We start from the raw sequence: 111726 nt of genomic DNA, 5'->3' as shown, positions 1-111726 counted from the left end.
GGATAAGCTGGTTAAAGTTGAGATGGTGTGAAGCCTCGCTTTCGTGATGGTTTTTGTCGACTCAACCTTAGCATATAGGCGCACCCAATGGGTGAAACACCAAAGCAGCGCAGTCCCGTGTGAATCGTGGGATTGCGCTGCTTTTTTGAAATTCTATGAATAATCCAGGTAGGTTAATACCGGCGGCCTTACAGGAGGTGTAGCAATGGCAGAAACAACAACAATTGACACTAGCCAGATTGCCACTGAGTTACTGAACGAACTGAACTTAGACGGTGCCGAGTTAAAGACTATTACTACGCTGGTAACTACGGCAGTTGAGATTATAAAGCGGTCAAGTGACGCCCAAGCTGATGACAGCTTGACGATACCAGCGATTAAGACACTCACACAGGCGATGTACTACGACCGGTCACTAGCCAACGGTGTGCCAAAAGGCTTGTTGATGATGCTAGTGCACTTGCAAGCTGGTGGTGATACTAATGGCAACTAACTTTAAGCCGTCAGATTTTAGTCGAACCATTGATCTCGGCTCTCCACAATCACACAGGACTGGTGCCGGCATTAATGTAACCAGCTTCGTTCCGGTTTATAGCCTGCATTTCAAACAGCAGAAGCGAACACTCACACAGCAGTACACACTTGTGGGAACACGTTTGGATAATTCAATCACCATCATAGTCCGTCATGATGCTAGAAACATTAATCAGAAACAGGCGCGCCTTTATGGTGTTGTGTATGACATTTCAGACATTAGTCCAGATGATTCAAACGATGCTATTCGTTATGACTATCTGACCCTAGTCAAAACAACCAAGGGGGTATAGCGATGGACATGGGCGAAACACTTGGAGAGTGGCTCAAAATGGTCTCTTCCGCTTCTCAGTTGTCTATCAGTGACCAAGAGAAGATTACCAAGGCTGGTGCTGATGTTTACGCCAAAAAGCTAGCTGAGACCACCAAAGAAAAACACCCAAACACTAAGGGAGACGGTGGTAAGTATGGACATTTGAGTGAGGACATCAGTAGTGCTGCAGGAGATATTGACGGCGATCATAACGGAAGTTCAACGGTTGGCTTTGGCAAGAAAGCATTCATTGCACGTTTCCTTAATGATGGGACAAAGAAGATTCATGGTGCCGCGAGCTGAGTTGGTCAATTACACATTGTTAATTAACCGCTACGCTAGGCATCTTTTATTACCTACGTCAAACTAGCACAGTTATTAACTCAGGGCCATAATACCAGATTTTGATAAAATTTTGAGATAAATTATAGACGCGCGTTTTAAAATCAAGTTAGCCACTTTTATTACGAATTTGGGACAATAAAAAACATCAAGAACAGATATCCTGTATCATTGAAGTTCCAACACAAACAATGAAAGAGGTATTGTCCTGATGCATGAACAGGATATCACACGTCGTCAACCAAGTCATCATTTGTCTCAAATGGAACGCGGTAGAATTGCAGAACTTTACGCCACCGGCACCTCCAAACGCGAAATTGCTGCCAAAATTGGCGTCTGCCATCAAACTATCAATAATGAGATTGACCGAGGGACTGTCAAGCAAGCTAAGCGCATTAATGGCAAACTAATCTATCATACGGAATATAGTCCTGAAGCTGCTCAGACGCGCTATGAGACCGCACGTCTGAATTGTCATAGGCCGGATAAATTCGCCGCTACAAGCCACTTCCTGGCCTGGTATGTTAATCAGGCCAAGACTGAACACTGGTCGCCTGATGCAGCCGTTGGCGCCGCACGGCGAGCCAAGCTATTCACCCCTGAGGAGATGGTGTGCACAACCACTTTATATCGCTACATCGATGATCAACGCTTAGAAATTCGGAACATCGATCTCGTGGAGAAGGCAAATCGGCGGACCAAGCAACACAAGAGCACTAAGCATAAGCGCCTAGCCGGCCGCAGTATTGAGAAGCGTCCTAAGGCTGTCGAACGCCGCAAGCAGTTCGGACATTGGGAGATGGATACCGTTGTCGGGAAACACAATGGCAAGGAGAGCGTCATCTTGACTCTGATTGAGCGGAAGACCCGTTGCCAACTTCTCCGACTGATCGACGGCCGAGACTCGGACTCTGTGGAGTTTGCGTTACGAGAAATCAAGCTTGAGTGGGGTGACTGTCTGCGCACGATTACCGCAGACAATGGCCCGGAGTTCTCGACTCTGAATAAGGCCTTTGAGGACACAGATACAGACATCTTCTATGCGCATTCATACACCTCATGCGATTGCGGCTCCAACGAGGCCCACAATCGCATGATTAGACGTGACTACCCAAAAGGCAAGTCGCTGGATGATGTTAGTCCCAGCCAGGTGCTGGCTACCCAAGACCGTCTTAACGGGCTTCCCCGGAAAGCTAGACTACCGTAGCCCCCAGGAGTGTTTTGAGACCGAAGTGCGCCGGACTCGGTGTTCAGCACAACACGTAAGCTAAACAATGAACCACTCATAAGATAACAGGCTGTTCTTGGGAGTGTCTCAACACCCCGGCTAACTTGTTCTTGCAATTTGGGAATTTTGAATCTCGAGTTATCCATTTTCTAATCACTCTCAGTTTTGCCATAGTCTGCGTATTGCTCTGCCACCATATCCAACGTACTTAATGTGCCTTGCGCTTTCAACAATGCTGCCTGAAGCTCAGCGTCAACAGCATAGAGATAAAGACCGTGAACCCCTCGCGTCAGAAGAACGTTCAGCTCATTCTGCAGTAACTCTTGAGAAACATCGGCTGCTCGGCCATCCTGCAATGTGCGCTTGTTCTTGGCCCGAGGATTACAACTGAATTTGGCGTCAAACACAATTCGACCATTTCTCAATTTGACGGAAGGTCCAATGATGACTCCGGCATAGTTCAAATCGAAACCTTGAATCGTGAATGTTGAGCCGACTTCCGCGATAGTCTCAGGAATTTCCGCCCACGCTAACTGTGCTGAATGAGAACGCCGCTTTGCTCCGATGAGCGGTAATTGTTTATTCCAAGGCATGGACCAGTTACCAACTCTCACGTTCCAGTAATCGCCATCTTTATCACGCTTGTTCTGAACAAATGGCCAATCAAACGTGGCAAGCATACGCGACAAGCCGCTTTCTTGGTTTTTCGCTTTTTGCTTAATTGCGGTCTGCATCTCTGCCGGATCATCGAAGACACGAATCTCGTAACCACGTTTATCCTGCTGAGGGATGGGTAGAACCTGATGTTTATGAATAAGCGCATCTAACCAGCTTTCAACCTCAGGCCCGGCTTGGACGCGAAGTTGATGTTTGAGCTGCACGAGGTTGCCTTGGGCACGTGCTTTCCTTTCAAGCTCATCTAACAGCTGATGCTCCCAATAACCATTTGTGGCAATGATCTGATTACGGTCGAAAACTGCAATCACCACCCGCGCACGACGTAATAAATCGAGCAACTGATTTGATCCTCGGTAGGTCTGTTTTCCTTGTGTCCACAACAAGTGTGCCTCGTCGACAAGCACCACATCGACCGGTTTTTCTGGAGTGTGCTGAAGAATAAAGTGGGTCGGTTTCGTCACACTGTCAGTTTTTTTAGAGGCCACCTCCAGCTTATACATGATTTGCTCGTAGACCTTCAGCTGTTCGTCATGATTGACCAACAATGCCGCATCCAAGTGAGTTTCATCCTCAGACACGATTGGCCGTCCCTGCGAATTCAATGTCTGCATCATCTCGTAGAACATGCTACTCAACAAAACGGTTTTGCCCGAACCCGCCTCACCCTCAACTAGGATCAGCTGACCAACGGTTTGATTTTGAAGTGCCGTGGCGACCCGTTCCAGAATGAGCTGCCGGGCGTCCTGCTGTTCCGGAGTGAGTTCATGAAACGGTGAGGCCTTGAAAAGGGCCGAGTCCTTGATGACATCTTCAACCGGGAATGCAGTTTTGTTCAGTTGATGTAGTTTGCGCCATATCTTGCTAAAAATGACGTTGCGCTCGTCCGAAGGATAGTACTTTCCTTGTGGATTCGTGCGTCGGTTGTTGAGGTGTTGAACGCCCCGACTCCCTGTCAAATACAGCATCAGGCGATCTTCAATATCCAAAGTCAGGGACTTATTAAAGTGTTCGTGCCCTATCACGATCATCTGGGCGTCTTGCTGCTTTTTAAGCGTCTTCCAGTCCTCGCGGTGCTCCGAGTCCGCATCCAAATGTTGCGCCGTTCGCCTGCGTATATCTGTGGTTTCGCCAACATAGGCCGTCAGCTCATTTTTCGATTCGGCATGCACAATGTAGACCGTTGGGTACTGGAAGACCAGTTCCCCCTCCCGGTTGCCCGACAGGTCTCGCTCAAGTTGGCCCAAGCTCGCTTCGTTGTAAGCGACCTCACACACTACTGGCGATGCAATCTGTTTACTCGCCATTTCTTATTCCTCGAATTTCCAGTGTCGTACTTTGTTCTTGGCCAACTTTTCCTCGATGATTTGGTTTGGATCCACACCAAGCTTCTCACACATATAGTACGTGTAGGTAAGAACATCGGCGAGCTCAAGCTTCAAGTCGTCCTTTTCCTGGTCCGACAGATCCGAATCAGAATGTTTCCACAAGAACACTTTTTCCACTTCAGAGGCTTCAATGCCCAGCGCTCGCGAAAGCGATTCCAGCGTGTGATAGTCCTGCCAACCGCGGTCATTACGGAAAGCGATGAGGTCCTCGATCACTTTTTTTGTTTCCATTGTTTGAAGTCTTCCTTCTATATGAATACCTCCATTATATCAGACTCCCTTGGCAGCGTTTTAGTTTCAACGGTAAAAAAGGGGCCTAAAATTCTTGGCGTTGATGACGATCAACACCGGAGATTATTGACCTTTTTTGGGTCGTGGAGCGCTTTAATAAGCGCCAGCAAGAACTTAAAACACTGATTGAACGTTTCTGGAAATGGTGCGACCAAGTCGATACGTTGCCGAAAGGTCAACTGGGTAAAGCCATTGCGTATGCGCAAGGTCAACGGACTGCCTTAAATCGAGTGCTGGATTACGGCGAAATCGACTTGAGTAACAACGCATCCGAACGAAACATGAAGACCTACGTGATCGGGCGGAAAAATTGGTTATTTAGTACAAGTCCCAAAGGTGCCGTGGCCAACACCATCTGGATGACAATGATTGAAACCGCCAAAGCAAATGGACTTGATCCGGTTGAGTATCTCGAGGATCTACTTCAAAAAGTGTCAGTGCTGCCAACTTTCGCAAAAAACGAACAGTTGGAGGCTTGTTTACCATGGAATATTGTCCACATTCCATCGGCAATTCAAAACCTAGCGTAACAAAGCAGAGCCCCACAATCTCAAAAAGCGAGATTGTGGGGCTCTTACATACGGTTGGTTATTAGGTGCTTACTCTTAGTTTGCAAGGCGGTCGGTTATTGGGTGCTTACCTAATAACAGACCGAATATGAATGCCAGCTTCTGGGCGATATGATTGCCTCATCAAATATGGTGAGGTGATTTTTATTGGATGGGAAGTCAGAGATTGTTCGCATCAAATTGGAAGAGAATCAACGCCGGCAGACTTGACTGGCATCTGTTTGGGAGCCTCAAAGGTATCAGCAGATGGCATTATAACGATTGACGCAGCTAGGCAGGCGGAGATTGAGGCGGAGGCTAACAAGGTAACGCCAACGGCCGAGCAGCAGCTGATCGCCACGCTAAGCCTACGGTTAGCACAACTGGAGGCGAAGTCATGAGCAGCTATGACCAGTGCGTACTGTTTTACAGCTGGGGAATTGATTTAACACCCTTTGTGCCAGTTATGCTCACCCCAGACCAATACAAGCAGATAACCGGTACTGACTACGTTGTGGCAAATAAATAACAATTGGGTGACCGTCGTGGACGAGCAAACAAAAATGCTAATGGAGATTAAAGAGGATATTGTGCAGATAAAGCAACAACTTACATCTTTGCCTACCACCGATGAAAAAGCTGAAAAAGCTTATAACGTCGGTCTTGATAACGCACGAGATATAAGCAGTTTAAAAAAGATGGTGTGGACGATTTGGGGAGTTATTGGTGGTAGCATCGGCCTTACCATCTTCGTTTATATCATTGAAAAGTTTCTATAAATAACAGGAGGTAAGCACATGAAAGACTTAATCATACAGATAGCCGTTGCGGTGATACCAATCGTGGCGGCATTCATTGGCAACGCCATCGTCAAGAATAAGCAAGCGGTAAGCCTTATTCAGGTTATACAGCCGTTGGCGGAAGCAGCGGTAGTAGCCGCAGAGCAACTAGGCGTGACCGAAGCGGTGACCGGCGCCGTAAAGAAGTCTAAGGCGATAGCAGACGTTAAAGCCGGCTTAGCTAAGCTAGGGTTTACCGCCGTTGATGAAGCAACGATAGCTAACGCCGTTGAATCAGCTTATGCAAGCATGAAGGACTTAATCGAAAGTACATACACGAAGGGGGCGTAGCTGTGAGGCTGAAAACTAAGCTAATCACGCTTGGGGTCGCCATTGCGTCCATTTCGTTCGCCGGTGTGACTGTATCCGCCGCCAAGGGAGATACTGGTGTTGACTGGTCAGTCTATCAGGGCGCAAACGGTAAGTTTGGCTATTCTGGCGATAAGTTTGTGATAGCACAGGTTGGTGGTACCTATAATGGTGCTTTTATCAATCAGTCAACGTATAATACACAGGTAGCCTCGGCGATAGCCGCTGGTAAGCGAGCACATACGTATATCTGGTATCAAGTCGGGGGTAGCACGGCGGTCGCTAAAGCGGCGTTAGACCACTTTTTGCCAATGGTACAGACGCCGAAGGGTTCCATCGTGGCGCTTGACTATGAAGCAGGTGCAAGCTCCAGCAAGGCCAATAACACGGCGGCGATACTGTACGGATTACAGCGCATAAAGGACGCCGGGTACACGCCAATGTTATACGGCTACAAGTCTTATCTGGTGGCAAATACTGATTTGGCGAATATTGCTAATACTTATCAATTATGGCTGGCGGAGTATCCTAATTATCAAGTTACTATCAAGCCAAAATATAATTACTTCCCAAGCTTTAACAACATTGGTATCTTCCAGTTTACGAGCATGTATCAGGCTGGTGGACTAGACGGTAACATTGACTTGACTGGTATCACCGATAATGGCTACGGTAAGACTACAACCAGTGACAATGGTAAGGTCACAGTAAAGCCTAAGACGTCCACACCAGCTATTAATGCTGGGGCAACAGCCAACAGGGCTACTAAGGCATCAATCACCAAAGGGACTAAGGTTAAGGTTAACCTCATCGCTAAGCATTGGGCTACTGGGCAAGCTATCCCAAGCTATGTCAAAGGCAATACTTACACTGTGGAACAGGTGAGTGGAAACAGGGTATTGCTTGCTGGCATACTAAGCTGGATTAGCAAGTCTAACGTTGAGATACTACAGACTGCTAAGCAAGCAAACACGGGTATTACCACAGTTAATCCCAGTCTTACCAATGGGGCTAAAGTGAAGGTTAACACTAGCGCTAGGGCATGGGCTAACGGCGTGGCAATACCAAGTTGGGTACACGGGCGTACTTATACAGTCCAACAAGTGAGCGGAAACAGGGTATTACTCGCGGGTATCCTAAGCTGGATTAGCAAGAGTGACGTAGAGATTTTGCAAACAACTAGGCAAGCAAACGTAGCTACTGCTAATAGTCACAGTATGTACACCGTCAAGTATGGTGACAGCTGGTGGTCAATCGCTACCGCTCATGGCATGTCAATGTACACCCTTGCTTCTCACAATGGCAAGACAATTTACAGCATGATTCACCCAGGCGACAAGCTACTAATTAGATAGCTGGTCACCGAGTACATATGTCGGCACAATTCAGTTCCAACCTTAAAGGCTTCAGCAGAGATGCTGGGGTCTTTTTGTTTTGCCTTGGTAATTTCTGGCAGTTCCCCCAGCAAAAAGCTGGTACTGTGGGCGGCTTTTCACCGCCAATAGTTTCATACACAGCCTGTCTGGAAAGCGGCGCTAAGCTCGCCATCCTTCAGCATCCAATTCCTATGTCAGTCCTGCCCGACATACCACTAGTGCGAGCTTGAGGTTTATTTGCTGTTAGGCGTGCGGTCTAGCTCGTGTGAACACCGCAAATACACTGGTTGGCTGGGTGACCCCTCGGCTTCATCGGCCGACAAAACGTTCCACCCCCACTGTTTACCCTTTATATAGTCTGGAAGGCCGTGGACGCCTAAGTGACGAGTTGAGGGTGACTAATCCTCGCGTCGGCTAGACTTTATAGCATCGGCTCCAGCTGACCACCTGACTGTTGTTTAACCGTGCGCAGGTATGCATGACACGAACATAGCAATCGTGTATACTGAGTCTGTATCAGGTGAGATACATCAGCATAGGCCCACGCCAATGGGTTGATTGCTTCAGCTATTCAGTTAGCTGACCTTGGCTGCTAAGCGTTATCACGCTTGGCGGCTTTTTTGTCGTCTTCGCAAAATTGTACAAACTGTCCAATCACGAAGGCTAGTAATGAAGCTAATACTAATGCTGCAATCGTCAGCTGATGCTCCAGAATCCAAACAAGCAATGCCATGCAATCACTTCCCTTCTCTTTGCCTATGTGATATTTTTAAGACACTGAAAGATTAACATATACTTTTGTACATGTCAATGAAAAATGTGACTTATTTTGTACACTTGAAAAGGAGGCGAAGTTTTTGACAAATATTGGTGATGAGATTAAAGAAATGCGATTGGCACGCCGCTTAACGCAAAGCGAGTTAGCAGACCGTTCGGGGCTTTCATTGTCCTCAATCAGATCATATGAACTAGGATACCGAAAACCAAAGAAAGAATCAGTCGATGCAATTATGTTTGCACTCAAGCAACAACCCGTGGTAAAAGTACCCAGTGTAGCTAGTGCCCAAGTTCATTCTCAAGAAATTGCAACAGTCGACATTGCACTGGATAACGTCAAGTATCTTTGGAAGGCAAGAGTTTTAAGCAAGCAACAAGTAAATGTTATGCGTGACTTAGTTAGGTCACTTGTGGAGTCTGACTAAGCTACCTGTCCACTACCTGCTGGCGGTGGGAAGGACGCATACGTAATGGCAAGTGTAAGCAAGTATAAGACTGGCAAGGGCATACGCTGGCGTGCTAAGGCGTACGTCGGCGAGGACCAAAAGACCGGCCGTAAGCTATACAAGACGAAGGGAGGCTATGTGACCCGCCGTGAAGCGATCATCGCGGGTAAACAACTTGAGGAAGATATTGCCGCGGGGGTACTGACGGCAGTAACCGAAAGCAAGCAGCAAAGGCTAAAGTTTAGCGACGTATACGATGAGTGGGTAAAGTCTTACATGCTGACTGTGAGAGAAAGCAGCTGGTCTAAGACACGTGACTGCTTTAACCTGCATATACTGCCTGACCTAGGCGACGTGTATGTTGACGCAATTACGCCCGCAGACATGCAAGAGGCAGTAAGCAAATGGTTTAGTGAGTCACCAGTCGCGTTTAAGCGCTATTTTGTCCACGCGAATAGAGTGCTGGAGTACGCCGAACTGCAAGGATACATCAGTCAGAACCCGGCTAAGCGCGTGATCCTACCGCGAGTACAAGACGCAGTGGGCAACGTTGATGACTTCTGGGATAGGCATCAGCTAGAGCTGTTCTTCGACTGTATAAACCCCGAGCGTGAGTTACACAAGTATGTCCTTTTTCGCATACTAGCCTACGCCGGGTTAAGAATCGGCGAAGTACTCGCGTTGGACTGGAACGATATAGACTTCGTTAAGCACACTATTAGTGTCAATAAGACTGTATCGCTTGGACTGCATGGGCGCCTGATGGTAAACCCGCCTAAAACACGTGCAAGCCGGCGTGAAGTACCTATTGATGGTGGGACGGTCGACTGGCTTAAACGCTGGCGTGTTGAACAGCCTGACTATATCTATTCAGACGCTAAGTACTCTGCACAGCATCAGCTGCTGTTTACCACCAAGACCGGTAACCGTCTGAGGGTAGACAAGCCAAGGCAATGGCTAAGTAACATTATTCGTAGCAACAACCTCACGCCGAGCATATCACTCCACAAACTTCGCAAGTCTTACATTTCCAACCTGCTGATTGCTGGGGTTGCTGTCAGCACTGTGCAGAAGATGGTAGGCCACACGGACCCACGTATAACCTTGCAAATATACGCACGTGTCCACAAAGAGCAGGAGGTTGAAGCGGCTGAGCGACTTGCAAATTATCTAAAAACTGGCAAAAAATAACCGCTGTGAGCCTAGGGCCGCAAGAGATAGAAAAGGGTGAGAGGACATGAGAGAGGACATGGCGAAAAGCAGACACTTTAGCAGTTTTCATGGCGAAAACTTGACGGTATATCAACGAATGCTATACTGATAACAACATAGCGGTGATGAGAAAAAGGGCTGTGCGTGGTGGTGACAGCGAGTGAGGGAGAGTGTGAGCCTCACCGAAGTACGGACAGTTGGCGTTTTTGAGCCAGCACAATGAAGGGCAAGCTTTCGGGCTTGAAGTAGGGTGGAACCGCGCGCAAGCGTCCCTATGCTGATTTTGGCATAGAGGCGCTTTTTTCATGACCAGAAAAGAGGAAGCAATGACCAAGAAAATGAGTGTCCAGAAAATGATTCAGACCCTGCAAAACTTCTGGGCTGACAAGGGCTGCATGCTGATGCAGGCCTATGACACAGAAAAAGGGGCCGGCACCATGAGTCCTTACACGTTCCTGCGCGCCATCGGCCCGGAGCCTTGGGCCGCGGCGTATGTTGAGCCGTCCCGGCGGCCGGCTGACGGCCGCTACGGGGAAAACCCGAACCGCTTGTATCAACACCACCAGTTCCAGGTCGTGATGAAGCCGTCGCCGGAGAATATTCAGGACTATTACCTGGATTCGCTGCGCGCTTTGAACATCGACCCGCTCGAACACGACATTCGCTTTGTTGAAGATAACTGGGAGAACCCGTCAATGGGCTGCGCCGGAGTTGGCTGGGAAGTTTGGCTTGACGGCATGGAAGTCAGCCAGTTTACCTACTTCCAAGTCGTCGGCGGCCTTGAAGTGTCACCGGTGACCAGCGAGATCACCTATGGGGTGGAGCGCCTGGCGTCCTACATTCAGGACGTGAATTCGGTGTTCGACCTCGAATGGGGCGACGGTGTGCTGTACGGCGACATTTTCAAGGAACCGGAATACGAGCACTCCAAGTACTCATTTGAGGAATCCGACCAGGACATGCTGCTGAAGTTCTTTGATGCGTACGAAAAGGAAGCCTGGCGCTTGATGGATCTCGGCCTGGTGCACCCGGCCTATGACTACATCTTGAAGTGCAGCCACACCTTCAACCTGTTGGATGCGCGCGGCGTGGTTTCGGTCACCGAACGGGCCGGCTATCTCAGCCGAATTCGCAAGATGGCGCACAAGGTCGCCCGGGCGTTTGTTGAAGAGCGCAAGAAGCTGGGCTTCCCGCTTTTGAAGCACCAGGTAGAGGAGGCAGACTAATGGCAACATACTTACTAGAAATCGGCTTGGAGGATATGCCCGCCCATGTGGTCACCCCAAGCGTGACCCAATTCGCGCAAAAAGCCGGCCAGTTTCTCAAGGACAACCACCTGGATTATGAAACGATCAACACCTATTCCACCCCGCGCCGCCTGACGATCGAAGTGTTGGGTCTGGCGGCCAAGCAGGCAGACACCGAAGAAGACGTCAAGGGCCCGGCCAAGAAAATCGCGCAGGACGCAGCCGGCAATTGGAGCAAGGCCGCCATCGGTTTCACGCGCGGTCAGGGGATGACCGTTGATGACATCGAGTTCCGCGAACTGAAAGGCGTCGAGTACGTTTACCTGCACAAGCAGACAGCTGGCAAGCCCGCGTCAGCGATTTTGCCTGGGCTGGTCGACGTGATCAAGGGTCTGACTTTCCCAACCCGCATGAAGTGGGGCAGCTACGATTTCGAGTATATCCGGCCCATTCACTGGCTGGTTTCGCTGCTTGATGACCAGGTGGTGCCGATGCAGCTGCTGGATATCAAGGCCGGCCGCCGCACCCAAGGTCACCGCTTCCTTGGCCATCCGGTCGACTTGAAGCAGGCCAGCGATTATGTTGAAGCCCTGCGCGGTGAAAAGGTGCTGGTGGATGCCGACGAGCGCAAGGCGTTGATCAAAGCCCAAATTGCCAAAATCGCCACGGATAACCAGTGGCAGATCGATCTGGATCAAGATTTGCTGGAAGAGGTCAACAACCTGGTTGAATGGCCAACCGCCTTTGCGGGCCGTTTTGACGAGAAATACCTCGACATTCCAGAAGCCGTGTTGATCACCTCGATGAAGGATAACCAGCGCTACTTTTACGCCCGCGATCAAGCAGGCAAAATGGTCAACGCCTTCATCGGGGTCCGCAACGGCAACGCCGATCACCTCGACAATGTGATCCGGGGGAACGTCAAGGTCCTAACGGCACGCCTGGAAGACGCCGCGTTCTTCTACGCGGAGGACCGCAAGAAGACGATCGCCCAGTTTGTGGATCGCCTGAAGACCGTCAGCTTCCACGACAAGATCGGGTCGATGACGGAGAAGATGGCGCGCGTGAAGACCATTGCCGGGCTGCTGGCCGATCACGTGGGCCTTGCAGACGCCGACAAGCAGAAGCTGCTGCGGGCGGCTTCAATCTATAAATTTGACCTAGTCTCGGCCATGGTCGGCGAATTTGCCGAGCTGCAAGGGGTGATGGGCGAGGTCTACGCCACCTTGGCCGGGGAGGACCCGGCCGTCGCGCAGGCGATTCGCGAACACTACGAACCGATTTCAGCGGACGGGGCACTGCCGCAGTCAACTATCGGCACCTTGCTCGCGATTGCCGATAAGCTCGACTCCGTGATGAGCTTCTTTGCTGTTGACCTGATCCCGACTGGCTCAAACGACCCTTACGCGCTGCGCCGTCAGGCATACGGCATCGTCCGGATGGTGGCCGCACAGCACTGGCAGTTCGATGTGTCCGCACTGCAGAAACAGGTCGTCGCGCAGCTGACCCAAAATGATCAGCTGGCCGGCCTCGACTGGGGGAAGAATCAGGCCGCCGTCACTGACTTTTTCCGCGACCGCGTGGGGCAGTTCCTGGGCACCGGCAAAATCCGTCACGACATCTTGGACGCCGTGCAAAACGCCCCAACAGTCGACCTCACGGGGATGATCGACGCCGCCAAGATCCTCACTGCACATCAGGACGATCCTGACTTTAAGGCGACCATGGAAGCACTCGGCCGCGTGCTGCGGATTGCTGACAAGGATCCACAAAATGTGGCGGTCAACGTGGCGTTGTTTGAAAACAGCACCGAAAAGGCGCTCCACGACGCCGTCAGCACGGTCAAGGCTGACTTTGAGGCCCAGCCGAGTGAGGCGAATTACCAGGCGCTGCGCGGGCTAACCGCGGTCATCACCGATTACTTTACCGAAACGATGATCATGGCTGACGATAAGCAGGTCCGCACCAACCGCTTAGCCGAGCTGACCGGGCTGGCCAGCCTCATTCATCAGTTTGGCGACATCACCGCCGTCATCGTTAAATAGCTTGCTTTTCCGCGGCACACCGGCTATACTTTAGCTTGTATTAGTCTGTCGTAAATGGCAAAAACGAAGTCGCATTTCAACCTTGAAGTGCGACTTTTTACCGCTATGGGAGGGAGGATCGCGAATGGCTCGAATCCCGAAAGAAGTGATCGATCAGGTCCGCACGACCGTGAATATTGCCGATTACATCGGCCAGGTCGTGCAACTGCGCAAGCAAGGCCAAAATCTGTTCGGCTTGTGCCCGTTTCAGGCTGAGCACACCCCCTCGTTTTCGGTGTCGGAAAGCAAGCAGCTGTTTAAATGTTTCTCCTGCGGGCGCGGCGGCAATGTGTTTGATTTCGTCATGCAGTATGACCATGTCACCTTTCCTGAAGCCGTGGCCAAGGTCGCGGCGTTTGCCAACATCCCGCTTGGCGTGACGGTGACCCCAACGCGCCAGCCGGAAGACCCGGCGAAGACGCGGCAAAAGCAACTGCTGCGCGAAGTGACCGACATGATGCACCACCTGCTGGTCAACACTAAGGGTGGCGAGCCCGCGCTGGCGTATCTCACAAACCGGGGACTGAGCCAGGCTACCATCGATCACTTCGAAGTCGGGTACGTGCCCGCCGACCGGAGCTTGATGAAGAAATTTTTGGACAGTCGCGATGTCAGTTACGACGAAGAGCGCGCCTCTGGGCTGTTCGTCGAGGATGATCAAGGGCACCTGTTTGATCGCTTCAACGATCGCGTCATGTTCCCGCTGAAAGATGCGTACGGCGACGTGATCGGATTTTCCGGGCGCATCCTCACCAAAGAGGCCAGTCAGGCCAAGTACCTGAACAGCCCCGAAACCGCCTTGTTCAACAAACGTGACGTGCTGTTCAATCTCGATCAGGCCAAAAATGCGTTCAAGGAAAGCGGCGCGCTGCTGTTTGAAGGGTTCATGGATGTGATTGCGGCCTACCAGGCGGGGGTGCCAAACGGCATTGCCTCAATGGGCACGAGTTTGACGCAGGAGCAGGTCGGCATCATTAGCCGCCAGACTAAGCGACTCACGATTTGTTACGACGGTGATGCACCTGGCCAAAGCGCCGCAGACCGCGCCCTGGCACTGGTAAAAGACCACCCGCAGCTGCAAGTGGGCGTGGTGGTGCTGCCTGATGGTCAAGACCCGGATGACTTCATCCAGGCCAAGGGCGCTGAGGCGTTTGCCAAGCAGGTCCAACACACGCTGACGCCAATTGGCTTTCGCCTGAACTACCTGGTGCAAGACCGTGATTTGACCGCCGACCAGGATAAGCTGGCGTACATCGATGCGGCTCTCAAGGAAATTGCCCAGGAAAGGGAGCCGGTCGCGCAGAGCCTGTACCTCAAACAGGTGAGCGATTTGACCGGGGTCCCGGCCGAAACCTTGCGCCAGCAGCTGCCATCAATCAACCCAAAGCCGGCCACTAGCGAAGACTGGGGTACCCCGCCACCGCCGCCGGAGGACTTTGGCCAGCAGGCGGCCGCGCCGCCGGTTGCCGCGCCACATTACGACCGGTTTGAAAAGGCCGAACGCCAGCTGCTTCAGCTGAGTTTCCACCAGTCAGCTGTGGCCACGCGGCTTCATCAAACTGACTTCCAGTTTCCTGATGCCGTGTACCAGCAGTTGTTTGATGCTTGGGTCGCGTACGCCAAAAGCGACCCGTCACCCACGGTCGCCGGATTTATCGATACTTTGGATCCAGCAACCAGTCCCACGGTCGCGACCCTCGAGTTTGAGGATCACCCTGAAACGGATGATGACGGCGTCACTGCGCTGATTCAAGCGATCGCGCAGGGCGGCGTCAAACGATCGCTTCAGGCCGTGAAGCAGCAATTGGCCCAGGCGCAGCAGCTTGGCGATAACGCCACTGTTGACGCGTTGTTAGATAAGTATATTCAGCTGCAGCGTCAGCTTAAGACTGCAGCTGAAGAATGAAGTTATAGGAGGCACTTTTATGGCTGAAAAAGAAACTGCAAAGAAACAAACCATCAAGAAGACGACTGAGGCCAAACCAGCCGCCAAGCGCACGGCCAAGAAGGCGCCTGCTTCCAGCACCAAAGCTACCACCGCGGCGGCGAAAAAAACCGTCACCAAGGCAGCGACTAAGTCCACTGCCAAAAAGCCGGCGGCAAAAAAGGCATCAGCCAAGGAAACTAGTGCTAAGCCGACTGCCGCAGAGACCAAGAAATACGATGCAGCAGTCAAAAAGGTGATCAAGGACTACAAGAAAGATAAAGAAATCACCAACGAAGAGCTGGTCAAGCAAATCGTCAAGCCGTTTGCGCTGAAGAGCGAAGCCGTCGATGACCTGATGCAGCAGCTTGAAGACAACGGGATTTCCATTGTCGACGAAAACGGCGATCCGGCCGAAGCCAGCTTGAAGAAGGAAAAGCCGGTTTCCAAGAAGGCTTTATCTGACATGTCGGCACCGACTGGCGTCAAGATCAACGATCCGGTGCGCATGTACCTGAAGGAAATCGGCCGCGTGCCGCTTTTGACGGCGGACCAGGAAGTCGATTTGGCCCTAAAGATCGAGCAAGGTGATCAGGAAGCCAAGCAGCGGCTGGCCGAAGCAAACCTGCGGCTGGTCGTGTCCATCGCCAAGCGCTATGTTGGGCGGGGGATGCAGTTCCTGGATCTGATTCAGGAAGGGAATATGGGTTTGATGAAGGCCGTCGAGAAGTTTGACTACCGCAAGGGCTTCAAGTTCTCGACTTACGCGACTTGGTGGATCCGTCAGGCCATTACCCGTGCCATCGCCGATCAGGCCCGCACGATTCGCATCCCGGTCCACATGGTCGAAACCATCAACAAGCTGATTCGCATCCAGCGCCAGCTGCTCCAAGACCTCGGGCGTGAACCAACGCCGGAGGAAATCGGGGCTGAGATGGATATGCCGACCGAGAAGGTGCGCGAAATCCTGAAAATCGCGCAAGAGCCAGTTTCCCTTGAAACGCCAATTGGGGAAGAGGATGACTCCCACCTGGGCGACTTCATCGAGGATGACAACGCGACCTCGCCAGAGGATCACGCCAGCTACGAACTGCTGAAGGAGCAGCTAGAAAACGTGCTTGACACGCTGACTGACCGTGAAGAAAACGTGCTGCGTCTACGCTTCGGCCTCGACGATGGCCGCACCCGCACGCTGGAAGAAGTCGGCAAGGTCTTCGGCGTCACGCGTGAGCGGATCCGGCAGATCGAGGCCAAGGCCCTGCGCAAGCTGCGCCACCCGAGCCGCTCCAAGCAGCTCAAGGACTTTTTGGAATAGCAATCAATGCGCTGGCTGCGGCCGGCGTTTTTGTTTGCCAGCGAAAGCAGTGCTGGTTCGTGTATACTAGACTCATCCAATACCCAAAGGAGTTTGATCATGTCACCCATTCACTTATCAAAGCGCCTCGCCCATTTGGCGGCGTTGAACAACGACGGCCGCCGCATCGCCGACATCGGCACCGACCACGCCTATCTCCCCATCTATCTCGCCCAAACCGGCCAGATCGACTTTGCCGTCGCCAGCGACATTGGGGCGGGCCCGGTTGCGATTGCCAAGGCTAACATTCATGACGCCGGACTGGTTGACCGCATCGTGGTCCGGCAAGCAGACGGCTTGGCGGGCCTGACGGCGGCAGACGCCTTAGACACAATTTACATCGCCGGGATGGGCGGGCAACTGATCGAGTCAATCATTGACGCCGGGATGGAGCACCTGGATGGCACCGAGACGTTGATTCTCGGGCCCAATCGTGACGCCGAAGGACTGCGCCGCTTTTTGGCGGCGCACGAGTTTGGCATTTTGGATGAGGACCTGGTGGCAGACGCCGGCCACGTCTATCCGCTGATGAGTGTCGGCCAGACCCGGCCGCAGGTGCCTTACACCGAAGCGGACCTAATTTTGGGGCCGGTGCTGCGGCGCAAGCGCAGCGCGCTGTTTGTGCAACAGTTGGCACTGGACATTGAAAAGACGGAAGCAGTCCTGCAGGGGCTGGCCAATGCCAGCGCTGTGCCGAAAGCCAAAATTGCGGCGGAGCAGGCGCGCCTGGCGCTGTTGAAGGAGGAAAGCCATGCTGAGCGGAAATGATATCATTACCCAATTCGAACAGTTTTCCCCGCAGACCCTGGCGGTGCCGGGGGACCCGGTTGGCATTCAGATCGGCGACGGCACGCGCGCCGTTCACACGGTACTGGTGACACTGGACGTGCGCCCGGAAGTGGTCGATGAGGCCATCGCGCTGAACGCGGATATGATTTTTGCCCATCATCCGGCGGTGTTTCACGCCCCGCGGAATCTGAACTACGCCGATCCGCAAAATGCCATGTACGGTGAACTCGCCAAGCATGATATTTTAGTTTACGCGGCGCACACCAACCTAGATCGGGCCAACGGTGGGATGAACGACTGGCTGGCGGAAGCCATGCATCTGACCGATGTGAAGCCGTTTATTGAGGCCGGCGATGAGGCGAACATGGGCCGAGTCGGCGAGCTGAAGACGGCAACCACGGTCGAGGCGTTTGCCCGGGAACTGAAAAGCATCTTTAACGTTGACGGCTTGCGCGTGATTGCCGATGATCTGACGCTGCCGGTGCAAACGGTGGCAGTTGTCGGTGGCGACGGCGGCCAGTTTTATCCGGATGCCCTGAAGGCCGGCGCCGATGTGTTCGTCACCGGTGATGTCTATTACCACACCGGCCACGACATGCTGGCGCATCACTTGCCGGTGATCGACCCTGGCCATCATATCGAATCCATTATGAAAAATAAGGTACGCGAGCTGCTGATCGGCTGGGCCGAGCAGAACAACTGGCCGCTGCACGTGGTGGCGTCGACGCTGAACACCGATCCGTTTACCTTTATCTGACTATGCAAACAAGGCGCCTTCTGCAATTGCAGGAGGCGCCTTTGAGTTGCATTAAAGCTGGTCGTCGGTGTTGAAGTTCAACGGGCTGAGGTCGGCCGACTCTTGAAGCAGCCGCGCGGTGAAGGCTTGCCAAGCCTGTTTAGCAATTGCTGCATTGGCCGCGCTCGCGCTGGTGGCCAGCACTGCCAAATCAGGGGCAGTATTCGCTTGGGCATCGGTTTGGGCGATATTGGCAAGCAGCTTTGCGTGCGTGGCTGTCTGAGTTTGCTGCAGTGCCTGCTGGAAGTGCCAGTAGTGGGCGTCGATCAAGACGCTGGCAAGCTTGTACTGCCAGTACGCGGAATCCGATCTGGGCGGCAGGGCGCCGACTTGGTAGTCCAAAGGCGTGGTGGTGGTGCCGGCAAAAAACGGGACGAACTGGCTTTCTGCGGCCACGCCCATGGCCTGCCAGTGGATGCCCGCCAGCTCCTCGGGCAGATTCGGCCGCAGCTGCAGCACGTGGCTTTCCTGGGTGCGGGCTAGGCTGATTGGGCGGAAACGATGTGGCGCAGCAGCGCTGGGATCGACCGGATCGTACGGCGTCTCCTCAAAGTGCCCGCCAAGCACGCGAAAGGCATCATCCACATGCAGCAACTGGTCAGGCTTGAGGGTGAACGGCAGGTCATCTGTCGGGCCACTGACGCGGCTAGGAGTTAGGCGACGCTGGCCGTCCCACACCCGCGCCGTGTTGTAGGTGCGGTCAAACGGCGTATCGGTGCCGAAGAGGCGGCGGAAATTAAACGGCGTGCCCGGTTTCCACAAATGGTGAGCTTCGGCGAAGGCGGCAAGCCCGGGGCTGGTGAAGTAGTCGGCACTGTCAAAATCGATCACTTCAATGCTCAGCTGGTTGGCGACAACGGCATAGCTGTCATCCGGGATACGCTCGGCTACCCAGTGGTGGCCCGAGCCGATTTCCATGTACCACGCCTCGTCGTGATCGGCAAACAGCACGCCATTGGCTTCATCGGTGCCTTGCGCGGAGATAATCTCACCCAGCCGCTTGACGCCTTCTCGCGCCGAGTGGCAATAGGGCAGGACCACTGTCACCATGGCTTCTTCCAAGATGCCGTCGGGCACGAACGGATCGCCGGCCAGCACCCGGGCGTTCGCGTAGGCACTTTCGGTGGCGCTCATCGCGACGCCGACTTGGTTGATGCCGGCTTCTTCAAACAGGCCGTACTGATCGGTCCATTCCGGGGTGGCGGTGTACTTCAACGCATGCGCGGGCAAGGAAAGCGTGAACCCGTTGGCTTTGGAGGTAAACGGCACCGGATCTGCGCCGTTTGTTTCCGGATGAACGACGAGGTGCTTGGGCCAGGCGGCTTTTGAGTCCTCATTGCGGCCAATCATGACGCTGCCGTCAGCGGTCGCTTTTTTGCCAATCAAAATACTGGTGCAAGATGAACGTGTCATAGTTTGTTTCCTTTCTTTGTTCACAAATCAAGAACACATGGGTACGAGTTGCGGGTTTGTGCTTATTATACCCGAAAACGCGCAGTAGGGGCTGTATTTTCGTCAGTTCTCCGTGTATTCTAGGAGGGATGAAACGCCTCGGGCAGGCCATTTCTTGCACGGGTGTTGATAAATTGTGAACAGGTAGGCAGAAGCATGGCAAAACTCACGAAGTTTGTTCAGCACGACACCTTGACGAAAATCGGCGTGGCCCTGGTCAGCGGCCTGTTAACGGCAATCGCCTTGAACTTTTTTCTCACCCCGGCACAGGTGTTTCAGGCCGGCGCGACCGGACTGGCCCAGCTGATTTCGATTTTTCTTCATCGCCTGGGTGTGTCAAGCGGTGATTTGACGGGCTGGTTCAATCTTCTGATCAACATGCCGATTGCTTATCTTGGCTGGCGCAAGTTGGGACGCAGTTTCACCTTGTTCAGTATTCTCAATATTTTGATTATTTCTGGCTTCACCATTGTGCTGCCGGTGCAGGCGCTCACCAACGACCCGCTGATGAATTCGATTTTCGGCGGCGTTTTGACCGGCGCGGCGGTCGGCATTGCGTTGCGCTACGGGTTTTCGACCGGCGGGTTCGATATCCTGTCGATGTACCTGTCGAAAACCACCAGAAAGTCGGTTGGCTGGCTGATGTTCGGCATCAACTTGATTATTGTTCTGATCGCCGGGTTTGGTCTGCAGTGGGAAAGCGCGCTGTACACGATCATCTCGATTTACTGCATGACGCGTGTGGTCGACATGATTCACACGTCGAACCAGAAAATCACGGCGATGATCGTTACCGAGCATCCGGATGCGGTGGTGGCGGCGGTATCAGCCCGGCTGATCCGCGGCATCACCGTGATTCCCAGCCGCGGCGGCTTTTTGCACCGGCCGAACACGACCCTGATGATCGTGATCACGCGCTACGAACTGTACGACCTCACTCAGGCGACGTTGGGCGCTGATCACCAGGCCTTCATCGATATCTTGAACACGGTCGATGTAGTGGGCGAATTTCTCACTTCGGATGAGCAAGACGCCAAGCGGCGGGCACCTGTTCAAGCGCCGCAATCTCGGGTATAATTTGGGCAAGAAGCAAACACTAAGGAGTGATCACATGCCATTAGTCCACATTGATCTGTTAGCAGGCCGGACCCCGGAGCAGTTGGCCAAAATGTGCCAGGACGTGACGGCTGCCATTGCCAAGAACACTGGCGCCCCCGCTGAGCACATCCACATCGTGCTTAACGAGATGACGCCGGATCATTATGCGGTTGCTGGGACCTTGAAGGCCAACGAGTAGGAGGCCATGACCATGGCTGATGAGAAAACCACCACGCCTGAGGAAGACGCATACTTTGCCAAAATGAAAAAGGCGATCGTCAAGGCGCTCGAAGGGGTGATCGACCCTGAGCTCGGCGTCGACATTGTCAACTTAGGGCTGATTTACGGCGTTGACCTCGACGATGTCGGGCACTGCGACGTGGAAATGACCCTCACGACCATGGGGTGCCCGCTGACCACGATGCTGGATGACAGCATTCATGAGGCGCTGCTTGCCGTCCCGGGCATCACTTCCGTCGACATTCACTTAGTTTGGTACCCGCAGTGGGGTCCGGAACGCATGAGTCGTTACGCGAAGATGGCGCTGGGAATCCACTAAGCAATTGTGAAGCCGCTGGTGATTCAGCGGCTTTTTCATTGGCAGGGAGGCTGCTTTGGACTACTGGGTGAAACTTAATCAATTGGCCAAGCGTATGCCGACCCCTGACATTCAGGCGCAGATGGTGGCCATCACGGCCTTTCGTGAGGCGGTCGCCAAACGCCAGCTGCCCGCCCGGCCGTTGCCTCGGCTCGGACTGAGCGGCGAGGCGATGGCCGAGGCACAATACCGCTTCGCCGTTCCACTGGCGGCGGTGAGCGCCACGGATCATCTGCTGCGCAACTTTCGTCAGTACATTGCTTATCATTATGGCATGTGGGCCTTCGTCCAGCAGACCTTGTTTGCCGAGTGGACGGCGCTGTTTGGCCCCAGACGTTATCTGGAGGTGGCCGCGGGCAACGGCTATGTCAGCTGCGGTTTGCGGCAGGCTGGCAACCAAGTGATCGCGTCTGACAGTCTGACCTGGCAAGGGGAAAACGTGACCGGGCGCACGCCGCTGCTGCCGGTCCACCGCGCCGGCGCCAGTGCGGCTTTGTGGCGGTGGGGCGATCAGGTCGATGCGGTGGTCATGGCCTGGTCCCCGGATCACGAATGGAGCGACGCGGCCTTCTTAAAGCTGCTGCGCGCGCGGTTTGCCGGGCTCGACTTGTTTGTGATCGGTGAGCGCTTTGGTGCGACCAACAGCCGGCTTTTTTGGCAGCTTGCTGAATTCGTACCTGACCGCCGTCTGCTGCCGCTCAACCGGGCGTTTCCCCGGTTTGACGCCATCAACGACCGCATTTACTTGATTCGATAGAAAGGAGGCTGCACCTTGAAGCGACTGTTCATTTTAGCGGCGGCGTGGGTCCTGTTGATTCTCGGGGCCGGCTGGGTCTGGTCAACGCATGACCAAACCGAATACGCGGAACTGCTGGATCACTACAACCTCAGCGAGCAGGCGGTCAAGATCACGACTAAATCGCCGTTAACACTGCCGCAAGCCGCCGCCAAACTGGCCCAAAGCGACCTGACAAATGTTCAGGTGCAGTTTCGCGCCAGTGGCGCCCGGGTCTTCCTGTACGCGAAAGGCAGCTACGGCGAGTTGCCGCTTGCCTCAGGTCAGTGGTTTTCCGACGCTGACCTGCAGTCGCCGCTACCCGTCGCCGTGGTCGGCAATGATTTAAGTGCGCGCCTCGCCACCGGTAGCCACCAGCAGTATCTGAAGCAAAACGGCCAATACATTCCGGTCCTTGGGGTCGTGTCCTCGCCGCGCAGCCAGCGGCTTAACCAGGCCATTTTTCTGAATGCCAGTGGCGCCGGCCAAGCGGCACCACGCCTGGCCAACGTTAAGATCTACGCGGACGGCGCTAATATTCAAAAGCAAAAGAGTCAGCTGGCCAAGCTGCTCGGCGGCAAGGCCTCAAAGTATCAGTACCGCCAGCACCTTGGCGTTTCCGACTGGTGGCAAACCAGCGGCTTAACTGCACTGTGGTGCGTGCTGCTGGTACTGGGTGCCTTGCTGATCGCCTGGCTTGCGCAGTGGTTTATCAAAAACACGCTGCCAGCCGAGCTCAAAGCACCGCAGCGCACGCGGGCCCTGCGCACGCAATGGGTCCGGCTGGCCGGTTATGGGGCGCTGCTGACCGCCGCCGGAACCCTCACCGCCAACTGGTGGTTTTACGTGAGTGACCGGCCGCGTCTAGTGGTCTTCGCCACAAGCCTCTGGGGGCTGGCGGCGGTTGCACTATATGGTTTAATCATGCACAATTCAAAAAAAAGGGAGCGCAAGCATGAATCTGCCTGAGGGGTTTGAGGAAAAATATCGCCGCCTGCTGGGGGCTGAAGCTGACGCGTTTCTGGCCAGTTTCGACCGACCAGCCGCTTCGGGCTTTCGCGTCAATCCGCTGCACCAGGCTGAAAGTGCCGCGCCTGCGGTTCCTTGGAGCCAGTGGGGGCACTACGGCAAGGTGGCGGGGACCTCGCTGGCTCACATTGCCGGTGATGTCTACAGTCAAGAACCCAGCGCGCAGTTCGTGGGGACCGTCGCCGCACCCGCCCCTGGTGAGCGGGTGCTCGACTTGTGTGCCGCGCCCGGAGGCAAAACCACCCATCTGGGCAGTTTCATGCAGCAGGAGGGGCTGCTGGTCGCCAACGAGATCAACGCCGGGCGTGCCCGCGTGCTTTCCAGCAACGTGGAGCGCTTCGGTCTGACCAACACGCTGGTGACCAACAGTGATCCGGCCCATTTGGCAGCGCGGCTGCCAGAAGCATTTGATCGGATCTTGGTTGACGCACCGTGCTCCGGTGAAGGTATGTTTCGCAAGGATCCAGATGCCATGGCCTACTGGACGCCGGATTACCCGGTCAGCTGCGCCGAGCGCCAGCGCGAGATTTTGACCGAAACCGTGAAAATGTTGCGGCCGGGTGGCGTTTTGATCTACTCGACCTGCACATTCGCCCCTGAAGAGGACGAGCAGATGATTGCCTGGGCGACGGCCAATCTGGGCCTGACCGTGGTGCCAATCTCTAAGCCTGACGGCATCGCCAACGGGCGCCCGGGGTGGGCCAATGGTGATCCGGCACTGATGGGTACTGCCCGCCTGTGGCCGCACCAGTTGGCTGGTGAGGGACACTTTGTCGCCAAGCTGCAAAAAGCCGGTGACGGCGTGGTTCAGGTCGGCGCGGTCGTTGCTCCCGCCAAGCTTAATCGAACACAGCAGCATGATTTTGACGAATTCGCGAAGACGACGTTCAAGCAGCCGTTTACTGCCCCGTTAACCTTGAATCGGGACACGCTAGCCACGCTGCCGCCGCAAACACCGGCGCTGGTTGGCATACACATTCTGCGTACCGGTTTGACGCTGGGCACCTTCAAGAAGGGCCGGTTTGAGCCGGCGCATGCGCTGGCGACAGCACTAGCTCCTGAGGCGTTTCAGTCGGTCGTCGAGGTGTCTGAGGAAGAATTTGCCAAGTATCGCCACGGCGAAACCCTTAGTCGCCCGGCGCTGACCAAAAAGCAAACGGTGTTATTGACCTACCAAGGCCACGGCTTTGCCCTTGGCAAGGCGGTCAATGGCACGATTAAAAACGCGTATCCTAAGGGACTGCGCATCTAAGGCTGAGACATCAAGCGATTTTAGCCCAAAGCATAAGCGCCCCTGCGCCACGATTGGTTTAAAATCGCGGTGCAGGGGCGTTTGGGCGTTGCTTTATGGAACGCGACTAGGCAAGCTGGTCTGATTTTCTTTTAGATGGGCAGGCTTCACTTTGGCAGCGGCAAATGGCGCTGCTGGGCGTAGCTGACCAGGGCCGGGGAAAGGACCACCGGCACCTGCTGCAGGGCGTTGAGGTCCGCCGCCCCCAGCAGGGTCAGCAAGGCGGGCAGTTGCTGCTGCCAGGCCTTGATATGCGCCTCTGCGGCTGCCGGGCCTTCCTGGATCAGCCAGTGGAGCACCTGGCCGCTGATCCCCACGGCACTGGCGCCCAGCCGCAGGGCCTTGATCACGTCGAGGGGACTGCGCACGCCGCCCGTCGCGAGGATCGTCAATCCGCTGCCTTGGGCTTCCAGCAGCGACTCAACGGTGGATTGGCCAAAACCAATCAAGTCCTGGTAATCGTCGCTTTGCCGCCGCACGCCTTCGATTTGGGCGAAATTGGTGCCGCCACGGCCGCCAACGTCGACGTATTTTACGTTGACGGCGGCCAACTTGGCGAGAGCTTCCTTAGTCATCCCAAACCCGACCTCTTTGACGATCACCGGCACGGGGCTGGTTTCGACCAGCGTCTGGAGATTAGCGAGCCAGTGAAAGTCCCGGTCGCCTTCGGGCATGATCAGTTCTTGAACCGCGTTCAGATGAATCTCCAGCGCGTCGGCGTGAAGCATGGCAATCGCTGCTTGTGCCTGGGCTGGCGTTTTATTCGCACCGATGTTGCCAATCAAAAACCCGTCTGGGTCAGCCGTCCGCGCCACGTGAAAAGTCTCCGCCAACGCCGGTTCTTTCAGCGCGACCGCCTGCGACCCTGTCGCCATGGCCAGCCCAGTGTGGGCGGCAATGGTGGCGAGCTTCTGATTGTACTGGCCGGTTTGCTTAGAGCCGCCAGTCATTGCGTTAATGAAAAACGGCCACTGCCAGTCGAACAGGGCGGGTTTGACGGCAACTTCGCCAACAGCGGTTTCGGGCAGCGGATCGTGAAGCAGGCGCACCTCATCGAAGCCGGCTGTCGCGTGTGCGGCAAAAAACTTTTCGGCTAGGAAGACGTGTTCATCTTTGCGGTGTGACTGAATCGATTGGCTCATCGTGCTTCCTCCAATACTTTGGCCGCGGGACCGGGGCCGGCCACCAGCAGCCGGTCTTGAAACTCGGGCAGCGCCGCTTTGACCGCTTCAACGGCTGGCGCCAGCGTCAAAATTTTGACGTTCGGGCCGGCATCCATCGTCGCGTAGGCGGGAATGCCTTGGGCGCGCATGGCCTGAACCGCGTGCCACACCTGCAGCGTCGCGGGCTGAAAATAGGTGAAGGCCGGGGCGCTGGCGAAAATCGCCGCGTGCATGCGAGCGCTGCTTTGCTCGGTCAGCTCACCGACGCGAGTGAAGTCGGCTGCGGCCAGGGCGTTCACCATCTCACCGGCCGCCTGCTCGTTGTTTTCGACCCAGGCCGAAAAGTAGGGGCTCGTGGCAACGGTGTTGGCCATCAGCTGCCTAGACGACACGGGTTTGGGTCCGGCGTCGACCATCACCACCACCATGCGTAGCGGCAAGTGGGTCTCTGGCAGCGCCTCAGCAAATGAGGTGAGGTCGTCTTCGCCGCGATGCCAAATCGCCAGCCCCCCAAAAATTGACCGCGATGCTGACCCTGAACCGCGCCGGGCTAGTCGGGAAAGTTCAAGTGAAGACAGCGACAACCCGGCGTCACGACTGGCGGCCAGCGCCAAGGCAGCGTACGCCGACGCGGAACTAGCGAGCCCGGCCGCGGTGGGCACATGGTTCACTGAGGTGACCCGGGCAAATTGGTTCAGCTTGGCCTGCGCCCGCACCAGATCCAAAAAGGCACTGACCTTGGGCGCCGGCTGCAGCTTGCCGTCGAGGACAAAGGTGTCCGCGGCCAAATCTGAGTCAAACGCGACCGTGGTGTCCGTGTAGAAATCATCCAGCGTCAAGGAGACACTGCTGGTGTACGGCAAGATCAATTTGGCATTGCGTTTGCCCCAGTATTTGATCAAGGCGATATTGGTGTGCGCACGTGCGGTGGATGTCATGAAATCGCCTCGCTTTCGGAAAAGTCATACTGCCAGGTGGCTGCGGCGCCAGCTCGCTGCAGCGCCTGCGCGATGGTCGCCGCGCTGGTGCTGTCTTGCGCCAAGGCAATCATGCAGCCGCCCTGACCGCTGCCGGTCAGCTTGGCCCCGAGTGCACCGGCTGCGGCCGCCGCCTGAATCAACCGGTCAAGGGCGGGGGCGCTGACGCCCAGTTGGCTCAGCGCGGCTTGGGCCGTATTAAGTTGCTTGCCCAGCGCAGCCAGATCATCTTGCGCCAACGCAACGGCCGCCTTGCGACTCGCGAGCCCAATGCTTTCAATCAGCGGCTGAAACCGCGCATGATCGCGGCGCAAAAGGTCGGCGACGTGGCCGACTGCGGCCCCGGTTTGGCCCATCTCGCCAGTGTCGGCGATCACCAGCACACCGCGGGAAGGGAAGTGAATGGCTTTAGGCGCCTCACCGCGGATAAACCACTGCGGCCGGTCCGCTGACGTCGTGGCGGCATCAAGGCCGCTGGGGTTGCCGTGAATTGCTTTTTCAGAGACCGCGGCCCAGTTCAAAAGGGTGGCCCGGTCCAGCGAGGTGTCAAACGCCGCGTAAAATGCCCGGATGATAGCAATCGCACAGGCTGCCGACGACCCCATGCCGCGCTCGGCCGGCAAGGCGCTTTCAATCGTCAGCGTGAAGCCCTGCGATTCGGCGCTGAAGAACACCAGCAGGCGAGAGATCAACTTGGTCAGCCCGGTGAACGGGGGCTGGGCGTCAGCCAGCAATCCGCGATAGAAAGTTGAGCGGATCTTCTGCTGGTGATCCTGCGTAGGGGTCACGGTCACTTGCAGTTTGATCGACTTGATGGGCAGTGCGATGGCAGGCTGGCCATAGACGACCGCGTGCTCCCCAATCAGGATGATTTTGGCGCGGCTTTCACCTTTTGCTTGATGCATAGAATCGCTCCTTTTATTCCTATAAATGATACCCCATCGCCGCTGCCGGGACTAGTCGCTTATGCTAAACTTAGAGCAGTTGAAAAACGGACAGGAGGCCCGCACATGACGTTGCAATTTTATCTGGGCACAGCGGCGGCTGATCATCGCCAGAAAATGGTTGCGGCCGTTGACCAGGCGTTGAAAGCCGGCAAAGAGGTCTTCTACCTCGTGCCGAACCACGTGAAGTTTGAAGCGGAAGTCAGCTTGCTGCAAGGGCTCCGGGAGCGCGATGGCGGGGTGCAGGGGCAGTTTGCGGTCAGTCGGCTGCAAGTCCTGTCGTTTAGCCGGCTTGGTTGGTACTTCCTGAAAAATACGGAGGCTTACCAGAAGCCAGCGCTGGATCGCGCCAGCAACACGATGCTGGTCAGCAAGGTGTTCAATGACCTGCTGAATGATGATGCCACCAAGCACCAGCTGAATTTGTTTGCCGGGTCGGCCCAAAATCCCGGTTTTTTTGCCGAACTTGCCGATCAGCTGGCGGAGCTGCAAACTGGCCGGGTCACTGCTGACATGCTCGCGGATGCGGTCACTCGGGGGGAGGCCCACCTTCAGGACGCCGAAAAGCTGAAGGAGCTGCAGATCGTCGCCGCGGCGTACGAAAAGCAGGTGCAGGCCTTCGCCACGCCCGCAGCATTGCTTGATCAGTTGACGCGCTGGGTCGTTGACCACGCCGACCGGCTCCATCACGCCGCCTTTTTCCTCGACCACTTTAATAACCTGTCGGCCAGTGAATTTCACCTGGTCCACACAATGCTGCACACCGGTGCCGACTTAACGGTCGCCTTAACGCTAGATCAAGAACCGCAGGCTCAGCCGCAGGGCCCGGCGTTATTTCTGCCTGCCGCTAAACTGTATTATCAGCTGAGTCAGTCGGTGAATGATATTCCAGGGCGGACGTGGGACCCCGTCACCCATTACTGCAGCGTCTTTGAAAATACCAATGATCTGCGACTTGGGGTCGATGCGTTCTGGCGCAGCCAATACGGCGGTGATGAAGGCGCGGCAGCCGCCCCTGACGCTGACGCCGTGATCGCCACAATGACAAACAAGCCTGAAATCAGAAAGGCGAGCGAACCCTACGTCGAGCTGCGCGCCGTGGCCAAAGAAATCGTGATGGCACTACACAAGGACCCTGATCTGCGCTACCGGGATTTTCTGATTGTCGCGCGGCATTTGGCGCCGTATGAACCGTACCTGCAACCGGTATTTAACGAGCAGGGACTGCCAGTTTTCATTGACCGGGAGCGGCCAATGGAGAACCATCCGCTCATTGCACTGATCCAAAGCCTGTTTGCGGTTCAGCGGTATCACTACCAATACGAGGACGTGATGAAACTGCTGAAAACCGAGCTGCTGATCCCCTCTGGCATGAGCGCGGCTGATTTTCGAGAGGCCCTGGATGTCACAGATAACTTCTTGCTCAAAACCGGCAAGCATGGTGATGCCTGGCTGCGCGAGGAGCATTGGCAGTACATCGACCATATCGATCACTCCATGAATGAGAAGCATGAGGAAGTCGACGAGTTTGTGGCCGATCCTGAAAAAACCACTCAGATCAACCTGATTCGAGACTTTGTGGCGACTAACCTGCCGCCTTTGTTTAGCGCCTGGGAAAACGCGCAAACCGGAGCCGAAGGGGCCACAGTGCTTTACCAGTGGCTGGAACATGTTGGCGTCACCAGTGTCCTTGGAAAGTGGCGGCAAGACGCCATTGACGAAGGAGACCTCACCGCGTCAACGGCTGGTGAGCAGGCCTGGCAGAAACTGGTCACTCTGCTGGACGACTACGCCAACATTCTTGGTGATGGCGCGCCAGAGGCTGCAGCCGCGGCTGAAAATAAGTTTAACTTGCAATCGTTTGCCGACCTGCTTAACGCTGGCTTTTCGGGCGCCAGTTACACTCAAATCCCGTCAACGTTGGATGAGGTGACCGTGTCCGAAACCGGCCTGAGTCGGCTGGCCAAGTTTAAGCGTGTCTTCGTGATCGGGGCGACCAGCACCGTAATGCCGGACACCCCGACTGATCATCCCATCATCACCGACGCCGACCGCGAGGCACTTCAGCCGCTGCTCGACGAAGGCGCCTATCTGCCTGAATCGGGGGCGGAAAGTGCCCTCGGGGATGCTTTTCTCAACTACCTGGCCATGATGGCTGGCAGTGAGAAGCTCACGCTGAGCTACCCCGAGTACGGCGACGAAGAGAATCACGCTTCCAGCTATTTGACCCAAATGGCCAAGTACTTTGGCGTCTCTGTTGAGCCTTGGCCAGAGTTAAGCCTTGATCTCAATGCGAATAGCGACTTTAGCAGCCCGCGGGGGATGTTGGCGGATTACATGCGCATCTTTGAACTGGCGCAGTCGAGTCATAGTGCGCGGCCAGAAGCCTGGGAGACGATCATGACAGCCTTGCGGCGGACTCCTGGGGTTTTGGGCGCATTGGCGAACCGCTTGGCGCAAAATGCCGGCACGCAAAACCCAATCGGCGAACTGCAGCCGGCGCTGGCTGAACAACTTTACTCACCGCACATGAGTATTTCGATTTCACAACTGGAGCGGTTCTACGCCAATCCGTTCGAGTATTTTTTGGTTTACGGGTTGAAGCTGCGCAAGCGGCCTGAATTTGAGCTGTCACCATTGGATTCAGGGACGCTTTACCACAAAGTGATGGAAGTGCTGCTCAGTGATCCGAAGTATGATCTGAACGCCCTCATCAAGCAGAAGACCCTTTGGCAAACAGTGAATGAACTGGTGCAAGGCACGGCGCAAAAATTTGGGATCGATATCCTGCAGGCCGACAGCTACTGGCAATTTGTCGCGGGCCAAATCAGCACAATGCTGACCAACAGTGCGCTGGCGATCGTCCATCAGCAAGCAAATACCGCGTTTCGGCCGAGTGGTTTTGAACTGAATATTGGCCGCGGCCATGGCGACAAGGCCATCAAAGGGCTGGAATTTCCACTTGAAGGCGGTCGCAGTGTCACCGTTGCCGGGCGGATTGATCGGCTAGATGAGGCCGTGATTGATCAGCGCCGCTACTTCGTGGTGCTTGATTACAAGTCAAGCAGCCACAGCTTTGATATGCTGAATGCTTACTACGGGCAAACGATGCAACTGCTGACGTACATCGATGCGGTGCGGCAGACTGACGGAAAATTTGCGGGGATGACCCCGGCTGGGGCGCAGTATTTTGTGCTTGACCTGCCGAGCCTGAGATATGCGAAGCTGATTGATTCAAAAGCACCAGATCAGCCCTTGGCCGAGAAGCAAATCAATGAAGCGCGATTGAACTATTATCGGCTTGACGGACTATTTTTACTTCCGGATGACGCTGACTTTGATCAGCACCAGCATCTCATCTCCGCGTTTGATCAGACGCTTGAGCCAGGCGAGAAAATGGCGACTGGTCGGCAGTCTCCTGTTTTCGGCATCGCCGTGAAGCAGGGCGGCGGCCTAACCGCAAAGGCCGAGAAGAAAATGTACAAGCTGTCGGACATGCAACTGCTGTTGCAGCACAATGAAAAGCTGATCAAGCAGGCGGCAAATGACATTCTGCACGGCGTAATCAAACTAGCGCCGCTTCAGTTCAAGCATGAGTCCACGATCATCACGCGCAGTGATTATCAGGCCATTATGCGGTTTGATCCGGCAACCGGTGGCGACGAATACAATCATGTCCCATCATTTTCACAGGATGAGATCTTGGCCCGACTCAAGGCTGAACAGGAGGACAACCAGAATGAGTGACGCAAATACCCTCACCGAAGATCAAAAAAAGGCTGTCACATTAACGGGCAGTAATCTGTTGGTGTCCGCCAGTGCTGGTTCCGGGAAAACCAAGGTCCTCGTCGATCGCATCATCAATCGTCTCAGGAATGATCCGGACGCTTCGTTGAGCAAAATGCTGGTGGTGACGTTCACCAAGGCCGCCACCGCCGAGATGAAGCTCAAAATCGAAACCAAGCTGCGTGAACAACTGACTGACGGTGATTTAACCCAAGCGCAGCGGCAACATCTGGCCAAGGAGGTCGCTCAGGTTAGTGCCGCCAACATCATGACCCTCGACTCATTTTCTAAGCAGGTGGTGGATCACTACTATTACGTGATCGACATGGACCCCGGTTATCGCATGATGACAGATGAATCCGAGGTCTTGCTGTTCAAGACGCGCGTTTGGGAAGATCTGCGAGCGAATATCATGACCACCGATTGGCGGGATGACTTTGCGGCGCTTGAGGCCAACTTTTCGACCAAGGCGACCAAGGACGGCTTGCAGGACATTGTGTTTGACCTGTACGAGTACGCGATGACAACCAAAGATCCGCAGGCGTATCTGAGCCAAATCGCGGCGGCCTACGCCGAGCAGAAAGAGTCCTGGATGGCCGACGTCTGGGCGGCAGTCAAGCCCGAACTGACCCGCAGTTTGCCACTGCTGGAAGAAGCGGGGCAGTTGGTTAACGGCAGTCCTGTGCTTTCGCTCTGGCAGGAAAAAATCAACCCCACTTTGACCGCAGTCAGGAAAATGTCAACGCTGACGAAGCCCAGTTACAGGGCCGCCTATGCGGCATTTCGGGCCATCACCTATCCCAAATGGCGGACGCCGACCGCAAAAGAGCATCAGTACGATGAATTCAGGACGGCAATCAAGTCCGCTCAAACCCTGCGCGACACCGCTAAAGAGACGCTAAGCGCACTGGCTGATTGGTTTGTCATTGCGCCTTCAGATCTTGAGGCCGCGATGAAAGGGGCTTATTCTGTCGCCGAAACGCTGCAGCGGACAATGCTGGAATACTTGACAGCCATGGCGGCCGAGAAGAAAGCGCGCCGCGTCCAGACCTTCGGCGACATCGCCCAGAACGCCTTAGCGATTCTTAACCATCAGCCGCAAGCAGGCGCTTCAGGCCAGGCTGACGCCGAAAATCAGGCCTCTTTGACGGTCGGCGACCACTATCGGGCCCTGTTTGATGAGGTCTTGGTCGACGAATATCAAGACATTAATCCACTGCAAGATGCCCTGCTGGATGCCGTCAGCAAGCAGGCACCGGCTCACGGCAATCGGTTCATGGTCGGCGACATGAAGCAGAGCATTTACGGGTTCCGGTTAGCCGATCCGCAGAAATTTCTTAAGCGCTACCATGACTATTCAAAATCCAGTGCGGACGGCCAGCTGGTCTTGTTGAATCAAAATTTTCGTTCGACCAAGAACGTCCTGGCGTTCACCAACTTAGTGTTCACTCAGATCATGGACCGGGCGCTTGGTGACATTGCCTACACCGATGACGAAAAGCTGCATGAAAATACCGGCTATCAGTATCAGGAAGCCGGTCAAACGAAAGAGTTCCATCTCCCAACTGAACTGTTGATCGAGGTGAAAGACGCAGATACGCCAGAGGTCAAAGCTGCGGCCACGCCGAGCAACTTGGCGGATGACGCAGAAGCCGAAGAAGAGGACAATAATGACCTCAGCGTTAGCCAGGCGATCATGGTCGCGGCCAAAATCAAGGCCCTCACCGCACCTAATAGTCCGGCCCGGCTATTCGATAAAGACGCGGCACCAGATGCCGCAAATCGGCTCAGACCAGTGACTTATCACGACATCACGTTACTCACCCGGAGTCGCACCAATAATTTGACCCTGCAACAGGTCTTTACCAAGGCCGGGATCCCTTTGGTGGTTTCCAAGACGCAGAATTTCTTCAAAACCACCGAAATGATGGTGATGCTCAGTCTGCTGCGGATCATCGATAATCCCAAGCAGGAAATTCCGCTGACCGCCGTGCTGCGTTCGCCAATCGTGGGCCTGGACGCCAATGATTTAGCGCGCATTCGCATTGCGGCAGAAAGCGGTCCTTACGATGAGGCAGTCTTCAACTACGCCCAGCGGACAGATGTGACTGACCCAGCGGAAACCGCCCTGCGCGACAAACTATGCGATTTTTCTGAGCTGCTGGAGGAGCTGCGGGTCTTTGCGCGCACTCATGACCTTTCTGCCTTGATCTGGCATATTTACGAAGAGACGGGCTTTTTGGATCTCGTCGGCAGCCAAGCCGGCGGGCGGCAGCGCCAGGCCAACCTGCGAGCCTTGGCGAAACGGGCGGCTGAATACGAAAAAGGGGGCTTCAAAGGCCTGTTTGCATTCGTTCAGTTCATTGAAACCATGCAAAAGCAGGACAAAGACCTCAGCCAGCCAATTTCGCTGGCTTCAGATGTCAACGCTGTTTCGCTAATGACGATTCACAACAGCAAGGGGCTGCAGTTTCCAATTGTCTTCCTGCTTGATAGTCAAAAAAAGTTCAACGACAGCGACCTGAAAGCCGCTGCGATTCTCAGCCAATCCCCGGCCGCCCGGCCAGGGGAGCCCAAGCGCGAACTAGTTGGACTCAAGTGGCGGGATCCCAAAACCTTCGTCGAGTATCTGCTGCCACAGTACCAAATCGCCAAGAACCAGAAGAAAAAGCAGCTTTGGGCAGAGGAAATGCGGCTGCTGTATGTCGCATTGACCCGCGCTGAGCAGCAGTTGATCATTGTTGGCACCCCTAAATCATCAGGCAATCTATACACGCAGGAGAAGCTGGAAAAACGCTGGCTGGCTAATGCAGACGGTGTGGATGATGTGCTGCCACTTGCGCCGCGCCTTGCCGCGGGATCATTTCTTGACTGGATTGGCATGGCGTTAGCGCGCACCGGAGTGCTTGAAGCCGGTGGGGCGGTCAAGGATTCCTTGGCGGCGGATCTGGCTAAGGCAGACATTAAGCTGAATTACCAAATCGACCCTCATCTTGACAGCGAGGACAATGAGGCCACCCAGGCGCCGGCGCAGCCGAAGCCGGCGGGCTTTGACCGGCGCCTTGCGCAGTGGCTGGCTTTCGCCTACGCCAATGAGCGGGCAACCACCACGACCGGGTTTCAAAGTGTCACCGAGTTGAAGCGGATGTTTGAAGACCCTGACGTCACCGACGCCCAGGACAGCTCGCCGCGCAAAACGGGCCACCGCCTTACCAGTGATTTTGCTAAGCCGGCCTTTCTGCGGGAGGCAAAAGCCACCTCTGGCGCCGCAGTCGGGACCGCGACGCACTTGCTGCTGCAGCAGGTGCCACTGACTGGTCCACATGACGAAGCGACACTGGCAGAGCTGGCCGATCAGCTCTTGAGTCAGAAGCTGATCACGCCGGCAGTCCGCAGCGCGATGCGGCTGGAACGCGTTGCGGCCTTTTTCCAGACGCCGCTTGGCCAAAAGCTCGGCGCTGAGGCCACCAAGGTGCACCGGGAGCAGGCCTTCTCGCTGCTGTGGCCGGCCGCAGATTTTCCGCAGGCGGAAGATGAGCAGCCGAGCACCAGCAACCTGGAAGGTGACGTCCTGGTCCACGGGGTGATCGACGGGTTCATTGAGGAGCCAGACGGGATCATCTTGTTCGATTACAAGACGGACCACATCGGCAACAAGCTTCATGAGGTCATTGAACGGTATCAGGGCCAGCTTGAGGTCTACGCCGAGGCACTGACGCTGATGACCAAAAAGCCCGTGCTGCACCGCTACCTGGTGCTGCTGGAAACCGGGGATGTGCATGAGGTGCAGCCCGTTAAGCGCACGCGTTAAAAATAGTTAGTAACGGAAGGAAGAATGCAGATGTCGGGCGACACAGTGTACGCGGTAATTGATCTTGAGACCACGGGGACTGAGCGTGACTCAGACCGCATCATTCAATTTGGGTGTGCGGTCATGCAAGACGGGCACATCCTCTCCACGATGTCGCAGATGATCAACCCTGACCGCCCCGTGCCGCAAGCCATTCAGCGACTAACAGGCATTCACCCTGCTGACCTGACCGCGGCCCCGTATTTCGCCGACGTTGCGGGAACAATCCGCGATTTGATCGGGGATGCCGTGATTGTCGCGCATAACGTCAACTTCGACTATCCCTTTTTGTCGAACGCACTGACTTTGGCGGGACAGCCGCCGTTGACCAACGCCGCAGTCGATACGGTGGAGCTTTCGCAGGTGCTGCTGCCCACGCAGGCCAGCTACCGCTTGAGTGACCTGACCGCCGCTTTGGGCATCACCCACGACCACCCCCACCGGGCGGATAGTGATGCCATCAGCACGGCCAAACTCCTTTGGCGGCTGCGGGCGGTCTTTCAAGCGCTGCCGACCCCGACCCAAAAGCTGCTCAGCCGCCATGGCACGTTCCTACTGCGCGACACTGGCGACTTCTTAAAGGCCGCAGTCAAACCCGACCAGCCTTTGACCGCCGACATGCAGCAGGTGGGCGACTTAGTGATCAGGCAGCCGCAGGGGCTGGAACCCGAGGTGGGCCAGGCGGTTTATCCTGCCGATGACGCGGCCAAAAAGGCCATGCTGCGGCCGCAGTTTCGGTTCCGGCAGGTGCAGGCGCACATGATGGACATGATCCACACCAATGCGCTGGGCGAACGGCGTCCGCTGATGATCGAGGCGGGGACTGGGGCCGGGAAAAGTTTGGGGTACCTGCTGCCTTACGCCTATCTGGCCAGCCCCGCGCATCAGCTAGTGGTCACCACGCACACAACGCTGCTTCAAACCCAGTTGGTTAACAAGGAGCTGAAGAGTGTTCGGGAACTCACTGGGTTGACGCTGCCCGCAGTCCTTTTGAAAAGTCCGCGGCACTACTTGGACCTGGCCAAATTTGCCGCCAGTCTGCAGCTGCCGCGGGCCAACCGGCTGACGCGGCTGCTCCAAATGAAGATCATTGTGTGGCTGACGCAAACCGCGACCGGCGATTTAGATGAACTGCAGCTGACCAATTATCACGCGCCTTTATTCGCGCGCATTCAGGCGACCGGCGATAACCGACTGGCGATGCCAGGACCATACGCCGACGCCGATTTTCTGGTACGCCTGAAAAATGAAGTTCAGCGGGCCGCCATTATCGTCACCAATCACGCCTATCTGGCGCGGCATTTTCAGGAGCTGCCGGGAACCTCGGACTATCTTGTGGTGGATGAAGCACAGCACTTCGCGGATACGACGGCAGAGGCGTTTTCGCGGACGCTGGATCTCGGCAAACTCAGGCGAAGGCTTGGGCAACTGCTCACCTTTATCGAAGGGCAGCATGGCGAAGGCCTTTCCCAACTTGTTCAGTCCTCGGCGGCGCTGAGTTATCAACTGAGCCAGGCCAGGGCCCAAATTGAGACCCTTGAGAATCAAATCGAGCAGCTGCAGGATAAACTCTACCGCCGCAACTTCACGCCAATTAGCCATCCCAGCGGCCGGGTGGCCCAAACCCTTGACGAGGCAGGGGTCAGCTGGCTGAACGGTGAGTTAGACGCGCCACTGGCCGGGCTGAAGCGGCAGCTGCCCCCGCTTTTGGCAAGTGTTACCAGCGTTGCCGAGACGGTGCAACAGCAGCAAAGTCACTTTGGCGCGGCGCCGCTGCTGGAAGGGCTGGCCGGGCTGCTCAGCGCGCTGCAGCGCCAAACCGATCGTCTGAGCCACCTGGATCTTCAGGGCTTAGCAAAGGCGCAGGTGGTCGTCGGCCTAACGCTGGCCAATCAAAATGACCGGCTGAGTTTAGCCGTGACTTGGACGCGCTTTGCCGCGGGTGCTATCATTCAAGAAGAACTCTCGCACTTCACCGCGCCTGTCTTTGTCGGCGCGACCCTCACAGTCGGCCGCAAGTTTGACTATCTAGCGGGTCAGCTGGGTTATCAGGATTTCCCAGAGGCGCAAACCCTGCGCCTGCGCAGTCCGTTTCATTACAAGCAGCAGGCCCAGGTGTTTCTGGCGACTGATGCCCCGAACGCTCACGACCTGCCTGCCAGCGCCTATGCGGATTACTTGGCTGGGGCGATTGCGCAGCTGGCTGACAATCAGCACCAAACGCTGGTCCTGTTCACCTCGCTGGCAATGATCGACGAGGTGTACCGCCGCCTCGCCCGCATGCCGATTGCCGGGCACAAGGAACTACTTGCGCAAGGCGTGACCGGCACGGCGTCACGGATCGCCAAGCGCTTTGCGGTGGGAGAGCAAACGCTGCTCCTCGGCGCAGCAAGCTTTTTCGAAGGGGTCGACTATCCGGACAAGCAGCTGGAGCAGGTCATCTTGACGCGGCTGCCCTTCGACAACCCGGATCGCCCCGACGTGAGGGCGCGAGAGCAGGCACTTGCCGCGCGCGGCGAGGATCCGTTTGCGGCCGACATGTTGCCGCGGGCCATCTTGCGGTTTCGGCAAAGCTTCGGCCGGCTGATTCGCACCGAGCGCGACCGCGGAGTGTTCGTGGTCTTGGATCCGCGCCTGGGGACCACCGCTTACGGCCGGCAAATGGCCAAAAGCCTGCCGAACCTGAAGCCGATGAGTTTGCCGCTGGCGGACTTGATTCCGCTGGCCAATGCGTGGCTTGATCACACCATCATCAAAAAGGAGGCGCACCATGCGCAGTAATCGAATGCAGTGGCGGAACCTGGTGGGGCCTGCCGTTGGCCTGGTCATTTTAGCCATCACTATCGGCGCGTATGTACGCGCGTTAAGCCCGCTTTACTCCGTGCGCCGGCAGGCCATTGCCATTGCCCGCAAAACGGCAAACGTCAAGCAGGTCAGCAACTTTTACTGGGATAAAGAGGACGATTCTTATCTCACGGTGCAGGGTACGACCAGCCAGAACCAGCCGGTTTACGTACTGATTCGCCAGAAAACTGGTAAGGTCCGGGTCGCCGCTCAGGGCAGTGGCATTAGTCGCAGTGCGGCAATCGGGCAGGCCCAGACCAAATTTGCGCCGCGCAAGATCCTGAACGCGGGCCTGCGGTGGCGCGCAAAGAAATTCGTCTGGGATGTTGGCTATATCACGAAGTCTGGTAAACTGGGTTACGTGACATACGATTTCAAGACGGGCACGCAGGTGAAGTCCATTCGGAACCTGTAAGGCTCCTCGAGGAGGAATTGGATGCATTTAGCAAAACGTATTAACAGCGTGGCCCCTTCGGCGACACTGGCAATCAGTAGTCTCACGAAGCAAATGAAGGCCAACGGGCAGGACGTGATCGACCTTTCGATCGGCCAGCCGGACTTTACGACGCCGGCCTTTATCGACGCCGCGGCCACGACCGCGATCAATTCCGGCCAGGCGAGTTTCTACACGCCGGCCACTGGGATTCCGGAGCTTAAAGCCGCGATTGCCGCACACGTGGCGGCGCAAACCGGTGTGACGTACGAGCCGGAGCAAATTGCCGTGACTACCGGGGCTAAAATGGCCCTTTTCGGCTTGTTTCAGGTGCTGCTGGACCCAGGCGACGAAGTCTTAGTCCCAACGCCCGGCTGGGTCTCGTACGTGGAACAGATCCGGCTGGCTGGTGGGGTGCCGCGCGCCGTTGTGGCGGCTGCGCATTTTAAGGTGACAGTCGACGAGCTGGAAGCGCAGCGGACAGCCAAAACCCGCGCCGTGATCATCAACTCACCGCAAAATCCCAGTGGGGCGGTATACTCCCGCCAGGAGCTGACACTGATCGGTAACTGGGCGCTGCAGCACGGCATCCTGGTTATCGCGGATGATATCTACCGCGACCTGATATACAACGGCGCCAGTTACACCTCGATGATCGAAATCGATCCGGCCATTACTGCAAATACGGTGCTGATCTCCGGAGTATCGAAATCATACGCGATGACCGGCTGGCGCATCGGCTTTGCGGCCGGACCAGAAAAATTGATTGGCGCCTTGGGCAAGTTGCTGGGGCACGCAACCGGCAATCCGACTGCGGCCAGTCAGTACGCGGCGGTGGCCGCCTTCTCCAGTGACGGCACCGCGGTGGCAAGCATGCGCCAGGCGTTTGAAGACCGGCTGAACACGATTTTTCCGCTGGTGCAAAAGCTGCCGGGCTTCGATCTGCCTGAAAAGCCGCAAGGGGCGTTTTACCTGTTTCCGCAGGTCAAGCGTGCCGCCGCGCTCACGCACTACACCAGTGTCGACGAGTTTGTCTCGGCGCTGCTGCAGGAAACCGGGGTGGCACTGGTGCCAGGGCGCGCGTTCGGCATGCCGGACTACGCGCGGCTGAGCTACGCAACGGATAAGGCCTCATTGCTTGACGCGGTTGGCCGTATCGAAAATTTTGTTGGAAATAACTAGTGAGGGGAAATAACCAATGACGCAAGAGATCCGCATCAAAGACGCAAAGGATCACGTAAACGAAGAAGTCCGCATCGGGGCCTGGCTGACGGACAAACGCTCCAGCGGGAAAATTGCTTTCCTGCAGCTGCGTGATGGATCGGCCTTTTTCCAAGGAGTCGTGCTGAAGAATAAGGTCAGCGAAGAGGTGTTCCAAACCGCCAAAGAAATGCGGCAGGAAACCAGCATGTGGCTGACTGGCGAGATCCACGAGGATGCCCGCAGCCATTTTGGCTACGAAATCGAAGTGCACGACATCGAAGTGGTGGGGGAAAGTGAAGACTACCCGATTACCCCGAAGGAGCACGGAATCGAATTTCTGCTTGATCACCGCCACCTTTGGCTGCGCAGCAAGCGCCAGTTCGCGATTCAGCAGATTCGCAACGAAATGGTCCGGGCCACATACGAATTCTTCAACCAGGAAGGCTTCATCAAGATGGATCCGCCAATTCTGACCGGCAGCGCGCCGGAAGGAACCACCGAGTTGTTTGAGACGGATTACTTCGATCAGGAAGCCTACCTGAGCCAGTCCGGCCAGCTCTACGCCGAAGCCGGTGCCATGGCGTACGGCAAGGTCTTCACGTTTGGCCCGGTCTTCCGCGCGGAAAAGAGCAAGACTCGCCGGCACCTGACGGAATTTTGGATGATCGAACCTGAAATGGCCTTCACGCACCAAGAGGAAAGCCTGAGGGTGCAGGAAAACTACATCGCGTACTTGGTGCAGTCCGTTCTTGACAACTGCGCCTATGAACTGAAGCTGATCGACCGTGATCCGGAAATTCTCAAGCGTTATACCAAAACCCCTTATCCAAAAATTCGCTACGACAAGGCCATCGAAATGCTGCAGGAAGGCGGGTTTGACACCAAATGGGGCGACGATTTGGGCTCTCCTGAGGAAACTTACCTGTCTGAGCAATTCGAGCAGCCGGTGTTTGTCCTGAACTACCCGAAGGCCATCAAGCCGTTTTACATGCTGCCAGAAGAAGGACGGGAGGACACGTATGTCTGCGCCGATTTGCTAGCCCCGGAAGGTTACGGCGAGATTATCGGTGGCTCCGAGCGTGAAACCGACTATGACAAGCTGAAGGCGGCCATCGAGGCCAAGGGGCTGGACCTGGCCGAGTACGAATGGTACTTGGATCTGCGCAAGTACGGCAGCGTGCCGCATTCCGGGTTCGGACTGGGCTTCGAGCGGGCGATCACCTGGATCTGCCACTTGGATCACCTGCGCGAATCAATTCCGTTCCCACGGATGATCAACCGCTTAAAGCCGTGATGCTTGGGCTGGGCTTAGGCCCGGCCTTTTTGTTCAGAAAGGGGGATCTTCATGGCAGATTTAAGCAGTTATCTGGCGGCCGGACAGACCAGTCTGTCGCAGGCGCTGTTCGCGCACTTTAGCGAGACGACGCTGACGCACCGGGAGTTCGTGGTGTACCTGTTTCTGGCTGACTGGGGGCAGCACCACGAGGAAGCACCTGAACTTGGCGCGCTGGCCTCGGCGACGAAGCTTAAAAAGCAAGACCTGTACACCGTGATTGAAACGCTGATTCAAAAAAACGCCATCCAGCTGGTGCAGCGGCCTGGTCAGGGTGGCCGCACGCTGGATCAGTACGACGTGACGCCGCTTTTGGATACGGTTCTAAAGCCCACTTCCGGGCATCCGGTTTCCCCAGCAGCGGCACCGGACCAGCAGGTGTTCAGTCAAATCGAGGCTGAATTCGGCCGGCCGCTGTCGCCAATCGAGCAGCAGACCATCACTGATTGGCTGACGATCGACCACTACGCGCCAGACATGATCAACCTCGCGCTGCGTGAGGCCGTGCTCAATCAGGCCTATTCGTTGCGGTACATGGATCGCATCTTGATCAACTGGGAGAAAAAACATTTGACCACGCCGGCTCAGGTACAAGCTGAACAGGAAAGGCACTTAGGGCTATGAGCAGGATGACCAACGCCCGGGCTCAGGAACTGCTGAGCCTGGTGCTCAAACTATACCCAGATCCGCAGCCGACGTTGAACGCGCAAACCCCTTACCAGATTTTGGTGGCAGTGATGCTGTCTGCACAAACCACGGACGTTGCGGTCAATGCTTGCACGCCGGCGCTGTTTGCGGCGTACCCGACGCCAAGCGCGATGGCAGCAGCCTCCATTCCCGCCATCGAAGCGAAAATCGACCGGCTGGGCCTTTACCACAACAAGGCAAAATACCTCAAGGCGCTGTCGGCTGAGTTAGTCGCGCGGTTTGACAGCACCGTACCTCAGACTTATGCCGAACTGACGAGTTTGCCAGGGGTCGGGCGCAAAACCGCCACCGTGGTCCGCACCGACGCGTTTGGCATTCCCGGCATTGCCGTTGACACGCACGTCAGTCGGATCATCAAGGGCTTTGGCATTGCCCCGCAAAAAGCGACCCCTGACCAGATCCAGGCCCGCCTTGAACACCTGATGCCGCCGAGCACCTGGATTCGTCTGCACCGCGGGCTGATCCGGCTGGGCCGGGAATGGCTCACGGCGCGCCACCCACAGTTGCCTGCCGACCCTGCCTGGCAGGCATTCAAGGACGACTATTCCCCGCTGAAAGAAGGTAAGTAACATGACCGATCAAATTGTTGCCTCAACGCGGCAAGTCCGCCGCGAATCTTGGGACCAATACTTCATGCAACTGGCCACTGTTGTGGCTCAGCGCTCCACTTGTGAGCGGGCGACAGTGGGGGCGCTGCTGGTGGTTGACCATCGCATCATCGCCACCGGCTACAACGGCAGCATCTCCGGCGACCCGCACTGTGATGACGCTGGGCACCTGATGCGCGATGGTCACTGCATTCGTACCCTTCACGCCGAAATGAACGCCATCCTGCAGTGCGCCGAAAACGGGGTCTCCACGCGAGGGGCGGCGCTGTATGTGACCTATTACCCGTGCCTCAACTGCACCAAGGCGCTGATCCAAGCCGGTGTCACGCGCGTCTATTTTGCGCACGATTACCGCAATGACCCGTACGCCGTGCAGCTCTTTGAAGAGCACCACATCAAAACGACGCTCGTCACCGTTCCTGCTTAGACCATACGAAAGGCCTTGCCCGTTTGGGCAAGGCCTTTCGCGTTGCATATTCACTTACTGGCGTCACTGAGGCGTGGTACCGTCTGGCCCGGGCGAGCCGCCGCTGGCAGACGAAGAGCTGACACTGGGCTCGCTGCTGCTTTCAGCGCTGCTTGAACTGCTTGATGGCAGCTCACTTGATGAACTGACCGAACTGGATTCACTGCTAGAAGTCGTGCTCGAAGTTGAACTGGTGCTGGACGAGCTTGACGGCGTATCTGCCACAGCGGTCTTAGTTGACGGCCCATGACCGCGAACGTACAATTCGCGCGTCGTGTTTGCCGTGTTGCCGGTGACCGCAGTGCCAGGGTTGGATCCCTTCAGAATGTGCTCGACCAAGACTGAACTCGGCTTCGTCCAGTCCTTATTCGGCAGATTTTCACTGTCGACCATGTAACTCATCATCGCTTTGTAAATTTGTTGGGCAATCAGGTTGGAACCGTTGCCCAAGCCATTTTGTAACGGTTTGTCGTAACCGGTCCAAATCGACATGGTGCGCTGCGTGGTGTAGCCGGTAAACCAGATGTCCTTGGCTAACCCGGACAAAGCGGGGTTGGTTTTCAGTTCTTCAGGACCATAGTCTGACGTGCCTGTTTTGCCGGCTTCTTGAAGCCCTGAGATCTTCGCGTAAACGCCGGTCCCGTTGGTCAACACGCCTTTAAGCATGTCGGTGATCATGTAGGCGGTGCTTGCCTTCATCGCGCGCGTACCGTTGCTGGTGAAGTTGGTGGTGCGGCCTTCCATGTCAACGACTTTGCGGACATAGGTCGGCTTGTAGTACGTGCCGCCGTTGGCAAAGGCGGAATAAGCGGCGGCTTCTTGCTCGGTGGTCACCGAAGCCCCGATGGCACTCGGGTAAACTCGCTGATTTTCTGGCAGCGTGATGCCCAAGCCTTTCAGGAAGTTCAGTCCCCTGGAAAGGCCAACCGCTTTCAGCGTCCGGCCGGCGACCGGGTTCCGCGATTTGACTAGGGCTTCCCGAATGGAAATCCGCCCCAAGAACTGGTGATCGATGTTGTTAACTGATACCGTGCTATTCGGCCACATGAATGGTTCATCTTCCATTTGCTGGTAGGTGGAGTAGTTGAGGTACTCAATTGCCGGGCCGTAGTCGAGCAGCGGCTTCATGGTCGACCCGTTGCTGCGGTCATTTTGCGTGGCCCGGTTGTACGCCAGGCGGACATCGCCAGTCTTGCGGCCGCCAATTTGGGCGATGACGTTGCCGTTGTTCGGGTTGGTGATGGTCACAGCGGTTTGCAGCGAGTCATTCGGGAACTGGACATACTTATCGGTGTTGACGATATCGTATAGCCGTTGCTGTGCCTTCATGTCGATGTTGGTGTAAATTTTGAGATTTTCGCTGTACGGATCGACGCCAGTTTTGGCCTTTACTTCCTTAATGACAGAGGTGAGGTAAGAGTCGATGACCTTATCGGTGCCGGTGTTGGTGGTTTGCGTCTTCTGCGGCACCAGACCGTCGGTGACAGGCTGGGCTTTGGCCGCATCGGCCTGGGCCTGGCTGATTTTCTTGTTCGTCACCATCGCGGAAAGCACTTCATTGCGGCGCGTGGTGGCGGCTTCTGGGTGCTGGTAAGGGTCGTAGCCCGCGGGGGACTGCGGCATACCGGCAAGCAGCGCCATCTGGGCGAGGTCGAGCTGCTTCAAATCCTTATTGAAGTAGTACTTCGCCGCGGTACCCATGCCGCGTTGCGCGTTGTCCATGTAGACTTTGTTGATGTAAAACTCGAGAATCTGTTCCTTGCTGTATGACTGCTCCAGTTTGATGGCCAGCCAGGCTTCCTGCGCCTTGCGCTTCAGCGTTTGGTCAGACGCCTTGGTGGAAAAAACAGACAGCTTGATTAGCTGCTGGGTCAAGGTTGACCCGCCTTGCAGACCTGAGCCGCGGCCGGTGACTCGGCCGACGACGTTGTTCATCGCGGCGCTGGCGATGCGAATCGGGTCGATGCCCCAGCGCTCTTGATAAAAACGCCGGTCTTCAATCGAGACCACGGCGTCTTTCAGCGTCTGGGGAATCTCATCGGCGTTCACATAAGTGCGACTTTCGACGCCGAGGGTGGTGATCGCATTGCCTGATTTATCATAAAGGGTGGAGCTGCCGCCAGATTTCAAGGCGGATTCCGTCACTTTGGGTGCGCTGGACGCATAATAGGCGAACAGGCCGATGCCGGCGACCACGCCAACCACAAAGATGATCAGCAGAGTTTTGAGTACCGTGAGCCAGCGCCGTTTTTTCTTCGGCTTGCGTGCTTGTTTGCGCGCCATGCGTGATGGTGTATTAGCCATTTTGAGTGCCTCTCTTCGTTTTGATCAACCAATCCACGCCGTCCAGGTAAGGGATCAGCGGCTGGAGCTTGGGGTGCAGCTCAAAGCCGGCCGTCTCGATGGCCTTGAGCGGAATCGACTTGCGCCCGTTGTTCAGGCTCTCGGTCCACCAGTGGTTCAAGTCGCTGACCGGGTAGACAAACAGCCGGTTCAGCGACACGAAGCGGATCAACGCAAAACAGATCCCGCCTTGGTCCAGGCAGGCATTGAGATGCCTGATCTGGTGCGGGTGGAAATTCTTGAGCGGGAAACTCTGCTTGTTTTTGGTCTCCTTGGCGTCAAAATCGACGTAGTAACCCTGGTAAACGCCATTGTAGTCGGTGGTCGAAGGGGTTTTAAAATAGGCCTCCTTGATCACTGCCTGACTGCGCTGGGGGTAGTCCACTTTGACAATCTGGATCGGGGTTGGTTTCTTATAAATGACCGCACGTTTGGCCGCGCGATAATATTGATTGCTAGCATTGAGTTCGGCTTCTAGCGTCATGCCGCGACCGCCGTAATTGACAGCGTCCTCGGCGGTTTGCTTGCCGCTCTCGTATGCTTTACCATTGGGGTAATGAATAGCCATATGTTCACGCTCCTAGCGCCATTATATCAATCTTGGCCGGTCGTGACCTAATGAGAAGGGAACCGTTATGCTGACACGCCTTTGGCTGACTGGGTATCGCTCGTGGGAACTAAGCACTCACGGGGAAGATGACCCCAAGATCACGGTGATTAAGTATAGTTTAAAAAATGCACTGATCCCACTTTTGGACGACGGCCTGAAGTGGGTCATTACCGGCGGTGAGCTTGGCATCGAGCAGTGGGGTGCCCAAGTGGCGCTCAGCCTGAAGCCGGATTATCCGGACTTGAAGGTGGCGGTCATGCTGCCATTTGCCGATTTCGGGCACCAGTGGAATGAGGACAATCAGAATCGTCTTCAGACGCTGCTGGCCCAAGTCGACTTCACTCAGCCGACCTCGAGCGCCCCATATCAAAACCCAAGGCAGCTCTCAGGTTACACACAGTTTATGCTGCATCACACGGACGGCGCGCTGTTGGTTTACGACCCGGATTTTGAAGGTAAGCCGCGGTTTGCGTACCAAGGCGCGCAGGCGGAAAGCAGCCGGCGCGCTTATCCGCTGACGTTGATCGGGATGGAAGACTTGGAAGAGGCTGCGCGCGACTGGGCCGAAAACCAGGCAAATGAGCAGTTTTAATGCGATTAGTGGTATGATACAATAGTTTCAGTAAGTCTTCGAATGAGGTGCTGGATATGGATAGCAAGGAAAATACATTCAGTGTTCAACTTGACCCTAAGGCCATTTTGGACAAGAATTTCAAAAAAGTCATGCGCGGTGACGATCCTGACGAGGTCGATGAATTTCTCGACCAAGTCATCAAGGATTACGAAAGCTACAACGCCGAGCTGGATCGTCTCAGCGAGGAGAATGCGCGATTGCGCAGTCGCGTTGACGAGCTGACCAAGCAGTTATCCGTTTCGAAGAACGTGGCCGCGGCCACACCGCAGCAGCCCAGTGCGACTGCAACCAACTACGACATTTTGAAGCGGCTTTCCAATCTGGAGCGTCACGTCTTTGGCAGCAAGATTTCCGACGGCGGCCAAAGCACGCACGACGACCAGTCTGGAATCGATCAGTACTAAATTTGTGAATTCATTTGCAGTTCTCGAGTAATCGCGCCAGGCGTTTGTCTGGTGAGGAAAGTCCATGCCCGCCCAAGCTGCGATGCTTGGAGTGTTCGCGTCAGGCCCAATAAGCCTGAGTACCGTTTACGGTAACGGCGACCCAAAGCGCTAAGGCCTCGGCTATGCGTGAGTCGGTCTGAAAAGTGCCACAGAGACGATGCTGGCGGGAAACCGCCAGTCTGGAACGGGTAAACCCCGCGAGCGAGTAACCCAAACTTTGGTAGGGGCGCAAGGCCTAGGAAATTGAACCGATGGCCCTAACAGCGAAAGCTGAGATAGATGATTACTGAAGGCACCTTGGCCTGACTTGGTGCTGGAACAAAACATGGCTTATAGAGAACTGCAAACAGGCGCGGCTCGGGGTATCCCCGGGCTGTTTTTTTGTAAGGTGCGAAAGGCAAGGTGCGCAGGGGTCGCGCACTTAGGAGAATGGGTAGCCTAGCTCGAGGCATTGCCGCCGCTTCTTCGCGGCGAGGCCTCGAGCGTAGCTAGCCACTTCCCCGTTGCGAACCCGTAGCCCGATTATGTAAGGTGCGAAGGGCTGGCGGTTTTAGCGGGATGGCTAGCCTAGCGCAAGGCATTGCCGGCGATTTTGGCCGGCGAGGGCTTGTGCGTAGCTAGCCACTCCCGCGTTGCGAGCCCGTAGCCCGATTAAAGTAAGGTGCGAAGACTTGGCGCACTTAGGGGGACAGGCAGCCAAGCCAGAGGCGTTGCCGCCGCTTTTTGGCGGTGAGGCCTCTGGCGTTGATCAGCTTGTTCGAGCTTTGCGAGCTACAAGCTGACATGCGTAGCAGCTAAGCGCTCGGGCGTTGTCGACCCAAAGCCCGATTAGATCAACAGGCGAAGGGCTGGCGGTTTTGTCCGTTAAGACCAGAAAACACGATCAGTCCCGGTCCAAAAAGCACCCACCAAAGCCGCATGTTTTACCTATTCGTTTCCGGTGACACGGCCCCTTTTCTGGGGTAACATTGAAACGACAGAAAAGGAGACTATTATGCAATATAAATTACTGGCCACCATGGCTTCCGGTCTGGAAGCCTTGACCGCGCGGGAGATCCGCGACCTGGGCTTCGACGAGCAAACCGATAACGGCAAAGTGTACTTTCAGGGCGACGAGACGGCCATTGCCAAGGCCAATGTATGGCTGCGCACTGCTGACCGCGTGAAAATCGTGGTCGGCCAGTTCACTGCCACCACTTTTGACGAGTTGTTTGAGGGCGTTAAGGCGTTGCCATGGGATCAGTACCTGCCGCTCGATGCTGCGTTTCCAGTGGAAGGCCGCAGCGTGCGCTCGAAGCTGCACTCCGAGCCTGACGTGCAGGCCATCACTAAAAAAGCCATCGTTGATAAACTGGCGACGGTTTACCACCGGCGCGGCCGCCTGGCAGAAACTGGGAAGACTTACCCGCTGGAAGTTTCGATTCTGCGCGATGTGGCGACGTTGACCATCGACACGACCGGGCCGAGCTTATTTAAGCGCGGCTACCGAATCGCCAAAGGGGAAGCGCCGCTGAAGGAAAACTTTGCGGCGGCGCTGGTCATGCTGACGAGCTGGCACCCGGACATGCCGTTTGTCGATCCGACTACGGGGTCCGGCACGATTCCAATCGAAGCGGCGCTGTGGGGCCTGAATATCGCCCCCGGGCTGCAGCGGCATTTTGCGTTTGAGAACTTCAGTTTCATGGATCCGCAAATTTTGCAGGACGTGAAGGATGAGGCAATGGACGCGGCGGACTTTGACCGAGAACTCGACATCCAGGGGTTCGACCTCGATCCGAAAATGATTGAAATCGCCCAGGAAAATGCCAAGCAGGCGGGCTTGGGCCAAACCGTTCGCTTCAAGCAGCTAGCGGTCAAGGATAACCGTCTCGACAACGACCAGCACGGGGTCTTAGTGGCCAACCCGCCATACGGGAAACGGCTTGGCGAGCTGGACGCGGCCCGCACGCTGTATCGTGAAATGGGCCAGGTCTACGGCGGGCTGACCAACTGGAGCCGCTACATTCTGACTGCCGACTTGGAGTTTGAAAAAGCCTTTGGGCAAAAGGCGACTAAGCGGCGCAAGCTCTACAACGGGACGATTCGCACGGATTACTTCCAGTTCTGGGCGCAGCGGCGCCATTAAAAGGAGCGCGTAATGAATATTTTGGCTTTGTACGGGCTGCCAAGCAGCGCGGCCGATGATTTTGCTGAGCATCCGGACTGGCACGTGATTTCAAAGGCTGCCTACACCAAAGACCAAGCCGAAAACATCGACGTGATATTAGGGTGGGACGCGGTCGGCGCTGAGCTGATTGCCGGGCCGAATCACGTTAAATTTGTTCAGGCCATGTCAGCGGGTGTCGATTACCTGCCATTGACGCAGTTCCAGCAGCAAGGCATTCAACTGGCCAACACCAGCGGCATTCACGCTGAACCCATCGCGCAGTCGACCCTGGCCATGGTGTTGGCGTTTGCCCGCGGCCTGGTGCCATTTGCACGGCAGTGGGACAACGATGCCCGGCGGCCGGAAATGTGGCTGCCAGCCGGCAAAACGGCAGTGATTTTTGGCACCGGGCACATCGGCCGTGTGATCGCCCGCCGGCTCAACCAGCAGGGCATGACGGTGTGGGGAATCAGCCGGCACGGCAACGCCGCCGAGGGCTTTGCGAAGGTCGGCACCGATGAACAGGCCGCTGCTTTTGCGGAAAGTGCCGACGTGCTGATCAATGTGATGCCGCTGACCGCCACCACGCAGCACTTTTTCAACGTGAGTTTCTTCAATGGGCTGAAGCAGGCGCCGCTGTTCGTCAATGTTGGGCGCGGTCAAACCGTTGACACGGTGGCCCTGCGCAATGCGCTCCACGCCGGTCGCATCTCAGGGGCGGCGCTGGACGTCTTCGAGCAAGAACCGCTGCCCAGCACCGATCCGCTGTGGCAGGAGCCGCGCGTGCTGATCACGCCTCATATTTCGGGCACCGTGCCACACCTGCGTGAGGCGGTTTACCAAATTTTTAAACCGAACCTCGAGGCCTTGGCTGCCACGGGTCAGATCGTCAAAAATCGCGTCGACTTGACCGCCGGCTACTGATTTTTGCGGGGATAACGCGTATACTGAAAGCGTTATCAAAAGCACCCAAAAGGAGGTTCTTGCTCATGGCGCAACGCACCACTGAGATTATTGGCTTACTGGAGGACGCATTACTGACGAAGCGAAAGGTGTCGATCCACACCATCGATAAGAAAATCTTGAAGGGCATCATTGCCGAGATTCACCCGGCGACGGTCAAACCATATCAGGAGCGGAGCACGGTGATCATCGAAACGCCAAAAGGCGCTAAGCGGGTCCAGGAATACGCGATCACAAAAATCGCTTGGGCTTGACAAGGCGGCGGCACACACAGTGGTGCCGCCGTTTTTGTGCAACGTGCGCAACACAGGTGAAAACAACCCGGGCTTGCGCTATAATTAGCATTACATTAAACGCTGGTGAGAGCCGGCGAAGGGAGCGACAAGAAAATGGCTGAAGCACGATACCAGGATGATTTGTACGAAGCCGTCAACGGCGAATGGGAAAAGACGGCGGAAATTGCGCCAGACAAGACCGCGACAGGCGGCTTTAACGACCTCGCAGACGACGTCGAGGCGAAGCTGATGGCGGACTTTGCCGGCGTCAGCGACGGCAGCAAGCAGGCGCCGGATGCCTACTTTGCCGAGGCCGTAAAGCTTTACGACAAGGCCAAGGACTTCAAAGCTCGCGACCAGGCCGGTATCAAGCCGGCGCTGGACCGCTTGGTGCCGCTGAACGACACTTCGGACATCGCGGCGTTCAACGCCAAAGCCGCCGACCTGTCCGCCTCGCTGTTCCCAATGCCGTTTGAAACGGATGCGGAACCAGACCTCAAGGACACCAGCGTCAACAAGATCACGCTGACCGGCCCGGCCACCATTTTGCCTGACGTGCCTTACTACGCTGAAGACAATGAACAGGGCAAGGCGCTGCTCAAAGTCTGGGCAGACATGGTCAAGGAAATTCTGGCGCAAACGGATCTCAGCGAAGCAGACCAGGCGGCCTACCTGGACGATGCGCTGGCGTTTGACCGCGAGTTGGCCAAGCACGTAAAGACGCGCGAAGAGTGGGCAGACTACCCGAAGGCTTACAACCCGCAATCCTTCCAGGAAGTTGCCGACCAGCTCGGTGATTTTGACCTGGCCAGTTTTGCTAAGGACGCCTGGCCGGCAGTGCCGGACACGATCATCGTCGCCGATCCCCGTTTCTTGAAGGAATTCACGCAGCTGTTCTCAGCGGCAACGTTTGAGCGGTACAAGCACTGGGCCTATGTCTCTGACTTGGTTTCCAACACCGGGTACCTGAGCGAAGACCTGCGCCAGCTCGGCGGGAAGTTCGGTCGTGCGCTCTCCGGCAATCCGGAAGCGCCAAAGCAGATCAAGCACGCCTACCGCCTGGCCAACCGGGTCTTCTCGGAACCGGTCGGCATCTACTACGGTCGCACCTACTTCGGCGAAGAAGCCAAGCAGGATGTGACCCAGCTGGTCGAGAACATGATTGCGACCTACAAGCGCCGACTCGCCAACTCTGATTGGCTCAGTCAGTCCACCAAAGACAAGGCCATCGTCAAGCTCGACAAAATGGTCCTGAAAATGGGCTACCCGGAGCGCCCGAATGAAGTATACGACCGCATGCATGTGCAGGACGACCAAGGCCTGCTGGAAAATGTGATCCAGCTCGCCGAGGCGCGGCATGCCTTCAACGTTGAGCAGCTGACCAAGCCGGTCGACCGCAACGTCTGGAACATGCCAGGGCACCTGGTCAACGCCAGCTATGATCCGTCGCGCAATGACATCACGTTCCCAGCAGCCATTTTGCAGGCTCCTTTCTACTCCTTGAAGCAAACCGCCAGTGAAAACTACGGCGGGATTGGGGCCGTCATCGCCCACGAAATTTCACACGGGTTTGACAACAACGGGGCCCAATTCGACGAGTACGGCAACATGACGAACTGGTGGCAGGAAGCCGACTACGCCCACTTCAAAGAACTGACCCAGCAGATGATCGACGAGTTCGACGGGCTTGAAACGCCGGCGGGTAAGGTCAACGGCAAACAGATTGTCTCCGAAAACATCGCGGATGCCGGCGGCTTGGCCGCAGCCTTGGAAACCGCACAGAATCAGCCCGATGCCGACCTCAAGGCGTTCTTCACCAACTGGGCCCGGGTCTGGCGTCAGAAGTCCCGGCCGGAATACGCCAAGTTCATTTTGTCGATCGACGTGCACGCGCCGAACAAGTTGCGAGCGAATGTGCAGCCGCAGAACCTGGATGAATTTTACTCGACCTTTGACGTGAAGCCAGGCGATGGCATGTACACCGCCCCTGAAAAGCGCGTCCACATTTGGTAAACGAGGAAATTTTGGCGCGATATTCGCACCTGGAAACGGCCCGGCTCACGCTGCGGCCGTTTTTGCTGACCGATGCCAAGTCGCTGCTCGCCAACGGTCAAGATCCGCGCGCCAATCAGTGGACGCTGCGGTTTGCCGACTTGAGCGCCGCTCGGGCCAACATTCGCCGCTACTGGCTGGGGCAGCCGGCGGGCAAATGGGTGATCGAGCAAGACGGCGTGTTTCTCGGCGCCGTGGAGTGCCACTTGCACCCAGCCATCGATGGGGTGGAAATTGGCTACCTGCTCTTGCCTGAGTACTGGGGGCAGGGGTTTGCCACCGAAGCGGCCCGCGCGTTGATGCAGCTGGCGTTCGGGCCGCTTGAGGCGCAAAGCGTGTTGATTGGCTGCGATGAGGCGAATCACCGCTCTGCCGGGGTGGCGCAGCGCTTGGGGCTGCACCTGGGCTGGCTGGTGTTGGCGGCCCATCAAGACGCGGAAACCTGGTGGGTGCGGTATCGCTGACCGCTTGTCAATCTGGCCCAGATGGCTCACAGTAAAGGGGACAGCATCGCCTGCCAAAGAATGTATTGGAGGTTTATCATGCAAGCTTTTCGGTTAAATAATCAAACGGATTTGCGGTTCGGCCCGCTCAAAGAGGCGGACCTTAAAGCCGCGGTCAGCCAGTTCGGCGACCGCGTGCTCTTTGTTTACGGCGGTCATTCAATTAAAGCCAGTGGGCTGTATGACCGCGTCATCAAGGCCCTTTCTGGTCTGCACGTCACGGAGCTGCCGGGCATCGCGCCCAATCCCAAAATCGCTTCCGTGCGCGCCGGCAAGAAGCTGGCAAAGGCCAACAACATTCAGGTGATCCTGGCCGTCGGCGGCGGCTCGGTCATTGACGCATCCAAGGTAATCGGTGAGGCTGCGAACTACGCCGGCGACCCGTGGGACTTGGTGCTTGACAGCGAGCTGGGCAAAAGCACCCCGCAGCTGCCGATTGTTGACGTCGTGACGCTTGCCGCCACCGGTACCGAAATGAATATCAACGCGGTCATCTCCAATCCTGAGACCAAGCAAAAACTGGGGGCTCGCAGCAGTCGCACGCCGGCGGTATCATTCATGGACCCGACGTTGACCTTCACCGTTCCGGCGCGGCAAACCGCGGCCGGTTCGATGGATATTTTCAGCCACCTGTGTGAGCAGTATTTTGATCGCGAACCCGATAATGACGCCACCAAGGGCATGATCGAAGGGCTGATGCGCAGCGTGATCAAATGGGCGCCAGTGGCGATCAAGCAGCCGGATTCACTGCCGGCGCGTCAGAACCTCATGTGGACCGCCACCGCGGCGCTGAACGGCGAAATGGGGGCGGGCAACCGCAACGGCTGGTCCTGTCATGCCATGGAGCACGAGCTCTCCGCGTTTTACGACATCACGCACGGTGTCGGGCTGGGGATTTTGACCCCGCGCTGGATGCATTACGTCTTGACGTCTGATCCCACGACCACGGCGCTGTTTGCCCGGTTTGGCCGCAACGTCTGGCACCTGACCGATGCCGAAGAAGCGGATCTTGCCGGCCACGCGATTGCCAAGACGCTGAGCTGGATCACCAGCCTTGGCTTTGGCATGACGCTGCCGGAAGTGGGCATTGCGGACGATAAGAACTTCGCTCCAATGGCCCAAGCCGCTGCCAAGCGTTTAGGCAATGCCTACCTGCCGCTGGATGAAGCGGCGGTCACGGCCATTTACCAGGCCAGCATGACGCCTGGGTTAGCCTAGGCACAAAAATAGCGCTGATCACTTTTGATGATCAGCGCTATTATTTTGGCCTAGAACTTGTAGTCGTCGTCGCTCATGGCTTCGACTTCGCCCAAACGGTAGCCGTTGCCGACCTGGGAGAAGAAGTCGTGGTTCGACGTGGAGGTGGAGATCCCGTTCATGACGATCGGGTTCACATCCTCGGCGGTGTCTGGGAACAGGGGATCCTGACCCAGATTCATCAGCGCCTTGTTGGCGTTGTAGCGCAGGAAGGTGAGGACTTCATCGGTCCAGTCGGTCTTGGCGTACAAGTCGTTGGTGTAGCCTTCCTCGTTGGCGTAGAGGTCGTACAGCAGATCGTACATCCAGTCCTTCATTTTGCTTTGCTCGTCTTCTGAGAGCTCGTTAAAGCCAAGTTGGAACTTGTAGCCGATGTAGGTTCCGTGAACGGACTCGTCGCGAATGATCAGCTTGATGATCTCTGCAACGTTGGTCAACTTGTTGTTGCCCAGGTAGTAAAGCGGGGTGAAGAAGCCGGAGTAGAACAGGAAGGTTTCCAGGAAGACTGATGCGACCTTTTTCTCCAGCGGCGAACCGTTGTGATAGATGTCGTTGATCTTGTTGGCCTTGTACTGCAGGTGTTTGTTGGAGTTGGTCCAGTCAAAGATCTCATCGATTTCTGCCGGGGTATTCAGCGTGGAAAAAATCGTCGAGTAGGACTTTGCGTGCACGGACTCCATGAACTGGATGTTGTTCAGCACCGCGCGCTCCTGCTGGGTGCGAATATTGTCCATCAAGCTGCGCATGCCGTCCTGGCTTTGCAGGGTATCCAGCAGCGTGAGGCCGCCAAAAACATGGCCGACGACCCACTGCTCGTCTGAGCTCAAGGTGCGCCAGTCATCCAGGTCGTTTGACACCGGGATCCGGGTATCGAGCCAAAACTGCTCGGTCAGCTTTTCCCAGGTCGCCTTGTCGATCTGGTCTTCAATGTCGTTCCAATTGATCGCAATGTACTGCTTTTCAGCCATTTTGCCACTCCTTAAAATTGTTTGCCGCAAGACTCGCAAAAGGCAGGGCCAAGCCATGCCCGCTGCGGTTTAAATCGAGCAAGATTCGCAAGCGTTCGAACCGATTTCTTCCTGGTCATCCGTGTAAGTCCGGATGTAGTAAATCGACTTGATGCCCTTGTGGTGTGCGTAGTTGCGCAGAATGTTCAAATCGCGCGTGGTCATCTTGTTGGTGCGACCCTTTTTCCATGGGTACATGCCTTCTGGAATCGTGGAGCGCATGAACAAGGTGAGGGACATGCTTTGGTCAACGTGCTGCTGGGCCTCGGCGTAAACGTCGATTTCCTTGCGCATGTCGATGTCGTAGGCACTCTTGTAATAAGGCATCGTGTCGTTGGAAAGGCCAGGAGCGGGATAGTAGATCGTCCCGATTTTCTTTTCCTGGCGGTCCTCAATGCGGTTGACGATCGGCTGCAAGGAGGCGCTGGTGTCGTTGATGTAAGAGATCGAGCCGTTCGGGGCGACAGCAAGACGGTTCTGGTGATACAAACCATCCTTCATGACCGCGGCTTTTAGATCAGCCCAATCCTGCTGCGTCGGGATTTTCACGTTTTTGAACAGCTCCTGAACCTTTGCGGTCTTCGGCGCCCAGGTCTGGTTGACGTACTTGTCGAAATACGAGCCATCGGCGTACTTGCTGGCCTTGAAGTTGTGGAAGGTCTCACCGCGCTCTGCGGCGATCTTGTTCGACGCCTTCAGGGTGTAATAGTTGAGCAGCAGGAAGTAGATGTTGGTGAAGTCGAGCGACTCCTCGTCCCCATACTGCATGTGGTTCAAGGCAAAGTAGGTGTGCAGGCCCATTGCGCCCAGGCCGATGGAGTGGGCGAGGTGGTTGCCGTGTTGAACCGACGGCACGACATCGATGTTGCTGCTGTCGGTGACATAGGTCAACGCGCGCACCATGGCCTCAACACTCTTGCCGAAGTCCTGGCTCTTCATGAGGTTCGGAATGTTAGTTGAACCCAGGTTGCAGGAAACATCGGTGCCCATCACGTCGTATTCCTGCTTGTTGTTGATCACGCTTGGCGTTTGCACCTGCATGATTTCCGAGCACAGGTTGGACATGATGATCTTGCCGGCGATCGGGCTGGCGTCGTTAGCGGTATCAATGTTAACGATGTACGGGTAGCCGGATTCCTGCTGGAGCTTAGAAATTTCGTTTTCCAGGTCGCGGGCCTTGATCTTGTACTTCTTGATCTTGGGGTTGGCGACCATGTTGTCGTATTCCTTGCTGATGTCAACGTAGGAGAATGGCTGGCCGTACTCGCGCTCCACGGAGTAAGGGGAGAACAGGTACATGTCAGCGTCTGCGGCAACCAGTTCGTAATACTTGTCTGGTACGATCACGCCGAGGCTCAGGGTCTTGACGCGGTACTTTTCGTCGGCGTTTTCCTTCTTGGCGCCCAGGAAGCTAATGATGTCTGGGTGGAAGACGTTCAGGTAAACGACCCCGGCCCCTTGGCGCTGGCCCAGCTGGTTAGAATAGGAAAAGCTGTCTTCCAGCAGCTTCATGACTGGCAGCACACCGCTGGCTGCGCCTTCGATGCCCTTGATCGGGGCCCCGGCTTCGCGCAGGTTCGACAGGGTCAAGCCGACCCCGCCGCCAATGCGGGAAAGCTCCAGCGCTGAGTTCACGGCGCGGCCGATGGAGTTCATATCATCGGCGATCTGCAGCAAGAAACAGGAAACCAATTCACCGCGGCGCAAGCGGCCGGCGTTCAGGAACGACGGGGTGGCCGGCTGGTAGCGCTGGTGGATCATTTCATCCGCCAGGGCCATCGCCAAGTCTTCGTTGCCATCCGCAAAGTACAGGGCATTCGAAAAGACGCGGTCTTTGAAGTCTTCCAAGTAGTACTGGTTGTCATCCGTCTTCAAGGCGTATTGGGCGTAAAACTTGTACGCCGCCATGAAGGACTTGAATTGGAACCCGGCGTTGGTCAGAAAATCGTTGATCTTTTCCAGGAAGGCTGGACTGTATTTATCCAGCATGGCCTTTTCGTAGTACTTGTTTTTGACCAAGTAGTCGAGCCTGTCCTGAAGGGAGGCGAAATGTTTGGTGTTTGGCGTCACATTCTCTTCAAGAAAGGCCGCCAGGGCCTGCTTATCTTTGGCCAGCGGAATCTGGCCATCAACGGGGATGTTGATCTCATTATTCAAGGCGTAGTATGAAACGTCTTCTGGTTTCAGCGTGCTTAATGCCATAATGTCACCACTTTCACAAAGTTAGGGAGATGAAAAAAGCTGGCCGATTAGCCAGCCAGCTGCTTCAATGCTTCTGGGCGGAACCCGTAGAAGGATTGCAATCCGTCAGCCTCAAGGACCGGCACAGCCTGGAAGCCTTTATCTTTCAAGTAGCTGATGTATTGAGGCTCTTCGTTAATGTTGTGTTCGGTGAATTGAATGTTGTGGGTCCGCAGGTAGTTCTTCGTCATGCGGCACTGCGGGCAGCCGTTCTTGGTAAACAATGTAATATTGCTCATATCAATCACTCTTTCTTGTTATCTTATGGGACTATCATACTCAATGTTGGGGGTGCGGTCAAGCAAAAACACCACATCTTGTGGCCAACGGATTTTCAGGCCTCAAGGTGTGGTGTTAAAGGTTTTGTACGTTTAGTATACCGCGACTGTCCAAATAAAAATAGCCTTTGGACACTATTTTTTTGTAAGTTTCTCAGGGTCCGGCCATTGACCTATAATAAAGACACAAGGTATCGGAGGTGAAAACATGAGTGATGACAAAAAAGCGGACGAAGCTGCCGCTGTCGACATGGTGGATGGCCTCATCGATTACGCCAGCAAGCACGGAATCAAAAGCCGCGACCTCGCGAAAACCCTGATCGAAGCCACTAAAAATGGCTTGGAAGGGGTCGATGCCCTGTTCAAAGATGGGGGCCTGGAGCGGCGAAGCGTTGAAGACCTTGCCACGGGGTATTTGATCGATCGCTATCACCTGGAAGGCGACGAACTGAAGGCCCGCCACGACGAAATGGTCAAGGCGGCTTTGGAGACGTTGCGCAAGCGTCCGGAAGCATTTGATAAATGGGTCAAATAAACCAGACTGAGAGATATACACGTTTAGTCCGAAACACAAGCGCCCCTGAGCTGCGATTCGTCTTAGAATCGCGACCCAGGGGCGCTGGCGTACTTTGGAAATTGAATAAGAGACACGTTTTTTGCTCTCTGATTGGTTACAGCACAGGGGAGAGAAGCCGTGAGAAATACTGCTTGAATCGCAGCCAGTGGCCTTGACTCTTGATCAGCGCCGGCGTCAGCAGCTGACTGTGCTTCAAGTCCTCATCAAACGCCGCCGTCAGCTGCTCAGCAATTTTGGCGTCGTAGATAAACGCGTTGACTTCAAAATTCAGCTTAAACGAGCGAATATCGAAGTTGGCTGAGCCGACACTGGCGACCACATCGTCGATCACCAGGGTCTTGGCGTGCAGGAAGCCGTTTTGGTAGTGGTAGATCTTAATCCCGTAGCGGCTCAGGTAATTGGCGTAGTACTGGGTCGCCCGGAAGATAAAGGGGTGATCGGGCATGTCCGGCACCATCACCTGGACGTCGATGCCGGCCAAGGCGGCGGTGATCAGCGCGTCCATGGCCGTGTCGTCGGGGATCAGGTACGGCGTCTGCAGGCGAATCGACTTGGTCGCGCTGGCGATCATCTTCACATAGCCGTACTTGATCTGCTGCGCGGAGGAATCTGGGCCGCTGGCGACGATTTGCATCGGCGCGCTCCCCAGGTGAATGTGGCGCGTCGCCAGATTTTCCGGCGACAGCGGCGCGACATCGATGTCGTAAGGCTCGGCCTGATCATCCGGCACGGTCGCATTCCAGTCCATCAGAAACTGCACCTTCAGCGCGTACACCGTATTGCCGCGAATGCGCAGGTGCGTGTCGCGCCAGAACCCGAATTTCTTTTTGCGGGACACGTACTGGTCGCCGACGTTAAAGCCGCCGATGAAGCCGATGTCGTCGTCGATCACAACGATTTTGCGGTGCAGCCGGTAGTTCAGCCGAAAATCGGTGATGAGGTGCTGCGAGGAAAAGTAGGCTTCCGCCTTGGCCCCAGCGGCCAACAGCGGCGCCCAGAACTTTTTGTTTGCGCCAAGGGAACCCCAGGCGTCGTAAAGGACCAGGACCTTGACGCCTTGCTTGGCTTTCTTGATCAACAGGTCCCGGAACTGGTTGCCCAGCTCGTCGTTGTAAAAGGTGTAATACTCCACAAAGACGTGGTCCGTCGCCGCTTCGATGTCTTCAAAAAGCTTGGCAAACTTTTTTTTGCCGTCGAAGAACAGGTCGACTGAGTTATCCCCCAGCACCGGCGCGCTGGCCGTGTTAAGAAACAAGGTGGTCAGCTCCTTGGCGGCCGTTGAGGTCACCGCGGCCGGCAGCAGGCGGCCGTGGGTGTTGGCGTGCTTTTGCATCGCCACAAAGGCCTTGGTCCCGCGTCGGTACTCGGTTTGGATCGCGTGCACCTTTTTGGTCGAGAGGCCGCGGCCAGCAAACAGGTAAATGCCAAACCCGATCACCGGCAGAAAAATCAGCACCAAAAGCCAAGCCCAGGTCGTGGAAATATCGCGCACCGACCGGAGCACGGTGAAAATGGCTGCAATGGTGTTGAGCAGCAGCACCAGTAAAATGATGATTGTAAGAAGAGACATGCACGCACCGCCTTTAATCGATTGATCGCCCGGCAAGCCGCCGGACCTCGTCTGTGGCCAATTTTGCCACGTCCGCAGGTAAAGGACAACCTGCATCGCCCTGTGACTTCATTATATAGAAGCAGTCAGGCGTAGTGCCACGAGTGGGCCTACCGTGCGGCCGCTTCCGCCTCATGCAGCCCTTGCTGGGCCAGCATGTGGGCCCCACGGTTGGCGTGGTCAGGGACCCACTGCCACAAGACCCACGAGAATTGCTTGGTCAAGGCGGTCAATTCTGTGACATAATCACCATAGTGCTTGGCGTAATGCTTATCCAGCGCCTCGATTACGAGCTTAGAATCACTGTAAAAGGTGACCGGACCAGTCAGGCCCAAGGCCAGCAGGCGCCTGAAGCCGGCAATGGCGGCCTCAAACTCCGCCTCATGATTGCTCATTTCGGGAAGCGGTAAGTGGGTCTGATCCTGCTGCCCTTCGGCGATGATCAAAATACCGATCCCGCCGAGTCCAATATTGCCTTTTGTCGCTGCATCTGTGTATAGTTTATTCATCGTTCTCCTTAAGGAAGTGGCTGTGTGAAAAACCGATTTTACGTTCAACCGGGCTGGCTCGATTTTACCATGTTTTGGGCCTTCATCATGATCGGCGTGAGTTTTGCCGTGGTCTTGCAAATGGAACTCATCGGCTACGGGCCGGTCAGCTGGCCGGCTGCCGCGCTCCTGGTGGTCGTGCTGGCGCTCGCGGCGTTGCAGATTCAACGCTCCCGCCTGGTGGTCGGCGCTGGCCGCGTCACGCTGCGCCGACTTTTACCTGGCAACTCACTGCAGATCGCACCTGAAGACGTGACGGCGGTGGCCTGGAAGAAGCAGACTTGCACACTGGTGACGCGGTCTTACGGTAAAATTACGTTTATTCATTTTGGCCATAATGACGCACTCAAGCAGGCATTGGCAGCCGTGCTGCCAGAAAGGGGTTAGTCGTGTCAGACATCGAAATTGCGCAGGCAAACGAACAAAGTGAAATGAAGCCGATCGAGGAGATCGGCGCTATGGTCGGCCTCACCCCAGACGAGCTCGAGCCTTACGGACGCAGCAAGGCCAAATTGACGCTTGCCGCGATGAAGCGGCTCAAAAGCAAGCCCTTGGGCAAGCTGGTGCTGGTCACCTCGATCAACCCGACCCCGGCCGGGGAAGGCAAGTCCACCGTGACCATCGGGTTAGGCGACGCGCTGCGCCTGCGTCAGCAAAACGCGGTGATCGCGCTGCGCGAACCCTCGCTGGGCCCGGTCATGGGCATGAAGGGCGGCGCCACCGGGGGCGGCTACTCCCAGGTGGTGCCGATGGAAGACATCAACCTGCACTTCACCGGTGACATGCACGCGCTGACCACTGCAGTCGACACGCTGGCGGCGCTGATCGACAACCACCTGCAGCAGGGCAACCAGCTGAACTTGGATCCGCGCCGCATCCAGTGGCGCCGCGTCCTGGACATCAACGACCGCGCACTGCGCCACGTCACCATCGGCCTGGGCGGCGTTACCTCAGGGGTGCCGCGTGAAACCGAGTTTGACATCACCGTTGCGAGCGAACTGATGGCGATTTTGTGCTTGGCAGATGGTCTTGGCGACTTGAAGCGCCGCATCGCCAAAATTGTCATCGGCTACACCTATGACCGCAAGCCGGTCACCGTTGATGACCTCGGGGTGACGGGCGCGATCGCGATGCTGCTGAGGGACGCGGTCAAACCAAACCTGGTGCAGACGCTGGCACACACGCCGGCCTTGATTCACGGCGGCCCGTTTGCCAACATTGCCCACGGGTGCAATTCGATCATCGCGACGCGGGCGGCGCTTGAAATGGGCGACATTGCACTGACCGAGGCCGGTTTTGGGGCCGATCTGGGCGGCGAAAAGTTTATGGACATTACCGCCCCGGCGCTGGGCAAAACGCCTGATGCGGTCGTGATTGTGGCGACCGTGCGCGCGCTCAAGTACAACGGCGGTCAGAAGCTGGCAGACCTCAAAACGGAAGATCTTGCCGCGCTGGAAAGCGGCTTTGCCAACCTCAAGCGCCACATACACAACATGAAACGCTACGGGGTTCCCGTCATCGTCGGCATCAACCAGTTTACATCGGACACGCCGGCCGAAATCAACCGGCTGGTTGAGCTTTGTGAGCAAGAAGGTACGACTGCCATTCCCGCCGACGTTTGGGGCAAAGGCGGCCAGGGTGGCCTAGCGTTGGCTGATGCGCTGCTCGCCGTGCTCAAGCAGCCGGCTGACTTCCGGCCGCTTTACGCCAATACCGATGCGGTTAAAGATAAGATCAACACGATCGTCACCCAAATTTACGGCGGCGCCAGTGTCGACTATGATCACAAGGCGGAGTTGGCGCTGCGGACCATCACCAAAAATGGTTGGTCTGACCTGCCAATCTGCATGGCCAAGACCCAGTACAGCTTTTCCGATAATGCCAAGGCGTTAGGCGCGCCATCTGGCTTCACCATTAACGTCCGCGACGTGACCCCGCGGCTCGGCGCCGGGTTCCTAGTCGTGATGACCGGCACCGTGCTCACCATGCCGGGGCTGCCCAAACAGCCCGCGGCCTTGAACATGGATGTCTCGGACGACGGTGTAATCTCAGGGTTGTTCTAACAAGGAGAGAATATGGTTTTATATCTGTTACTGGCAGCGGCCTTAGTAGTCGTCGATCAAGTGGTCAAAGCGTGGGTCGTCGCCCACCTCGCAGTGGGGGAAACCGTCGCGTTTCTGCCTGGCCTTGCGCTGACCCACCTGCAAAATGACGGTGCCGCCTTTTCAATGCTGCGCGGCCAGCAGTGGTTCTTTTACCTGATCACAGTGGTTTCTTTGATCGTCGTGTACTGGCTCTGGCGCGATGCCGGTCGCAGCCGGTTCTACAAACTTGCGCTGGCGCTGATCCTTGCCGGCACCATTGGCAACTTCATCGACCGCGTGCGCTTTGGCTCGGTCACGGACATGTTCGAAACCACGTTCATGAATTTCGCTATTTTTAATGTGGCGGATGCTTGCCTGACCGTCGGCGTCGTCATGGTGGTCATTTACCTGTTGTTCATCGATGGAAAAGGGGAAAAATCACGCTAGAATTGACCATCACGACGCAACGCGGCCGGCTGGACAAGGTGATCGCCGACAATTTTTCGGACATCTCCCGCTCGCAGGCGCAAAAATGGCTGGCCGCCGGGCTGGTGACGGTGAATGGCAAGGCGGCCAAGGGTAAAGAGCAGGTGAGCACCGGCGACGTGATCCGGCTTGATCCCCCCAAACCCAAACCGCTTGAAGCTGTCCCGCAGGACATGCCACTGGACATCATTTACGAAGACGACCAAGTGATTGTGGTCAACAAACCGCAAGGCATGGTCGTGCATCCTGCCCCCGGCCACCCCGATGGGACCTTGGTCAACGGGCTGCTGTTTCACACCAGTTTTCCCGGCATTAACGACGTGCTGCGGCCTGGCATCGTGCACCGCATTGACAAGGACACCAGCGGGCTGCTCATGGTCGCCAAAACGGCGCAGGCGCAAGTCAGCCTGTCCGCCCAGCTGAAGGCCAAGACGACCAAGCGTGAGTACTGGGCGATTGTCCACGGCGCGTTTCGCGACGAACAAGGCACCATCGACGCACCGCTGGCCAGAGACCCCAAGGACCGCAAACGCCAGGCCATCGTGCCAGGTGGGCGGCGCGCAGTCACGCATTACCAGGTGCTGGAGCAGTTTCCCCACTACGCGCTGATCAAGTGCGTGCTGGAAACCGGGCGCACCCACCAGATCCGCGTGCACATGGCTTCGATTCACCACCCGCTGGCCGGCGACCCGCTGTACGGCCCGCGGGTCACGCTGCCGGGTGCAGGTCAGTTCCTGCACGCCCGCACGCTGGGGTTCGTTCATCCGACAACCGGCAAATTCATGGAATTTTCCGTTGAGCCGCCAGCGCTGTTTCAAAAAACTTTGGCGGATCTGCGCGCTGGGATTGACAAGACCAGGCGCGTTCGCTAGACTGAGAACAACTTGATAAAGCACCTTTAACTAAGTCCAGAGAGGCTTGGAAGGGCACGTGTTTGCTGCGGCAAACGAAATTTTCGGCCAAAAGCCGCCTTCTATACCCGAACTGGATATGGCAGGCGGCTTTTTCGTGCAGAAAAGGGGATCATTATGGCAAAACAAGTAGTGGATGCAGTGACCATGCAGCGTGCGTTGACGCGCATCTCGTACGAAATCATCGAGCAGAACAAGGATCTGTCCGATCTGGTCATCGTGGGAATCAAAACCCGCGGGGTGTACCTGGCCAACCGGATCGCCGCGCGCTTGAATCAGTTGGAAAACTTGGCTGTGCCGGTCGGCGACCTCGACATTCGCCTGTATCGCGACGACGTGCACACCGCCGACTACCGGATGCAGCCGGACGTGAAGGGCTCAGACCTGCCGGTATCAATCACCAACAAGCATGTCATCCTGGTTGACGACGTCATTTTCACCGGCCGCACGATTCGCGCCGCGCTGGACGCCTTGATGGATCAGGGCCGGCCGCGCCAGATCAGCCTGGCCGTCCTGGTCGATCGCGGCCACCGCGAGCTGCCGATCCGGCCAGATTTTGTCGGCAAAAACATTCCGACTTCCCGCCACGAGGAAATTAACGTGCAAGTAAAGGAAATTGACGGGCAGGACGGCATCAGCATCGCCCAGCTGGAGGCATAGCATGGCCAAATTTCATGATGATGACGCAGTTTTAGACATTCACGATAAACCTGGCTTCGGTCAGTGGGTGGGCCTGTCCATCCAGCACTTGTTCGCCATGTTCGGCTCCACGGTGCTGGTGCCGATCCTGGTTGGCCTGGATCCCAGCATTGCGCTGTTTTCCAGCGGGGTCGGCACGCTGATTTACATCCTGATCACGCGCGGCAAGATTCCAGCCTACATGGGCTCCAGTTTCTCCTTCATCGTGGTGATGCAGTCGCTGATGAAAACCACCGGCTACCCGGGCATCGCGCAGGGCACTATCGCCGTCGGGTGCGTGTACCTGATCGTCGCCTTAATCGTGAACTTCGCCGGATCCGCCTGGATCGATAAGGCGCTGCCGCCGATCGTGGTGGGGCCGATCGTCATGGTCATCGGCCTGAGTCTGGCCGGCACTGCCGCGACCGACGCCACCATGCGCGCCGTGTCCGCGACCAAGAGCGTGTACGACATCCGCTACTTTGCCGTCGCCATGCTGACGTTGGCCTTCACGATCATTTACAACATGTACTTGAAGAAGTTCATCAGCCTGCTGCCGATTCTGCTGGGGCTGATCACCGGCTATGTCATCGCCTTGCTGTTCGGCATCGTGGACTTCACGCCGGTCATGCAGGCCAAGTGGTTCTCACTGCCGGCGTTTCAAATTCCGTTTCTCACGTACCAGCCCAAGTTTTACTGGGGCGCGGTGCTCTCGATGGCGCCAATCGCCTTCGTCACGATGACGGAGCACATGGGGCACATCATGGTGCTCGATGAAATGACTCACCGCAACTTCTTCAAGGATCCTGGCCTGAACCACACGCTGGCCGGAGACGGCACAGCCTCCATCATCGCCGGGTTCGTCGGCGGCCCGCCAGTCACCTCATACGGTGAAAACATCGGGGTCATGGCGATGACCAAGGTCCACAGTGTGTACGTGCTGGCCGGCGCTGGCATGTTCGCGGTGCTCTTCGCCTTCATCGGCAAGCTCAGCGCCTTGATCCGCACCATTCCAAGTCCGGTCATCGGCGGCATCTCATTTCTGCTGTTCGGCGTCATCGCCAGCAACGGGCTCAAGGTCCTGATCGACAACAAGGTCGATTTTAATAAGAAACGCAACCTCATGATCGGCTCGACTATCCTGGTCATCGGGATCGGCAACGCCAGCCTGCAATTCGCCGGCTACACCTTCTCGGGGCTGGCCATCGCCACCGTGATCGGCATTTTGTTGAACTTCATTCTGCCGCAGCAAGCAGCCAACGAGGAGGAACCTGTCGATGCTAAAAAACTTTGAGCATTTTGTTTCGGAAACCCAAGTCACCCCTGAACTTGCCGAAAGCCTGATCGATCGAGCCGAGGCCTTCAAGCAGGGGGCCACGCCGGCAGTCGCAACGCCGTACTACGCGGCCAATCTATTCTTTGAAAACAGCACGCGCACGCACACCAGTTTTGAAATGGCCGAGCGCAAACTGGGCATGACGGTGATCCCGTTTGATCCCGGCCATAGCTCTGTCACCAAGGGCGAAAGCCTGGAGGACACACTGCGGGCGCTTGCCGCGATTGGCATTCAAGTCGCGGTGATCCGCCATTCTCAGGACAACTACTACCAGCCGTTGATCGAAGCCAATGTGCCGCTGCACATTGTCAACGCCGGCGACGGGGCCGGCCAGCACCCGAGTCAAATGATGCTGGACCTGATGACCATTCGCGAGGAGTTCGGGCACTTCAAGGGCCTGCACGTCGGCATCGTCGGTGACTTAGCCCACTCCCGGGTGGCGCGGTCGGACATGGCCATGCTGACGCAGCTGGGCGCCACTGTCAGTTTTTCCGGGCCGAAAACTTGGTACACCAAGGACTTTGAGCAGTACGGTGACTATGTGCCGCTGGATGACCTGATTCCGCAGGTCGACGTCTTGATGTTGCTGCGGGTTCAGCTGGAGCGCCTGACCCCAGCAGAAAAGGCGGAATTTTCTGCTGAGTCTTACCATGAACGCTTCGGCATTAACCAGGCGCGCTACGACCAGATGAAGCCCGGCGCCATCATCATGCATCCGGCGCCGGTCAACCGCGGCGTCGAGCTCGCCTCTGACCTGGTTTTGGCCGAACGGTCGCGGATCTTTAAGCAGATGCACAACGGCGTGTTCATGCGCATGGCCATGCTGGAACTGGTATGCGGAAAGTAGGAGGTCATCATGCATACACTGATTAAAAACGCCAAGGTGATGGGCCCACAGTCCTTCACTGGGGACATCCTGATTGCAGACGGCAAAATCAGCGCGCTCGGCCGGCACCTGTTTGCACCGGCTGACGCCACCATCATTGACGCCCAGAACAATGCGGTCCTGCCTGGACTCGTCGACGTGCACGTGCATTTTCGCGAACCGGGCTTTGAGCAAAAGGAAACCATTAAAACCGGCGCGGCCGCGGCCGCGCACGGCGGCTTCACCACCGTGGTCGCCATGCCCAACCTGAACCCGGTGCCGGACAACGTCATCGACCTGCGCCAGCTGATCAAGAAAAACCACAGCGACGCCAAGATTCACGTTGAGCAGTTTGCGGCGATTACGAAGGGGCTGCACTCCAATGAAATCGATGATTACCAGGCCCTGAAAGACGCTGGTGCGCTGGGCTTTTCCAACGACGGGGTCGGCATCCAGGACGCGGCCACGATGTACCAGGCCATGCAGGCGGCCGCAAAAGTTGACGCGCCGATTGTCGCCCACATTCAGGACGACGGGCTGATGGCCGGCGGTGTGATCAGCACGGGTACCAAAGCCAACGCCTTTGGGCTGCCAGGCATCAACCACGTCAGCGAATCCGCCCAGCTGGCCCGCGACCTGACGCTGGCCGAAGCGACCGGCGTGCACTATCACGCCTGCCACGTTTCGACCAAGCAAAGCGTCGAGCTGATCCGCGACGCCAAGGCGCGCGGGGTTAACGTCACCGCCGAGGCCACGCCGCACCACCTGCTGCTGGACTACGAACACATTCCAGCCAACGATCCGAACTACAAAATGAACCCGCCGCTGCGGGCCGAAATGGACCGCATGGCGCTGATCGATGGGCTGGAAGACGGCACCATCGACATGATCGCCACCGACCATGCGCCGCACACGGCAGCGGACAAGGCAGGAGACTTCAGCACGGCCGCCTTTGGCATCGTTGGCAGCGAAACGGCCTTCGCGCTGCTTTACACCAGCCTGGTCAAAAGCGGGCGCTTCACGCTCGACCAGCTGATTGAGTGGATGAGCACAAACCCCGCCAAGGCGTTTGGGTTGCCCGCCGGCAGCATCGGCATCGGTCAACCCGCTGACCTGACGATCATCGATTTGAACAAGCAGTACAAGATCGATGCCAACACGTGGTTGTCGAAGGGGCGCAACAGTCCGTTCATCGGGCGCGAAGTCTCTGGCCAGGTGCTTTATACGCTGGCCGATGGGCAAATCGCATACAAGGAGGAGAACCAGTGAAACGCTATTTGATCCTTGAAGACGGCTCAGTTTTTCCTGGGGAAGGGTTTGGTGCCGAAACGGTCACTACCGGCGAAATCGTGTTTAACACCGGGATGAGCGGCTACCAGGAAACTATCACCGACCAAAGCTACAACGGGCAGATCATCACCTTTACGTATCCGTTGATCGGCAACGCCGGCATCAACCGGGACGACTACGAAAGTATTAACCCGACCGCCAAAGGGGTGGTGGTGCACGAGGCCGCCCGTGTCACTGGCAACTGGCGCGCGCAGATGACCCTTGACGAATTTTTGCGGCGCAAGCACATCCCCGGCATTGCCGGCATCGACACACGGGCGTTGACCAAGCGCCTGCGCGAGGCTGGGACGATGAAGGCCAGCATCGTTGACGCGGCCGATGAGCACGCGTTCGATCAGCTGCGAGCGCTGGTCCTGCCGAAAAACCAGGTTGCCCAGGTCGCAACGACCCAGGCCTACCCGGCACCGGGCACCGGCAAGGACATCGTGGTGGTGGACTTCGGACTAAAGCACAGCATCCTGCGCGAGCTTTCCAAGCGCGAGTGCAATGTGACCGTGGTACCGCCGACCATTACGGCCAGCGAGATCCTCGAGCTGAATCCGGACGGGGTGATGCTGACCAACGGCCCTGGCGATCCCAAAGACGTGCCAGGCGCTTTGGACATGATCCGCGGCGTGGAAGGGCACATTCCGATGTTTGGCATCTGCTTAGGCCACCAACTGTTTGCGCTGGCCAACGGCGCCGACACTTTTAAGATGAAGTACGGCCACCGCGGCTTCAACCACCCGGTGCGCGAGATTGCGACCGGCCGCATCGACTTCACCAGTCAGAACCACGGCTACGCGGTCGACCCGAACTCGATCGACCCTGATCAGCTGCTGGTCACGCATGAGGAGATCAATGATCACACCGTCGAAGGCCTGCGCCATCGCTTGTACCCGGCGTTTTCGGTCCAGTTTCATCCAGACGCGGCGCCTGGTCCTCACGATGCCGCGCATCTATTCGACGAATTCATGGAAATGATGGACGCCTTTTCGGCCAACAAAGGAGCGAGTCATGCCAAAACGTACTGATATTCACAAGATTCTGGTCATCGGGTCAGGCCCCATCATCATCGGGCAGGCTGCGGAATTCGATTACTCAGGCACCCAGGCCTGCCTGGCGCTGCGTGAGGAAGGCTACGAAGTCGTGCTGGTGAACTCCAACCCGGCAACCATCATGACCGACAAGGAAATCGCGGACAAGGTTTACATCGAGCCGCTGACGACTGAGTTTGTCAGCCAGATTTTGCGCAAGGAGCTGCCAGATGCCATCCTGCCGACCATTGGCGGCCAGATCGGCCTCAATCTGGCGATGGCCCTGGCCAACTCGGGCATTCTTGACGAACTGCACATCGAACTGCTCGGCACCAAGCTCAGCGCCATCGACCAAGCCGAGGACCGTGAGCTGTTCAAGAACCTGATGCAAAAGCTGCACCAGCCGATCCCCGAGTCCGCCATCGCCCATAACTTCGACGAGGCCAAGGCGTTTGCGGAAAAAATCGGCTACCCGGTCATCATCCGGCCCGCCTTCACCATGGGCGGCACCGGCGGCGGCATTGCCAAAACCGAGGCCGAGCTGCGCACCATCACTGAAAACGGGCTGAACCTGAGCCCAGTGACTCAGGTCCTGGTCGAGCGGTCGATCGCCGGGTTCAAGGAAATCGAATTTGAGGTCATGCGCGATGCCGCCGACAACGCCATCGTGGTCTGCAACATGGAAAACTTCGACCCCGTCGGCATTCACACCGGTGATTCGGTCGTGTTCGCTCCGGTGCAGACACTGACCGACAAGGAAGTGCAGATGCTGCGCGACGCCTCGCTGAAAATCATCCGGGCACTGAAAATCGAAGGCGGCTGCAACGTGCAGCTGGCCCTGGACCCCAACTCCTTCAAGTACTACGTCATCGAAGTCAACCCGCGGGTGTCCCGCTCGTCGGCTTTGGCCTCCAAGGCGACCGGCTATCCGATTGCTAAAATGGCGGCCAAGATCGCCGTGGGCCTGCACCTGGACGAGATCAAAAATCCCATCACGGACGCGACCTACGCCGAGTTCGAACCGATGCTCGATTACGTCGTGGCGAAGATCCCGCGGTTCCCGTTTGATAAATTTGAGCACGGCGACCGCACGTTGGGGACCCAGATGAAGGCCACCGGCGAGGTGATGGCGATCGGCCGCAACATCGAGGAATCGCTGCTCAAGGCCGTGCGCGGGCTCGAAGTGGGGGCGACCCACCTGGAGCTGGCGGCCGCCAAGCAGCTGTCTGATCAGGCGCTGACCGATCTGATCGTTACCCCGACGGACATGCGGCTGTTTTACCTGGCCGAGGCGCTGCGGCGCGGCTTTACCCTGGGCGAGCTGGCCGAGCTGTCGCACATCAACATTTTCTTCCTCGACAAAATTAAACACATCATCGAGCTCGAAGATGAGTTGAAGGCTCATCCGGGCGACTTGGAAGTGCTGCGCACCGCCAAGCGCAATGGGTTTGCCGATCAGGAAGTCGCCAAGCTGTGGGGGCAAACCATGGATGAGGTCCGCGACCTGCGTCGGGCCAATCAGCTGACGCCGGTCTATAAAATGGTTGACACCTGCGCCGGCGAATTTGCCTCAACCACGCCATACTTTTACAGCACCTACGAAACTGAAAACGAAAGCCAAAAGAGCGGCCGCAAGAGTGTCCTAGTCCTGGGCTCCGGCCCGATTCGCATCGGCCAAGGCGTCGAATTCGACTACGCGACGGTTCACTCGGTCAAGGCGATTCAAAAGGCAGGGTATGAGGCCATCATCATGAACTCAAACCCCGAAACCGTCTCCACTGACTTCTCGATTTCCGACAAGCTGTACTTTGAGCCGCTGACGATCGAGGACGTCCTCAACGTGATCGACCTGGAGCAACCGCTGGGCGTCATCGTCCAGTTTGGCGGGCAAACGGCCATCAACCTGGCGGCGCCGCTGGCCGCCCACGGCGTGAAGATCCTCGGCACCAGTCTGGATGACCTGGACGCCGCGGAAGACCGCGACCGCTTTGATGAAATCATCACCAAGCTGAACATCCCCCAGCCAGTGGGGGACACGGCCACCGATAAAGCCGGGGCCATCGCGATCGGCCAGAAAATCGGCTACCCAGTCCTGGTACGCCCAAGTTACGTGCTCGGCGGCCGGGCGATGGAAATCGTGCACTCCTCGGCGGAGCTTGCGGATTACATCGACCGGGCGGTGTCCGTTTCCAACGACCACCCAGTCCTGATCGATCAGTACCTGGTCGGCAAGGAATGTGAGGTTGACGCGATTTGCGACGGCGAGACCGTCGTGATTCCGGGCATCATGGAACACATTGAGCGCGCCGGGGTGCACAGCGGCGATTCCATGGCCGTTTACCCGCCGCAAGACTTCAGTCAGACGATTCAAGGCCAAATCGAACGTTACACCATCGACTTGGCGCACGCGCTGCACTGCGTTGGCATCATGAACATTCAGTTCATCGTGCATGACAATCAAGTTTACGTGATCGAAGTCAACCCGCGGGCCAGCCGGACCGTGCCATTTTTGAGCAAAGTCACCGACATTTCCATGGCGCAGCTGGCCACCCAGGCCATTTTGGGACTCAAGCTTAAGGATCTGGGTTTTGAAAATGGGCTGCAGCCGCTGCGCGATGGGGTCCATGTCAAGGCGCCGGTCTTCAGCTTTTCCAAGCTTAACGACGTCGACAGCACGCTGGGGCCGGAAATGAAGTCGACCGGTGAGGTGATGGGCTCGGACAGCACGCTGGAAAAGGCGCTGTACAAGGCCTTTGAAGCCAGTCACACGCACCTGCCGGCGCACGGCATCGCGCTGTTCACCGTCGCCGATCCCGATAAGCCCGAGGCAGTGGCGCTGGCCAAGCGCTTCCGCGAGGTCGGCTATCAAATCGATGCCACCGCCGGGACCGCCGAGGCGCTGCGGGCGGCAGGCATTCGCACCAAGGTGATTGCCAAGCTCGGCGAAAGCGGCGAGGATGCCATCCTCGATGCCATCTCAGACCGCAAGCTGCAGCTGGTGATCAACACCACCAGCCAGGACAAGGCGACGACCAGCGACGGCTACCGCATTCGCCAGGCAGCGATCATGCATGGGGTGCCGCTGATGACCAGTCTGGACACCGCGCGCGCCATCGTTCAGGTGCTCGAGTCGCGCGCCTTCACCACTAAGCCATTGTAGGAGGAAGTATGTCACCAATCATTGCACTGGATTTTCCCACCATTGAGGAAACGACGGCCTTTCTTGAGCGCTTCAAGGGCGTGCGGCCGCTGACTGTCAAAATTGGCATGGAGCTGTTCTACGGCGTCGGCCCACGCGCGGTAGGCGGCGTGATGCTTCAGGGCGACGTCAATGTCTTCCTCGACTTAAAACTGCACGATATTCCTCACACCGTCGAGCGGGCAGCCTATCAAATCGGTCGCATGGGAGTGCAGCTGACCACCGCGCACGCGGCAGGAGGCGGCGAGATGCTGGCGGCCGCCAAACGCGGTCTGCTCGCCGGCGCGGCCGAATCCGGCTTTCCCGCGCCCAAGCTGCTGGCAATCACGCAACTGACGTCGACCTCGGCCGCCATGATGCATAACGAGCTGCAGATCCCCGGTCCCGTTGCCGATTCGGTGCAGCATCTGGCTGCCGTCGCCCAGGCGGCCGGCGCTGACGGGGTCGTCGCAAGCGCGCAGGAGGCGCCACTGATTCGCGCCATCACCCGGCCGGACTTCTTGATCGTCACGCCAGGGATCCGACCCGCCGGCAGCGAAAACGGCGATCAAGTTCGCACCACGACACCGTCGCAGGCGGCGCAGCTGGGCAGCTCAGCGATTGTGGTCGGCCGGCCGATCACGCAAGCGGCTGATCCGGTCAAAGCGTTCAAACAAATTGGCAGACAATGGAGGCGCGCAAATGAGTGAGATTGAAACCACGATTGCCACTGACCTATTGACGATCGGCGCGGTGACCCTGCGGCCCAAAGCGCCATTTACCTGGGCGAGCGGCATTCACAGCCCGATTTACACCGATAACCGGCTCACCATCTCGTATCCCGCGGTGCGCACGCGCATTGCAGACGGGCTGGCGCAGCTGATCAAAACCCAGTACCCGGACGTGCAGGTAATTGGCGGGGTCGCCACGGCAGGCATTCCCCATGCCGCCCTGGTGGCCGAGCGTCTGAACCTGCCGCTGGTCTACGTCCGCAGCAAGCCCAAGGACCACGGGCAGGGCCGGCAGATCGAAGGCCGCCTGGACCAACAGGCCAAGCTGGTATTGATCGATGACTTGCTGAGCACTGGCGGCTCGGTTTTGAAGGCGGCAGAGGCGGCGCGGCGCGAAGGCGCGAACGTCATCGGCGTGGCAGCCATTTTCAGCTACCAGCTGCCGGCACTCACCGCCAATTTTGAAGCGGCCAAAACCAAGTTCGTCACGTTGACCAATTACACCACGCTGATTCAAACGGCGCAGGCCCACGGTCAAATCGATGCGGATGAGTTGGCGCTGCTGCACGCCTGGCGCAAGAACCCCACCCACTGGGAGGGCTAACTGGTTGCCACTGATTCAGCCAAGGAAAGGAAGCAAATCGCATGTTGACCCTTGAAACCAGAATTGCCGGCCGCCACTTTGACAGTTGCCTCATGAACGCGGCGGGCGTCCGCTGCCAGTCCGCCCAAGACTTAGACGCCCTGGTGCAATCGCGCGCCGGTGCCTATGTTACCAAAAGTGCCACCCCAGCGCCGCGCCCAGGGAATCCATCGCCGCGCATGGCCACCATGCCGCACGGCAGCTTCAACTCCATGGGCCTGCCCAACAACGGCCTGGCGTATTACCTCGACTACGTGCTGACGGACGAGCAGAACCGCCCAGGGAAAACAAACTTCCTGTCGCTTGCCGGGACCAGTCTTGATGACAATCTGGCAATGCTTCACGAAATCAACGACTCGGCTTACCAAGGCTTTGTGGAACTGAACCTGTCTTGTCCCAACGTGCCGGGCCATCCGCAAACCGGCTACGATTTTGTGGCCACGCGGCAAACTCTGGAAGCCGTGTTCGACTTTTACCAAAAGCCGCTGGGGGTCAAGCTGCCGCCGTACTTCGACATGGCCCATTTCGATACGATCGCTGGCATCCTCAACCAATTTCCGCTGAGCTTTGTCACGACCATCAACAGCGTCGGCAACGGCCTGCTTGTCAATTTTGAGACCGAAACGGTGGCCATCAAGCCCAAGGGCGGCTTTGGCGGGATCGGCGGCGCCAGCATCAAGCCGACCGCCCTGGCCAACGTGCGCGCCTTAGCCCAGCGCCTGAATCCGGCCATCGCTGTGATTGGCGTCGGCGGCATCATGTCTGGCCGCGACGCCTTTGAGCACATTTTGTGCGGGGCCTCGATGCTGCAAATCGGCACGCAGTTTGGGTACGAAGGGCCGGCAATCTTTGCTCGGATCGAAAAAGAGCTTGGTGACATCATGCTGCTGAAGGGCTACACCAGTATTGAGGACTTCCGCGGCAAACTCAAGACGCTCGATTAACCAGCGACGTCAAAGCGGCACCCCAGATTTGCTCTGGGGGTGCCGCTTTGCGTAACTGCTTTTACAGCGTGGGCTGATGGCGCAGCCGCTCGACGATTGCCTCGTCAGGCGTCACGACCACCGTGCGCTGGCCTTCGTACACCACAAACCCGGGCTTGGCGCCATTGGGCTTGCGGATCTTCTTCACTTCGATCCAATCGACCTGGACGTTCGCCGAGGCGCGGCTCTTGGAGAAGTAGGCAGCAAGCATCGCAGCCTCCATCAGGGTCTTGTCGCTGGGTTTGGCTGAATCGATGATGACATGGGAGCCAGGGACGTCCTTGGCGTGCAGCCAGATGTCGGTTTTGGCGGCCTTGTGGAGCGTGAGCTGGTCATTTTGCAGGTTGTTCTTGCCGACCCAGATCTTGGTGCCATCGGAGGCATAAAACTCCTCAGGCTTCGCAATCTTGTGCTTTGGCGCCTTTTTGCCTTGCTTGTGGACCTTGAGGTAGCCGCCGTCCTGCAGCTCGGTGCGAATGTCGTCGAGGTCCTTGGGGCTGGCAATTTCGATTTGCGCCATGATGCCGGTGAGGTAATCGAGCTCGGCCTGATTCTGCTTCATCTGCTCGTTGACGTAGGCCACAGCGTTGCGGAGCTTCTGATAGCGGGAAAAATACTTCTGCGCGTTCTTTGATGGGGATAACTGGTTGGACAAACTGATTTTCAGCGGCTTCATGTTGTCGTAAAAATTGGGCAGGGTAACGCTGGTGTCGCCGCGCTTGACTTGCGCCAGGTAGGTGGTGAGAATCTCGCCGCGGATCCGGTAGTCATCGGCTTTTTCCGTGTCCTTGAGGGTTTGCTGCAGCTTTTTTTGCTTCTTCTCGTCGCGCTCGATCAAGGTCTTCAGCGGGCGGATCAGGTTGTCGCCTTGGGTGCGTACGCGGTCGTGCTCGGCTTTTTGCGCGTAAAAGGCGTCCAGCATCTCGCTTAACGACGCAAAGGTTTGCTGGGTGCCTTCATGCGTCTCGTAGGGCAGGGCGGAGAAGCTCACCTTGGCGCCGGTGGCGATGGTCGCAGTCGGGTGGTCCAGCGCAGCAAAAAAGTCGTCCCAGGCCGCATCGGCATCCCCAGCGCTCAGCCTGGCTGCCAGCTCCTTGGCGGAGTCGCCTGCTAGGCCCTGATAATGACGCTGCAGGAGCTGAGCCAGCGGCACGTCAGTAGTTTTCATCAGCTCGCGGTAGCCGCGGGTGTCGTCGGTGAAGGGGTCGATTTTGTCCTGCGCCGGCGCCGGCACGTATGGCGCACCGGGCAGCAGGGTCCGGAAACGGTCCTGATCGGGGCCGACATGGCGGATCAAGTCAATAATCTTACCGGTCTTGAGATTGACCAGGGTAATGTTGGAGTGCCGCGCCATGATCTCAACCACCAGGCGCAGGCTCAGGTCATCGCCCAGCTCGTCGCGCGTGGAAAAGTCGAGGTGCAGCACCCGGTCATTGGCCACCTGGGTCAGGGCCTGGAGCGTCGCGCTGGCCAAGTACTTGCGCAGTGTCATGGTAAAATTCGTCGGGACCTTGGGGTTTTCGTAGGGAATCTGCGTGATCTGGACCCGTGCAAACTGCGGGTTGGCCGACAGCAGCAGGGGCCAATTTTTCCGGTTGGCCCGAATGGTCAAAATGACCTCGTTATTGTATGGTTGGGTGATTTTATTGACGCGGCCGCCCACCAGTGGCTGCAGTTCTTTCGCCATGGCATGCGTGAATAAGCCGTCAAATGACATCGCAAACCTCTTTTCTGCCCGCTCAGGGCCGGCAATTGCTGTCCTTTATTCTACCGGTTTTCCAGGCCCGACGCAAAGCGCCACCGCGCGTTATTCTTCTAAAATAAGACAGAAAATGTTATGCTGTTCTAAGCAAATTCAGAAAAGTGGGTGTAGCAAATGAAGATCGCCGTCGTGACCGACAGCACCGCATACTTATCCGATCAGCAGATCGCGGCCAATCACATCAAGATCGTGCCGATTCCCGTTATCCTGGACGGCACCGTGTACGACGAAGGCAAGGACATCACCACTGCCGAGTACTACGCAAAATTGCGAACCGCTAAGACGTTCCCCAGCACCTCTCAGCCGCCTTTGGGCGAAGTGCTGAAACTATACGAAAACCTGGCTAACGAAGGCTACGACACCATCATCTCGATTCATCTGGCCAGCACGATTTCCGGGTTTGTGGAGACGCTGCGCGCGGCCGTCGCCGACTTCAAGCCGGCGCATGTCATCGTGTACGATTCCCAAATCACGGTCATCTTGATGGGTGAGCTGGTCCTGACCGCCGCAAAAATGGCGGCAGCTGGCAAGACGCCAGACGAGATCATCCAAACGCTGGATGCACTGCGCGCCACCATGGGTGAGTACTTCATCGTCAACGACCTGCAAAACCTGGTGCGCGGCGGCCGCCTGAGCAACGCGGCAGGTTTTATCGGCGGCATGCTGAAGATCAAGCCGCTGTTGACCTTCGACGACGACTCGCACAAGATCGTCGCCTTCGAGAAGGTTCGCTCGCTGAAAAAAGCGTACTCGCGGGTCGAGGAACTGCTCGCCGCGGAGCTGGCAAAAGTCGACTACCCGGTCAAGGCGTGGGTCATTCACGCCAACGACCCCGAAGCCGCGGGTGCTTGGCAAGCCGAGCTGAAGGAGAAGTTTCCGCAGGTGACGTTTGAAGTCTCATACTTCGGTCCGGTCATCGGCACCCACCTGGGGGAGAAGGCCATCGCGGTGGCCTGGATCCAAGACCTCAGCCGCACCGTGAAGTAATCTCAAACCAGCCGCTTAAAGGGCTGGTTTTTTGGTATCATGGAAGAGACAGCGGCCGCTTGCCGCCAGCGCTTAAATCTTTTAATTAATCGAGGCAATTATGTTTATTCACGCATCTCAGAAAAAAGGCCGCATCCTGTCGGCCCGCACAGTTTACAGCGGGCACATTTTTGAGGTCATTCAGCAAACCATCGACACCCCGGACGGCCTGCGCGTGGAGCGCGATCTAATCAAGCACGCGCCGGCAGTGGCCATGCTGGCGCTCACGCCGGATGATCAGGTGCTGATCAACCGCGAGTACCGTGTCGGCATCAACACGGAATCTTTTGCGCTGCCCGCCGGCCTGATGGACCCGGGCGAGGATCCGCTCAAGGCCGCCAAACGCGAGCTTGAGGAGGAAACCGGTTATGTGACGGACGACATCACGGAAATGTGCGCGATCCGCTCCAGCGAAGGCATGACCGACGAGGTCGTGCACCTGATGCTGGTCCACATCGATCCGGCCAAGCGCACCCCCAAGCATTTTGACCAGGACGAATTCGTGACCAGTCAGCTGGTGCCACTAAACGAAGTCATCGCTGCGGTCAAAAGCGGCAAAATCGCTTCTGCCCAAAGCGTTGGCGCCATCAGCTACTACGAGGCATTCGTAAAAGGAGACCGCGCATGAGTTTAAAAGACGTGAAGTTTATCGCCACCGACATGGATCACACACTGCTGACTGAGGCCAGTGTGCTGCCGCCGCAGTTTCAGGAGCGGCTCGAGGCCCTTGACCGCCTCGGGATTCAATTCGGGATCGCCAGCGGCCGGCCGCTGTATACCCTGCAGGACATTTTCCCGCATGACCACCAAAAGCTGGCCTTGATTTGCGATAACGGTGGCGTGATCAGTTTCCGCGGTCAGCTCATCAGCAAAACTTTGATGCCAACTGCGACAGTTCAGGAAATGGTGCGCGTGATCCGCGACGAAACCGATGGGCTGCCGCTGATCTGCGGCATCACTGAAGCCGTGGGGCAAACCGCCGACCGGCAGTACGACTCAGTCTATCGCGAGTTTTACCACCGGCTCTCCTACCTGGATGACCTGACCACCTGGAGCGGCGAGGCGGACAAGGTGACGATTTACCTGCCTAATGGCGACGCCAGGGCGGTCTTTGATGACGTGATCGCGCCGCGGTTTGGCGGTCAATTTTCCGCGGCCGTTTCCGGTCCGGTCTGGATCGACATCATGATGCCTGACATCAACAAGGGCAACGGCATGCGGGCAATCGGCAAGCAGATGGACATCACGACGGACCAAATGATGGCCTTTGGCGACAACTTCAACGACGCCGAAATGCTCAAGGCGGTCAAGTACAGCTACCTGGTCAATAATTTTGCACCGGGCATGGAGCAGTTTGCGACCTACCGCACCGGGACCAACGAGGAATACGGCGTCGTGCAGGTGCTCGACCAGGTGATCGCCGCGCACCGGGCGCAGTGAGGACTTCAATGACAGTAACGCTGACACATTACGCTTGCGAGGCAAAACTATGAACTTTGAGTATTCTCCTTATGATAACCCGGCCGTTCAATGGGTCGGCACTGCGGAAGACCGCGCTTTATTCAAGGCCCACCGCGATGGGGCGACCATCTTGTCTTGCAACGACGACATCGTCGGTGCGCTAACCACTTGGCGAAATCCGTTGCATCCTTACCTGATGCGGTTTGTGACCGTGACCACCGCAAAGGCCGACGCCCTGCCGCAAGCGGAGCTCGCTGATACGCTGCTCACGCCGGTGGTTGACCGCGCCAAAAACGCCGGGCAGCGAGGGATTTTGACCGTCAGCACGGACACCCAGTCGGCACTGCGATCTGCCACGATTTCCCGTGGGCTGCGCCGGATTCGGACCACGTTCAAACCGAAACTGGCGTTAAAAACGGCCCACACCGCCACAGTTTCTTTGACCCCAGGGACAAGGCTCTTGACGCAAAGTGACGTTCTCCAATCTGAACCATTGAGTAATGCGTTGATTCAAGCGGCCTACTTAACCTACCAAAAGCGCCATGAAGTCGATCCAGTCAAGCCGTTTGCCGACAATGACTGGGCGCCGCGCATCCTGACCGACCTCGAACCGACAGCACCGCTTGCGCTGGCGCAAGGGGACAACATCGTCGCGTATTGCCTGACGTATCTGCGCGGCAATCGGCTCGAATTCGGTGGCGCCTGGGGCCAAGATCACGGCCTGCTTGACGGCCTGCTCGCTTACACCCTACCAGCTTTGGCCAGTCGTTACCCGACCCTGGAAGGGGCCTTTGCAGACGTCGATGAGGGCGGCATGCAGGTTTACATGTCTTTTCCAGATCAAGCGACGGCCCAGGAAAGTGCCGCATTTGCCATTTTGTTCTAATTGAGAAGGGTCCCGCTGAGTGGGCCTTTTTTCATGCAGAACAGCAGATTTTTGCGCACCGCAAGTGTGATTCGGGTACACTAGGAGGAACTGGGGGTGAGTGCGTGAAACGCCAACTAAAAATGGCTTTATCGGTTCTGGGCGCGCTGGTAGCCGCCGGCATTGTGTACGGCTTATGGCGGCAGTACCGCGGCAGCTTTTCGTTGCTGCTGGAATCCACCACGCAGGCGGAAAATGCAATCGCCAGTTTGCGTGATTATGGCCCCTTAGAAGTCATTTTGTTTTTTGGACTGCTGGTCTTAATGTGCTGCATCCCTGGGGCACCGAGTTCGGTGGTCGCAATTTTCACCGGGGTCTGCCTGGGGGATTGGGCCGGTTTTTTGGTCAGTGCTGCTGGGCTCACGGCCGGTAATCTCGTCCAAAGCGGGGTGCTGAAATTGCTCGCTGATCGCCGCGATAAGGAGCCAACCAACTGGCTGTATCAGAGCCTGGTGACCATGAAGCATCCGCGACTCGGGCTGCTCATCGGTTATGCGGTGCCGATGATACCAACTATGCTAGTCAATGTGGCATCGGTGCACCTGCGCGTCTCTGAGCGCTCGCATGCACTGGTCTGCCTGCTCGGCAGCACATTGGTGGCCGCCTTGTATGCCTTTGGCGGTGACGCCTTGATTCGCGGTAATCGGCGGCTGCTGATTACCCTGATTATCGTGTTTGCCGCGCTGTCGGTGCTGATCCTGGTTATTCGCAAGGATCGCCAGCGCCGGCGCAGCGAGCATTAAGCGCCGAGACAAGAAGAGAGAAGGAGGACTGTCATGCCATTTACAACCAATTCCGCTGGCCGACTCAAGCCGCCGCCACTGCGCCGCGGCGATCAGGTCGCGATTGTCAGCTTGTCCAGCGGAATTCTGGGGGAGCCCGCCACAGCCCATCAGCTCGCCCTCGGCAAACGGCGCCTGCGCGAGCTGGGACTGGTCCCGGTCGTGATGCCGCACGCCTTAGATGGGCTTGCCGCACTGGCGGCGCACCCTGAACACCGCGCCGCCGACTTGAAAGCCGCCTTTGCTGACCCAGAGATTACTGGCATCATCGCCGCAATCGGTGGGGAAGACACCTTCAGGCTGGCGCCTTATTTGATGGCAGACCCCGCCTTTGCTCAAGCCGTTCGCCTGCAGCCTAAATTATTCACCGGCTTTTCTGACACGACGATCGATCACCTGATGCTGTATCGCCTGGGTCTGCAGAGCTTCTACGGACCCAATTTGTTGAATGACCTGGCGGAGCTCGACACGGCAATGCTGCCGTACACGCAAGCGACATTTGCGCATTATTTGACCAATCCGGCCACCACAGCCATCACAGCTAGTCCGGTGTGGTACGAAGAGCGCGAAGACTTTTCGCCCGCCGCTGTGGGTACTGCCCGCGTCAGCCACCGCGAGACGCACGGCTTTGAAATCCTGCGGGGCGAGGGGCAGGTGAGGGGGCCGCTGCTGGGCGGCTGCCTAGAAAGTTTAGATGACTTGCTGGTCAACCACCTGCCCAATGAGCGGGCCTTTAGCGAACAATATGGGCTGATGCCGACACCTGAGGAGTGGCACGGCAAACTCCTGTTCATCGAAACCAGCGAGGAGCGGCCGGCGCCTGCCAACTATCGCCTGATGCTGCAGCACCTGAAGACTTACGGGATTTTTGACCAGGTGGTTGGGATCATTGCGGGCAAGCCGCAAAATGAGCGCTACTACGCTGAGTACAAGCAGATTCTGCTCGAGGAAACTGAACCAGAACAGCTGCCAGTGCTGTTTAATGCCAACTTTGGGCACGCTTATCCGCGCGCGGCGCTGCCGTACGGCGGCATGGCTTGCTTAGATTGCACCCAGAAAGCCTTCACCATCACCGAGCCATTTTTCAGTTAAAGGGCGGTCTGGCGGCGTTTTCACAATAGTACCAGTGCAATTGTATGGTACAATAAGTAACCGAAAAGAGTGTTTCGTTGAGGAGGACGCGTATGCGGCAGGTTCATTTTCACCGGTTAAAGAAGCGCTACCGGCCCTGGGTCTGGGGTCTGGTCGTGATTGTGGTGGTGGCGCTGATCGGCGTCAGGGCGGCTGAGCACCTTCAAGCGTCGGCTTCGACCACGCGCCAGAACCAGACAAGCAAGGTCACTAAGACCAAGCCTGCCAAAAAATTCGCGGCAAAGTCTGTTGACAAGCACAAGGCGAAGCCAAAGACGGCGGCACCATCCGTGATGCGCAAGCCAATTGACTGGCATCAGCCATCTGAGACCGTCGCATACCCAACTATCACCAGCGCTGAAAAAGTGGCGATGCGGGTCAACTTGAAAAAACAGCGGGTCTACATCCTGATCAATGGCAAAGTTGCTTACACCATGTATGCGTCTAGTGGCATCAATAATCTGACGCCGAAGGGGCACTTCCAAATCGGGACTCGCGGCGATCACTTCTACACGCCATCGGAAAAAATGGGCGCCAATTACTGGACCGCATTTTCCGGCACAGGCTACCTGTTTCACTCGGTGCCGGTCGACGTCAACGGCAATTATCTGCCAAAAGAGGCCGCTAAGTTGGGCAAAGAGCCTGGTTCTCATGGCTGCGTACGGTTGAGTATTCCTGACGCCAAGTGGGTCAATGAAAATATTCCCACCGGCACGCCAGTCGACATCAGCTGAGCATTCGTCACCAACAAAATTGGGGCACATTCTGGAAGAGGGTTATCGGGGTAATGCGTTTACGTCAACCACAATCGAATCCATCAAGGGCTTCCCGAAGACTTGTTTCGTCAAGAGTTAAGCGGTTGGCCTTACTAGCCGTCGCCTTGATCGTTGTTGCCTTGGGCGTTGCCTTGGTGACGCGGCAGCAGGTGCAGGCGGTGCATCACGACCGCGTTGCTCAAAGCAAGTCAAAGCAGCGTTCGCATGCGGTCCGGCCGCACAAGGTGACTAAACCAAAGCGGGCCGCCGTGATGCGCACGCCGATCGACTGGCACCTGCCATCGGAAACGGCTGCATACCCAGACCTCACACATGTTCAGAAGCTTTCAATGGAAGTTCGCCTCGACAAACAGCGGGTCTACATTCGCGGCAATGGCAAACTACTTTACACGATGTACGCGTCAACTGGCATTGATGGCCGCACCCCAGAAGGCCATTTCAGCATTGGGCAACGCGGACTGCACTTCTTCAATTCCAGTCCGGCGGTGCGGCTCGGGGCTAACTACTGGACGTCGATTTACCAAAATCGGATTCTTTTTCACACAGTGCCGTTTGACGCTCAAGGCCATTACGACATCAAAGAGGCCAGTGACTTGGGTAAGCGCGCCGGGTCACACGGCTGCGTGCAGCTGAGCATTCCAGACGCCAAATGGATCTATGACAAAATTCCTGAAGGTACGCCGGTCACGATTGACCATCACTAAAAAAGTCTTTCTGCAACACGCCAGCGTCTTAGAGCACTTGGCGGTTGCAGAAGGACTTTTTTTGAACCTGTAACAGGATTTGATTTCAACCAAAGCCTGGTCAATGATCAGCTGGCAGCAAGTCGACGGCGCCTGGTTTAGTCGATTCTCAGATTGCCGATTGCATCACCAAAGGCACAGTCAATCATTTAACTGAGCGGTAAATGGACAGTGGGGTGTACGACATTTAGGGGTGAATTTAGCCCTGTTGTTTTTTGATATATTCTAGTCCATATATTCTAGTTCACATAATATATATTATACGAAGTAGTGCTTAAGAGCCGAAGGGACTGGCTTAGTCAATTCACGTCAGCTGCAGCTTCTATACCATCGACTGCCGGTCAACTCTAAGTTAGTTTTTGTGCGACTGCAGTTTCATCAGTCTCTTCGTCTGTTTCAACTTGCTGTGCGTCATCGCGGCTCAGAATCGTCCGCAGCAAATCATCAACCGACAGTCTTCAATAAATCTCTGCGTACAAGATCTCAATCTGCCATCACACTTGTTCAAGTCACACTCACGCGTCGGTCTTAATCTGCGCCTTGCATGTGGCTTGCTGACATCGTGATTCTGAGGAATTAGACCATCAACTATGCGTCTACTAAGCTGAACTCGCATCAGATTCACAACTGATAATTCAGCTGTTCCGATGCGGCCAGAGTCTGCTGACGGTGACCCATAGAATCTGCGATTTACGTCAAAGGAACCATCAACTAGGCTCAAAATCAGTCTCGACACGCTGAAGGCTCGTTTTACTGAGCCGCGGTGATCGTAATCAGCCTGAGTCAACCGGCTGGTGCAACGCAGGACAATAGAGGCTGCATGGGCGAATTTGCTGCGGGCTGCAACAAACTGGTACGACATTTCGCCGTATCCATAACCATGTATAACAATTATCAAGGCTAGAAAATAATCGCCTATGCAAAAGTTAGACATGTCTAAACTTATTCAACAACAAAAAATCGGCAGCCAGGTCAAATGCCCAGCTGCCGCGGTTTTTCAATTAATCGACAGAATTAAACGACGCGATGGTTTCCTTATCCAACCGGCGCAGAATCTCGGTGCCCAGCTTGCTGGAAACCTGGAAATCGCTCAAGGCGGTGAAGGTATACGCGGTGTGTTCATAGCGGACTGGAATGCCGACCACGATGGTTGGGACGCCTTTCCAGTAACCAATCGCTGCCCCGTTCTGTCCCCCACCCGTCCGCACGGCCCGGGTGTATGGGAGGTGCAGCTCGTCGGCCAAATCAGCCGCGAACTGCTGGAAGTTCGGATTCGCGATGTAGGTCGTATCCAGATCCCGCAGCATCGGGCCTGCCTTGACGCGAGTCTGCGAGAGCCAGTCAGGCTCGAAGGTGTCATCAGCCGGCACCCCTTCGTAAACAATGGCGATGTCAGGGTCGACCTTGCGCGCAGTGACGTAAGCACCACGCAAGCCAACCTCTTCCTGCGTAGACAGTCCGGCGATGACATCCACGTTGAGGTCGTCGTCCTTGAGGTTGTCAAACGTATCGATCAAGGCTGCGGCGCCGATACGGTCATCAAACGCCTTGCCGAAGAACATGCCGTGTTTGGCATCGTATTCGCACTTCACGTCAGGAAAAATCGGGCAGCCGGTGTCGATGGCGTAATCCTCAAGAGTTTCCTCGCGCGAGGTGCTGCCGACGTCGATTGACATGCCGGCAATGGTTGGCACGGCGTTGCGTTCTGCGGCCGTCATGAAGTGTGGCGGCTTGGTCGCCACCACACCTGGAACGTACTCGCCGCGCTTGTTGCGCACGACCACGCGCATCGCCGGGACATTGGTCGGCACCCAGCCGCCAAGCGTGACGAACTTGATCAGACCGCTGGGGCGAATGGCCTGGACCATGAAGCCGACTTCATCGGCATGGGCATCCATTTGCACCACGGGCCGATCGCCGGTGTTTTGCTTGCGGGCGGCCAGCGCGTTGAACATGCCATCGATTGTGACGTCCGCGTACGGCTTCATCTGGTCGCGATACAGCCGCACCACGTCTTGTTCAAAGCCTGGCACGCCATACGCGTCTGAGAATTGTTTGATCAGATCGATCTGAGTTTGCTCTTCCATTGCTTTTCCTCCTACCAAAAAAGGCTCCGGCAGCCGCCTGAGCCTCAATCAACTTACGCCTCAAACGCCTTTTGCAGCGGTGGGACGACTTGCTTCTTGCGGGAAACCACGCCAGGCAGCGCGATGCGGTGGTCCGCATCGAACTTCTGGTTAAAGGCCGCTTCCAGCTTGTTGGCATTCTTGCCGTAGAAGAAGCCGGTGGTATCGGAGTCCAGGATATTGGTGGCCAAAAGCAGGAAGGAATCGTAGCCGTTCTTTTCGGCTTCGCTCTTCATGGTGGCTTCAATGGCCGCCTGACGCTCGTAAACCTCGTTCAGGTCAACGACATTGACCTGGCCGATGCGCACCGAGGTGCCGCCCATATCGAAGCTCTTGGCGTCGCCTTCAACGATATCCAGATCGGACTTGGCCGCCAGGTTGGTGCCTGCCTTCAGCATGGCGAGGCCGTATTCCTGCAGGTCAAAGCCGCCGATTTTTGCCAGTTCTGGCAGGACCTTGCGCTCAACGTCAGTAGTGGTCGGGCTCTTCAGCAGCAGCGTGTCTGAAATCATCCCGCTCGCCATCAAGCCGGCCAGCTGGGGGCTGATCTTGAAGCCTTTTTCCTGGAACATTTCGTAGATGACCGAGTTGCAGCTGCCAATCGGCTCTGCGCGGTAGAACAGCGGTGCGGCCGTTTCGAAGTTGGCGATTCGATGGTGATCCACAACGGCGGCAATCGTGACGTCCTTGATGTCGGACACACTCTGCTGGAACTCGTTGTGGTCGACCAGCATGACCGTGTCGGTCTCGTTAGCGGCAGTCTTGATCACGCGCGGGGTGGCCTTCTTGAAGGTTTTGAGCGCAAAAGCCGTTTCGGCGTTCACTTCGCCCAAAGCGACCGCCTCAACATCAGTATTGCCGAGCTGCTTTTGGTATTCCGCGAAACTCATCGCGGAGGTTACGGCGTCGGTATCTGGATTCTGATGACCAAAAATCAATGTTGTCATGGTGTGACTCCCTTTTTCAGTATTGCGCTTTACGCGTACTAGTCCAGTTTAACACGGTTCTCAGCGACCCGCGACAGGTAATCCTTCTTGTCCAGGTACGCATCGAAGCTGTTCAGAAACTGCTCGACCCGCGGAATGGTGTCCTTGCCCTTGCGGAAAATGAACGCCAGCTCGAACGACACTGCCGGCTCAAACGAAACCGCGTACGCATCGATTTCATCCTGATGAGCTTGGTAGAACGACGTCGGCAGCGCCGTGTTCACGCCAGTGAGATTGAGAAACTGCATCAGCTGAAACGGTGTGGTGAACTGCGCCACGATGTGCGGGTAGTCGACCATTTGGTTCTTGTAGGCCTCGTGCAGGAAATACGACAGGAAATAGGAATCCGGGTACGTCACCCACGGCTGGCTCAGGGTGTCGCGGAAGTGCACACGCTTGCGCTTGGCCAGCTTCTCGTTGTGGTGCAAAAACAGCAGCTGTTCGTCAACGATTTTACGGCTTTCGTACGGCTTCCAGTTCTTGATCGTGTCATCCGGCAGGTACATGATTGCCAGGTCGATCTGGTTGTTTTCAAGCTGCTCCCAAATCTCGTGGCGGGTCATGTTCAGAAACACAATCTGCACATCGGGGTTTTGCTTGTAGTATTCCGCGGAAAAACCGATGAAGGCCGAAGACTCCACGGAGGCCAGCATGCCGATCTTGATCACGCCGGAGTTGGCGTTGCTGGCCTGCTGGATCTCATCGGTCGCCTGGTTCAGCGTCTCGTAAATCGAATGCGTGGCGTCGAGCATCGTGCGCCCAGCATCGGACAGATGCAGCTTCTTCCCCACCGAGTAGAAGAGCGGGGCCCCCACGGTCCGCTCTAGTTTCTTAATTTGCTGCGTCAGCGCCGGCTGCGTGATGCCCAGCAGCTGAGCGGCCTGCGTGTAATTCATGGTGTCCGCCAATTGCAAAAAATACGACAGTGTCTTTGACGAAAAAATGCTCTCCTGCTTTGTCTTCATGTGCTACTCCTTCGTTCGGGTCTCCGCCCAGTTCACGACCACAACCATTGCCAGCATAACGAAATAAATCGCTTACCTAATAATAAGGTACAAAAAAAGAAAGAGCAACCAAAAGCTCTTCCTTCTTATCATAACAATTATCTGAATGTCTAGTTTGCCGGCTTCCAGGTCTTCCAGCCGGTGTAATCGGCCGTGTGCAGCAGCTGCTCCGCGTTTTTGACCCGGTCGGCTGTTGGCGGCTCGATGCCTTCAAGCGGATAGGTAATGCCTAATTCGTGGTACTTTTTGACCCCCAGCGTGTGGTAAGGCAGCACCTCAACTTTTTGAACATTATTTAGAGTTTTGATGTAGTCCCCCAGCTGCTTGAGATACACGTCGTAGTCGGTGCGCTCAGGCACCAGCACGTGGCGGATCCACATGTCGCAGCCGTTCGCCGACATCCACTGGATCATATCGAGGATGTTCTCGTTCCCGATGCCGGTGAGTTTCTTGTGCTCAGCCGAGTTGATATGCTTGATGTCGACCAGTGAAATGTCGGTGACCTTCATGAGCTCCTTGAACTTCGAGAACCACGGCTCGTCGCGGGTAAACGGACCGCCTGAGGTATCCAGGCAGGTCGAGATGCCGCGTGCCTTGGCCTTGGTGAACAGGTCGAGCAAAAAGTCGATCTGCACCAGGGACTCGCCGCCGGAGCATGTCAAGCCGCCGGTCTCACCCCAAAACGCGCGGTAGCGTTCGGCGTTATCCAGCAGCTCATCCGCGGTCATTTCGGTGCCGACACCGATGTTCCAGGTGTCAGGGTTGTGGCAGTACTGGCAGCGCATCCGGCAGCCCTGCAGGAAGGCCACGAAACGGATACCGGGACCGTCAACTGAGCCGAAACTTTCCAGCGAGTGCACATACCCTTTGACTGGCCCCTCATCCTCAACGCCAATGGAGTCCAGCACGTTCAGTGGTGTTTTGGTATTATCGATCAATTTCATCAAAATGCCTCCTGTCAGTTTCAGCATACGCGGTCTTGCCCACAAGCGGCAAGCATTTTTGCCGCCTCTGGGCAAAACGGGAGTCCCGTTTACGAGGCTCCCGCTTAGTCGAATTGTTTGAATTGCACACGGCTCGGCAGCGGAACGCACCGAGTATGAAAGTGGTCTTACATTTCCTCGAAGAAGGTCCGGGCAATGACGTCGTCCTGTTGCTCCTTGGTCAGATCTGCGAAGTAGACGCAGTAACCGGAGACGCGGACCGTCAAAGTTGGGTATTCTTCTGGGTGCTTCTGGGCATCGATCAAGGTCTCCTTGTTGAAGACGTTGATGTTCAGGTGCATCCCGTTGTTCTCCATGTAACCGTCGATCATGTGAACCAGCGTGTCCTTGCGGGTTTCATCATCGTGGCCCAAGGTGTTCGGGGTGACGCCGAACGTGTTGGAGATCCCGTCTGTTGCGTAGTGATATGGGATCTTCGCGGTGGACATCAGGGAAGCCAGCGCGCCGTTCTTTTCAGCGCCATAAGCTGGGTTTGCACCAGGTGAGAATGGTTCGCCCTTCTGGCGGCCGTTAGGCGTGGTCCCAGTGTTCTTGCCGTAAACCACGTTGGACGTAATGGTCAGAACAGAAGTTGAGAGCTTAGCACCGTGGTACAGGTGGTGCGTGTTCATCTTGTTGTAGAAGTACTTGATCAGCCACTTGGCAATGTCGTCAGCGCGGTCATCGTTGTTCCCATAGCGTGGGTAGTCGTCGTTTTCGGCCTTGAAGTCGATGGCAACGCCCTTTTCGTCGCGGATCGGGTGAACCTTGCCGTACTTGATCGCGGAAATGGAGTCAACCGCGTGCGAGAAGCCGGAAATCCCTGTCGCGAAGGTGTAGTCCAGGTGGGTGTCCTTCAATGCCAACTGAGCGGATTCGTAGTAGTACTTGTCGTGCATGTACTGAATCGCGTTCAAGGCGTTGACATAGACATCGGCCAGCCAGCCGGCCTGGACGTCGAACTTCTTCATGAATTCATCATAGTCGATGACGTCAGAGGTAATTGGCTCAGTCTCAGGACCAACTTGCGTCTCGCCGATTTCGTCCATCCCACCATTGATGGCGTAAAGGATGGCCTTCGCCAGGTTTGCCCGGGCGCCGAAGAACTGAACGCCGTCCTTGATTGGTTGTGCGGAAACACAGCAGGCGATACCGTAGTAGTCGGTGCCCCATTCGGTGCGCATCAGTGAGTCGTTTTCGTACTGAATGGTCGAACTGGAGATGGAGACTTCAGTCGCGTAGCGCTTGAAGCCTTCTGGCAGCTTCTCGTCCCACAGCAGCGTGATGTTTGGCTCTGGTGCCGCACCCATGTTGTCGAGGGTCTTCAGGAAGCGGAACGAGGTCTTGGTGATGTGGTGACGGCCGTCAAAGCCGACACCGCCCAAGCTGAGGGTCGCCCAGATTGGGTCGCCTGAGAACAGCGAGTTGTACTCTTCGGTCCGAATGAAGCGCACCATGCGGAGTTTCATGACCAAGTGGTCGATCAGCTCTTGGGCCTGGCTTTCGTCAAGCAAGCCGCGCTTCATGTCGCGTTCGATGAAGGCATCGATTGTGGTGTCGATGCGGCCAACTGACATGGCAGCCCCGTTTTGGGTCTTGACTGCGGCCAGGTAGCCGAAGTAGATCCACTGAACGGCTTCTTGGGCGGTCGTTGCCGGCTTGGAAATATCGAAGCCGTAGCTGGCTGCCATCTTCTTCATGTCGTTCAGGGCCCGATACTGGTCGGAAACCTGTTCGCGCAGGCGGATCACATCGTCGGTCATTTCGCCGTCGCCGATGTTGTCGAAGTCCGCCTTCTTGGCTGCCATCAACGCGTCAATCCCGTAAATCGCGATCCGTGGGAAGTCCGCCACGATGCGGCCACGTGCGTAGGCATCTGGCAAGCCGGTCACGATCTTGTAGTGGCGCGCCTTGCGCATGTCCGGTGTGTAAACATCGAACACGCCTTGGTTGTGGGTCTTGTGGTATTCAGTGAAAATCTTGTGCATTTCTGGATCTGGGGTGTACCCGTAGGACTTAAGCGCATCCTCGGCCATCCGGATCCCGCCGAAAGGCATGAACGCACGCTTGAATGGCTTGTCGGTCTGCAGACCAACGATCTTTTCCAGATCCTTGTTCAAGTAGCCCGGGCCGTGGCTGGTGACCGTTGCGACCACTTTGGTGTCCGCATCGAGCACGCCGCCAGCAGCACGTTCTTGCTTCTTCAGGTTCAGCACCTGATTGTTCAAGATCGTGGTTGCTTCAGTTGGGCCGGCAAGGAATGATTCATCGCCGTTGTATTGTGTCAGGTTGTGCTGAATGAAATCGCGAACGTTGATCTCATCCTGCCAGTCGCCGCCGTTAAAACCTTCCCAGTAGGTCTTGACGTCAGTTTTGTCTAACTGCTTCATCTGGATAGCCTCCTAATTGTTGAACTTTTACCACAGTTCTTACGTAATTAGTATAACACGTCACAAGACCCGTGCAAGCCTTTTCTTTCCCTTTGCACAGGCATTGATAGCCCTATCAGGATTGTGTCTTAAATGTAAATTACGATAACCATTTCACAAACTTTTTAGACTGAAATGCTGATTTACCGCGGTTTTATCTGGCCCCTGTCGCACGTATCTGTATTACAGTTTTTCACTCCGTGTATTGTAACAGATACAAAAAAAGAGACCTCATCGGTCCCTTTAGAAAAAATTAATTTTCTTCCGGCGTTGCTAACACCTGACTCAAATGGATAAAACTCGGCGTCCCCACACTGTCGGTGTCGAGAACAAATGAGCCATTCGAGTAGCGATCGCCATCCGGATACTCGCTGGCGGTCAGCTCGACCTGCTGGTCCTTGTCCGTGACGACGGTGATCAGCGTGTTGTCGTCGACCTTGCTCATCGCGACGACGCGGTGCGGGTCACGCTTGAGCTCACGCAGCACGAGCAGGCCGCGGCGGGCCCGGGCGCCGACGCCCATTTCCTTCAGCTTCATCTTCTTGAAGGCGCCGCGCTGCGTCAAGATGCCGACTTCGGTTTGCACCGGATCGTCGGCCAGAATAAAGTTGACGACCCAGTCGCCCGGCTTGAGCGCCATGCTCTTGACCCCAGTCGACCGCGCGCCGATCACGCTGACTTCCGAGAGCTCAAACTGCTGCGCGTAGGCTTGATTGGTCACGGCAAAGACGGTTTGCGTGGAATCAGCCGCGGCGAAGTAGGCGTTGGTGACATAAGCGTCCTTGCCCTTCAGCTTCATGCCCACCATCGGTCGGCTCTTGTAGTTGCGCTGCGGCTGCAGGTCCGCGAGTGCGGTCTGCTTGATGTAGCCGTCGGACGAGCCAAGGACAAAGTTCCCCTTGGCCTCCAGTGAATCGAACCCGAAGGCTGCGATCACGTGCTCGTCCGTACCGATACCGACCGCCTGGGACAAGTGCTCCCCGGCGTCCTTCCAGCGCGAATCTTCCAGTTCGTGGACCGGCCGGTAAATGACGTTGCCGGCACTCGTGAAGATGTAGAGGTGCTGCAAGGTCCCCATTTCTCGCTCAAAAATCGGGAAATCGTTGTCCTTGAGCCCGTTATCTTCGGCCGAAACCGCCTGGTACGAGCGCAGAGAGCTGCGCTTCATGTACCCGTCGCGGGAGACCAGGACCATCACACGCTCGTCGGTCACGGTGACGGCCGTGTCGACTTCCAGGGTTTCAATTTCCGCCTGAATCGTCGACTTGCGGTCCTTGCCGTAGGTTTTGGCAATGCTCGAAAGCTCTTGTTCAATGACCGCGTCGCGCGCCGCCGGGTGATCCAAAATGTCATGGTACTCGGCGATGCTTTTGGCCAGTTGCGCCGCTTCTTCTTCCAGCGCCGTGATGTCGGTGTTGGTCAAGCGATACAGCTGCAGGGACACGATGGCTTCGGCCTGTTCAACCGAAAAGTCGTACTGGGCGACCAGGTTGTTCTTGGCGTCGGCCTTGTTGGCGCTTTGGCGAATCGTGTGAATGACCTGGTCGAGGATCGAGATCATCTTGATCAGGCCTTGCACGATGTGCTGGCGGGCCTCGGCCTTTTTCAGGTCAAATTGGGTGCGCCGCGTGATGACCTCGCGCCGGTGCTTCAGGTAGGCCTCAAGCATCGGCTTCAGGCCCAGCTGCTTGGGCTTGAGGTCCGCGATGGCGACCATGTTGAAATTGTAATTGATCTGCAGGTCGGTGTTTTTGAACAGGTACGTCAAAATGCCTTCCGCGTTAGCGTCTTTTTTCAGCTCGATGACCACAGACAGGCCGAAGCGATCGGACTCGTCACGAATTTCGGCGATGCCGTCAACCTTCTTGGCCAGCCGCAGCTCGTCGATTTTCTTGATCAGCAGGGCCTTGTTGACTTCGTAAGGCAGCTCCGTGATCACGATTTCCTGCTTGCCGCCGCGCATGGTTTCCATGTGGGTGCGGGAGCGCACGACCACCTTGCCGCGGCCGGTTTCGTAAGCCTGCTTAATGCCAGCGAGCCCTTGGATGATGCCACCGGTCGGAAAATCGGGGCCCAAAACGAACTTCATCAGGTCATCCAGGCTGGCGTCCGGATGCTTCATCAGGTACAACAGCGCGTTAATGACCTCGCGCAGGTTGTGCGGCGGAATGTCGGTCGCGTACCCCGCGGAAATCCCCGTCGCACCGTTGACCAGCAGATTAGGAAAAGCGGCCGGCAGCACCGTCGGCTCTTCGGTGGTGTCATCGAAGTTCAGGACCATTTCCACGGTATCCTTGTCGATGTCCTTCAGCAGCTCGCCGGAGATTTTGGACAGCCGGGCTTCGGTATAGCGCATCGCGGCCGGCGGATCGCCGTCCATCGAGCCGTTGTTCCCGTGCATTTCAATCAGCGGCTCTTCCAGCTTCCAATCCTGGGACAAGCGCACCATCGCCTCGTAAATCGACGAGTCGCCATGGGGGTGAAAATTACCCATGACGTTCCCGACGGACTTGGCGGACTTGCGAAAGCCCTTATCAAACGTGTTGCCGTCCTGGTTCATCGCAAACAGGATGCGGCGCTGAACCGGCTTTAAGCCGTCGCGCACATCCGGTAGGGCGCGCTCTTGAATGATGTACTTGGAGTAGCGGCCGAACCGCTCCCCCATGACCTCTTCGAGCGTCATTTCTTGAATGTGATTTGCCATTACTTACCCTTCTTCGAAATCTGCTTTTTGATCTGCTCGACGCCGAATTGCATGTTGCTGTGGTCGGTGGTCTTCGTTTCCATGATCGAGCCTTCCTCGTCCATGTCGAAGTCGACGTTACGCTCGATCCACTCGCGCCGCGGCTCTACGCGGTCGCCCATCAGCGTGGTGACCCGGCGTTCGGCCAGGGCGCCATCATCGACCCGCACCCGGATCAGCGTCCGGGTTTCCGGATTCATGGTGGTTTCCCAAAGCTGGTCAGCGTTCATTTCGCCTAAGCCTTTGAACCGGGTCAAAACGTAGCCTTTGCCCATTTTCTGGGTTTCTTTTTCCAGTTCCTCATCGGTCCAGGCGTAGGCGATCTTGATGTTGGCGCCCTTCCCCTTTTGCAGCCGGTAAAGCGGCGGCAGGGCGATGTAGACCTTGCCAGCGTCCATCAGCGGCCGCATGTAACGGTAGAAAAAGGTGAGCAGCAGCGCTTGAATGTGGGCGCCGTCGGTATCAGCATCGGTCATGATGATGACCTTGTCGTAGTTGGCCTGCTTGACGTCAAACTCCGCCCCGACGCCGGCGCCGATGGTGTAGATCATCGTGTTGATTTCTTCGTTCTTGACGATGTCCTGAAGCTTGGCCTTTTGCGTGTTCAACACCTTGCCTCGCAGCGGCAGGATGGCCTGGAACTTGCGGTCGCGGCCCTGCTTGGCCGAGCCGCCCGCCGAATCCCCTTCGACCAGGTACAGCTCGTTTTTCGCGGCGTTTTTGCTTTGCGCTGGGGTCAGCTTGCCTGACAGCAGGCCTTGGTCCTTCTTCTTGCGCTTGCCGGTGCGGGAGTCATCGCGGGCCTTGCGTGCGGCCTCACGCGCTTCACGAGCACGCAGCGCTTTGCGGACCAGCTCCTGCGCGTCGTCGCCGCCTTCCATGAGCCAGAAGCTCATTTTCTCGTAAATCACCGAGTCGACGGCGGCGCGAGCCTGGGGCGTGCCCAGCTTACCCTTAGTCTGACCCTCAAACTGCAGGATCTCCTCGGGGATGCGCACGGACAGCACCGCGGCCAGGCCTTCGCGAACGTCGGAGCCTTCCAGGTTCTTATCCTTGTCCTTCAGCAGGTTGACCTTGCGCGCAAAATCGTTGAACGCCCGGGTCAGCGCCGAGCGCATGCCGACTTCATGCGTGCCGCCGTCGCCGGTGCGCACGTTATTGACGAAGCTAATCGTGTTTTCGGAGTAGCCGTCGTTGTACTGGCCGGCAAAGTCCACGATGATGCCGTCCTTGTCGCCTTCAAAATTGAAGACGGGGCTGACGGTGTCGCGGTCCTCGTTCAGGTACTTAACGAAGCTGACCAGGCCGTCGGGATAATGGTACGTTTCGGCGCGGCCGGTGCGCTCATCGGTCAGGGTGAAGACAATGTTCTTCATCAAAAAGGCCGATTCGCGCAGGCGCTCGGACAGCGTGTCGAAGTTGTAGGTCGTCGTTTGAAAAATCGTCGGGTCCGGCTTGAACGTGATGGTCGTTCCGTTGGGCTCGTTGACCTTGCCCAATTTCTGCAGGCCGCCATCGGGATGGCCGCCGTTGATGAAATGCTCCTCAAAGCCTTGCTTGTCGCGCACGACCCGCACGGTCAGCGACTCGCTCAGCGCATTGACGACGGAAGAGCCGACCCCGTGCAGGCCGCCAGATGTCTTGTAAGAGTTCTGGTCGAACTTCCCGCCGGCGTGCAGCACCGTCAAAATGACTTCGATGGTCGGCTTGCCAGACGCGTGCATCCCCGTCGGCATGCCGCGGCCATGGTCCTTGACGGTGATCGAGTTATCCTCGTGAATCGTCGTGGCGATGGTGTCCCCGTACCCAGCGAGGGCCTCATCGACTGAGTTGTCGACGATTTCGTAAACCAGATGGTGCAGCCCACGGGCATCAGTTGAGCCAATATACATCCCCGGCCGCTTCCGCACGGCTTCCAGGCCATGCAGCACCTGGATCGATGAATCGGTGTATGCTTCTCTTGCTTTTGCCATTAAATGCTCCTCTTTTCGTGCAACTTCAATTACAATACACCAGACGCGGCCTCATATGAAAGCTATTTTTCCAAGGTGCTAAGCCGCGCGGCCTAAGCAAGCCGGCTAGCCTGCCTGGCGCAACGCCGCGGCCGGGCCCTGCTTTTCGGCCAGTGATTGATTTCGCGAAAACTCGCTGCTGATCTGCAAGCAGCGAATACTTGTTCGGATAACCTATTTTACGCAAGATTCGCCTTGGCGTCAAAAAATGGTAAACTGAAAACACTGATATTGCATCATCAAAGGTGGTTTCCATGCCAGATTTTCTCACCAAACCGACCCTCACTCAGGGGCCGGTGACACTGCGGGCGTTTCGCGCCGCAGACATTCCGCGAATGCTTGACATCTTGGCGCTGCCGCAGGTAAACCTGTACACCGGTGCGCTGACCAAAACCCCGAGTGCAGCGGACCGCTTTCTGGCGGATCAAAAGGAAACGGCCAAGATTATTAACTGGTACCAAACGCGTAATCAGCAACCGGACCGACTGGACCTGGCGATCGAAGCCAGTGGGCAACTGGTCGGCGAGGTCGTCTTGAACGAGTATGACGCCGCGCACAACACCTGCAACCTGCGCGTCCTCATCGCCGACGATGCGACAAGCCACGGCATCGGCACCATCGCGCTGAAGCTGATGGCGGCTCACGCCTTCACCTACCTGCACTTGGCCGCGCTCACCCTCGACGTGTTCGACTTCAACCCGCGGGCCCAGCACGTCTACCGCAAAGTTGGCTTCAGGCAAACGGGGGCCATCGGAAACGACCTCACGCTCGACGGCCGGCCGCACACGACCTTCACCATGCGGTTGACGGCTAAATCATTTGCTAAGAAAGGACCTCAGTCATGATTCTCGCCTTATGCTTCATCCTGGCCTACCTGATTGGCTCCATCCCCAGCGGGGTGTGGGTCGGCCGCGCCTTTTTCCACCAGGACATCCGCACCGCTGGCTCCCACAACATCGGGACAACGAACGCTTACCGCGTCCTCGGGCCGGTCGGCGGCACCATCGTCCTGGTGATGGACATTCTCAAAGGCACGCTGGGCGCCAGCCTGCCGATGTTGTTCGGTCTGCACCCCCACTGGCTGGTACTGCTGGTCGGGCTGGCCGCCGTGTTCGGCCACACCTGCTCGATTTTCATCGGCTTTAAGGGTGGCAAGGCGGTCGCCACGTCTGCCGGCATCGCGCTGGCCTACAACCCGCCGTTTTTTCTGTTCTGCTGCGCGGTGTTCATCAGCTTGGTGCTGCTGTCCAGCATGGTGTCGGTGGCCTCAACGCTGGGGATGTTCCTGATCACCATTGCGACGCTGTTTATGCATGACTGGATCCTGACGGCGGTGGCCGCGCTGATCTGGGTGCTGATCATGATCCGCCACCGCGCCAACTTTGCCCGCATCAAAAACGGCACTGAAAACATGGTGCCGTTCGGGCTCGGCCAGTACCTGCGCAAGCGCAAGGCTGAAACCAAAGCCAAATAGAACGCAAAACGCCAAGGCCTGATCGCCTTGGCGTTATTTTGTCTGACCGTTAAAGAGAATCTGGGATACGCAAACGCCCCACGATTCGCTGCACGCGTGGCGCCTCTTTGTGTCTTCAACACCGATCTCGCACTGAATTACCTGCTTTGCTGGAGCAGGGCTTCACCGATTTTGTAGTTGCGTGCATGTTCGGTTTCGGGCACGAGCATGCCGCCGGTGGCCCAGACAATGTGAGTCGCGTTTGGCATGTTGAAGTGCTTGCTGAGGTACTGCTGGCTGGCCGCCAGCGCGGCAAAGCCGGCGGTGGCAGAAGGCTCCAGCTTGATGTCTTCGGTATCCATCATCTCCGCGGTGTACGCCATCACCTGATCATCGTCAAACGTCGCGATGCCCATGAGGAGTGTCTTCATCGCGCGGCCGGCAAGCCGCGAGGGTCGGCCAACTGCGAGCCCGTCAGCTTCAGTCAGCCCGTCAAGGCCGATGTCGTAGACGGAGATGCCTTCGTTCAGACCGGTCGCCATGCCCAGCACCACCGATGGCACGTGGGTCGGCTCGGCAAAAATTGCGTGAACGTTCTGGCCCAAGATTTGCTTGAGGCCAAAGGTCGTGCCGCTCGGAGAGCCGCCGACCCCGGCTGGCAGGTAAACAAACAGCGGGTGATTATCATCCACCAAAATGTGTTGATCCCGCAGCTGCTTTTGCAGGCGAATGGCCGCCACCCCGTAACCCAAGAACAGGTCCTTGCTGCCTTCATCATCGATGAAGAAAACAGAAGGATCCTTGGCCGCAAGCGCGCGGCCGGTGGTGATGGCGGTCGTGAAATTGCCATCGTATTCGACCACGTTGACGCCAACCGACCGCAGCGTGTCCTTCTTCCATTGCTTGGCGTCGCTGGACATGTGCACAGTGGTGTTGAAGCCAAGCTTTGCGGCCACGATGCCGATGGACAGGCCCAAGTTTCCAGTTGAACCAACGGCGATCCCGTAGTGGCTGAACAAGTCCTTGAATTCAGGCGCGTTCAGCTTGGCATAATTGTCGCCGTAAACCAGCATCTTGTGGTCGATGGCCACTTCTTCGGCAATCTTGAGCACCTCGTAAATGCCGCCGCGCGACTTGATGGAGCCGCTAATGGGCAGCTCGTTGTCAGCCTTCAGATACAAGTCGCCGGGCAAAGCGTAGCCTTCACGCTTGGTCACGTCGGCTTGCATCGCCTCCAACCGGCGCAATGGGGATTCAAGGATGCCGCCGGTTTTGGCCGTTTCCGGAAAGGCCACTGCCATGTATGGGGCAAACCGGTCCAAACGCGCCGAGGCGTCGAATAAATCGGCGCGGGTCAGGCCCAAGTCGGCGGCCTTGCCGTAATCCGGATTGATCCACAGGGTTCTCTTTTCCGCGGCTAAATCCTTAACCACCGGGTACTTTGTCTCTAATGCTGCAACATCCATGCGCTTTCCTCCGTATCGGTTTCCCCCACCACGACCGCTGATCGGTACCAGAACCAGTCAGCTGGCCGAAAAAAAACAAGCGATGGTCGCGACTGCGCGACCACCACTTGTCTGGCGGGGAACTCTATTATTGTGTATTTGGCGTCTCTCTAAATTGATCTTCGTTTATGATAAATCAAATCATGCGTCGAGACCACAGTTTTTAGAAAATCTCGATCAGGTAGCTGTGATCAAAGGTCGTGATTGGATCCAGCTTGTTGATGCCGAGCTTCTTGGTGAAGTCGCCAGTTGCGTCAATCGTGTCGGCAATCCCCCACCATGGCTCCAGGCAGACAAAGTTGCCAGTCTTCGGGTACGGGCTCCAGACGCCCAGGTACGGCGCGTCGGCGACCGTCAGGATCACGCCATGGCGCGTCTTATCCGACCGCAGCGAAAATGCCGAGCGGCCGTTCAGTTCGTAGATCACCGCATCATTTTTGAAGAAGTCGTGGCTCAACTGCAGGTTCGCGTCGGTCGAGGCCAGTGTGCGGTGGGCATAATCGATGCCCTCGCCGGCCACCAGCGGGATTCGCACGCGCGACTTCAGCGGCTGAAAGCCCAGGTAGTAGTCCTCGAACTTGGTGTCGTCGGTCAGCGGGATCTGGAAGCCAGGGTGCCCGCCAATGCTGAAGTACAGCGGCGCGGTCTCGTCCGGGTTTTCCACGTGGTACGTCACGGTCAGGCCGTTATTTTCCAGCAGAAAAGTCAGCTTGAGGACAAACTTGAACGGGTACATTTTGTGCGTTTCCGCGTCGTCGGTCAGCGTGAAGACCGCCGCGGTCTTGGACTGCTGCTCGACTGAGAAGTCACGGTCGCGGGCAAAGCCGTGCTGGGTCATGTGGTACGTCTGACCGTTGTATTGGTACTCATCGTTCTTCAGCGCGCCGACAATGGGAAACAGCACCGGGGCGTGCCGCTTCCAGATGCTGGGGTCGGCCTGCCAGATGTATTCCCGGTCGGTGTGGTTGTTGATGATGCTGGTCACTTCGGCGCCGTGCGGGTCGATCGTGACGGTTAGAAAATCATTGGTCAGCGTTACCATTTAACTCAGTCCTTTGATAAATATTTATCAGCCATAAAAGTCAACGTGTCTTATTTAACCATGAGAACGCTTCACTTTCAAGCTGGAAGTGCCGCGTAAAAAAATGACGCGCCGCCTGGCCCGTCATTTTTTGGTCGCCGGTTACAGAATGTACCGCGTCATGTTCTTATCGGCCGCAATGTCGCCGACCTTATCGTTGACGTACTTTTCGGTAATCGTGATGTCGCCCATTTGCATGTCCGGCCCTTCGTACAGGATGTCCTCGAGCAGCTTTTCGAGGATCGTCGCCAGGCGCCGCGCGCCGATGTTGTCGGTGTCGCGGTTAACGTCAATGGCAATCTCCGCGATGCGCTCGATGGCCTCCTTGGTGAAGGTGACCTTGACGCCGTCGGTTTTGATCAGCGCCATGTACTGCTTGACCAGCGCGTTGTCCGGCTCGGTCAGGATGCGGACAAAGTCTTCCTTCGTCAGGTCCTTGAGCTCGACGCGAATCGGGAAGCGGCCTTGCAGCTCGGCAATCAAGTCGGACGGCTTGGCGGTGGCGAACGCGCCGGAGCCAATGAACAGCACGTGCTCGGTGTTCAGCGGGCCGTACTTGGTGTTGACCACGGAGCCTTCAACAATCGGCAAAATGTCGCGCTGCACGCCTTCGCGGGAAACTTCCCCGGAGGTGTTCTTGTTGCCCGCGGCGATTTTGTCGATTTCGTCAATGAAAATGATTCCGTTGTCCTGGGCCGACTTGATCGCGTTGTGGTAAATGTCGGCATGGTTGACCAGCTTGGCCGATTCCTCGCGGATGAAGACCTCGCGCGCCTCGCGCACAGTCATGGTGCGCTGGACTTTGCGCTTGGGCATCATCTGGCCCATCATGTCGGACAGGTCGATGCCCATCGCGCCCATGGCGTCATTGCCGCCTGCCGGCTTTTTCTCGTCCTCGACCGAAACCGTGAGCTCCTTGTCCTCAAGCAGGCCTTTTTCCAGCTGGTCGGCAACACTCAAGCGCTGATTACGGATCTCGTCGTTGAGCTCGCCGTCTTCTTCCTTGGGCTGCTGCGGCATGCCTTCGCCGTTTTGCATGCTTTGCATCATGGTCATCAGCTCGGCCATCGGGTTTTGGTTCTTCTTTTCCTTCTTGATAGCCGGCACCAGCAGGCGCACCAGGCGCTTGTTGGCCTCGCGGGTCGCACGGCCGCGGACATCCCCGTAGGCCTTATCCTCTTCCATCTTGACGGCGGTGTCCGCCAGGTCGCGGACCATGGACTCCACGTCGCGGCCGACATAGCCGACCTCGGTGAACTTGGTCGCTTCGACCTTCACGAACGGGGCGTTGACGACCTTGGCCAGCCGGCGGGCAATTTCAGTTTTGCCGACCCCGGTGGGCCCGATCATCAGCAGGTTCTTCGGGGTGATGTCCTGCTGCATTTTCTCCGGCAGCTGCATGCGCCGGTAGCGGTTGTACAGCGCAACGGCGACGGCGCGCTTGGCCTCGTCCTGGCCGATGACGTACTTGTCCAGCGCCGCGACAATCTCTTTTGGTGTTTTAACTGACATAAGCGGCCTCCTTAAAAGCTTTCGACCTTAATGTTCTGGTTGGTGAAAATGTCGATGTTCGAAGCAATCTCAATGGCCTCCTTGGCGATGTCCTCGGCACTCATGTCGGTGTGCCGGATCATCGCCATCGCCGCTGCCTGGGCGTAATTGCCGCCCGAACCGATGGCGATCACATCCGCGTCTGGTTCGATAACCTCGCCCTGACCGGAAATCAGCAGCAGGTCGTCCTTGTCCAGCGCGATCAGCTCGGCCTGCAGCTTTTGCAGCGTCGGGTCCTTACGCCAGTCCTGCGCCAGCGCCACGGCGGAGCGCCGCAGGTTGCCGGCGTGGCTTTCCAGCTTCTTTTCCAGCCAGTCTTCCAGCGTGATGGCGTCGGCCACGCCGCCGGCAAAACCGATGACGACCTGGTCATTGTAGATGCGGCGGATCTTCTGGGCGTTGCCCTTCATGATCACTTTCTCGCCCAGGGTGACTTGGCCATCCCCGGCGATCGCGGTGTGCCCATTTTTTCTAACGGCTGCAATTGTTGTCATTGTTTAGTCTCCTATCTCAGTCAAATGACGTTCTGTCATAATGGTACTTAGTTTACCGGTCTGCCTACCGCGAAACATCAGCCCTTCGACCGATTTTAGCACTGTCTAGGTGAGAGTGCTTAATTGTGCCGCGGGTAAAACTTCATGTAATCCTGCTTCAGGTGGTCAGTGGTCATGTGGGTGTAGATCTGCGTCGTCGACAGGCTCGCGTGGCCCAGCAGCTCCTGCACTGTGCGCAGGTCCGCGCCGTGGTTCAGCATGTGGGTGGCAAAACTATGCCGCAGCATGTGGGGATGAATGTCGGCGGTCAGGCTGGTCTGCTTGATCAGCTGGTCGAGGATGTACTCGATGCCCCGCGAGGTGATGGGCTTGCCGCGCTGGTTGACGAACACCACATTGGAGGGGTCAGCTTTTTTCATCAGCTGAACGCGGCCGTTCTTGAGGTAGCGCTGCAGCGCCCGCTTGGCGTAATTGCCAAACGGCACGTAGCGGTCCTTGTTGCCCTTGCCATGGATCAGCATGACTTCCAGGTCAAAATCGATTTGCGGCAGCGTCAGGTTCGCGCACTCGGACACTCGAATGCCGGTGCCATACAGTACCTCCAGCAGCGCGTCGTTGCGCTGGTCCAGCGGCTTGTCGCCAGCGGTCGTGGTGAAGAGTTCTTGAATCTCCTGCTCGTAGAAAAAACTCGGCAGGTGGTTGTGCGACTTCTTGGTTTCGACCAGCTCAAACGGGTTGACCGTGGCCTTGCCGACGCGGATCAGGTAGCGGTAGAAGCTGCGCATGCTGCTCATTTTCCGCGCCACTGAACTGCGGGCGAGCTTGCGGTCGGCCAGGTCGGAGAGATAGGTCTCGACGTCCAGCCGGTCGACTTTTTCAAACGTCGAAAAATGCCCGCTGGCCTTCAGGCACTGGGTGAAGTCATCCAGGTCCTCGCGGTAGGCGCGCTGCGTGTCCTCGGTGTAATGGCGCTCCACTTTGAGATATTCCATAAACTCCTCGACTTCGTCCATGCGCTCACCTCCTGTCTTCTAGTTTAACGCAAACAGGACCGCCGCTACCGGCGATCCTGTAAACGGTTAGGCTTGCTGAAGCTGACGCTGCTCAAGCGCTGCCAGCGCCCGGTCCGCGTAAGCCTGATTGCGTTCGAGTTTGTTCTTAATCGGCTGGTCGAGACTTTCCATGATCCCGAAGTTCGCGTTCATCGGCTGGAAGTGGCGTGGGCTGGTGTGCGTGATGTAATGCGCCATTGCGCCCATTTCCGTATCCGTGGAAAAGGTCTCGGTGGCTTCGCCCAACGCGAGGTGCGCGGCGTTAATGCCGGCAATCAGGCCGCTGGCCGCCGACTCCACGTAGCCTTCCACCCCGGTCATCTGGCCGGCAAAAAACAGGCCGGGCCGCTTGGTGCTTTCGTAGGTATCCTTGAGCACGACCGGCGAGTTCATGTAGGTGTTGCGGTGCATGACGCCGTAGCGAACGAACTCGGCGTGCTCCAGCCCTGGAATCATGCGGAAGACGCGCTTTTGCTCGCCCCACTTCAGGTGCGTCTGGAAGCCGACCATGTTGTAGAGGCTGGCGGCCGCGTTGTCCTGGCGCAGCTGCACCACGGCATACGGCGCTTTGCCCGTGCGCGGATCCAGCAGGCCAACCGGCTTGAGCGGGCCGAACAGCAAGGTCCGGCGGCCGCGCTCAGCCATCACTTCGACCGGCATGCAGCCCTCAAAGACGGTGAGATTCTCGAACTCGTGGCCTTCTGCGACCTGCGCATGCAGCAAGGCGTCTTGGAAGGCGTAGTACTCGTCGCGGTTCATCGGGCAGTTGTAGTAGGCGGCTTCGCCGGTGTCGTAGCGGGACTGCTTGAAGGCGATGTCCGTGTCGATGGAGCTGGCGTCGACGATTGGCGCGGCGGCATCGAAAAAGTGCAACCCGTCCTCACCGTTCAGCGCGACGATCTGCTTGGCCAGCCCCTCGGCGGTCAGCGGACCGGTCGCGACGACCGTGATACCCTCGGGAAAATCATCGACCACCTCGTTGACCACGTGGATGTGCGGGTTGGCTTTCAGGGCGGCGGTCACGCCGGCGGAAAACGGTTCGCGGTCCACGGCCAAGGCGCCGCCGGCCGGGACCGCGTTCGCATCAGCGTTTTGCATGATCACCGAGTTCAGGCGCCGCATTTCCTCTTTGAGCAGGCCCACCGCGTTGGTGATCGCGTTGGCACGCAGCGAGTTGGTGCAGACCAGCTCGGCAAACGCGCTAGTATGGTGCGCCGGGGTCATTTCGACCGGACGCATTTCGTACAAGTTCACGTCGACGCCACGTTGGGCGATCTGCCACGCGGCTTCACTGCCGGCCAGGCCGGCGCCGATCACATTCACAGTGGGCATAAGCATCCTCTTTTCTTTTTCTAAAAAACGCCGCAGGGCAGCCCCCGCGGCGTTAATGTGCCAAAGCCTAGCGCCGCGCGCTTAGGCCTTCACAGTTTCTTCTTTGTAATCATTGTTCGGGCAAACCACTTGGACCTTGCCCCGGCTGCGCTTTTCAACCAGGAAGTGACCACACTTCGGGCAGTTGCGGCCGACTGGCTTATCCCAGGACACGAAGTCGCAGTCCGGGTAGCGCGAGCAGCCGTAGAACGTCCGGTTGCGCTTGGACTTGCGCTCGACGACCTGACCCTTGCCGCACTTCGGGCAAATCACGCCGATTTCCTTAGTGATGGCCTTGGTGTTGCGGCAGTTCGGGAAGCGCGAGCAGGCGTAGAACTTGCCATAGCGGCCGAGCTTGATAACCATTGGCGCGCCGCAGACATCGCAGTTAAAGCCGGCTGGTTCATCTTTGATCTGAATCTTCTCAATGCCTTTTTCGGCGGTCGCGACTTCCTGTTTGAACGGCTGGTAGAAGTCGTCGATGACCTTGACCCAGTGCGTCTTGCCGGTTTCGATCGAGTCGAGCTCGGCTTCGACGGTCGCCGTGAACTTGATGTCCACAATGTCCGGGAAAAATTCGACGATCAGATTGTTGACGATCTCGCCCAGCTCGGTGGGTTCAAACCGCTTCGCTGTCATTTTGACGTAGTAGCGCTTCTCGATCGTCGCGATGGTCGGCGCGTACGTCGACGGCCGGCCAACGCCGTTTTCTTCCAGCGCCTTGACCAGGTTGGCTTCGGAATAACGGGCCGGCGGCTGGGTGAAGTGCTGTGCCGGGTCGGTTTTGACCAGCATGGCATCGTCGCCCACCTTGAGGTCCGGCAAAATGTTGTCCTTGGCGGCCTCGTCGCGGCTGGAGACATACAGCTTCGTGAACCCGGCAAACTTGGTTTGGCTCCCGTTGGCGCGGAAGGTGGCCTCGTTTTGCTGCAGGGTGACCTGCACCGTATCCACCACGGACGGCGTCATTTCGCTGGCGACAAACCGGCTCCAAATCAGCCGGTACAGCTTCATCTGGTCCTTGTCTAGAACCTTGGCGAGGCTTTCCGGCGTACGGTAAGTGGACGACGGGCGAATGGCTTCATGGGCGTCCTGGGCGCCTTCCTGCATCTTGCCCTGGCGAATCTTGACGGCGGCGTACGGTTCCCCATATTTTTCATGGATGAACTTGGACGTTTCCGTCTTGGCGACGCTGGAGACCCGGGTCGAATCGGTACGCATGTACGTGATCAGGCCGACTGTGCCCTGCTTGCCGCCGAGGTTGATGCCTTCGTACAGCTGCTGGGCCAGCATCATCGTTTTGCGGGTCGGGAAGCCGAGCTTCCGGTTGGCTTCCTGCTGCATGGAACTGGTGGTGAATGGCGGCGCCGGGAACCGCTTGCGCTCTTTCTTCACCACATTGGTGATGGCAAACGGCTTCTTTTTGTCGATGCCGCGCAGGACGTCCTGCACCTTGTCGTTGTTCGGCAGCGGTGTCTTCTTTCCGTTCAGCCCGTAAAAGCTGGCGGCAAACTTGGCGCTTTTGCCCTTCTTGAACTCGGCGTCCAGGCTCCAGTACTCTTCCGGCTTGAAGTTGCGGATCTCGTTTTCGCGATCGATGATCAGCTTCAAGGCAACGGACTGCACACGGCCGGCACTCAGGCCTTTTTTGACCTTCGACCACAGCAACGGGCTGATGGAATAGCCCACGATGCGGTCGAGAATACGGCGGGCCTGCTGGGCGTCGACGAGGTTCATGTCGATCGACCGCGGGCTCTTGAACGCGTTTTTAACGGTATCCTTGGTGATTTCGTTGAAGACGACCCGGTTTTTGTCCTTCGGGTCGAGGTTCAAGATGTGGCTGACGTGCCACGCAATGGCTTCCCCTTCACGGTCCGGATCGGCTGCGAGGTAGATGTGCTCCGCCTTGCTTGCGGCCTTCTTCAGGTCCTTGATGACGTCGCCTTTACCGCGGATAGAAATGTACTTGGGTGCATAATTATTGTCAAAATCGATCCCCATCTGGCTTTTCGGCAGGTCGCGAATGTGACCCAGACTGGCCACGACCTTGTAATTGCGGCCTAGGTACTTCTCGATGGTTTTTGCTTTCGCTGGCGATTCCACAATGACCAAATTCTTGGCGGTCATGTGCGCCCCCCTTTCGTTGAGCAGTTGCCCAAAATCCTTGGCTATCATATTCGAGCCGGAGCGGCTTTGTCAAATGGAACTGGCAGAGCCCGGGCCGCTGCAACTACGCAAAAGGGCTACTGGTCGCCCACTAGCCCACTGCGAGTTTCTTCTATATATATTGCTCGTTCACGGAAAAAAGTGCAACTCATCCGCAATATCCCGGCCGGTCGTGACCAATTTGGCGCCGGCCTGGATCAGCATGTTGGACCCTTCTCCGATTGGCGCGTCGATGCGGTTCGGCAGCGCAAACACTTCACGATTGTTCTGCAGGGCATAGTTCGCCGTGATCAGGCTGCCACTGTGTGCCGCGGCCTCGGTCACCAGCACGCCATGCGCCAGCCCGGCGATGATGCGGTTACGGGCGACGAAATGGAACTTTTGCGGCCGGGTGCCTGGCGGATACTCGCTAAGCACCAGGCCGTTCTCGGCGATGACCTGCTGCAGCGGGCGGTGCGCCGGCGGGTACGCGACATCCAAACCTGTCGCAATCACGGCCACCGTGGGCCAACCCTTGCTAAGCGCAAAACGGTGCGCCATGCCATCGGCGCCGGCGGCCAGCCCACTGAGAATTACCAGCGGCGGCAGCGTCTCGCCCAACCGGCGCAGTGCCGTTTCGGTGTAGCTGGTCGCCCGACGCGCCCCGACCACCGCCAGCGTCATGTTGTCGATCAGGTCGATCCGACCGCGGTAAAACAGCACCAGCGGCGGCTGGTTGCTTTCCGCTAAGCGCTCCGGGTAAGTCGGGTCAAAGCGCGTGACAAACAGGCCGGTGCGGTAGTACTGCCGCACCGTGGTCAGCCAGGCCGCATCTTGGGCGAACGGCCGCAGCGCTTTTAATGGGGCCGAGTCGCGCAGCGCAGACACTGGCGCTTCGGCCGTCAGCCCGCGGCGCGTGATCTCCTCCCAAAGACGTTGTTCGGTTGGCCAGCTTTTCGTGTACATGGCCCAGTGCCACACCAGCATCAATTCTCGCAGCTTCATTCGCACTCCCGCCTTTCAGGAGTAGATTACGAAAAAAGCCTGCGGAATCCGCAGACTAGCGAGAAGCAGCTTCGCGCACCGGACTGAAGCTCATGCGGTGAATTTCCGTCACGCCGTAGCGGTTCAGCCCTTCCAGGTGCTTTTTGGTGCCGTAGCCCATGTTGTCCTTAAAATCGTAGCCTGGGTAGATGCCGTCGTACATCACCATCAGGCGGTCCCGCACCACCTTGGCAACAATGCTGGCCGCGCCAATGGAAATGCTATTGGCATCCCCGTGGATCAGCTTGCGCTGGGGCACAGCGCTGGGGACATGCATCGCGTCGACCAACAGAAAGTCCGGCGCCACGCGCAGATGTGCTACCGCGTCGCCCATCGCCAGCTCCGTGGCATGGTAAATGTTCTCGCGGTCGATCATGTGGTTGTCGGCGACGCCAATGCTGACGGCCAGCGCCTGGCTGACAATCAGCGGGTACAGGTGCTCGCGCTCGTGACGGGTCAGCTGCTTGGAATCGTTCACTGGCAACTGACAGTCGTGACGCAAGATGACGGCACAGGTGACCACCGGCCCAGCCAGCGGACCACGCCCGACCTCGTCGATCCCCGCAATGTGCGGAAATTTCGGCCACAGCTCATGCTCGTAGCGTGAGCGGTATTGCAGGTCCAGCGCCTCAGCCTCGGCCTCAGATTGACGGCGCTGGTACCAGTCCAGCAGGTTCTGGGCCCCGAGGCGGGGGTCGGCCGCCAGCGTCTCCAGCAGCTCGTTGGTTGGATGCGCAATCAGCTGCTTTTTCAACTCACTCAGCGTGGCCATCGAGATCACCTGGCACTTCCAGTGTGAACGGCCCGAACTTGCCTTGCCGCGCGTCGAAAATCACGCGCTCGGCGGCCCGGTTGTACTCCTCACCGTAGCCCCACTTCTGACTCAGCGCCACCATCAGATCGGCAGGCTTTTGCGCCATATCAGCGTCATTCAGCTCGTACGACTTGCGCAGCGCCTGTGGGTACGCCTGCTGGAAAAAGGTCAGCCCGTACAGGCCAACCGTGTCAGCTTGATAAACCGTGTCGGCAATTGCGCCGGTCAGCGCGAGCTTGTTGCCCACGGACTCGTCTTCAAACTTCGGCCAGAGAATCCCCGGCGTGTCGAGGACCTGGAATGTGTCATCAGCGGTAAGCCACTGTTGGTTCTTGGTCACACCAGGCCGATTGCCGGTGACGGCGATGTTCTTTTTGACCAGCCGGTTCAGCACCGTTGACTTGCCGACATTGGGGATGCCGATGCACATCGCGCGCAGCCCCGGATTGCGGATGCCCCGTGACTTCTGCTTCTCCAGCTTGGCCTTCATCATCTGCCGCGCCAGCTGAGGAATTTGGTTCAGCCGCCTGGCGTGCTGGGCATCGATGGCAATGGCCTCATAGCCTTGCTTCCGATAGTAGGCGAGCCACTCGGCCGTCTTCTGTGAATCCGCCAGGTCCTTCTTGTTCAGGACCATAATGCGCGGCTTTTGCCCGACGCTTTGATTCATCATCGGATTCCGGCTGGCCTCCGGGACACGTGCATCAACGACCTCAAGCACGAGATCGACCAGTTTTAATTTTTCTTGGACCTGATTGCGGGCCTTGGCCATGTGGCCGGGGAACCATTGGATTGGTGGCATTAATAAATAACTCCTTCTACTTCAATACGTAGTTTACATATTACTTATCCTTACTAACATGTGGGTAGTAAAGACGATGTTAGCTCTAAAATATTTGTAAGAATAAATGACATATCACATCGACTAATCATAGACTGACCAAATTTCTCAAATACCCTTTTAATTCGCTCGTTCTTTGAATTCTTCCAATGGCCAGACTCGCATAGTCTGGTTGCAAATAGCGATTCGAAAGTCCGCCAACAATTTCCCCTTTCAAACTGCACATCTTCAACAACAAGTCGTAATTTGGACTTTGTAGGGCGGTTTCAACTTCTTTTATGCAACCTTCAACAATAGTCTTAGCCTGAATTTTTTTTGGCAATTCATCAACCATATGAATTAACGAATCGGTCGTCTTATAGAGCTTAGAGTCTATGAATTGGCTACTCAGTTCTGAGTCAACCCGGCTCTTCGCCAATGTATAGATAACCCTTTCTTTTTCCTTGATTAACAATTGGCGGAACTCGGACTTAAAATTGCTAACAATTGAAGGAATATCTCGGTCATTGTGATTCAGTTGAAGAACTGAGCGCATCACTTTCTCATCAACCAATAACATTTCAATTTCGTTATAAGGTAAGACAGAAACTTCGTTAGATGACAATGAATTAATTTGATCTATATTCATGCCATCCCTATCAACAATTCCCACAGCGGAATTATCTACCCAGTTCGGCAAAGCATTAAAGGTTTTTGTATACTGAATGACCTTCTCATGGCCGCCTACAGGCTTTACGGTGTACTCATCGAGAAATATAGCAGAAAAAATTTGATAGTCGTAGCTGTTCTCAGTTCCTTCACAGAAAAGAATCTTCTTCCTGCTCCCAACTAGTTCAGTCAATAAATCCATTGGCAGATTATTCTTAAAATCCAGTAGACGTAGCTCAACCTTATCTGGTGGTGAAAATTGTTTGCACCAAAATATTGAAGCACCTCGTCTGGCCATAATGAATTCAGGATTATGGGAGGTGAAGATAAATTGACAGTCTTTCCGTACAGAAATCAAAATATCCCAGAGCTTATTGTAGATTGCAGCATTCAGAAACGTTTCAGGCTCGTCAACAACAACATAAGCATTATCCTTCGCCAATAAGACGTTTCCAATGTAAAAGAGGATGCATTTTTCGCCATCACTAAGTTTATTAAACGAATACTGTTGGTTATTCCGAATTGGATAGACTTGTCGATGCACTCCGTCTACACAAAAGGTCACGTCGGGAATCACCTTATTCCAAATCTTGGTTAAATTGTCCCATTTTGGTACGGATCGCTTAGATAGCTCAAAATTCCGTTCATCAGTTGAAAGCTGGACTACTTCATTAACTAACGCGGTAATCATTAATGTAAAAGGTTCAAAGAGCCGGGTAACTGCTTCGCTTTCCGACGAATTGTCAATCTTGTATGCATTATTAGATGGCCTCAGATTCGCCTTCCGATAACTATCTTCATCTGTATGGTCTCTCTTGTATATTTGCTCGGAGAAGTATAAATTTTTTTGAGCAGGTATGACTGTGAGATTAGGTAATGAAAGCTCTCCAAGATCATTCACAAAAGTAGATTTTCCGCTGCCATTTGCTCCAACGATAACTGCAGTGTTTTTTTGAACGGCAATTTTCGTAAAAAAGTTTAATTTTTCCGCGTCATTCCTTAAAGTCTCAGTTTGACGTTCAAGCTGGACAAAGTCAGAGATCTGCAAATCTTTATTCAAATTATCTAGATAATTTTTTAATAAGTCTAGAAAGTTGTTGGTAACTTTATGACCGTCTAGTGCATCTGAAAGGACGTCAATATTAGTGCCAATAGATTTTATCTTATCATTGACTTCATTTTTCGAAATTGATAGATTATCTAACTCGTGATTCCTCAGCTGGCTCTCCCAAAGGCGATCTGACAATTTTTGGAGCTGTTCCAAAGCTGAGTATATATTTTGAAATATTTCTTTCATTCTTCCCCCCTGCTTAAGTAGGCTTACTTGAAGATACACCAAACCAGGCATGCTAGAGTATTCTGGTCCACTCATTTGTTGCTCTAGATATTTACAAACATTAATATAGGCTCTCTATTATAGTTTGCTGGGTAAGAGCAACTTCCTGAGACGTCCGTAAACACGTATCCATTAATCTCAGACCACTCGTCCGATGCACATTGCCAATGATGTCACTCGTATTTTACCCATTAGTGGTGCTATTACTTCTTTAATAATGCACATTATCACAATATGGGAACTTAGTCTGCAACTTCAAACGTGGGCAACTGAGCAATAAGATCTAATGTGCTCAGCGATACTCTGATGACCTTTAGTAACAGCTTGAAAATATACTTCGGATCATCACTGTATTCGTTTGGATCGTCAGTAATCTGTGATGATTTATCAGTTTTAACCTGATATTGATCCAGAATCCAACCGATAGCTGAGCGTCCATTAACTACGTAGTCGTATGCATGTATGGGTATATTTTCGATGGTGATATCGCTATTGTAGTTGATAACGCTGTGATCAGAACGTGATTTAAAACGAATCTTCTTAACCTTATAACTTGGCTTGTTCGAATGAAAAACAATTTTGCATTCGCCCCAGTTTACAATTCAAGTGCAACACCTTAGCGACTAGACCAAAAAGGCCATGAAGACCTATTCTTGTTAGTGCAACCAGACAAGAAAGCAGGAATCTTCATGACCCACTCTCAGATTAACACTCACAAGCAC

Annotated in this window: 96 protein-coding genes, 1 other RNA gene and 2 pseudogenes; 65 read left to right on the top strand and 34 right to left on the bottom strand. The window is 56.4% G+C overall.

All coding sequences use genetic code 11. The annotated features are described in order from the left end of the window. Positions 1-205: 205 nt before the first annotated feature. The 4 genes and pseudogenes from JUE30_RS01740 (at position 206) to JUE30_RS01725 (ending at position 2460) form a co-directional block, all read left to right on the top strand. Positions 206-493, top strand: a complete 288-nt coding sequence (locus tag JUE30_RS01740) for a hypothetical protein (protein ID WP_203623345.1) — start codon at positions 206-208, stop codon at positions 491-493. Next, entirely contained in the window at positions 483-827 is a 345-nt protein-coding gene (locus JUE30_RS01735; protein WP_203623344.1) for a phage head closure protein, read from the top strand. The genes JUE30_RS01740 and JUE30_RS01735 overlap by 11 nt, the downstream gene beginning before the upstream one ends. Before the next feature lie 2 nt (positions 828-829). After that, positions 830-1138, top strand: a pseudogene (locus tag JUE30_RS01730) (HK97 gp10 family phage protein); the annotation flags it as partial. A gap of 262 nt (positions 1139-1400) precedes the next feature. Continuing rightward, positions 1401-2460: pseudogene (locus tag JUE30_RS01725) on the top strand (IS30 family transposase). Between the two features lie 106 nt (positions 2461-2566). Here JUE30_RS01725 and JUE30_RS01720 read toward each other — a convergent pair. Together JUE30_RS01720 and JUE30_RS01715 are read right to left on the bottom strand one after the other, a co-directional pair. Then, positions 2567-4399 carry a DUF2075 domain-containing protein gene (locus JUE30_RS01720; protein WP_203623342.1) on the bottom strand — a complete coding sequence of 611 codons (1833 nt, stop codon included), beginning with the start codon at positions 4397-4399 and terminating at the stop codon, positions 2567-2569. A gap of 3 nt (positions 4400-4402) precedes the next feature. Further along, the gene (locus JUE30_RS01715; RefSeq protein WP_057824653.1) at positions 4403-4711 is read right to left on the bottom strand and encodes a nucleotide pyrophosphohydrolase; all 309 of its coding nucleotides are present in this window, start codon (positions 4709-4711) and stop codon (positions 4403-4405) included. Positions 4712-4854: 143 nt separating this feature from the next. Between JUE30_RS01715 and JUE30_RS01710 the strand changes: the two genes are divergently transcribed. The 5 genes from JUE30_RS01710 to JUE30_RS01690 all read left to right on the top strand — a co-directional run bounded on the left by JUE30_RS01710 (position 4855) and on the right by JUE30_RS01690 (position 7822). Beyond that, positions 4855-5301, top strand: a complete 447-nt coding sequence (locus JUE30_RS01710; protein WP_203623341.1) for a transposase — start codon at positions 4855-4857, stop codon at positions 5299-5301. Positions 5302-5716: 415 nt separating this feature from the next. Beyond that, positions 5717-5848: an XkdX family protein gene (locus JUE30_RS01705; protein WP_203623340.1), complete on the top strand. Its 132-nt coding sequence runs from the start codon at positions 5717-5719 to the stop codon at positions 5846-5848. A gap of 16 nt (positions 5849-5864) precedes the next feature. Then, complete coding sequence (locus JUE30_RS01700) at positions 5865-6098, top strand: DNA primase (RefSeq protein ID WP_203623339.1); 234 nt, start codon at positions 5865-5867, stop codon at positions 6096-6098. 18 nt (positions 6099-6116) lie between these two features. Then, a complete protein-coding gene (locus JUE30_RS01695; protein ID WP_203623338.1) occupies positions 6117-6449 on the top strand; it encodes a phage holin in 333 nt (110 codons plus the stop codon). 2 nt (positions 6450-6451) lie between these two features. Next, a complete protein-coding gene (locus JUE30_RS01690) occupies positions 6452-7822 on the top strand; it encodes a GH25 family lysozyme (RefSeq protein ID WP_203623337.1) in 1371 nt (456 codons plus the stop codon). 613 nt (positions 7823-8435) lie between these two features. Here the strand turns inward: JUE30_RS01690 and JUE30_RS01685 are convergent. Beyond that, positions 8436-8576, bottom strand: a complete 141-nt coding sequence (locus JUE30_RS01685; protein ID WP_203623336.1) for a hypothetical protein — start codon at positions 8574-8576, stop codon at positions 8436-8438. A gap of 124 nt (positions 8577-8700) precedes the next feature. Here JUE30_RS01685 and JUE30_RS01680 point away from each other — a divergent pair, with 124 nt between their 5' ends. The 8 genes from JUE30_RS01680 (at position 8701) to JUE30_RS01645 (ending at position 18433) form a co-directional block, all read left to right on the top strand. Beyond that, positions 8701-9045 carry a helix-turn-helix domain-containing protein gene (locus tag JUE30_RS01680; protein WP_203623335.1) on the top strand — a complete coding sequence of 115 codons (345 nt, stop codon included), beginning with the start codon at positions 8701-8703 and terminating at the stop codon, positions 9043-9045. Between the two features lie 45 nt (positions 9046-9090). Then, complete coding sequence (locus tag JUE30_RS01675; RefSeq protein ID WP_203623334.1) at positions 9091-10257, top strand: site-specific integrase; 1167 nt, start codon at positions 9091-9093, stop codon at positions 10255-10257. Between the two features lie 347 nt (positions 10258-10604). Continuing rightward, entirely contained in the window at positions 10605-11504 is a 900-nt protein-coding gene (gene glyQ / locus JUE30_RS01670) for a glycine--tRNA ligase subunit alpha (RefSeq protein ID WP_203623349.1), read from the top strand. Further along, positions 11504-13570, top strand: a complete 2067-nt coding sequence (gene glyS, locus JUE30_RS01665; protein ID WP_203623333.1) for a glycine--tRNA ligase subunit beta — start codon at positions 11504-11506, stop codon at positions 13568-13570. Before glyQ ends, glyS begins: the two co-directional genes overlap by 1 nt. Before the next feature lie 124 nt (positions 13571-13694). Further along, complete coding sequence (gene dnaG, locus JUE30_RS01660) at positions 13695-15515, top strand: DNA primase (protein ID WP_125754536.1); 1821 nt, start codon at positions 13695-13697, stop codon at positions 15513-15515. Positions 15516-15534: 19 nt separating this feature from the next. Beyond that, on the top strand, positions 15535-16848 hold the full coding sequence (gene rpoD, locus JUE30_RS01655; RefSeq protein ID WP_203623332.1) for an RNA polymerase sigma factor RpoD: 1314 nt from the start codon (positions 15535-15537) through the stop codon (positions 16846-16848). Between the two features lie 99 nt (positions 16849-16947). After that, positions 16948-17655: a class I SAM-dependent methyltransferase gene (locus JUE30_RS01650; protein ID WP_203623331.1), complete on the top strand. Its 708-nt coding sequence runs from the start codon at positions 16948-16950 to the stop codon at positions 17653-17655. Continuing rightward, positions 17639-18433 (top strand): Nif3-like dinuclear metal center hexameric protein, encoded by a 795-nt coding sequence (locus JUE30_RS01645; protein ID WP_203623330.1) that lies wholly within the window; start codon positions 17639-17641, stop codon positions 18431-18433. The genes JUE30_RS01650 and JUE30_RS01645 overlap by 17 nt, the downstream gene beginning before the upstream one ends. Before the next feature lie 51 nt (positions 18434-18484). Here the strand turns inward: JUE30_RS01645 and JUE30_RS01640 are convergent, their stop codons facing one another. After that, positions 18485-19885, bottom strand: coding sequence for a C69 family dipeptidase (locus JUE30_RS01640; RefSeq protein ID WP_203623329.1), 1401 nt, complete (start codon positions 19883-19885; stop codon positions 18485-18487). A 195-nt stretch (positions 19886-20080) separates the two neighbouring features. On the opposite strand from JUE30_RS01640, the gene JUE30_RS01635 reads away from it, so the two are divergent. From JUE30_RS01635 to JUE30_RS01610, 6 genes are read left to right on the top strand one after another with little or no spacing between them, the layout of a single operon-like run. Beyond that, the gene (locus JUE30_RS01635) at positions 20081-21001 is read left to right on the top strand and encodes a YitT family protein (protein WP_203623328.1); all 921 of its coding nucleotides are present in this window, start codon (positions 20081-20083) and stop codon (positions 20999-21001) included. Further along, positions 20946-21221, top strand: a complete 276-nt coding sequence (locus JUE30_RS01630) for a 2-hydroxymuconate tautomerase (RefSeq protein ID WP_203623327.1) — start codon at positions 20946-20948, stop codon at positions 21219-21221. The genes JUE30_RS01635 and JUE30_RS01630 overlap by 56 nt, the downstream gene beginning before the upstream one ends. 12 nt (positions 21222-21233) lie before the next feature. Next, the gene (locus JUE30_RS01625; protein WP_056988955.1) at positions 21234-21581 is read left to right on the top strand and encodes a metal-sulfur cluster assembly factor; all 348 of its coding nucleotides are present in this window, start codon (positions 21234-21236) and stop codon (positions 21579-21581) included. A gap of 55 nt (positions 21582-21636) precedes the next feature. Then, the gene (locus JUE30_RS01620; protein WP_203623326.1) at positions 21637-22377 is read left to right on the top strand and encodes an SAM-dependent methyltransferase; all 741 of its coding nucleotides are present in this window, start codon (positions 21637-21639) and stop codon (positions 22375-22377) included. A 15-nt stretch (positions 22378-22392) separates the two neighbouring features. Beyond that, positions 22393-23364, top strand: a complete 972-nt coding sequence (locus tag JUE30_RS01615; RefSeq protein ID WP_203623325.1) for an ABC transporter permease — start codon at positions 22393-22395, stop codon at positions 23362-23364. After that, positions 23351-24676, top strand: coding sequence for an RsmB/NOP family class I SAM-dependent RNA methyltransferase (locus tag JUE30_RS01610; RefSeq protein ID WP_203623324.1), 1326 nt, complete (start codon positions 23351-23353; stop codon positions 24674-24676). The genes JUE30_RS01615 and JUE30_RS01610 overlap by 14 nt, the downstream gene beginning before the upstream one ends. A 146-nt stretch (positions 24677-24822) precedes the next feature. Here the strand turns inward: JUE30_RS01610 and fni are convergent, their stop codons facing one another. From fni to mvk, 3 genes are read right to left on the bottom strand one after another with little or no spacing between them, the layout of a single operon-like run. Further along, on the bottom strand, positions 24823-25857 hold the full coding sequence (gene fni / locus JUE30_RS01605; RefSeq protein WP_203623323.1) for a type 2 isopentenyl-diphosphate Delta-isomerase: 1035 nt from the start codon (positions 25855-25857) through the stop codon (positions 24823-24825). Then, on the bottom strand, positions 25854-26816 hold the full coding sequence (gene mvaD, locus JUE30_RS01600; protein WP_203623322.1) for a diphosphomevalonate decarboxylase: 963 nt from the start codon (positions 26814-26816) through the stop codon (positions 25854-25856). The genes fni and mvaD overlap by 4 nt, the downstream gene beginning before the upstream one ends. Then, positions 26813-27760, bottom strand: a complete 948-nt coding sequence (gene mvk / locus JUE30_RS01595) for a mevalonate kinase (protein ID WP_203623321.1) — start codon at positions 27758-27760, stop codon at positions 26813-26815. The genes mvaD and mvk overlap by 4 nt, the downstream gene beginning before the upstream one ends. A gap of 105 nt (positions 27761-27865) precedes the next feature. Between mvk and JUE30_RS01590 the strand changes: the two genes are divergently transcribed. Genes JUE30_RS01590 through JUE30_RS01550 form a run of 9 tightly spaced genes read left to right on the top strand, consistent with a single transcriptional unit; the run spans position 27866 to position 42991 of the window. Next, entirely contained in the window at positions 27866-31546 is a 3681-nt protein-coding gene (locus JUE30_RS01590; RefSeq protein WP_203623320.1) for a PD-(D/E)XK nuclease family protein, read from the top strand. Beyond that, positions 31539-35396, top strand: a complete 3858-nt coding sequence (addA, locus tag JUE30_RS01585) for a helicase-exonuclease AddAB subunit AddA (RefSeq protein WP_203623319.1) — start codon at positions 31539-31541, stop codon at positions 35394-35396. The genes JUE30_RS01590 and addA overlap by 8 nt, the downstream gene beginning before the upstream one ends. A gap of 30 nt (positions 35397-35426) precedes the next feature. Then, on the top strand, positions 35427-38216 hold the full coding sequence (locus JUE30_RS01580; protein ID WP_203623318.1) for a helicase C-terminal domain-containing protein: 2790 nt from the start codon (positions 35427-35429) through the stop codon (positions 38214-38216). Next, the gene (locus JUE30_RS01575) at positions 38206-38694 is read left to right on the top strand and encodes a DUF5590 domain-containing protein (RefSeq protein WP_239061337.1); all 489 of its coding nucleotides are present in this window, start codon (positions 38206-38208) and stop codon (positions 38692-38694) included. The genes JUE30_RS01580 and JUE30_RS01575 overlap by 11 nt, the downstream gene beginning before the upstream one ends. Positions 38695-38715: 21 nt before the next feature. Continuing rightward, complete coding sequence (locus tag JUE30_RS01570) at positions 38716-39894, top strand: pyridoxal phosphate-dependent aminotransferase (RefSeq protein ID WP_203623317.1); 1179 nt, start codon at positions 38716-38718, stop codon at positions 39892-39894. 16 nt (positions 39895-39910) lie between these two features. Further along, the gene (gene asnS, locus JUE30_RS01565; protein WP_203623316.1) at positions 39911-41209 is read left to right on the top strand and encodes an asparagine--tRNA ligase; all 1299 of its coding nucleotides are present in this window, start codon (positions 39911-39913) and stop codon (positions 41207-41209) included. A gap of 51 nt (positions 41210-41260) precedes the next feature. Beyond that, complete coding sequence (locus tag JUE30_RS01560; RefSeq protein ID WP_203623315.1) at positions 41261-41872, top strand: DnaD domain-containing protein; 612 nt, start codon at positions 41261-41263, stop codon at positions 41870-41872. A gap of 5 nt (positions 41873-41877) precedes the next feature. Then, positions 41878-42525, top strand: a complete 648-nt coding sequence (gene nth / locus JUE30_RS01555; protein WP_125754594.1) for an endonuclease III — start codon at positions 41878-41880, stop codon at positions 42523-42525. A gap of 1 nt (position 42526) precedes the next feature. After that, positions 42527-42991, top strand: a complete 465-nt coding sequence (locus tag JUE30_RS01550; RefSeq protein WP_203623314.1) for a deaminase — start codon at positions 42527-42529, stop codon at positions 42989-42991. A 63-nt stretch (positions 42992-43054) separates the two neighbouring features. On the opposite strand, the gene JUE30_RS01545 is transcribed toward JUE30_RS01550, so the two are convergent. Together JUE30_RS01545 and recU are read right to left on the bottom strand one after the other, a co-directional pair. After that, a complete protein-coding gene (locus JUE30_RS01545) occupies positions 43055-45334 on the bottom strand; it encodes a transglycosylase domain-containing protein (protein WP_203623313.1) in 2280 nt (759 codons plus the stop codon). Next, entirely contained in the window at positions 45327-45941 is a 615-nt protein-coding gene (gene recU, locus JUE30_RS01540; RefSeq protein WP_203623312.1) for a Holliday junction resolvase RecU, read from the bottom strand. The genes JUE30_RS01545 and recU overlap by 8 nt, the downstream gene beginning before the upstream one ends. A gap of 70 nt (positions 45942-46011) precedes the next feature. Between recU and JUE30_RS01535 the strand changes: the two genes are divergently transcribed. The 9 genes from JUE30_RS01535 (at position 46012) to JUE30_RS01495 (ending at position 54220) form a co-directional block, all read left to right on the top strand. Then, on the top strand, positions 46012-46575 hold the full coding sequence (locus tag JUE30_RS01535) for a DUF1273 domain-containing protein (protein WP_203623347.1): 564 nt from the start codon (positions 46012-46014) through the stop codon (positions 46573-46575). A 56-nt stretch (positions 46576-46631) separates the two neighbouring features. Further along, the gene (gene gpsB / locus JUE30_RS01530; protein ID WP_203623311.1) at positions 46632-47021 is read left to right on the top strand and encodes a cell division regulator GpsB; all 390 of its coding nucleotides are present in this window, start codon (positions 46632-46634) and stop codon (positions 47019-47021) included. A gap of 19 nt (positions 47022-47040) precedes the next feature. After that, positions 47041-47401: RNase P RNA component class B (gene rnpB, locus JUE30_RS01525), an RNA gene on the top strand. Between the two features lie 656 nt (positions 47402-48057). Continuing rightward, entirely contained in the window at positions 48058-49188 is a 1131-nt protein-coding gene (locus tag JUE30_RS01520; RefSeq protein WP_203623310.1) for a class I SAM-dependent RNA methyltransferase, read from the top strand. Between the two features lie 12 nt (positions 49189-49200). Next, positions 49201-50133 (top strand): NAD(P)-dependent oxidoreductase, encoded by a 933-nt coding sequence (locus JUE30_RS01515; protein ID WP_203623309.1) that lies wholly within the window; start codon positions 49201-49203, stop codon positions 50131-50133. A 65-nt stretch (positions 50134-50198) separates the two neighbouring features. Next, a complete protein-coding gene (locus JUE30_RS01510) occupies positions 50199-50426 on the top strand; it encodes a hypothetical protein (RefSeq protein WP_203623308.1) in 228 nt (75 codons plus the stop codon). A 135-nt stretch (positions 50427-50561) separates the two neighbouring features. Further along, positions 50562-52460, top strand: coding sequence for a M13 family metallopeptidase (locus tag JUE30_RS01505; RefSeq protein WP_125754504.1), 1899 nt, complete (start codon positions 50562-50564; stop codon positions 52458-52460). Positions 52461-52471: 11 nt separating this feature from the next. After that, complete coding sequence (locus JUE30_RS01500; RefSeq protein ID WP_203623307.1) at positions 52472-52963, top strand: GNAT family N-acetyltransferase; 492 nt, start codon at positions 52472-52474, stop codon at positions 52961-52963. A gap of 78 nt (positions 52964-53041) precedes the next feature. Then, on the top strand, positions 53042-54220 hold the full coding sequence (locus JUE30_RS01495) for an iron-containing alcohol dehydrogenase (protein WP_125754502.1): 1179 nt from the start codon (positions 53042-53044) through the stop codon (positions 54218-54220). A gap of 50 nt (positions 54221-54270) precedes the next feature. On the opposite strand, the gene nrdF is transcribed toward JUE30_RS01495, so the two are convergent. The 3 genes from nrdF to nrdH form a co-directional block, all read right to left on the bottom strand. Next, positions 54271-55227 (bottom strand): class 1b ribonucleoside-diphosphate reductase subunit beta, encoded by a 957-nt coding sequence (gene nrdF, locus JUE30_RS01490; RefSeq protein WP_125754501.1) that lies wholly within the window; start codon positions 55225-55227, stop codon positions 54271-54273. A gap of 69 nt (positions 55228-55296) precedes the next feature. After that, positions 55297-57468: a class 1b ribonucleoside-diphosphate reductase subunit alpha gene (nrdE, locus tag JUE30_RS01485; protein WP_125754500.1), complete on the bottom strand. Its 2172-nt coding sequence runs from the start codon at positions 57466-57468 to the stop codon at positions 55297-55299. Between the two features lie 47 nt (positions 57469-57515). Continuing rightward, positions 57516-57746, bottom strand: coding sequence for a glutaredoxin-like protein NrdH (gene nrdH / locus JUE30_RS01480; RefSeq protein WP_125754499.1), 231 nt, complete (start codon positions 57744-57746; stop codon positions 57516-57518). Between the two features lie 247 nt (positions 57747-57993). Here nrdH and JUE30_RS01475 point away from each other — a divergent pair, with 247 nt between their 5' ends. After that, on the top strand, positions 57994-58320 hold the full coding sequence (locus JUE30_RS01475; protein ID WP_203623306.1) for a hypothetical protein: 327 nt from the start codon (positions 57994-57996) through the stop codon (positions 58318-58320). A gap of 136 nt (positions 58321-58456) precedes the next feature. Here JUE30_RS01475 and cls read toward each other — a convergent pair whose 3' ends face one another. Continuing rightward, positions 58457-59932, bottom strand: coding sequence for a cardiolipin synthase (gene cls / locus JUE30_RS01470; protein WP_203623305.1), 1476 nt, complete (start codon positions 59930-59932; stop codon positions 58457-58459). 149 nt (positions 59933-60081) lie between these two features. Then, on the bottom strand, positions 60082-60480 hold the full coding sequence (locus JUE30_RS01465; protein WP_203623304.1) for a reverse transcriptase-like protein: 399 nt from the start codon (positions 60478-60480) through the stop codon (positions 60082-60084). A gap of 24 nt (positions 60481-60504) precedes the next feature. Between JUE30_RS01465 and JUE30_RS01460 the strand changes: the two genes are divergently transcribed. The 13 genes from JUE30_RS01460 (at position 60505) to JUE30_RS01400 (ending at position 74741) form a co-directional block, all read left to right on the top strand. Beyond that, positions 60505-60906 carry an EbsA family protein gene (locus JUE30_RS01460; protein ID WP_203623303.1) on the top strand — a complete coding sequence of 134 codons (402 nt, stop codon included), beginning with the start codon at positions 60505-60507 and terminating at the stop codon, positions 60904-60906. Between the two features lie 2 nt (positions 60907-60908). Continuing rightward, positions 60909-62582, top strand: coding sequence for a formate--tetrahydrofolate ligase (locus tag JUE30_RS01455; RefSeq protein ID WP_125754494.1), 1674 nt, complete (start codon positions 60909-60911; stop codon positions 62580-62582). 12 nt (positions 62583-62594) lie between these two features. After that, positions 62595-63050 carry a signal peptidase II gene (gene lspA / locus JUE30_RS01450; RefSeq protein WP_203623302.1) on the top strand — a complete coding sequence of 152 codons (456 nt, stop codon included), beginning with the start codon at positions 62595-62597 and terminating at the stop codon, positions 63048-63050. Beyond that, positions 63041-63961 carry an RluA family pseudouridine synthase gene (locus JUE30_RS01445; protein ID WP_125754593.1) on the top strand — a complete coding sequence of 307 codons (921 nt, stop codon included), beginning with the start codon at positions 63041-63043 and terminating at the stop codon, positions 63959-63961. Before lspA ends, JUE30_RS01445 begins: the two co-directional genes overlap by 10 nt. A gap of 150 nt (positions 63962-64111) precedes the next feature. Further along, a complete protein-coding gene (gene pyrR, locus JUE30_RS01440; RefSeq protein ID WP_125754492.1) occupies positions 64112-64660 on the top strand; it encodes a bifunctional pyr operon transcriptional regulator/uracil phosphoribosyltransferase PyrR in 549 nt (182 codons plus the stop codon). Between the two features lies 1 nt (position 64661). Beyond that, positions 64662-65972: a uracil-xanthine permease family protein gene (locus JUE30_RS01435; RefSeq protein WP_125754491.1), complete on the top strand. Its 1311-nt coding sequence runs from the start codon at positions 64662-64664 to the stop codon at positions 65970-65972. Continuing rightward, positions 65956-66861, top strand: coding sequence for an aspartate carbamoyltransferase catalytic subunit (locus JUE30_RS01430; protein ID WP_125754490.1), 906 nt, complete (start codon positions 65956-65958; stop codon positions 66859-66861). The genes JUE30_RS01435 and JUE30_RS01430 overlap by 17 nt, the downstream gene beginning before the upstream one ends. A gap of 9 nt (positions 66862-66870) precedes the next feature. Then, positions 66871-68148 carry a dihydroorotase gene (locus JUE30_RS01425; RefSeq protein WP_203623301.1) on the top strand — a complete coding sequence of 426 codons (1278 nt, stop codon included), beginning with the start codon at positions 66871-66873 and terminating at the stop codon, positions 68146-68148. After that, entirely contained in the window at positions 68145-69242 is a 1098-nt protein-coding gene (locus JUE30_RS01420; protein WP_125754488.1) for a carbamoyl phosphate synthase small subunit, read from the top strand. Before JUE30_RS01425 ends, JUE30_RS01420 begins: the two co-directional genes overlap by 4 nt. Continuing rightward, the gene (carB, locus tag JUE30_RS01415) at positions 69226-72405 is read left to right on the top strand and encodes a carbamoyl-phosphate synthase large subunit (RefSeq protein WP_203623300.1); all 3180 of its coding nucleotides are present in this window, start codon (positions 69226-69228) and stop codon (positions 72403-72405) included. The genes JUE30_RS01420 and carB overlap by 17 nt, the downstream gene beginning before the upstream one ends. A gap of 8 nt (positions 72406-72413) precedes the next feature. Continuing rightward, complete coding sequence (gene pyrF, locus JUE30_RS01410) at positions 72414-73133, top strand: orotidine-5'-phosphate decarboxylase (RefSeq protein WP_203623299.1); 720 nt, start codon at positions 72414-72416, stop codon at positions 73131-73133. After that, complete coding sequence (gene pyrE / locus JUE30_RS01405; protein WP_203623298.1) at positions 73126-73758, top strand: orotate phosphoribosyltransferase; 633 nt, start codon at positions 73126-73128, stop codon at positions 73756-73758. Before pyrF ends, pyrE begins: the two co-directional genes overlap by 8 nt. A gap of 41 nt (positions 73759-73799) precedes the next feature. Then, positions 73800-74741, top strand: coding sequence for a dihydroorotate oxidase (locus tag JUE30_RS01400; RefSeq protein WP_203623297.1), 942 nt, complete (start codon positions 73800-73802; stop codon positions 74739-74741). 61 nt (positions 74742-74802) lie between these two features. On the opposite strand, the gene JUE30_RS01395 is transcribed toward JUE30_RS01400, so the two are convergent. Continuing rightward, entirely contained in the window at positions 74803-76497 is a 1695-nt protein-coding gene (locus tag JUE30_RS01395; RefSeq protein WP_203623296.1) for an NFACT family protein, read from the bottom strand. A 159-nt stretch (positions 76498-76656) separates the two neighbouring features. Here JUE30_RS01395 and JUE30_RS01390 point away from each other — a divergent pair, with 159 nt between their 5' ends. The 8 genes from JUE30_RS01390 to JUE30_RS01355 all read left to right on the top strand — a co-directional run bounded on the left by JUE30_RS01390 (position 76657) and on the right by JUE30_RS01355 (position 83347). Next, positions 76657-77529, top strand: coding sequence for a DegV family protein (locus JUE30_RS01390; RefSeq protein WP_203623295.1), 873 nt, complete (start codon positions 76657-76659; stop codon positions 77527-77529). Positions 77530-77629: 100 nt separating this feature from the next. Continuing rightward, positions 77630-78196, top strand: coding sequence for an NUDIX hydrolase (locus JUE30_RS01385; protein ID WP_125754481.1), 567 nt, complete (start codon positions 77630-77632; stop codon positions 78194-78196). Next, positions 78193-79008, top strand: coding sequence for an HAD family hydrolase (locus JUE30_RS01380; protein WP_203623294.1), 816 nt, complete (start codon positions 78193-78195; stop codon positions 79006-79008). Before JUE30_RS01385 ends, JUE30_RS01380 begins: the two co-directional genes overlap by 4 nt. 49 nt (positions 79009-79057) lie before the next feature. Continuing rightward, the gene (locus JUE30_RS01375; protein WP_203623293.1) at positions 79058-79915 is read left to right on the top strand and encodes a hypothetical protein; all 858 of its coding nucleotides are present in this window, start codon (positions 79058-79060) and stop codon (positions 79913-79915) included. 104 nt (positions 79916-80019) lie between these two features. Continuing rightward, positions 80020-80697 (top strand): TVP38/TMEM64 family protein, encoded by a 678-nt coding sequence (locus tag JUE30_RS01370; RefSeq protein WP_203623292.1) that lies wholly within the window; start codon positions 80020-80022, stop codon positions 80695-80697. A gap of 33 nt (positions 80698-80730) precedes the next feature. Further along, positions 80731-81828, top strand: coding sequence for a S66 peptidase family protein (locus JUE30_RS01365; RefSeq protein ID WP_203623291.1), 1098 nt, complete (start codon positions 80731-80733; stop codon positions 81826-81828). A gap of 92 nt (positions 81829-81920) precedes the next feature. Next, positions 81921-82601 carry a L,D-transpeptidase gene (locus JUE30_RS01360; protein ID WP_203623290.1) on the top strand — a complete coding sequence of 227 codons (681 nt, stop codon included), beginning with the start codon at positions 81921-81923 and terminating at the stop codon, positions 82599-82601. Positions 82602-82726: 125 nt separating this feature from the next. After that, positions 82727-83347 carry a L,D-transpeptidase gene (locus tag JUE30_RS01355; RefSeq protein ID WP_203623289.1) on the top strand — a complete coding sequence of 207 codons (621 nt, stop codon included), beginning with the start codon at positions 82727-82729 and terminating at the stop codon, positions 83345-83347. 1040 nt (positions 83348-84387) lie between these two features. Here the strand turns inward: JUE30_RS01355 and JUE30_RS01350 are convergent. From JUE30_RS01350 to parE, 7 genes are all read right to left on the bottom strand, one after another. After that, positions 84388-85473 (bottom strand): M42 family metallopeptidase, encoded by a 1086-nt coding sequence (locus JUE30_RS01350; protein ID WP_203623288.1) that lies wholly within the window; start codon positions 85471-85473, stop codon positions 84388-84390. Between the two features lie 53 nt (positions 85474-85526). Next, positions 85527-86459 carry a manganese-dependent inorganic pyrophosphatase gene (locus tag JUE30_RS01345; protein WP_203623287.1) on the bottom strand — a complete coding sequence of 311 codons (933 nt, stop codon included), beginning with the start codon at positions 86457-86459 and terminating at the stop codon, positions 85527-85529. 38 nt (positions 86460-86497) lie between these two features. Beyond that, positions 86498-87463, bottom strand: coding sequence for a LysR family transcriptional regulator (locus JUE30_RS01340; RefSeq protein ID WP_125754472.1), 966 nt, complete (start codon positions 87461-87463; stop codon positions 86498-86500). 149 nt (positions 87464-87612) lie between these two features. Beyond that, positions 87613-88446, bottom strand: a complete 834-nt coding sequence (pflA, locus tag JUE30_RS01335) for a pyruvate formate-lyase-activating protein (protein ID WP_125754471.1) — start codon at positions 88444-88446, stop codon at positions 87613-87615. Positions 88447-88613: 167 nt separating this feature from the next. Further along, positions 88614-90875: a formate C-acetyltransferase gene (gene pflB / locus JUE30_RS01330; RefSeq protein ID WP_203623286.1), complete on the bottom strand. Its 2262-nt coding sequence runs from the start codon at positions 90873-90875 to the stop codon at positions 88614-88616. 292 nt (positions 90876-91167) lie between these two features. Beyond that, complete coding sequence (gene parC, locus JUE30_RS01325) at positions 91168-93618, bottom strand: DNA topoisomerase IV subunit A (RefSeq protein WP_203623285.1); 2451 nt, start codon at positions 93616-93618, stop codon at positions 91168-91170. Beyond that, on the bottom strand, positions 93618-95630 hold the full coding sequence (gene parE, locus JUE30_RS01320; RefSeq protein WP_203623284.1) for a DNA topoisomerase IV subunit B: 2013 nt from the start codon (positions 95628-95630) through the stop codon (positions 93618-93620). Before parE ends, parC begins: the two co-directional genes overlap by 1 nt. Before the next feature lie 293 nt (positions 95631-95923). Here parE and JUE30_RS01315 point away from each other — a divergent pair, with 293 nt between their 5' ends. Together JUE30_RS01315 and plsY are read left to right on the top strand one after the other, a co-directional pair. Further along, positions 95924-96514: a GNAT family N-acetyltransferase gene (locus JUE30_RS01315; RefSeq protein WP_203623283.1), complete on the top strand. Its 591-nt coding sequence runs from the start codon at positions 95924-95926 to the stop codon at positions 96512-96514. Beyond that, complete coding sequence (gene plsY / locus JUE30_RS01310) at positions 96511-97143, top strand: glycerol-3-phosphate 1-O-acyltransferase PlsY (RefSeq protein WP_203623282.1); 633 nt, start codon at positions 96511-96513, stop codon at positions 97141-97143. Before JUE30_RS01315 ends, plsY begins: the two co-directional genes overlap by 4 nt. A gap of 137 nt (positions 97144-97280) precedes the next feature. On the opposite strand, the gene JUE30_RS01305 is transcribed toward plsY, so the two are convergent. From JUE30_RS01305 to JUE30_RS01250, 12 genes are all read right to left on the bottom strand, one after another. Then, positions 97281-98588: a D-serine ammonia-lyase gene (locus tag JUE30_RS01305; protein ID WP_203623281.1), complete on the bottom strand. Its 1308-nt coding sequence runs from the start codon at positions 98586-98588 to the stop codon at positions 97281-97283. Positions 98589-98790: 202 nt separating this feature from the next. Then, complete coding sequence (locus JUE30_RS01300) at positions 98791-99669, bottom strand: aldose 1-epimerase family protein (RefSeq protein WP_203623280.1); 879 nt, start codon at positions 99667-99669, stop codon at positions 98791-98793. 141 nt (positions 99670-99810) lie between these two features. Beyond that, a complete protein-coding gene (hslU, locus tag JUE30_RS01295; protein WP_203623279.1) occupies positions 99811-101220 on the bottom strand; it encodes an ATP-dependent protease ATPase subunit HslU in 1410 nt (469 codons plus the stop codon). An 11-nt stretch (positions 101221-101231) separates the two neighbouring features. Further along, a complete protein-coding gene (hslV, locus tag JUE30_RS01290) occupies positions 101232-101753 on the bottom strand; it encodes an ATP-dependent protease subunit HslV (RefSeq protein ID WP_125754462.1) in 522 nt (173 codons plus the stop codon). 119 nt (positions 101754-101872) lie between these two features. Then, entirely contained in the window at positions 101873-102766 is an 894-nt protein-coding gene (gene xerC, locus JUE30_RS01285; RefSeq protein WP_203623278.1) for a tyrosine recombinase XerC, read from the bottom strand. Between the two features lie 66 nt (positions 102767-102832). Beyond that, on the bottom strand, positions 102833-104137 hold the full coding sequence (trmFO, locus tag JUE30_RS01280; protein WP_203623277.1) for a methylenetetrahydrofolate--tRNA-(uracil(54)-C(5))-methyltransferase (FADH(2)-oxidizing) TrmFO: 1305 nt from the start codon (positions 104135-104137) through the stop codon (positions 102833-102835). Positions 104138-104218: 81 nt separating this feature from the next. Continuing rightward, positions 104219-106303 carry a type I DNA topoisomerase gene (topA, locus tag JUE30_RS01275; protein ID WP_203623276.1) on the bottom strand — a complete coding sequence of 695 codons (2085 nt, stop codon included), beginning with the start codon at positions 106301-106303 and terminating at the stop codon, positions 104219-104221. Between the two features lie 168 nt (positions 106304-106471). Then, on the bottom strand, positions 106472-107326 hold the full coding sequence (gene dprA / locus JUE30_RS01270; RefSeq protein WP_203623275.1) for a DNA-processing protein DprA: 855 nt from the start codon (positions 107324-107326) through the stop codon (positions 106472-106474). Positions 107327-107381: 55 nt separating this feature from the next. After that, a complete protein-coding gene (locus JUE30_RS01265; protein WP_203623274.1) occupies positions 107382-108137 on the bottom strand; it encodes a ribonuclease HII in 756 nt (251 codons plus the stop codon). Continuing rightward, complete coding sequence (gene ylqF, locus JUE30_RS01260; RefSeq protein ID WP_203623273.1) at positions 108121-108981, bottom strand: ribosome biogenesis GTPase YlqF; 861 nt, start codon at positions 108979-108981, stop codon at positions 108121-108123. The genes JUE30_RS01265 and ylqF overlap by 17 nt, the downstream gene beginning before the upstream one ends. Before the next feature lie 127 nt (positions 108982-109108). Next, a complete protein-coding gene (locus tag JUE30_RS01255; RefSeq protein WP_203623272.1) occupies positions 109109-110965 on the bottom strand; it encodes an AAA family ATPase in 1857 nt (618 codons plus the stop codon). A 281-nt stretch (positions 110966-111246) separates the two neighbouring features. Beyond that, positions 111247-111582: a type ISP restriction/modification enzyme gene (locus JUE30_RS01250; protein ID WP_308439832.1), complete on the bottom strand. Its 336-nt coding sequence runs from the start codon at positions 111580-111582 to the stop codon at positions 111247-111249. Positions 111583-111726 lie beyond the last annotated feature (144 nt).

Source organism: Lacticaseibacillus sp. 866-1 (assembly GCF_016861825.1).
Taxonomy (GTDB): Bacteria; Bacillota; Bacilli; order Lactobacillales; family Lactobacillaceae; genus Lacticaseibacillus.
The sequence above is the reverse complement of the archived record's forward strand: the minus strand, read 5'-3'. Positions and strand labels throughout refer to the sequence as shown.

Bases quoted from the DNA above. Each gene is read 5' to 3' on its own strand.
- JUE30_RS01560 (WP_203623315.1), top strand. From the start codon at position 41,261: ATGGCAGATTTAAGCAGTTATCTGGCGGCCGGACAGACCAGTCTGTCG.
- JUE30_RS01550 (WP_203623314.1), top strand. From the start codon at position 42,527: ATGACCGATCAAATTGTTGCCTCAACGCGGCAAGTCCGCCGCGAATCT.
- JUE30_RS01610 (WP_203623324.1), top strand. From the start codon at position 23,351: ATGAATCTGCCTGAGGGGTTTGAGGAAAAATATCGCCGCCTGCTGGGG.
- JUE30_RS01590 (WP_203623320.1), top strand. From the start codon at position 27,866: ATGACGTTGCAATTTTATCTGGGCACAGCGGCGGCTGATCATCGCCAG.
- JUE30_RS01515 (WP_203623309.1), top strand. From the start codon at position 49,201: ATGAATATTTTGGCTTTGTACGGGCTGCCAAGCAGCGCGGCCGATGAT.
- nrdF (WP_125754501.1), bottom strand. From the start codon at position 55,227: ATGGCTGAAAAGCAGTACATTGCGATCAATTGGAACGACATTGAAGAC.
- JUE30_RS01570 (WP_203623317.1), top strand. From the start codon at position 38,716: ATGCATTTAGCAAAACGTATTAACAGCGTGGCCCCTTCGGCGACACTG.
- carB (WP_203623300.1), top strand. From the start codon at position 69,226: ATGCCAAAACGTACTGATATTCACAAGATTCTGGTCATCGGGTCAGGC.
- glyS (WP_203623333.1), top strand. From the start codon at position 11,504: ATGGCAACATACTTACTAGAAATCGGCTTGGAGGATATGCCCGCCCAT.
- JUE30_RS01640 (WP_203623329.1), bottom strand. From the start codon at position 19,885: ATGACACGTTCATCTTGCACCAGTATTTTGATTGGCAAAAAAGCGACC.
- JUE30_RS01740 (WP_203623345.1), top strand. From the start codon at position 206: ATGGCAGAAACAACAACAATTGACACTAGCCAGATTGCCACTGAGTTA.
- JUE30_RS01400 (WP_203623297.1), top strand. From the start codon at position 73,800: ATGTTGACCCTTGAAACCAGAATTGCCGGCCGCCACTTTGACAGTTGC.
- fni (WP_203623323.1), bottom strand. From the start codon at position 25,857: ATGAGCCAATCGATTCAGTCACACCGCAAAGATGAACACGTCTTCCTA.
- JUE30_RS01430 (WP_125754490.1), top strand. From the start codon at position 65,956: ATGCTAAAAAACTTTGAGCATTTTGTTTCGGAAACCCAAGTCACCCCT.
- JUE30_RS01345 (WP_203623287.1), bottom strand. From the start codon at position 86,459: ATGACAACATTGATTTTTGGTCATCAGAATCCAGATACCGACGCCGTA.
- JUE30_RS01380 (WP_203623294.1), top strand. From the start codon at position 78,193: ATGAGTTTAAAAGACGTGAAGTTTATCGCCACCGACATGGATCACACA.
- JUE30_RS01300 (WP_203623280.1), bottom strand. From the start codon at position 99,669: ATGGTAACGCTGACCAATGATTTTCTAACCGTCACGATCGACCCGCAC.
- nth (WP_125754594.1), top strand. From the start codon at position 41,878: ATGACCAACGCCCGGGCTCAGGAACTGCTGAGCCTGGTGCTCAAACTA.
- JUE30_RS01510 (WP_203623308.1), top strand. From the start codon at position 50,199: ATGGCGCAACGCACCACTGAGATTATTGGCTTACTGGAGGACGCATTA.
- glyQ (WP_203623349.1), top strand. From the start codon at position 10,605: ATGACCAAGAAAATGAGTGTCCAGAAAATGATTCAGACCCTGCAAAAC.
- JUE30_RS01675 (WP_203623334.1), top strand. From the start codon at position 9,091: ATGGCAAGTGTAAGCAAGTATAAGACTGGCAAGGGCATACGCTGGCGT.
- nrdH (WP_125754499.1), bottom strand. From the start codon at position 57,746: ATGAGCAATATTACATTGTTTACCAAGAACGGCTGCCCGCAGTGCCGC.
- JUE30_RS01475 (WP_203623306.1), top strand. From the start codon at position 57,994: ATGAGTGATGACAAAAAAGCGGACGAAGCTGCCGCTGTCGACATGGTG.
- JUE30_RS01720 (WP_203623342.1), bottom strand. From the start codon at position 4,399: ATGGCGAGTAAACAGATTGCATCGCCAGTAGTGTGTGAGGTCGCTTAC.
- JUE30_RS01395 (WP_203623296.1), bottom strand. From the start codon at position 76,497: ATGTCATTTGACGGCTTATTCACGCATGCCATGGCGAAAGAACTGCAG.
- JUE30_RS01465 (WP_203623304.1), bottom strand. From the start codon at position 60,480: ATGAATAAACTATACACAGATGCAGCGACAAAAGGCAATATTGGACTC.
- JUE30_RS01350 (WP_203623288.1), bottom strand. From the start codon at position 85,473: ATGGAAGAGCAAACTCAGATCGATCTGATCAAACAATTCTCAGACGCG.
- JUE30_RS01715 (WP_057824653.1), bottom strand. From the start codon at position 4,711: ATGGAAACAAAAAAAGTGATCGAGGACCTCATCGCTTTCCGTAATGAC.
- JUE30_RS01735 (WP_203623344.1), top strand. From the start codon at position 483: ATGGCAACTAACTTTAAGCCGTCAGATTTTAGTCGAACCATTGATCTC.
- JUE30_RS01625 (WP_056988955.1), top strand. From the start codon at position 21,234: ATGGCTGATGAGAAAACCACCACGCCTGAGGAAGACGCATACTTTGCC.
- rpoD (WP_203623332.1), top strand. From the start codon at position 15,535: ATGGCTGAAAAAGAAACTGCAAAGAAACAAACCATCAAGAAGACGACT.
- plsY (WP_203623282.1), top strand. From the start codon at position 96,511: ATGATTCTCGCCTTATGCTTCATCCTGGCCTACCTGATTGGCTCCATC.
- asnS (WP_203623316.1), top strand. From the start codon at position 39,911: ATGACGCAAGAGATCCGCATCAAAGACGCAAAGGATCACGTAAACGAA.
- hslU (WP_203623279.1), bottom strand. From the start codon at position 101,220: ATGTCAGTTAAAACACCAAAAGAGATTGTCGCGGCGCTGGACAAGTAC.
- JUE30_RS01265 (WP_203623274.1), bottom strand. From the start codon at position 108,137: ATGGCCACGCTGAGTGAGTTGAAAAAGCAGCTGATTGCGCATCCAACC.
- JUE30_RS01425 (WP_203623301.1), top strand. From the start codon at position 66,871: ATGCATACACTGATTAAAAACGCCAAGGTGATGGGCCCACAGTCCTTC.
- dnaG (WP_125754536.1), top strand. From the start codon at position 13,695: ATGGCTCGAATCCCGAAAGAAGTGATCGATCAGGTCCGCACGACCGTG.
- JUE30_RS01305 (WP_203623281.1), bottom strand. From the start codon at position 98,588: ATGGATGTTGCAGCATTAGAGACAAAGTACCCGGTGGTTAAGGATTTA.
- JUE30_RS01545 (WP_203623313.1), bottom strand. From the start codon at position 45,334: ATGGCTAATACACCATCACGCATGGCGCGCAAACAAGCACGCAAGCCG.
- recU (WP_203623312.1), bottom strand. From the start codon at position 45,941: ATGGCTATTCATTACCCCAATGGTAAAGCATACGAGAGCGGCAAGCAA.
- JUE30_RS01520 (WP_203623310.1), top strand. From the start codon at position 48,058: ATGCAATATAAATTACTGGCCACCATGGCTTCCGGTCTGGAAGCCTTG.
- lspA (WP_203623302.1), top strand. From the start codon at position 62,595: ATGGTTTTATATCTGTTACTGGCAGCGGCCTTAGTAGTCGTCGATCAA.
- addA (WP_203623319.1), top strand. From the start codon at position 31,539: ATGAGTGACGCAAATACCCTCACCGAAGATCAAAAAAAGGCTGTCACA.
- parC (WP_203623285.1), bottom strand. From the start codon at position 93,618: ATGGCAAATCACATTCAAGAAATGACGCTCGAAGAGGTCATGGGGGAG.
- gpsB (WP_203623311.1), top strand. From the start codon at position 46,632: ATGGATAGCAAGGAAAATACATTCAGTGTTCAACTTGACCCTAAGGCC.
- cls (WP_203623305.1), bottom strand. From the start codon at position 59,932: ATGTCTCTTCTTACAATCATCATTTTACTGGTGCTGCTGCTCAACACC.
- nrdE (WP_125754500.1), bottom strand. From the start codon at position 57,468: ATGGCATTAAGCACGCTGAAACCAGAAGACGTTTCATACTACGCCTTG.
- pyrE (WP_203623298.1), top strand. From the start codon at position 73,126: ATGAGTGAGATTGAAACCACGATTGCCACTGACCTATTGACGATCGGC.
- JUE30_RS01705 (WP_203623340.1), top strand. From the start codon at position 5,717: ATGAGCAGCTATGACCAGTGCGTACTGTTTTACAGCTGGGGAATTGAT.
- pflB (WP_203623286.1), bottom strand. From the start codon at position 90,875: ATGAAGCAGTTAGACAAAACTGACGTCAAGACCTACTGGGAAGGTTTT.
- JUE30_RS01365 (WP_203623291.1), top strand. From the start codon at position 80,731: ATGCCATTTACAACCAATTCCGCTGGCCGACTCAAGCCGCCGCCACTG.
- topA (WP_203623276.1), bottom strand. From the start codon at position 106,303: ATGACCGCCAAGAATTTGGTCATTGTGGAATCGCCAGCGAAAGCAAAA.
- JUE30_RS01375 (WP_203623293.1), top strand. From the start codon at position 79,058: ATGAACTTTGAGTATTCTCCTTATGATAACCCGGCCGTTCAATGGGTC.
- trmFO (WP_203623277.1), bottom strand. From the start codon at position 104,137: ATGCCCACTGTGAATGTGATCGGCGCCGGCCTGGCCGGCAGTGAAGCC.
- JUE30_RS01635 (WP_203623328.1), top strand. From the start codon at position 20,081: ATGGCAAAACTCACGAAGTTTGTTCAGCACGACACCTTGACGAAAATC.
- JUE30_RS01630 (WP_203623327.1), top strand. From the start codon at position 20,946: ATGAGCAAGACGCCAAGCGGCGGGCACCTGTTCAAGCGCCGCAATCTC.
- JUE30_RS01360 (WP_203623290.1), top strand. From the start codon at position 81,921: ATGCGGCAGGTTCATTTTCACCGGTTAAAGAAGCGCTACCGGCCCTGG.
- JUE30_RS01385 (WP_125754481.1), top strand. From the start codon at position 77,630: ATGTTTATTCACGCATCTCAGAAAAAAGGCCGCATCCTGTCGGCCCGC.
- JUE30_RS01315 (WP_203623283.1), top strand. From the start codon at position 95,924: ATGCCAGATTTTCTCACCAAACCGACCCTCACTCAGGGGCCGGTGACA.
- JUE30_RS01575 (WP_239061337.1), top strand. From the start codon at position 38,206: ATGCGCAGTAATCGAATGCAGTGGCGGAACCTGGTGGGGCCTGCCGTT.
- ylqF (WP_203623273.1), bottom strand. From the start codon at position 108,981: ATGCCACCAATCCAATGGTTCCCCGGCCACATGGCCAAGGCCCGCAAT.
- mvaD (WP_203623322.1), bottom strand. From the start codon at position 26,816: ATGACATCCACCGCACGTGCGCACACCAATATCGCCTTGATCAAATAC.
- JUE30_RS01495 (WP_125754502.1), top strand. From the start codon at position 53,042: ATGCAAGCTTTTCGGTTAAATAATCAAACGGATTTGCGGTTCGGCCCG.
- JUE30_RS01255 (WP_203623272.1), bottom strand. From the start codon at position 110,965: ATGAAAGAAATATTTCAAAATATATACTCAGCTTTGGAACAGCTCCAA.
- xerC (WP_203623278.1), bottom strand. From the start codon at position 102,766: ATGGACGAAGTCGAGGAGTTTATGGAATATCTCAAAGTGGAGCGCCAT.
- JUE30_RS01695 (WP_203623338.1), top strand. From the start codon at position 6,117: ATGAAAGACTTAATCATACAGATAGCCGTTGCGGTGATACCAATCGTG.
- JUE30_RS01650 (WP_203623331.1), top strand. From the start codon at position 16,948: ATGTCACCCATTCACTTATCAAAGCGCCTCGCCCATTTGGCGGCGTTG.
- hslV (WP_125754462.1), bottom strand. From the start codon at position 101,753: ATGACAACAATTGCAGCCGTTAGAAAAAATGGGCACACCGCGATCGCC.
- pyrF (WP_203623299.1), top strand. From the start codon at position 72,414: ATGTCACCAATCATTGCACTGGATTTTCCCACCATTGAGGAAACGACG.
- parE (WP_203623284.1), bottom strand. From the start codon at position 95,630: ATGGCAAAAGCAAGAGAAGCATACACCGATTCATCGATCCAGGTGCTG.
- JUE30_RS01580 (WP_203623318.1), top strand. From the start codon at position 35,427: ATGTCGGGCGACACAGTGTACGCGGTAATTGATCTTGAGACCACGGGG.
- JUE30_RS01645 (WP_203623330.1), top strand. From the start codon at position 17,639: ATGCTGAGCGGAAATGATATCATTACCCAATTCGAACAGTTTTCCCCG.
- JUE30_RS01390 (WP_203623295.1), top strand. From the start codon at position 76,657: ATGAAGATCGCCGTCGTGACCGACAGCACCGCATACTTATCCGATCAG.
- pflA (WP_125754471.1), bottom strand. From the start codon at position 88,446: ATGAAATTGATCGATAATACCAAAACACCACTGAACGTGCTGGACTCC.
- JUE30_RS01340 (WP_125754472.1), bottom strand. From the start codon at position 87,463: ATGAAGACAAAGCAGGAGAGCATTTTTTCGTCAAAGACACTGTCGTAT.
- mvk (WP_203623321.1), bottom strand. From the start codon at position 27,760: ATGCATCAAGCAAAAGGTGAAAGCCGCGCCAAAATCATCCTGATTGGG.
- dprA (WP_203623275.1), bottom strand. From the start codon at position 107,326: ATGAAGCTGCGAGAATTGATGCTGGTGTGGCACTGGGCCATGTACACG.
- JUE30_RS01435 (WP_125754491.1), top strand. From the start codon at position 64,662: ATGGCCAAATTTCATGATGATGACGCAGTTTTAGACATTCACGATAAA.
- JUE30_RS01685 (WP_203623336.1), bottom strand. From the start codon at position 8,576: ATGGCATTGCTTGTTTGGATTCTGGAGCATCAGCTGACGATTGCAGCA.
- JUE30_RS01505 (WP_125754504.1), top strand. From the start codon at position 50,562: ATGGCTGAAGCACGATACCAGGATGATTTGTACGAAGCCGTCAACGGC.